This window comes from Pseudomonas tohonis, assembly GCF_012767755.2.
GTDB lineage: Bacteria > Pseudomonadota > Gammaproteobacteria > Pseudomonadales > Pseudomonadaceae > Metapseudomonas > Metapseudomonas tohonis.
In genome coordinates, this window is sequence record NZ_AP023189.1 from 5,229,909 (window position 1) to 5,340,611 (window position 110,703).

At 67.5% G+C, this 110,703-nt stretch carries 111 protein-coding genes, 1 tRNA gene and 3 pseudogenes (2 of these 115 running past the window's edge); 57 read left to right on the forward strand and 58 right to left on the reverse strand.

All coding sequences use genetic code 11. The annotated features are described in order from the left end of the window. A protein-coding gene (locus tag HSX14_RS23980; RefSeq protein WP_173176023.1) for a ligase-associated DNA damage response DEXH box helicase crosses the window boundary here: on the forward strand, window positions 1-1,934 show its 3' portion. The gene continues 562 nt to the left of window position 1, outside the view; only the last 1,934 of its 2,496 coding nucleotides appear in the window; its start codon lies beyond the left edge, outside the window; it ends in the stop codon at window positions 1,932-1,934. Continuing rightward, entirely contained in the window at window positions 1,931-2,593 is a 663-nt protein-coding gene (gene pdeM / locus HSX14_RS23985) for a ligase-associated DNA damage response endonuclease PdeM (RefSeq protein WP_173176021.1), read from the forward strand. The genes HSX14_RS23980 and pdeM overlap by 4 nt, the downstream gene beginning before the upstream one ends. A gap of 167 nt (window positions 2,594-2,760) precedes the next feature. Here the strand turns inward: pdeM and HSX14_RS23990 are convergent, their stop codons facing one another. Both HSX14_RS23990 and HSX14_RS23995 read right to left on the reverse strand, forming a co-directional pair. Then, the gene (locus HSX14_RS23990) at window positions 2,761-3,441 is read right to left on the reverse strand and encodes an NUDIX domain-containing protein (RefSeq protein WP_173176019.1); all 681 of its coding nucleotides are present in this window, start codon (window positions 3,439-3,441) and stop codon (window positions 2,761-2,763) included. Beyond that, a complete protein-coding gene (locus HSX14_RS23995; protein ID WP_173176017.1) occupies window positions 3,438-4,043 on the reverse strand; it encodes an adenylyltransferase/cytidyltransferase family protein in 606 nt (201 codons plus the stop codon). The genes HSX14_RS23990 and HSX14_RS23995 overlap by 4 nt, the downstream gene beginning before the upstream one ends. 47 nt (window positions 4,044-4,090) lie before the next feature. Here HSX14_RS23995 and HSX14_RS24000 point away from each other — a divergent pair, with 47 nt between their 5' ends. From HSX14_RS24000 to nadE, 3 genes are read left to right on the forward strand one after another with little or no spacing between them, the layout of a single operon-like run. Further along, on the forward strand, window positions 4,091-4,780 hold the full coding sequence (locus HSX14_RS24000; protein ID WP_397468711.1) for a nicotinamidase: 690 nt from the start codon (window positions 4,091-4,093) through the stop codon (window positions 4,778-4,780). Between the two features lie 2 nt (window positions 4,781-4,782). Next, entirely contained in the window at window positions 4,783-5,988 is a 1,206-nt protein-coding gene (gene pncB / locus HSX14_RS24005) for a nicotinate phosphoribosyltransferase (RefSeq protein ID WP_173176012.1), read from the forward strand. Window positions 5,989-6,003: 15 nt separating this feature from the next. Then, window positions 6,004-6,831 carry an NAD(+) synthase gene (nadE, locus tag HSX14_RS24010; RefSeq protein WP_173176010.1) on the forward strand — a complete coding sequence of 276 codons (828 nt, stop codon included), beginning with the start codon at window positions 6,004-6,006 and terminating at the stop codon, window positions 6,829-6,831. 4 nt (window positions 6,832-6,835) lie between these two features. Here nadE and HSX14_RS24015 read toward each other — a convergent pair whose 3' ends face one another. The 3 genes from HSX14_RS24015 to dcd form a co-directional block, all read right to left on the reverse strand. Then, a complete protein-coding gene (locus tag HSX14_RS24015) occupies window positions 6,836-7,039 on the reverse strand; it encodes a hypothetical protein (RefSeq protein WP_173175929.1) in 204 nt (67 codons plus the stop codon). A gap of 147 nt (window positions 7,040-7,186) precedes the next feature. After that, on the reverse strand, window positions 7,187-7,735 hold the full coding sequence (locus HSX14_RS24020) for a hypothetical protein (protein ID WP_228723492.1): 549 nt from the start codon (window positions 7,733-7,735) through the stop codon (window positions 7,187-7,189). Window positions 7,736-7,809: 74 nt separating this feature from the next. Further along, a complete protein-coding gene (gene dcd, locus HSX14_RS24025) occupies window positions 7,810-8,376 on the reverse strand; it encodes a dCTP deaminase (protein ID WP_016491514.1) in 567 nt (188 codons plus the stop codon). A 174-nt stretch (window positions 8,377-8,550) separates the two neighbouring features. Here dcd and HSX14_RS24030 point away from each other — a divergent pair, with 174 nt between their 5' ends. Together HSX14_RS24030 and HSX14_RS24035 are read left to right on the forward strand one after the other, a co-directional pair. Next, window positions 8,551-9,303, forward strand: a complete 753-nt coding sequence (locus HSX14_RS24030) for a glycine-rich domain-containing protein (protein ID WP_173176001.1) — start codon at window positions 8,551-8,553, stop codon at window positions 9,301-9,303. Window positions 9,304-9,386: 83 nt separating this feature from the next. Next, window positions 9,387-9,881: a rod shape-determining protein gene (locus HSX14_RS24035; RefSeq protein ID WP_173175999.1), complete on the forward strand. Its 495-nt coding sequence runs from the start codon at window positions 9,387-9,389 to the stop codon at window positions 9,879-9,881. Between the two features lie 4 nt (window positions 9,882-9,885). Here HSX14_RS24035 and apbC read toward each other — a convergent pair whose 3' ends face one another. Then, a complete protein-coding gene (apbC, locus tag HSX14_RS24040; RefSeq protein WP_173175997.1) occupies window positions 9,886-10,977 on the reverse strand; it encodes an iron-sulfur cluster carrier protein ApbC in 1,092 nt (363 codons plus the stop codon). A 130-nt stretch (window positions 10,978-11,107) separates the two neighbouring features. On the opposite strand from apbC, the gene metG reads away from it, so the two are divergent. The 9 genes from metG to HSX14_RS24085 all read left to right on the forward strand — a co-directional run bounded on the left by metG (window position 11,108) and on the right by HSX14_RS24085 (window position 19,161). After that, window positions 11,108-13,144 (forward strand): methionine--tRNA ligase, encoded by a 2,037-nt coding sequence (gene metG / locus HSX14_RS24045; protein ID WP_173175995.1) that lies wholly within the window; start codon window positions 11,108-11,110, stop codon window positions 13,142-13,144. A gap of 100 nt (window positions 13,145-13,244) precedes the next feature. Continuing rightward, complete coding sequence (locus tag HSX14_RS24050) at window positions 13,245-14,051, forward strand: DUF4349 domain-containing protein (RefSeq protein WP_373874646.1); 807 nt, start codon at window positions 13,245-13,247, stop codon at window positions 14,049-14,051. 101 nt (window positions 14,052-14,152) lie between these two features. Continuing rightward, entirely contained in the window at window positions 14,153-14,704 is a 552-nt protein-coding gene (locus HSX14_RS24055) for an Rnf-Nqr domain containing protein (protein ID WP_173175982.1), read from the forward strand. Further along, window positions 14,701-16,080, forward strand: coding sequence for an electron transport complex subunit RsxB (rsxB, locus tag HSX14_RS24060; protein WP_173175980.1), 1,380 nt, complete (start codon window positions 14,701-14,703; stop codon window positions 16,078-16,080). The genes HSX14_RS24055 and rsxB overlap by 4 nt, the downstream gene beginning before the upstream one ends. Continuing rightward, window positions 16,077-17,078 (forward strand): RnfABCDGE type electron transport complex subunit D, encoded by a 1,002-nt coding sequence (locus HSX14_RS24065; protein ID WP_173175978.1) that lies wholly within the window; start codon window positions 16,077-16,079, stop codon window positions 17,076-17,078. Before rsxB ends, HSX14_RS24065 begins: the two co-directional genes overlap by 4 nt. Continuing rightward, window positions 17,075-17,677, forward strand: a complete 603-nt coding sequence (locus HSX14_RS24070; protein WP_173175976.1) for an RnfABCDGE type electron transport complex subunit G — start codon at window positions 17,075-17,077, stop codon at window positions 17,675-17,677. Before HSX14_RS24065 ends, HSX14_RS24070 begins: the two co-directional genes overlap by 4 nt. Then, on the forward strand, window positions 17,674-18,219 hold the full coding sequence (locus HSX14_RS24075) for an Rnf-Nqr domain containing protein (protein WP_173175974.1): 546 nt from the start codon (window positions 17,674-17,676) through the stop codon (window positions 18,217-18,219). Before HSX14_RS24070 ends, HSX14_RS24075 begins: the two co-directional genes overlap by 4 nt. 16 nt (window positions 18,220-18,235) lie before the next feature. Beyond that, window positions 18,236-18,874 carry an endonuclease III gene (gene nth / locus HSX14_RS24080; protein WP_173175972.1) on the forward strand — a complete coding sequence of 213 codons (639 nt, stop codon included), beginning with the start codon at window positions 18,236-18,238 and terminating at the stop codon, window positions 18,872-18,874. A 107-nt stretch (window positions 18,875-18,981) separates the two neighbouring features. Continuing rightward, the gene (locus tag HSX14_RS24085; RefSeq protein ID WP_173175969.1) at window positions 18,982-19,161 is read left to right on the forward strand and encodes a PA3496 family putative envelope integrity protein; all 180 of its coding nucleotides are present in this window, start codon (window positions 18,982-18,984) and stop codon (window positions 19,159-19,161) included. A 192-nt stretch (window positions 19,162-19,353) separates the two neighbouring features. Here HSX14_RS24085 and gloA read toward each other — a convergent pair whose 3' ends face one another. The 3 genes from gloA to HSX14_RS24100 form a co-directional block, all read right to left on the reverse strand. After that, complete coding sequence (gene gloA / locus HSX14_RS24090; protein WP_173175967.1) at window positions 19,354-19,746, reverse strand: lactoylglutathione lyase; 393 nt, start codon at window positions 19,744-19,746, stop codon at window positions 19,354-19,356. 90 nt (window positions 19,747-19,836) lie between these two features. Next, on the reverse strand, window positions 19,837-21,054 hold the full coding sequence (locus HSX14_RS24095) for an argininosuccinate synthase (RefSeq protein ID WP_173175965.1): 1,218 nt from the start codon (window positions 21,052-21,054) through the stop codon (window positions 19,837-19,839). Window positions 21,055-21,181: 127 nt separating this feature from the next. Further along, window positions 21,182-22,120, reverse strand: a complete 939-nt coding sequence (locus HSX14_RS24100; protein ID WP_173176267.1) for a flagellar protein MotY — start codon at window positions 22,118-22,120, stop codon at window positions 21,182-21,184. 228 nt (window positions 22,121-22,348) lie between these two features. Here HSX14_RS24100 and pyrC point away from each other — a divergent pair, with 228 nt between their 5' ends. From pyrC to bfr, 4 genes are all read left to right on the forward strand, one after another. Further along, a complete protein-coding gene (pyrC, locus tag HSX14_RS24105) occupies window positions 22,349-23,395 on the forward strand; it encodes a dihydroorotase (protein ID WP_173175963.1) in 1,047 nt (348 codons plus the stop codon). Continuing rightward, window positions 23,392-24,066, forward strand: coding sequence for a ribonuclease T (rnt, locus tag HSX14_RS24110; RefSeq protein WP_173175961.1), 675 nt, complete (start codon window positions 23,392-23,394; stop codon window positions 24,064-24,066). Before pyrC ends, rnt begins: the two co-directional genes overlap by 4 nt. 242 nt (window positions 24,067-24,308) lie before the next feature. Beyond that, window positions 24,309-24,527: a bacterioferritin-associated ferredoxin gene (locus tag HSX14_RS24115; protein ID WP_111261086.1), complete on the forward strand. Its 219-nt coding sequence runs from the start codon at window positions 24,309-24,311 to the stop codon at window positions 24,525-24,527. A gap of 198 nt (window positions 24,528-24,725) precedes the next feature. After that, window positions 24,726-25,196, forward strand: a complete 471-nt coding sequence (bfr, locus tag HSX14_RS24120; RefSeq protein ID WP_173175959.1) for a bacterioferritin — start codon at window positions 24,726-24,728, stop codon at window positions 25,194-25,196. 57 nt (window positions 25,197-25,253) lie between these two features. Here bfr and grxD read toward each other — a convergent pair whose 3' ends face one another. The 4 genes from grxD to HSX14_RS24140 all read right to left on the reverse strand — a co-directional run bounded on the left by grxD (window position 25,254) and on the right by HSX14_RS24140 (window position 28,639). Continuing rightward, window positions 25,254-25,583, reverse strand: a complete 330-nt coding sequence (gene grxD / locus HSX14_RS24125) for a Grx4 family monothiol glutaredoxin (RefSeq protein WP_111261104.1) — start codon at window positions 25,581-25,583, stop codon at window positions 25,254-25,256. 95 nt (window positions 25,584-25,678) lie between these two features. After that, complete coding sequence (locus HSX14_RS24130) at window positions 25,679-27,787, reverse strand: molybdopterin oxidoreductase family protein (RefSeq protein ID WP_173175957.1); 2,109 nt, start codon at window positions 27,785-27,787, stop codon at window positions 25,679-25,681. A gap of 137 nt (window positions 27,788-27,924) precedes the next feature. Further along, window positions 27,925-28,362, reverse strand: a complete 438-nt coding sequence (locus HSX14_RS24135) for a hypothetical protein (protein WP_111261083.1) — start codon at window positions 28,360-28,362, stop codon at window positions 27,925-27,927. Window positions 28,363-28,453: 91 nt separating this feature from the next. Continuing rightward, window positions 28,454-28,639: a hypothetical protein gene (locus tag HSX14_RS24140; RefSeq protein WP_173175955.1), complete on the reverse strand. Its 186-nt coding sequence runs from the start codon at window positions 28,637-28,639 to the stop codon at window positions 28,454-28,456. 180 nt (window positions 28,640-28,819) lie between these two features. On the opposite strand from HSX14_RS24140, the gene argF reads away from it, so the two are divergent. Both argF and HSX14_RS24150 read left to right on the forward strand, forming a co-directional pair. Continuing rightward, a complete protein-coding gene (argF, locus tag HSX14_RS24145; RefSeq protein WP_111261082.1) occupies window positions 28,820-29,737 on the forward strand; it encodes an ornithine carbamoyltransferase in 918 nt (305 codons plus the stop codon). Beyond that, window positions 29,734-30,840: an ABC transporter ATP-binding protein gene (locus HSX14_RS24150; RefSeq protein WP_173175953.1), complete on the forward strand. Its 1,107-nt coding sequence runs from the start codon at window positions 29,734-29,736 to the stop codon at window positions 30,838-30,840. Before argF ends, HSX14_RS24150 begins: the two co-directional genes overlap by 4 nt. Here HSX14_RS24150 and HSX14_RS24155 read toward each other — a convergent pair. The 4 genes from HSX14_RS24155 to ybaK form a co-directional block, all read right to left on the reverse strand. Beyond that, entirely contained in the window at window positions 30,822-31,892 is a 1,071-nt protein-coding gene (locus HSX14_RS24155) for a GGDEF domain-containing protein (protein ID WP_173175951.1), read from the reverse strand. The two genes, HSX14_RS24150 and HSX14_RS24155, sit on opposite strands and share 19 nt — an antisense overlap. 64 nt (window positions 31,893-31,956) lie before the next feature. Further along, on the reverse strand, window positions 31,957-32,748 hold the full coding sequence (locus HSX14_RS24160) for a substrate-binding periplasmic protein (RefSeq protein WP_173175949.1): 792 nt from the start codon (window positions 32,746-32,748) through the stop codon (window positions 31,957-31,959). 39 nt (window positions 32,749-32,787) lie between these two features. Continuing rightward, complete coding sequence (gene glpK / locus HSX14_RS24165) at window positions 32,788-34,284, reverse strand: glycerol kinase GlpK (RefSeq protein ID WP_173175947.1); 1,497 nt, start codon at window positions 34,282-34,284, stop codon at window positions 32,788-32,790. Window positions 34,285-34,313: 29 nt separating this feature from the next. Beyond that, window positions 34,314-34,784 (reverse strand): Cys-tRNA(Pro) deacylase, encoded by a 471-nt coding sequence (gene ybaK, locus HSX14_RS24170; RefSeq protein WP_173175945.1) that lies wholly within the window; start codon window positions 34,782-34,784, stop codon window positions 34,314-34,316. Between the two features lie 106 nt (window positions 34,785-34,890). On the opposite strand from ybaK, the gene HSX14_RS24175 reads away from it, so the two are divergent. Together HSX14_RS24175 and glpD are read left to right on the forward strand one after the other, a co-directional pair. After that, a complete protein-coding gene (locus tag HSX14_RS24175; protein ID WP_111261076.1) occupies window positions 34,891-35,649 on the forward strand; it encodes a DeoR/GlpR family DNA-binding transcription regulator in 759 nt (252 codons plus the stop codon). Window positions 35,650-35,783: 134 nt separating this feature from the next. After that, window positions 35,784-37,310 carry a glycerol-3-phosphate dehydrogenase gene (gene glpD / locus HSX14_RS24180; RefSeq protein ID WP_173175935.1) on the forward strand — a complete coding sequence of 509 codons (1,527 nt, stop codon included), beginning with the start codon at window positions 35,784-35,786 and terminating at the stop codon, window positions 37,308-37,310. Window positions 37,311-37,445: 135 nt separating this feature from the next. On the opposite strand, the gene HSX14_RS24185 is transcribed toward glpD, so the two are convergent. Further along, window positions 37,446-38,438, reverse strand: a complete 993-nt coding sequence (locus tag HSX14_RS24185) for an alpha/beta fold hydrolase (RefSeq protein ID WP_173175933.1) — start codon at window positions 38,436-38,438, stop codon at window positions 37,446-37,448. Between the two features lie 374 nt (window positions 38,439-38,812). On the opposite strand from HSX14_RS24185, the gene glyA reads away from it, so the two are divergent. Both glyA and metR read left to right on the forward strand, forming a co-directional pair. Beyond that, window positions 38,813-40,069, forward strand: coding sequence for a serine hydroxymethyltransferase (glyA, locus tag HSX14_RS24190; RefSeq protein ID WP_175384282.1), 1,257 nt, complete (start codon window positions 38,813-38,815; stop codon window positions 40,067-40,069). Between the two features lie 144 nt (window positions 40,070-40,213). Further along, complete coding sequence (metR, locus tag HSX14_RS24195; RefSeq protein ID WP_173180454.1) at window positions 40,214-41,131, forward strand: transcriptional regulator MetR; 918 nt, start codon at window positions 40,214-40,216, stop codon at window positions 41,129-41,131. A 670-nt stretch (window positions 41,132-41,801) separates the two neighbouring features. On the opposite strand, the gene HSX14_RS24200 is transcribed toward metR, so the two are convergent. The 7 genes and pseudogenes from HSX14_RS24200 to HSX14_RS24225 form a co-directional block, all read right to left on the reverse strand. Continuing rightward, a complete protein-coding gene (locus HSX14_RS24200) occupies window positions 41,802-43,058 on the reverse strand; it encodes an OprD family porin (protein ID WP_173173100.1) in 1,257 nt (418 codons plus the stop codon). Between the two features lie 54 nt (window positions 43,059-43,112). Next, window positions 43,113-43,238, reverse strand: coding sequence for a hypothetical protein (locus HSX14_RS31725; RefSeq protein WP_228723646.1), 126 nt, complete (start codon window positions 43,236-43,238; stop codon window positions 43,113-43,115). 13 nt (window positions 43,239-43,251) lie between these two features. Continuing rightward, window positions 43,252-43,353, reverse strand: a pseudogene (locus HSX14_RS31295) (hypothetical protein); the annotation flags it as partial. After that, window positions 43,353-44,882, reverse strand: coding sequence for a 3-hydroxyacyl-CoA dehydrogenase (locus HSX14_RS24210; protein WP_173173098.1), 1,530 nt, complete (start codon window positions 44,880-44,882; stop codon window positions 43,353-43,355). The pseudogene HSX14_RS31295 and the gene HSX14_RS24210, both read right to left, overlap by 1 nt. Continuing rightward, the gene (locus tag HSX14_RS24215) at window positions 44,879-45,676 is read right to left on the reverse strand and encodes an enoyl-CoA hydratase-related protein (RefSeq protein ID WP_173173096.1); all 798 of its coding nucleotides are present in this window, start codon (window positions 45,674-45,676) and stop codon (window positions 44,879-44,881) included. Before HSX14_RS24215 ends, HSX14_RS24210 begins: the two co-directional genes overlap by 4 nt. A gap of 44 nt (window positions 45,677-45,720) precedes the next feature. Beyond that, a complete protein-coding gene (locus HSX14_RS24220) occupies window positions 45,721-46,914 on the reverse strand; it encodes a CaiB/BaiF CoA transferase family protein (RefSeq protein WP_173173094.1) in 1,194 nt (397 codons plus the stop codon). A gap of 25 nt (window positions 46,915-46,939) precedes the next feature. Beyond that, window positions 46,940-48,667: an acyl-CoA dehydrogenase family protein gene (locus HSX14_RS24225; protein WP_173173092.1), complete on the reverse strand. Its 1,728-nt coding sequence runs from the start codon at window positions 48,665-48,667 to the stop codon at window positions 46,940-46,942. A gap of 110 nt (window positions 48,668-48,777) precedes the next feature. Between HSX14_RS24225 and HSX14_RS24230 the strand changes: the two genes are divergently transcribed. Continuing rightward, window positions 48,778-49,686 (forward strand): LysR substrate-binding domain-containing protein, encoded by a 909-nt coding sequence (locus tag HSX14_RS24230; protein WP_173173090.1) that lies wholly within the window; start codon window positions 48,778-48,780, stop codon window positions 49,684-49,686. A 154-nt stretch (window positions 49,687-49,840) separates the two neighbouring features. Next, the gene (locus HSX14_RS24235) at window positions 49,841-51,223 is read left to right on the forward strand and encodes an MFS transporter (protein WP_173173088.1); all 1,383 of its coding nucleotides are present in this window, start codon (window positions 49,841-49,843) and stop codon (window positions 51,221-51,223) included. Window positions 51,224-51,460: 237 nt separating this feature from the next. Here the strand turns inward: HSX14_RS24235 and HSX14_RS24240 are convergent, their stop codons facing one another. From HSX14_RS24240 to HSX14_RS24250, 3 genes are all read right to left on the reverse strand, one after another. After that, a complete protein-coding gene (locus HSX14_RS24240; RefSeq protein WP_173173086.1) occupies window positions 51,461-52,534 on the reverse strand; it encodes a bifunctional transcriptional activator/DNA repair enzyme AdaA in 1,074 nt (357 codons plus the stop codon). 127 nt (window positions 52,535-52,661) lie between these two features. Beyond that, complete coding sequence (locus tag HSX14_RS24245; protein WP_173173084.1) at window positions 52,662-53,984, reverse strand: APC family permease; 1,323 nt, start codon at window positions 53,982-53,984, stop codon at window positions 52,662-52,664. 116 nt (window positions 53,985-54,100) lie between these two features. Next, entirely contained in the window at window positions 54,101-54,916 is an 816-nt protein-coding gene (locus tag HSX14_RS24250) for a carbon-nitrogen hydrolase family protein (protein ID WP_173173082.1), read from the reverse strand. Window positions 54,917-55,066: 150 nt separating this feature from the next. Between HSX14_RS24250 and HSX14_RS24255 the strand changes: the two genes are divergently transcribed. Then, entirely contained in the window at window positions 55,067-55,855 is a 789-nt protein-coding gene (locus HSX14_RS24255) for a helix-turn-helix transcriptional regulator (protein WP_173173080.1), read from the forward strand. Between the two features lie 428 nt (window positions 55,856-56,283). Here HSX14_RS24255 and HSX14_RS24260 read toward each other — a convergent pair whose 3' ends face one another. The 4 genes from HSX14_RS24260 to pcsA form a co-directional block, all read right to left on the reverse strand. Then, complete coding sequence (locus tag HSX14_RS24260) at window positions 56,284-57,594, reverse strand: NAD(P)/FAD-dependent oxidoreductase (protein ID WP_173173078.1); 1,311 nt, start codon at window positions 57,592-57,594, stop codon at window positions 56,284-56,286. Window positions 57,595-57,692: 98 nt separating this feature from the next. After that, complete coding sequence (locus HSX14_RS24265) at window positions 57,693-59,057, reverse strand: glutamine synthetase family protein (protein WP_173173076.1); 1,365 nt, start codon at window positions 59,055-59,057, stop codon at window positions 57,693-57,695. 528 nt (window positions 59,058-59,585) lie between these two features. Further along, entirely contained in the window at window positions 59,586-60,122 is a 537-nt protein-coding gene (locus HSX14_RS24270; RefSeq protein WP_173173074.1) for a hypothetical protein, read from the reverse strand. A gap of 135 nt (window positions 60,123-60,257) precedes the next feature. Further along, entirely contained in the window at window positions 60,258-60,980 is a 723-nt protein-coding gene (gene pcsA, locus HSX14_RS24275) for a phosphatidylcholine synthase (RefSeq protein ID WP_021216986.1), read from the reverse strand. 317 nt (window positions 60,981-61,297) lie between these two features. Between pcsA and HSX14_RS24280 the strand changes: the two genes are divergently transcribed. From HSX14_RS24280 to HSX14_RS24305, 6 genes are all read left to right on the forward strand, one after another. Next, a complete protein-coding gene (locus HSX14_RS24280) occupies window positions 61,298-61,504 on the forward strand; it encodes a cysteine-rich CWC family protein (protein ID WP_173173072.1) in 207 nt (68 codons plus the stop codon). Next, window positions 61,504-62,196: a pseudouridine synthase gene (locus tag HSX14_RS24285; RefSeq protein WP_173173070.1), complete on the forward strand. Its 693-nt coding sequence runs from the start codon at window positions 61,504-61,506 to the stop codon at window positions 62,194-62,196. The genes HSX14_RS24280 and HSX14_RS24285 overlap by 1 nt, the downstream gene beginning before the upstream one ends. A 483-nt stretch (window positions 62,197-62,679) precedes the next feature. Continuing rightward, entirely contained in the window at window positions 62,680-63,564 is an 885-nt protein-coding gene (locus tag HSX14_RS24290) for an alpha/beta fold hydrolase (RefSeq protein ID WP_173173068.1), read from the forward strand. A 122-nt stretch (window positions 63,565-63,686) separates the two neighbouring features. Next, window positions 63,687-63,760: transfer RNA gene (locus HSX14_RS24295), tRNA-Gly, on the forward strand. A 154-nt stretch (window positions 63,761-63,914) separates the two neighbouring features. Then, entirely contained in the window at window positions 63,915-64,199 is a 285-nt protein-coding gene (locus HSX14_RS24300) for a type II toxin-antitoxin system ParD family antitoxin (protein WP_173173066.1), read from the forward strand. Then, on the forward strand, window positions 64,199-64,552 hold the full coding sequence (locus tag HSX14_RS24305; RefSeq protein ID WP_021218735.1) for a type II toxin-antitoxin system RelE/ParE family toxin: 354 nt from the start codon (window positions 64,199-64,201) through the stop codon (window positions 64,550-64,552). Before HSX14_RS24300 ends, HSX14_RS24305 begins: the two co-directional genes overlap by 1 nt. Window positions 64,553-64,627: 75 nt before the next feature. Here HSX14_RS24305 and HSX14_RS24310 read toward each other — a convergent pair whose 3' ends face one another. Beyond that, window positions 64,628-66,352, reverse strand: coding sequence for a diguanylate cyclase domain-containing protein (locus HSX14_RS24310; protein ID WP_173173064.1), 1,725 nt, complete (start codon window positions 66,350-66,352; stop codon window positions 64,628-64,630). Between the two features lie 2 nt (window positions 66,353-66,354). Further along, window positions 66,355-67,344, reverse strand: coding sequence for an ABC transporter substrate-binding protein (locus HSX14_RS24315; RefSeq protein ID WP_228723493.1), 990 nt, complete (start codon window positions 67,342-67,344; stop codon window positions 66,355-66,357). Window positions 67,345-67,940: 596 nt separating this feature from the next. On the opposite strand from HSX14_RS24315, the gene HSX14_RS24320 reads away from it, so the two are divergent. Continuing rightward, window positions 67,941-69,650, forward strand: a complete 1,710-nt coding sequence (locus HSX14_RS24320) for an amidase (protein ID WP_173173060.1) — start codon at window positions 67,941-67,943, stop codon at window positions 69,648-69,650. Between the two features lie 111 nt (window positions 69,651-69,761). Continuing rightward, window positions 69,762-70,676 carry an ADP-ribosylglycohydrolase family protein gene (locus HSX14_RS24325; protein WP_173173058.1) on the forward strand — a complete coding sequence of 305 codons (915 nt, stop codon included), beginning with the start codon at window positions 69,762-69,764 and terminating at the stop codon, window positions 70,674-70,676. A gap of 58 nt (window positions 70,677-70,734) precedes the next feature. Here HSX14_RS24325 and HSX14_RS24330 read toward each other — a convergent pair whose 3' ends face one another. Next, window positions 70,735-71,145, reverse strand: coding sequence for a carboxypeptidase regulatory-like domain-containing protein (locus HSX14_RS24330; protein ID WP_173173056.1), 411 nt, complete (start codon window positions 71,143-71,145; stop codon window positions 70,735-70,737). A gap of 84 nt (window positions 71,146-71,229) precedes the next feature. On the opposite strand from HSX14_RS24330, the gene HSX14_RS24335 reads away from it, so the two are divergent. Then, window positions 71,230-71,643: a hypothetical protein gene (locus HSX14_RS24335; protein ID WP_173173054.1), complete on the forward strand. Its 414-nt coding sequence runs from the start codon at window positions 71,230-71,232 to the stop codon at window positions 71,641-71,643. A gap of 161 nt (window positions 71,644-71,804) precedes the next feature. On the opposite strand, the gene HSX14_RS24340 is transcribed toward HSX14_RS24335, so the two are convergent. Beyond that, the gene (locus HSX14_RS24340; RefSeq protein ID WP_173173052.1) at window positions 71,805-72,239 is read right to left on the reverse strand and encodes a MerR family transcriptional regulator; all 435 of its coding nucleotides are present in this window, start codon (window positions 72,237-72,239) and stop codon (window positions 71,805-71,807) included. A gap of 121 nt (window positions 72,240-72,360) precedes the next feature. On the opposite strand from HSX14_RS24340, the pseudogene HSX14_RS24345 reads away from it, so the two are divergent. Beyond that, window positions 72,361-72,894 (forward strand): annotated as a pseudogene (locus tag HSX14_RS24345) (oxidoreductase); the annotation flags it as partial. On the opposite strand, the gene HSX14_RS24350 reads toward HSX14_RS24345, so the two are convergent. From HSX14_RS24350 to gstA, 8 genes and pseudogenes are all read right to left on the reverse strand, one after another. Then, entirely contained in the window at window positions 72,879-73,325 is a 447-nt protein-coding gene (locus HSX14_RS24350) for a biliverdin-producing heme oxygenase (protein WP_173173049.1), read from the reverse strand. The pseudogene HSX14_RS24345 and the gene HSX14_RS24350 overlap by 16 nt on opposite strands. Further along, on the reverse strand, window positions 73,322-75,709 hold the full coding sequence (locus HSX14_RS24355; RefSeq protein ID WP_173173047.1) for a hybrid sensor histidine kinase/response regulator: 2,388 nt from the start codon (window positions 75,707-75,709) through the stop codon (window positions 73,322-73,324). The genes HSX14_RS24350 and HSX14_RS24355 overlap by 4 nt, the downstream gene beginning before the upstream one ends. 63 nt (window positions 75,710-75,772) lie before the next feature. Then, a complete protein-coding gene (locus tag HSX14_RS24360; protein WP_173173045.1) occupies window positions 75,773-76,234 on the reverse strand; it encodes a response regulator in 462 nt (153 codons plus the stop codon). A gap of 9 nt (window positions 76,235-76,243) precedes the next feature. After that, a complete protein-coding gene (locus tag HSX14_RS24365) occupies window positions 76,244-78,511 on the reverse strand; it encodes an ATP-binding protein (protein ID WP_228723494.1) in 2,268 nt (755 codons plus the stop codon). A 268-nt stretch (window positions 78,512-78,779) separates the two neighbouring features. Beyond that, a complete protein-coding gene (locus HSX14_RS24370; RefSeq protein WP_173173041.1) occupies window positions 78,780-79,139 on the reverse strand; it encodes a DUF3509 domain-containing protein in 360 nt (119 codons plus the stop codon). Between the two features lie 275 nt (window positions 79,140-79,414). Beyond that, complete coding sequence (locus tag HSX14_RS31730; RefSeq protein WP_228723647.1) at window positions 79,415-79,705, reverse strand: helix-turn-helix transcriptional regulator; 291 nt, start codon at window positions 79,703-79,705, stop codon at window positions 79,415-79,417. A gap of 165 nt (window positions 79,706-79,870) precedes the next feature. Next, window positions 79,871-80,441 (reverse strand): annotated as a pseudogene (locus tag HSX14_RS31735) (AraC family transcriptional regulator ligand-binding domain-containing protein); the annotation flags it as partial. A 75-nt stretch (window positions 80,442-80,516) separates the two neighbouring features. After that, window positions 80,517-81,119: a glutathione transferase GstA gene (gene gstA, locus HSX14_RS24385; RefSeq protein ID WP_173173037.1), complete on the reverse strand. Its 603-nt coding sequence runs from the start codon at window positions 81,117-81,119 to the stop codon at window positions 80,517-80,519. A gap of 123 nt (window positions 81,120-81,242) precedes the next feature. Here gstA and HSX14_RS24390 point away from each other — a divergent pair, with 123 nt between their 5' ends. Beyond that, complete coding sequence (locus tag HSX14_RS24390) at window positions 81,243-81,581, forward strand: winged helix-turn-helix transcriptional regulator (RefSeq protein WP_173173035.1); 339 nt, start codon at window positions 81,243-81,245, stop codon at window positions 81,579-81,581. A 205-nt stretch (window positions 81,582-81,786) separates the two neighbouring features. Here the strand turns inward: HSX14_RS24390 and HSX14_RS24395 are convergent, their stop codons facing one another. Then, a complete protein-coding gene (locus tag HSX14_RS24395; protein WP_173173033.1) occupies window positions 81,787-82,818 on the reverse strand; it encodes an ABC transporter substrate-binding protein in 1,032 nt (343 codons plus the stop codon). Window positions 82,819-83,185: 367 nt separating this feature from the next. Here HSX14_RS24395 and HSX14_RS24400 point away from each other — a divergent pair, with 367 nt between their 5' ends. Together HSX14_RS24400 and HSX14_RS24405 are read left to right on the forward strand one after the other, a co-directional pair. Continuing rightward, complete coding sequence (locus HSX14_RS24400; protein ID WP_173173031.1) at window positions 83,186-84,211, forward strand: pyridoxamine 5'-phosphate oxidase family protein; 1,026 nt, start codon at window positions 83,186-83,188, stop codon at window positions 84,209-84,211. 91 nt (window positions 84,212-84,302) lie between these two features. Then, complete coding sequence (locus HSX14_RS24405; RefSeq protein WP_173173122.1) at window positions 84,303-85,175, forward strand: helix-turn-helix transcriptional regulator; 873 nt, start codon at window positions 84,303-84,305, stop codon at window positions 85,173-85,175. A gap of 48 nt (window positions 85,176-85,223) precedes the next feature. Here HSX14_RS24405 and HSX14_RS24410 read toward each other — a convergent pair whose 3' ends face one another. After that, entirely contained in the window at window positions 85,224-86,081 is an 858-nt protein-coding gene (locus HSX14_RS24410) for a nitrilase family protein (protein ID WP_173173029.1), read from the reverse strand. Next, window positions 86,078-87,517, reverse strand: coding sequence for a purine-cytosine permease family protein (locus HSX14_RS24415; RefSeq protein ID WP_173173027.1), 1,440 nt, complete (start codon window positions 87,515-87,517; stop codon window positions 86,078-86,080). The genes HSX14_RS24410 and HSX14_RS24415 overlap by 4 nt, the downstream gene beginning before the upstream one ends. A 328-nt stretch (window positions 87,518-87,845) precedes the next feature. Here HSX14_RS24415 and HSX14_RS24420 point away from each other — a divergent pair, with 328 nt between their 5' ends. After that, window positions 87,846-88,148 (forward strand): DUF1883 domain-containing protein, encoded by a 303-nt coding sequence (locus HSX14_RS24420; protein ID WP_111261014.1) that lies wholly within the window; start codon window positions 87,846-87,848, stop codon window positions 88,146-88,148. Window positions 88,149-88,638: 490 nt separating this feature from the next. Here the strand turns inward: HSX14_RS24420 and HSX14_RS24425 are convergent, their stop codons facing one another. The 4 genes from HSX14_RS24425 to HSX14_RS24440 are packed head-to-tail and all read right to left on the reverse strand — an operon-like array spanning window position 88,639 to window position 92,867. After that, window positions 88,639-89,766: an agmatine deiminase family protein gene (locus tag HSX14_RS24425; protein WP_173173025.1), complete on the reverse strand. Its 1,128-nt coding sequence runs from the start codon at window positions 89,764-89,766 to the stop codon at window positions 88,639-88,641. A gap of 35 nt (window positions 89,767-89,801) precedes the next feature. Then, window positions 89,802-90,896 (reverse strand): extracellular solute-binding protein, encoded by a 1,095-nt coding sequence (locus HSX14_RS24430; protein ID WP_173173023.1) that lies wholly within the window; start codon window positions 90,894-90,896, stop codon window positions 89,802-89,804. A 2-nt stretch (window positions 90,897-90,898) separates the two neighbouring features. Then, complete coding sequence (gene aguB, locus HSX14_RS24435; RefSeq protein WP_173173021.1) at window positions 90,899-91,810, reverse strand: N-carbamoylputrescine amidase; 912 nt, start codon at window positions 91,808-91,810, stop codon at window positions 90,899-90,901. Between the two features lies 1 nt (window position 91,811). Next, window positions 91,812-92,867 carry an agmatine deiminase family protein gene (locus HSX14_RS24440; protein ID WP_173173019.1) on the reverse strand — a complete coding sequence of 352 codons (1,056 nt, stop codon included), beginning with the start codon at window positions 92,865-92,867 and terminating at the stop codon, window positions 91,812-91,814. Window positions 92,868-93,001: 134 nt separating this feature from the next. On the opposite strand from HSX14_RS24440, the gene HSX14_RS24445 reads away from it, so the two are divergent. From HSX14_RS24445 to HSX14_RS24460, 4 genes are all read left to right on the forward strand, one after another. Further along, window positions 93,002-93,877 carry a LysR substrate-binding domain-containing protein gene (locus HSX14_RS24445; RefSeq protein WP_173173017.1) on the forward strand — a complete coding sequence of 292 codons (876 nt, stop codon included), beginning with the start codon at window positions 93,002-93,004 and terminating at the stop codon, window positions 93,875-93,877. Window positions 93,878-94,100: 223 nt separating this feature from the next. Further along, entirely contained in the window at window positions 94,101-95,279 is a 1,179-nt protein-coding gene (locus tag HSX14_RS24450; protein WP_173173015.1) for a PepSY-associated TM helix domain-containing protein, read from the forward strand. After that, window positions 95,276-95,815: a thiamine pyrophosphate-binding protein gene (locus HSX14_RS24455; RefSeq protein ID WP_173173013.1), complete on the forward strand. Its 540-nt coding sequence runs from the start codon at window positions 95,276-95,278 to the stop codon at window positions 95,813-95,815. Before HSX14_RS24450 ends, HSX14_RS24455 begins: the two co-directional genes overlap by 4 nt. Then, window positions 95,812-96,132 carry a hypothetical protein gene (locus tag HSX14_RS24460; protein ID WP_173173011.1) on the forward strand — a complete coding sequence of 107 codons (321 nt, stop codon included), beginning with the start codon at window positions 95,812-95,814 and terminating at the stop codon, window positions 96,130-96,132. The genes HSX14_RS24455 and HSX14_RS24460 overlap by 4 nt, the downstream gene beginning before the upstream one ends. A gap of 278 nt (window positions 96,133-96,410) precedes the next feature. On the opposite strand, the gene HSX14_RS24465 is transcribed toward HSX14_RS24460, so the two are convergent. The 3 genes from HSX14_RS24465 to HSX14_RS24475 all read right to left on the reverse strand — a co-directional run bounded on the left by HSX14_RS24465 (window position 96,411) and on the right by HSX14_RS24475 (window position 100,507). Beyond that, window positions 96,411-98,843 carry a TonB-dependent siderophore receptor gene (locus HSX14_RS24465; RefSeq protein ID WP_173173009.1) on the reverse strand — a complete coding sequence of 811 codons (2,433 nt, stop codon included), beginning with the start codon at window positions 98,841-98,843 and terminating at the stop codon, window positions 96,411-96,413. Window positions 98,844-99,023: 180 nt separating this feature from the next. Then, entirely contained in the window at window positions 99,024-99,998 is a 975-nt protein-coding gene (locus HSX14_RS24470) for a FecR domain-containing protein (RefSeq protein ID WP_173173007.1), read from the reverse strand. After that, on the reverse strand, window positions 99,995-100,507 hold the full coding sequence (locus HSX14_RS24475) for a sigma-70 family RNA polymerase sigma factor (protein WP_173173006.1): 513 nt from the start codon (window positions 100,505-100,507) through the stop codon (window positions 99,995-99,997). Before HSX14_RS24475 ends, HSX14_RS24470 begins: the two co-directional genes overlap by 4 nt. 203 nt (window positions 100,508-100,710) lie before the next feature. On the opposite strand from HSX14_RS24475, the gene HSX14_RS24480 reads away from it, so the two are divergent. The 6 genes from HSX14_RS24480 (at window position 100,711) to HSX14_RS24500 (ending at window position 103,503) form a co-directional block, all read left to right on the forward strand. Then, a complete protein-coding gene (locus HSX14_RS24480) occupies window positions 100,711-101,460 on the forward strand; it encodes a tetratricopeptide repeat protein (RefSeq protein WP_173173003.1) in 750 nt (249 codons plus the stop codon). A gap of 122 nt (window positions 101,461-101,582) precedes the next feature. Beyond that, entirely contained in the window at window positions 101,583-101,717 is a 135-nt protein-coding gene (locus HSX14_RS31440; protein ID WP_274384306.1) for a hypothetical protein, read from the forward strand. 104 nt (window positions 101,718-101,821) lie between these two features. Beyond that, window positions 101,822-102,178, forward strand: coding sequence for a CidA/LrgA family protein (locus tag HSX14_RS24485; RefSeq protein ID WP_173173001.1), 357 nt, complete (start codon window positions 101,822-101,824; stop codon window positions 102,176-102,178). Beyond that, window positions 102,175-102,873, forward strand: a complete 699-nt coding sequence (locus HSX14_RS24490; protein WP_173172999.1) for an LrgB family protein — start codon at window positions 102,175-102,177, stop codon at window positions 102,871-102,873. The genes HSX14_RS24485 and HSX14_RS24490 overlap by 4 nt, the downstream gene beginning before the upstream one ends. 53 nt (window positions 102,874-102,926) lie before the next feature. Then, a complete protein-coding gene (locus HSX14_RS24495) occupies window positions 102,927-103,205 on the forward strand; it encodes a type II toxin-antitoxin system RelE/ParE family toxin (protein WP_043242561.1) in 279 nt (92 codons plus the stop codon). Window positions 103,206-103,215: 10 nt separating this feature from the next. Then, complete coding sequence (locus HSX14_RS24500; protein WP_173172997.1) at window positions 103,216-103,503, forward strand: HigA family addiction module antitoxin; 288 nt, start codon at window positions 103,216-103,218, stop codon at window positions 103,501-103,503. A 69-nt stretch (window positions 103,504-103,572) separates the two neighbouring features. On the opposite strand, the gene pbpG is transcribed toward HSX14_RS24500, so the two are convergent. Next, window positions 103,573-104,505, reverse strand: a complete 933-nt coding sequence (pbpG, locus tag HSX14_RS24505; protein WP_173172995.1) for a D-alanyl-D-alanine endopeptidase — start codon at window positions 104,503-104,505, stop codon at window positions 103,573-103,575. Between the two features lie 452 nt (window positions 104,506-104,957). Continuing rightward, a complete protein-coding gene (locus HSX14_RS24510; protein WP_173172993.1) occupies window positions 104,958-105,302 on the reverse strand; it encodes a hypothetical protein in 345 nt (114 codons plus the stop codon). 646 nt (window positions 105,303-105,948) lie between these two features. On the opposite strand from HSX14_RS24510, the gene HSX14_RS24515 reads away from it, so the two are divergent. Continuing rightward, a complete protein-coding gene (locus HSX14_RS24515; RefSeq protein WP_173172991.1) occupies window positions 105,949-106,536 on the forward strand; it encodes an RNA polymerase sigma factor in 588 nt (195 codons plus the stop codon). A gap of 41 nt (window positions 106,537-106,577) precedes the next feature. Here HSX14_RS24515 and HSX14_RS24520 read toward each other — a convergent pair whose 3' ends face one another. Further along, window positions 106,578-107,249 (reverse strand): EndoU domain-containing protein, encoded by a 672-nt coding sequence (locus HSX14_RS24520; RefSeq protein ID WP_173172989.1) that lies wholly within the window; start codon window positions 107,247-107,249, stop codon window positions 106,578-106,580. Between the two features lie 188 nt (window positions 107,250-107,437). On the opposite strand from HSX14_RS24520, the gene HSX14_RS24525 reads away from it, so the two are divergent. The 3 genes from HSX14_RS24525 to HSX14_RS24535 all read left to right on the forward strand — a co-directional run bounded on the left by HSX14_RS24525 (window position 107,438) and on the right by HSX14_RS24535 (window position 109,312). Beyond that, window positions 107,438-108,061, forward strand: coding sequence for a hypothetical protein (locus HSX14_RS24525; protein ID WP_173172987.1), 624 nt, complete (start codon window positions 107,438-107,440; stop codon window positions 108,059-108,061). Between the two features lie 190 nt (window positions 108,062-108,251). After that, complete coding sequence (locus HSX14_RS24530; RefSeq protein ID WP_173172985.1) at window positions 108,252-108,872, forward strand: hypothetical protein; 621 nt, start codon at window positions 108,252-108,254, stop codon at window positions 108,870-108,872. A gap of 134 nt (window positions 108,873-109,006) precedes the next feature. Next, entirely contained in the window at window positions 109,007-109,312 is a 306-nt protein-coding gene (locus HSX14_RS24535; RefSeq protein WP_173172983.1) for a hypothetical protein, read from the forward strand. Window positions 109,313-109,378: 66 nt separating this feature from the next. Here the strand turns inward: HSX14_RS24535 and thrC are convergent, their stop codons facing one another. Further along, window positions 109,379-110,703, reverse strand: partial view of a threonine synthase gene (gene thrC, locus HSX14_RS24540; protein ID WP_173172981.1) — the 3' portion only. 85 nt of this gene lie beyond the right edge of the window; the window shows 1,325 of its 1,410 coding nt (coding positions 86-1,410); its start codon lies beyond the right edge, outside the window; its stop codon occupies window positions 109,379-109,381.

Sequence of the window (110,703 nt, forward strand, 5' to 3'; positions counted from 1 at the left end):
TCGCCACCTGGGGCCTCTCCGCCACCCTCGGCAACCTGGACCACGCGCTGCAGGTGCTGGTGCCCGGCGGCGACGGCCTGCTCCTGCAGGGCGAACAACGCAAGCGCCTGGAGGTGGACACCCTGTTGCCGGCCAACGTCGAGCGCTTCCCCTGGGCCGGGCACATGGGCCTGCGCATGCTGCCGCAGGTGGTCGCGGAGCTGGAGTCCAGCGCCAGCAGCCTGGTGTTCACCAACACCCGCGCGCAGTCCGAAGCCTGGTACCAGGCCCTGCTGGCGGCGCGGCCGGACTGGGCCGGGCTGATCGCCCTGCACCATGGCTCGCTGTCCCGCGAGGTGCGCGAGTGGGTCGAGAACGGCCTCAAGCAGGGCCGGCTCAAGGCGGTGGTGTGCACCTCCAGTCTCGACCTGGGGGTCGATTTCCTCCCCGTGGAGCGGGTGCTCCAGGTAGGCACCGCCAAGGGCGTGGCGCGGCTGATGCAACGGGCCGGCCGCTCCGGCCACGCGCCGGGCCGCGCTTCGCGGGTGACCCTGGTGCCCACCCACAGCCTGGAACTGGTGGAGGCGGTGGCCGCGCGCCAGGCCATCGCCGAGCGCCGCATCGAAGCGCGCCTGAGCCCGGAGAAGCCGCTGGACGTGCTGGTCCAGCACCTGGTCAGCATGGCCCTGGGCGGTGGCTTCACGTCCGCGGCGATGCTCGCCGAGGTGCGCAGCTGCTGGGCCTACCGCGCCCTGGGCGACGACGAATGGGCCTGGGCCCTGGCCTTCATCCGCCACGGCGGACACTCCCTCACCGCCTACCCCGAGTACCGCCGCGCCGAGCCCGACGGCGACGGCCACTGGCACGTGCCCAGCGCGCAGCTGGCGCGACGGCACCGGCAGAGCATCGGCACCATCGTCAGCGACGCCAGCCTGCAGGTGCGCTTCTGGGGCAAGGGCGGCGCGGCCGGCTCCCTGGGCAGCATCGAGGAAGGCTTCATCTCGCGCCTGCGCCCGGGCGATGCCTTCCTCTTCGCCGGCCGCCCGCTGGAGCTGGTGCGGGTCGAGGACATGACCGCCTACGTGCGCCGCAGCACCGCACGCAAGGCCGCCATCCCGCGCTGGAACGGCGGGCGCATGCCGCTTTCCAGCGAACTGGCCGACGCCCTGGTGCACCAGTTGGGCGAAGCCGCGCGAGGCCATTACGACAGCTCGGAGCTGAAGCTGACCCGGCCGCTGCTGGAGCTGCAGCAGGCCTGGTCGGCGCTGCCCGACGAGCACTGCCTGCTGGCCGAGCGGTTGAAGAGCCGCGAAGGCTGGCACCTGTTCCTCTACCCCTTCGCCGGCCGCCAGGTGCACCTCGGGCTGGCCAGCCTGCTGGCCTGGCGCCTGGCCCGGCAGCGCCCGGTGAGCTTCTCCATCGCCGTCAACGACTACGGCCTGGAGCTGCTGGCGGCCACCGAGGTGGACTGGGCCGAGTGCCTGCGCCCCGACCTATTCAGCGAGCACGCGCTGCTCGACGACCTGCTGCACAGCCTCAACGCCAGCGAGCTGTCGCGCCGGCGCTTCCGCGAGATCGCCCGCATCTCCGGGCTGGTGTTCGCCGGGCGCCCCGGCGCCAGCAAGAGCACACGCCAGCTGCAGGCTTCCAGCGGGCTGTTCTTCGATGTGTTCCGCCAATACGACCCGGACAACCTGCTGCTGCACCAGGCCCGCGAGGAAGTGCTGCGCCAGGAACTGGACCTGCCGCGCCTGGAGGATTGCCTGCGGCGCATCCGCGAGCGCGAACTGCGCCTGGTGGAGGTGCCACGCCCGACACCGCTGGCCTTCCCGCTGCTGGTGGAACGCTTCCGCGAAGGCCTGAGCAGCGAGAAGCTGGCCGACCGCATCGCGCGCATGGTCGAGCAACTGGAACGCGCCGCCGACAAGCCGCCACGCCGGAGCCGCGCGCGATGAATGCCGCACTGGAGGTGGCGCTGGCCGGCACCCGCGTCCTGCTGCTGGCCGACCGCGCGCTGTACTGGCCCGAGGAAGGCTGCCTGCTGGTGGCCGATATCCATTTCGGCAAGGCCGCCAGCTTCCGCCGCCTCGGCCAGCCGGTGCCCAGCGGCACCACGGCGGCGAACCTGCGCCGCCTGGACAACCTGCTGCACGAACATGGCTGCCGCCGGCTGGTCTTCCTCGGCGACTTCCTGCACGCCCGCCAGGGCGCCGACGCCCCCCTGTGGCCGGCGCTGGCTGCCTGGCGTGCCGGCCATCCGGAGCTCTCCATCGACCTGGTACGCGGCAACCACGACCGCCATGCCGGCGACCCGCCCGCCGCCCTCGGCTTCACCCTGCACAACGAGCCGCTGGCCCTCGGCCCCTTCGCCCTGCAGCACGAGCCCGAGCCGCACCCGGCGCTGCACGTGCTGGCCGGCCACCTGCACCCGACCTTCCGCCTGCGCGGAGCCGGTCGCCAGAGCCTGCGCCTGCCCTGCTTCCACCTGGGCGAAAACCTGAGCCTGCTGCCGGCCTTCGGTGAGTTCACCGGCGGCATGGAGCAGGCCAGCGCAACGGGTTCACGGATCTTCGTCTGCGGCGACGGCGGCGTCTGGCCCGCCCGCCATAGTTGATCGCCGCCTGGCTTGTTCGCCATCCATTAGCCGCAGGATGTCGACTTTTTTGCTGTTTTTCTGAACTTACGCGCCAGGCAACACTCAGAACCTATGCATTGTTCATTGCTCCCTGGCGCCCACGTTGGCGCCTATTTTTTTGCCCGGAATTCGCCCTGGCCGCGCTGTCAGGACAGCACGCTGCGGTCGAAGGTGAACACGCCGCCTTCCGCCGGGCAGTGCTCCAGCACCTTCTGCGGGCGGCCCATCTTCGGGTGGTTGTGTTCGCCGGTATCCAGCACCCAGCCCTGCCCCTTCATCTTCTCCAGGCGCCCGCGCAGGGTGGTGTGCTGCACCGCCTGGCCGAGGCAGGCCTGGAAGGCACCCAGGGCTTCGGTGACGGTGAAGCGCCGGGGCAGCAGGTGCAGCGGCAGGGAGGTGTAGACCGACTTGCCGGCCAGTCGCTCGCGGGCCTGGCGCACCAGCTGGTCGTGGTCGAAGGGCAAGCCGCTGGCCTCGTCCAGCGGCAGGAAGCGCAGGTCGGCGTCACTCAGTTGCGTGTCGGGCTCCAGCAGGGCGAGGTAGAAGGTCGACAGCGACCAGCCTCGCGGGTCGCGCCGGGCGTTGCCCACGGTGGCCACCTGTTCCAGGTGCTGCGGGCGCACCCGTGCCTTCTCCGCCAGGGCCCGGGTGGCGGCGGCGTCCAGGTCGGCGTCGTCGCAGCGGCCGTTGACCAGCACGCCCGGTAGCGCCCATTCGCCCTCGAAGGGCGCCTGGGCCCGGCGGATCAGCAGCAGCTCCAGCCCCTGGGCTTCGTTCAGGCGCAGCGCGACGATGTCGACGCTGGCCAGTACCTGTGCAGAACTCATTGCAGCTCCCTATAGATATCCAGTTCACCCTGCACTTCCGGCAGGCACCAGGCCGGCGGCAGCGCCAGGCCCTCGCGCAGGTGCAGGCGGATGGCCGAACTGTGCAGCTGCAGCGTCTCGTCCGCCACCAGCAGGCCGAAGCGCTCGCGCAGCTCCGCCCCGCGATGGAAGCCCGCCACCTGGGGCAGGTTGTCTTCACCGATGACCAGGGCGATGTCCTCCGGCATTACGCCGTGCTCCGCGGCCAGCGCCTGCAGGAGGTCGTAGCTGTACACGGCCGCCGCGCCGGGCGCCAGCCGCGCCTCGATGGGGTCGCAGCGTACCCGCGCCGGGTCGATGCGCGCCGCCAGGCGCTCCAACCAGGCACAGCGCACGGCGAAATCGACCATGCGCTTGCCGTGGGCGTGGCGGTGGCTGGGCACCAGCAGCACCTGCTCGGCGCATTCCAGTACCCGGCGCACCACGCTTTCATGGCCCGGGTGGGGCGGGTCGAAGGCGCCGCCGTACACCGCCAGGCCAAAGCGCACGGGCGCGGGCTCGGCCTGGCCGGCCGGGTAGGCCCGCAGGCTGGAATCGGGAAAATCCTGCCGACTGTTTCTCATCGCTGTCCTCCTGTGATCAAAGAGTGCTTGACGACATATTACACGAGATGGAATATGTAGCCAGCCGCAACCGAACGAGGAACGCAGCCATGAAAATCGCCAGCTTCGATGTCGACGCCCAGAAAGGCTTCACCCCCCTCTGCCCCGCCGAACTCCCGGTGCCGGGCGGCGACGAGATCGCAGCGCACCTGAACCTGCTGGCCCGCCGCGCCGAGCTGCGCATCGGCAGCAAGGACGCCCACAGCCCGCAGGCCGCCTGGGTCGTGCCCAGCCACGCCGAGATGCTCGCACCGCTGCCCCTGGCCAATGCCGACATCACCTGGGTCAGCCACTGCGTACCGGGAACCGCGGGCTTCGAGCTGCTCGACGAGCTGCCCCAGCCGCTGGACTACGACTACTTCGTGTGGAAGGGCGTGGAGCCCGACCTGCACCCCTACGGCGCCTGCTACCACGACCTGGCCGAGCGCCGCAGCACCGGGGTGATCGAATTCCTCCGGCAGAACGCGGTCAGCCATGTACTGGTGGGCGGCCTGGCGCTGGACTACTGCGTGAAGACCACCGCGCTGCAACTGCGTCGCGCCGGCTTTGCGGTTATCGTCTACCTCCCGGCGTGCCGGGCAATCGCCGACGCCACGGCACAAGCCGCGCAACTGCAGATGAACGAACTGGGCATCACGCTGTGCGCCAGCGAGGCCGAACTGGACGCCTTGCTGAACAGCATCGAGAAGGAGAGCTGATCATGGCCGAGAGCGTGTTTTCCGACCGCATCGTGCAGAACCTGCTGGACACCGATTTCTACAAGCTGACCATGATGCAGGCGGTGCTGCACAACTACCCCAACGCCGAGGTGGAGTGGGAATTCCGCTGCCGCAACGCCGAGGACCTCAAGCCCTACCTGGCGGAGATCCGCTACCAGATCGAGCGCCTGACGGAAATCTCCATCACCGCCGACCAGTTGGCCTTCCTGGAGCGCATCCCCTTCATCAAGCCGGACTTCATCCGCTTCCTCAGCCTGTTCCGCTTCAACATGCGCTACGTCCAGGCCGGCATCGAGGACGACCAGCTGTGCATCCGCCTGCGCGGCCCCTGGCTGCACGTGATCCTCTTCGAGATCCCGCTGCTGGCCATCGTCAGCGAGGTGCGCAACCGCTACCGCTACCGGGAGGTGATCCTCGAGCAGGCCAGCGAGCGCCTGTACCAGAAGCTCGACTGGCTCAAGGGCGAAGCCAGCGCCAGCGAGCTGGAAGGCTTCCAGATCGCCGACTTCGGCACCCGCCGGCGCTTCTCCTACCGGGTGCAGGAAGAGATGGTGCACATCCTCAAGCGTGACTTCCCCGGGCGCTTCGTCGGCACCAGCAACGTGCACCTGGCCCGCGAGTTCGACATCAAGCCCATCGGCACCATGGCCCACGAATGGCTGATGTCCCACCAGCAGCTGGGCCCGCGCCTGATCGACAGCCAGATCGCCGCGCTGGATTGCTGGGTCCGCGAGTACCGGGGCCTGCTCGGCATCGCCCTGACCGACTGCATCACCACCGACGCCTTCCTCAAGGACTTCGACCTGTACTTCGCCAAGCTCTTCGACGGCCTGCGCCACGACTCCGGCGACCCGCTGGAATGGGCCGAGAAGTGCATCCGCCACTATGAAAGGCTCGGTATAGACCCGCAGACCAAGACCCTCGTATTCTCCGACGGCCTCGACCTGCCCAAGGCGCTGGAGCTATATCGCGCCCTGCACGGTCGTATTCACGTCAGCTTCGGTATCGGGACCAACCTGACCTGCGACATCCCCGGTGTCGTGCCCATGAACATCGTGATCAAGATGACCGCCTGCAACGGCCAGCCGGTGGCGAAGATCTCCGATACCCCGGGCAAGACCCAGTGCCGCGACGAGAACTTCGTCGCCTACCTGAAACACGTATTTCGCGTATCAGACGCGCGCTAGCGCCGAGGAACCATCATGAGCAATCGCCAGAAAGAGATAGCCGCCGCCCTGGACGTGGTGCCCCCCTTCGCCGACGAGGCCGCCCTGCAGGCCGAGATCGAGCGGCGCAAGGCCTTCATCAAGACCTGCCTGCGCAACGCGCGGCTCAAGGTGCTGGTGCTGGGCATCAGCGGTGGCGTGGATTCGCTGACCGCCGGCCGCCTGGCCCAGCTGACGGTGGAGGAGCTGCGCGCCGAGACCGGCGACCCGGACTATCGCTTCATCGCCGTGCGCCTGCCGCACAACACCCAGCACGACGAGCACGATGCCCAGGAGTCGCTGAAATTCATCCGCGCCGATGTCGAGGACACGGTGAACATCGCCAACAGCGTGATCGGCCTCGGTGAGCAGGTCACCCACCTGCAGGCGCTGAGCGACGCCCGCCGCGATTTCGTGGTCGGCAACATCAAGGCGCGTATCCGCATGGTCGCGCAGTTCGCCATCGCCAACGCCAACAACGGCCTGGTGATCGGCACCGATCACGCCGCCGAGGCGGTGATGGGCTTCTTCACCAAGTTCGGCGACGGCGCCTGCGACCTGGCACCGCTCTCCGGCCTGGTGAAGAACCAGGTGCGCGCCATCGCCCGCTACCTGGGTGCGCCGGACAACCTGGTGCAGAAAGTGCCGACCGCCGACCTCGAAGAGCTGCGCCCCGGCAAGCCGGACGAAGAGGCCCATGGCGTCAGCTACGCCGAGATCGACGCCTTCCTGCACGGCGAGACCGTGCGCCAGGAGGCCTACGACATCATCGTGCGCACCTACGACGCCACCCAGCACAAGCGCGACCTGCCGCTGGTGCCCTGAGGCGCTACACCACCGGAGCGGGCGGCGGCTGGTCGGGAAGGGTCGGTTCGCCCGGTTCGTGGGGCTGAGTGGGTTCGCCCGGCTCCTCGGGGCTGTCCGGCCCCGGCACCTGTTGCAGCACCAGCGACGGGTCGCTGCGGGCGAAAATGGCGTCCACCAGTGCGCTGGCACTGGGCGTCAGGGCTTCGATGATGATCTGGGAGCGCATGGCAATCCTCCGGCGTTCACAGTGGCTTCAAGCAGTAGAGCCCTGCGACTATCGAAGAATTCCGCTTATTTCCGTCCCCGCCGACCTGTAGCCCGGCTTCAGCGGTCAAAGGCTTCGCGAGCAGAGCTCGCTCCTACGGGCGCCCTATCAGCGCGGGTCGTTGAAGTGCACGGTGATGGAGACCAGCACCGGCTGGTCCTCGTCGCCCTGGCGGTACTCCGGCTCGAAGCCATAGCCCAGCCAGACCTCGCTGCCGTTCTTGATCACCAGGTCCGAGCGCTCGTCGCCAGTGCCTTCCAGCCCCTGCAGCCAGGGGCCCGTCTCTTCGCGACGCTGGCCCAGGCGCAACTGGCCATCCAGGCTGAAACGCCAGTTCGCGCCGCGCTCGCCCACGCCCTGCATCCAGCCGAGGAACAGGCTGTCGCTGTAGCCGCCCAGCTCCCAGCAGCGCACCTCGCGCAGGCGGTCGCCGAGGAACACCAGCATCATCGAATTGCCATACAGCAGCCCGCGCCGCTTGCCGTACATCGGCAGCTCGGCCGTCGGCGGGCCCAGGCGCTCGACGAACTGCGCGCGGGTGGCCGTGGCGGGCAGGCCGAAGGCCTCGGTGCCGCTGACCACATTGAGTTCCTCGGCCTGCAGCAGCGCGCAGAAGCCGAGGCCCAGGATGAACAGGACAGGTTTGAGCAGGTTCATTCGTCAGTTCCCTTGACTGGAGAGAGGCATGAAAAAGCCGGGCAAGGGCCCGGCTCTCTGGTGTGGCAGGTGATTCAGGCCTTGGGCAGGGTGACGCCGGTCTGGCCCTGGTACTTGCCGCCACGGTCGCGGTAGGAGACTTCGCAGGCTTCGTCCGACTGCAGGAAGAGCATCTGCGCCACGCCTTCGTGGGCGTAGATCTTCGCCGGCAGGTTGGTGGTGTTGGAGAACTCCAGGGTCACGTGGCCTTCCCACTCCGGTTCCAGCGGGGTGACGTTGACGATGATGCCGCAGCGCGCGTAGGTGCTCTTGCCCAGGCAGATGGTCAGCACGTCACGCGGGATGCGGAAATACTCGACGGTGCGGGCCAGGGCGAAGGAGTTCGGCGGGATGATGCAGACGTCGCTGTTGATGTCGACGAAGCTCTTCTCGTCGAAGTTCTTCGGGTCGACCACGGCGGAGTGGATGTTGGTGAAGACCTTGAACTCGGCCGCGCAGCGAACGTCGTAGCCGTAGCTGGACACCCCATAGGAAATCACCCGGCTGTCGTCCGCGCCGCGCACCTGGCGCTCGACGAAGGGCTCGATCATCCCGTGTTCCTGGGCCATGCGGCGAATCCACTTGTCCGATTTGATGCTCATGGCGGGGGTCCTGTGAAGGTGAAAAATGATCGCGAATCTTACCGGGCGCGGGCCTTTCGGGCAAAGGGCAGCGACCGGGAGCGTGGCCTGCCGCCCAGTGCCGCCGAGCGGGGCTTGTGGCGACGCCGCCGAGTGCGCCACTGTTGGCCCGCCCTTGTGGAGAAAGGACCCACCATGACCCCCTGGCTGATCATCCCCGGCCTATTCTTCGCCGTCTTTTCCTTCTCGTTCTTCAAACGCCGCCGCGCAAGCGGCCGGGAACGCTTCATCCGCGAATTCCGCCCGGCGCCCTGGCTGTTCGACGAACTGCGCAAACGCCATCCGCAGCTGAGCCTGGAAGACTGCATGCTGGTGAGCGCCGGCCTGCGCCAGTACTTCCTCTGCTACCTCAAGAGCGGCTACGGCTACGTCTCCATGCCCTCCCAGGTGGTGGACGACCTGTGGCACGCCTTCATCCTCGACACCCGCGAATACAAGCGCTTCTGCCAGCAGGCCTTCGGCCGCTTCCTGCACCACCGCCCGGCGCGCACCCTCTCGGGCAACGCCCGCCAGGCCGACGCCGGCCTGCGCCGCTGCTGGTGGTACGCCTGCGAACAGGAACGCATCGACCCGCAGCGGCCCGGCCGCGTGCCGCTGCTGTTCGACCTGGACAGCCGCCTGGGCATCGTCGGCGGCTTCCTCTATGTCGCCGACTGCAAGGGCGTACGGCGCAACGACGGCGGCGACGCGGGCAGCGGCGTCATCTACTGCGGCGGGGACTTCGTCGGCAGCGACTCGGGCTACGGCTCCAGCGACTTCGGCGACGGCAGCGGCACGGGCGGCAGCCATCACGGCAGCGATTCATCGAGCGATGGGGGCGGTTCGGACGGCGGCGGGGACAGTGGAGGCGGATGCGGCGGAGGGTGTGGCGGCGGTGGGGGCGATTGAGTCCGCACTTTGCATCGCCGTCAGTCGACGACAAAGCGCGCCATGGCTAGGCTAGGCGCCCTTTTCACACGGACGGAACCGGAATGATCGACTCGTTTTCCCCCCTGCTCTACCTCAAGCTCACTTCCGGATACCTGAGCGGCCTGAACGTAAAGACCGGAAAGCTGCTCGAGGAACCAACGGTCCTCGCCGTTCGGGCTCAAGCTGGCAAGCGCATACCGGTCGCCATGGGGCAGGCGGCGAAACAGCTTGAAGGCCAGGCCGGAATAGAGCTGCTCAACGGCCTCGACCATCCCCGCACCCTGTTGGCCAACTTCTCCGTAGCCGAGCAAACCCTGAAGCTATTCGTGCGCCAGCTGGCCCCCAAAACCTTCTACAGCGCAGCGCCCGTGCTGGTGCTGCACCCGCAGGAACACCTGGAGGGCGGGCTGACGCAAGTCGAGACACGCGGGCTGTACGAGCTGAGTCGCTGCGCCGGTGCCCGCAAGGTGCACCTGTGGGTCGGCCGCGAACTGACCCGCGAGGAACTGCGTGCAAAGCAGTTCCCGGCGGAAGGCGGCTCGCTGCTGACGATCTGAGGTATCAGTCGTCGCTGATGGTGATGGTCGGCATGGCACCGGCGCCCATGCCGGACTGCGCGATGCGCGCGCCGACGCAGCGGGCCATTTCCTGGTAGATCATGGCGATCTGGCTTTCCGGGTCGGCGACGGTGGTCGGCTTGCCGCCATCGGACTGCATGCGGATGGCCATGGACAGCGGCAGGGAGGCCAGCAGGTCGACGCCGTACTGGGCCGCCAGCTTCTCGCCGCCGCCTTCGCCGAACAGGTGTTCGGCATGGCCGCAGTTGGAGCAGATATGCACCGCCATGTTCTCCACCACGCCGAGCACCGGGATGTTGACCTTGCGGAACATCTCCACGCCCTTCTTCGCGTCCAGCAGGGCCAGGTCCTGCGGGGTGGTGACGATCACGCTGCCGGCCACCGGCACCTTCTGCGCCAGGGTCAGCTGGATGTCGCCGGTGCCCGGGGGCATGTCCACCACCAGGTAGTCGAGGTCGTCCCAGGCGGTCTGGGTGATCAGCTGGATCAGCGCGCCGGAGACCATCGGGCCGCGCCACACCACCGGGGTGTTGTCGTCGGTGAGGAAGGCCATGGACATGACCTCCACGCCGTGGGACTTGATCGGCACGAAGAACTTCTGGTCACGCACCTCGGGGCGGGTGCCCTCGGCGATGCCGAACATGATGCCCTGGCTCGGGCCGTAGATATCGGCGTCGAGGATGCCCACGCGGGCGCCTTCGCGGGCCAGCGCCAGCGCCAGGTTGGCGGCGGTGGTGGACTTGCCCACACCGCCCTTGCCCGAGGCCACGGCGATCACGTTCTTGACGTTGGCCAGGGCCGGCACCTGGGCCTGGGCCTTGTGCGGCTCGATCACGCAGTCGACCTCGACCCTGGCCGAATCGATGCCGTCCTGGTTCTCCAGGGCCATCTGCAGCATCTGCGCCCAGCCGCTCTTGAACAGGCCGGCGGCGTAGCCCAATTCCAGGCGTACGTGGACCTTGCCGCCCTGGATGTCGACCTCGCGCAGGCAGCCGGCGCTGACCGGGTCCTGGCCAAGGTGGGGATCGGTGAACTGGCGAAGCGTGGCTTCCACCACGGCGCGGGTGACAGGCATGGAAGACTCCGGGAAAAGACCGACTGAAACAGGCGGGCATCTTAACCCAAAGCCCATGCAACAGATGAAAATGCCCCGCCGCGCCTATATAGTTACCGACTTTCCCGTGTTCCCAGTGCAGCCGATCACCATGACCGAAGCCCGCAAGATCCTCGTCACCAGCGCCCTCCCCTATGCCAACGGTTCCATCCACCTCGGGCATATGGTCGAGTACATCCAGACCGACATCTGGGTGCGCTTCCAGAAGATGCGCGGCAACCAGGCCATCTACGTCTGCGCCGACGACGCCCACGGTTCGGCCATCATGCTGCGCGCCGAGAAGGAGGGCATCACCTCCGAGCAACTGATCGACAACGTGCGCGCCGAGCACACCACCGATTTCGCCGACTTCCTGGTGGAGTTCGACAACTACCATTCGACCCACTCGGACGAGAACCGCGTGCTGTCCAGCAGCATCTACACCAAGCTGCGCGACGCCGGCCACATCGCCACCCGCCCGGTGACCCAGTACTTCGACCCGGACAAGCAGATGTTCCTGGCCGACCGTTTCATCAAGGGCACCTGCCCGAAATGCGCGGCCGAGGACCAGTACGGCGACAACTGCGAATCCTGCGGCGCCACCTATTCGCCCACCGAGCTGAAGAACCCCAAGTCGGCCATCTCCGGCGCCACCCCGGTGCTCAAGGAGTCGCTGCACTACTTCTTCAAGCTGCCCGACTTCGACGCCATGCTGAAGCAATGGACCCGCAGCGGCGCCCTGCAGGAGTCGGTGGCCAACAAGATCGCCGAATGGCTGGACGCCGGCCTGCAGGAATGGGACATCAGCCGTGACGCCCCCTACTTCGGCTTCGAGATCCCCGACGCCCCGGGCAAGTACTTCTACGTCTGGCTGGACGCCCCCATCGGCTACATGGCCAGCTTCCAGAACCTCTGCGCGCGCCGTCCGGAGCTGGACTTCGACGCCTTCTGGGGCAAGGACTCCAGCGCCGAGCTGTACCACTTCATCGGCAAGGACATCGTCAACTTCCACGCCCTGTTCTGGCCCGCCATGCTCGAAGGCGCCGGCTACCGCAAGCCGACCGCGCTCAACGTGCACGGCTACCTGACGGTGAACGGGCAGAAGATGTCCAAGTCGCGCGGCACCTTCATCAAGGCGCGCACCTACCTCGACCACCTGAGCCCGGAATACCTGCGCTACTACTACGCGGCCAAGCTGGGCCGCGGTGTGGACGACCTCGACCTGAACCTCGAGGACTTCGTGCAGAAGGTGAACTCCGACCTGGTGGGCAAGGTGGTCAACATCGCCAGCCGCTGCGCCGGTTTCATCCACAAGGGCAACGCCGGCCGCCTGGTGGCCGCCAACGCCGCGCCGGAGCTGTTCGCCGAGTTCAAGGCCGCTGCGCCGAGCATCGCCGAGGCCTTCGAGAACCGTGACTTCGCCCGCGCCATGCGCGAGATCATGGCCCTGGCCGACCGTGCCAACGCCTGGATCGCCGACAAGGCGCCCTGGGCCCTGGCCAAGCAGGAAGGCAAGCAGGACGAGGTCCAGGCCGTCTGCGCCGCGGGCGTCAACCTGTTCCGCCAGTTGGTGATCTTCCTCAAGCCGGTGCTGCCGAACCTCTCCGCCGCCGCCGAACAGTTCCTCAACGTCGCCCCGCTGAGCTGGGCCGACCACGAGACGCTGCTGGCCGACCACCAGCTGAACGCCTTCACCCCGCTGATGACCCGCATCGAGCCGGCGAAGATCGAAGCCATGGTCGCCGCGTCCAAGGAAGACCTGGCCGCCGCCGCACCGGCCCCCGCCGGCAATGGCGAGCTGACCAAGGACCCGCTGGCCGCCGAGATCGGCTTCGACGCCTTTGCCGCCGTCGACCTGCGCATCGCGCTGATCGAGAAGGCCGAGTTCGTCGAAGGCGCCGACAAGCTGCTGCGCCTGTCGCTGGATATCGGCGACCAGAAACGCAACGTGTTCTCCGGCATCAAGAGCGCCTACCCGGACCCGAGCAAGCTCGAAGGCCGCCTGACCCTGTACGTGGCCAACCTGGCCGCGCGCAAGATGAAGTTCGGCGTCTCCGAAGGCATGGTCCTGGCCGCCGGCCCCGGTGGCGAGGAGATCTACCTGCTCAGCCCCGACAGCGGCGCCAAGCCCGGCCAGCGCGTGAAGTAAGCACACTGTCCCTCACGAAGCGCCTGCCCGCTCACCGGCCAGGCGCTTCGTCGTTTCAGGAACCGACAAACCACGCGACACCACGCAAGGAACGCACATGATCAAGCACTGGACCCTGCCCCTGCTGCTGGCCCTCACCGCCCTGGCCGGCTGCTCCGAATCGAGCAAGGGAGGTGATGCGGGAGGCGCAGCCGCCTTCAGGGGCGAAGCCTCCAAACCCGGCGCCTTCCTCGCCTACGAGCACCAGGTCTCCATCCACCTCGCCGCCGACAAGGTCGCCCCGCGCCTGGCCGCCGCCCGGGAAGCCTGCAGTGACGGGCGCTTCGGCACCTGCGACCTGCTGGCCATCGAGCAGAGCCAGGGCGGCTACCGCGCCGGCCAGCTGGTGCTGCGCATCGTCCCCGAAGGCGTGGAGAAGATGGTCGCCCTGGCGGCCGAGGGCGGCACGCTGGAAAGCCGCAACACCCGCGCCGAGGACCTGGCCCAGGCCGTGGGCGACAACGCCCGCACCCGCGAGCGCCTGGAGCGCCAGTACAAGACCCTGGAAGCGTTCCAGGGGCGCAAGGACCTGGCCGTCGCCGACCTGCTGGCCCTGGCCCGGGAGATGGCCGAGCTGGAGGTGCAGCTGGCCGCCACCGCCCAGGAATCCGCCCAGCAGCAGCGCCGCATCGCCACCAACCTGCTGACCCTGGACTTCACCACCGACCAGCAGCGCCCGAGCCGCCTGTCGCGAATCGGCGATGCCGCCGCCGGCCTGCTGGACAACGCCACCGAGGGCACCGCCCAGGCCCTGGAGATGCTCGGCTACGGCATCCCCTTCGTGATCATCCTCTTCCCCCTGGCGCTGCTGGTACGCTGGCTGTGGCGCAAATCCACGCGTCGCGGCAAGGCCGCCGCCCGGCCCTGAGCTAGCCTTGCTGACAAGGGCCGCGACCGCGCGGCCCTGTACCGCTCCGGCGGCATCCCCGATAATGCGCGGCCTTTTCGATAGACCCGACGCCCCTGACCATGACTGATTTCATCCTCGCCCTGCTCGGCGCAGCGCTGGTCAACAACCTGATTCTCGTCCTGCCCCTGGGCACCGACGCCCTGCGCCAGCCCCGCAGCCGCAGCCTGGCGCTGGCCGGCGGCCTGCTGCTGGCACTCGCCACGCCGCTGGCCTGGGCGCTGGACCGGCTGCTCGCGCCCCTGGGCCTCGGCTACCTGGGCATCGCCCTGTTCATCCCCGCCCTGCTGCCGCTGGCCTGGGCGAGCCTCGCCCTGCTCGCCCGCGTAGCGCCGCGCCTGCCCCGCGACGGCCTGCTGCCCCTGCTGCTGGGCAACGGCGCGGCACTGGGCGCCATGTTGCTGGCCGCTGCCGGTGATTTCACCAGCGCCCTCGGCCTGGGCATCGGCGGTGGTATCGGCTTTTGGGTCGCCCTGCGCCTGTTCGACGACCTGTTGCAGCGCGTGGAGGCGGCCGACGTGCCCGCGCCCTTCCGCGGCCTGCCGGTGATGCTCGTCTGCGCCGGGCTGATGGGCGTCGCCCTGCTCGGCTTCAACGGCATGGTGGCGGCATGAACCAGGCCGCGCTGGTCGAGCGCATCGATGCCCTGCTGCCGCAGACCCAATGCGGAAAATGCGGCCACCCCGGCTGCAAGCCCTACGCCGAAGGCATGGCCCGGGGCGAGTCGATCAACAAGTGCCCGCCCGGTGGCAATACCACCATCATCGCCCTGGCCGAACTGCTGCAGGTGCCGGCCCTGCCCCTGGAGGCGCCCGGCGGTCCGGTGCCGCCACAGCTGGCGTTCATCCGCGAGGCCGAGTGCATCGGCTGCACCAAGTGCATCCAGGCCTGCCCGGTGGACGCCATCGTCGGTGCCGCCAAGCAGATGCATACGGTGATCGCCGACGAATGCACCGGCTGCGAGCTGTGCGTCGCCCCTTGCCCGGTCGACTGCATCGACATCCTGCCCCTGGCGGAGCCCGCTGCCAGCCTGCAGCGCCAGCACGCCGACCAGTTCCGCCGCCGCTACGAACAACGCAACCGCCGCCTCGCCCGTGACGAAGCCCGCCGCCTGGCCGAGCGCGAAGCCCGTGCCGCCAGGGCTGCCCAGGCACAGGCGCGGCAGCAGGCCGCGGCCACCCCGGACCCGGTGCAGGCCGCCATCGAGCGGGTCAAGGCACAGAAGGCCGCCGCCGGCACCCAGACCGACCTGCAGAAACGCCTGAAGATCGAGGCCGCGCAGGCCCGGGTCGCCCTGGCCAAGGCCGAGAAGCAGCTGGAGGTCTACGGCACCTCCGACATCGCCGCCCAGGTGCAAGCGCTGCGCGTCGCCAACGCCAGGGCACAGGCCGCGCTGGAGGCCGCCAACCAGGCACCGGTGGCGGCCTTCGACGAAGCCGCCTACAAGAAGGCCAAGATCGCCGCCGCCATGGGCCGCACCCAGCTGGCCAAGGCGGAGAAGGCCTTCGGCGATGAGCCGACGCCGGAGCAACGTACCCAACTGGAGGAGCTGCGCGGCGTCGTGACCCAGGCCGAAGCCGAGCTGGATCGCCTGCAGGGCGCCCAGGCCGCCGCCGCCCCCACGCCGGGCATGGCCGCGCTGAAGCAGGCGAAGGTCGCCCTGGTCAGCCGCCGCGCCGAACTGCGCAGCGCCGAGGCGCGGGGCGCCACCGAAACGGAGCTGGCCCCCCTGCGCCAGGCCCTGGCCGATGCCGAGCAGGCATTGCACGCCGCCGAGGACGCCAGCGGCAAGACCCCGCCGGACCTGCAACGCATCGACAAGAACCCCATCGACCCGGCCCTGCGCGCCCTGAAGACCGAGCTGGCCATGGCCCGCGCCGAGGTGAGCAAGCTGGAACGTCGCCAGCCCGTTGACGAACAGGCACTGACCCGCGCCCGTGAACGTCTGGAGCGCGCCCAGGCGCAGCTCGACGGGCACGCGGCATCATGACCGAGCAGCCCGGCTTCGTCCCGCGCCCAGGCATGCGCCTGGTGTTGCTGGCCTGCCTGCCGGGCCTGTTCGCACTGCTCTGGCAATACGGCTGCGGCCCCCTGGTGCAACTGGCCATCGCCATCCCCACGGCGCTGGCCTGCGAGGCGCTGGTCCGGCACCTGCGCAACCAGCGCATCGCCCCGACCGACGCCTTGTTCGGCCTGGCGCCCCTGGCCGAGGGCGGCGCCCTGGTCACCGCCGTGCTGCTGGCGCTGGCGCTGCCGCCCTACGCGCCCTGGTGGCTGGCGCTGTGTGCAAGCGCGAGCGCCATCCTGCTCGGCAAGTCGCTGTTCGGCGGCTTCGGCCACAACCCCTTCAACCCGGCGATGCTCGGTTTCGCCCTCGCCCTGCTGGCCTTCCCCGCACAGTTCACCCACTGGCCCGCCTCGGGTCATGTCCACGGGTTCTGGGCCGCAGCGCAACAGGTGTTCGGCATCGGCGACGGCCTGGTGGACGGCTGGAGCCAGGCCACGGTGCTGGACAGCCTGCGCCACAACGACCGCCTGACCATCGACGAGCTGTTCGCCAGCCACAATGCCTTCGGGGGTGTCGGCGGGCGCGGTGTCGAGTGGGTCAACCTGGCCTTCCTCGCGGGCGGCCTGTTGCTGCTGCAGCAGCGGGTGATCCGCTGGCACGCGCCCGTGGGCCTGCTCGCCGCACTGTTCGTCATGGCGCTGCTGTGCTGGAACGGCAGCGGCTCGGACTCCAACGGCTCGCCGCTGCTGCACCTGTTCTCCGGCGCCACCATGCTCGGCGCCTTCTTCATCGTCACCGAGCCGGTCTCCGGCCCCTCCAGCGACCGTGCGCGCCTGCTGTTCGGTGTCGGCGTCGGCCTGCTGGTCTATGCGATCCGCACCTGGGGCGGCTACCCGGACGGGCTGGCCTTCGCGGTACTGGCCATGAACCTGCTGGTGCCGACACTGGAACGCCTGGCGGCATGGAGCGAACGCCGATGAACGGCCGCGCCCTGGTGACGCTGCTGGCCCTGGCGCTGGCGGGAACCGCCCTGCTGGTCGCCCTGCAGCTGGGCCTCGCCCCGCGCATCGACGAGGCGCGCCAGGCGGCCGAGGAGCGCGCGCTGCTCGACCTGCTGCCGCCCGGCAGCTATGACAATCACCCCTTGCGCGAGCCCGTCGCCCTCCCGGATGCCGAAGCCCTGGGCCGCCCGGCGCCCGGCTCGGCGTGGCGGGCCCGCCGTGAGGGCCAGGTGGTGGCGCTGCTCCTGCCCGTCACGGGGCAAGGGTACGAAGGCCCGATCCGCCTGCTGCTGGCCATCGCCCCGGACGGCCGCCTGTTGCGCAGCAAGGTGCTGGAGCACCGCGAGACCGCCGGTATCGGCGATCGCATCGAACCCTCACGCAGCCCCTGGCTGGCGAGCCTGGACGGCGTCTCGCTCGGCAACCGGCCCGGGGAATGGCGGGTCAGGGCCGATGGCGGCGGGTTCGACCAGATCGCCGGTGCCACCCTCACCTCGCGTGCCGTGCTCGCCGCGACCCAGCAGGGGTTGCGCTACTTCGACAGCCATCGCGAGCACTTGCTGGGAGCGGCGCCATGAAGCCCGTGAGCCCCCTGCCGCTGCTCGGCCTGGCGCCGCTGCTGGGCACCAGCGACCTGCTGGTCAAGGCGCTGGGCATCACCCTGGTCGCCCTGCCGCTGCTGACGTTGTTCGGCGCGGCGCTGCCCACCCTGCGCCGGCTGCTCCAGGGGCGCGCCCTGTGGCTCGGCGCCTCGCTGCTCGCCGGCGCGCTGATAGGCGCCGCACAGTTGCTGATGCAGGCCGCAGCGTTCGAACTGCTGCGCGCGCTCGGCCCCTTCCTCGCCTTGCTGGCGTTGCCCTGCCTGCTGCTGGTGGCGCACGAGCCGGCCGGCCCTGGCACGGGCCTGCGCCAGGGGCTGGTGTTCGCGTCGTTCGCCCTGGCACTGGGCGCGCTGCGGGAACTGCTCGGCCATGCCAGCCTGCTGGCCCATGGCGAGTGGCTGGGCCTCGGAGCCCTGCACTGGCAGGCCGCGGGCGATGGCCTGCCGCTCTTCGCCTCGGCACCGGGAGGCCTTATCCTCCTCGGCCTGCTCCTGGCGCTCGCGCGCCTCAAACCCTAATCAGAAGCCCTCGACCATGAATGCCGCCAAACGCCTGGAAATCTTCCGCCGCCTGCATGAGGACAACCCCGAGCCCAAGACCGAGCTGGCCTATTCCTCGCCCTTCGAACTGCTGATCGCGGTGATCCTCTCCGCCCAGGCCACCGATGTCGGGGTGAACAAGGCCACGGCCAAACTGTTCCCGGTGGCCAACACGCCGGAAGCCATTCATGCGCTGGGTGTGGAGGGGCTGTCGGAGTACATCAAGACCATCGGCCTCTACAACAGCAAGGCGAAGAACGTCATCGAGACCTGCCGCATCCTCGTCGAGAAGCATGGCAGCCAGGTGCCGCAGGAGCGCGAGGCGCTGGAGGCCCTGCCCGGCGTCGGTCGCAAGACCGCCAACGTGGTGCTCAACACGGCCTTCCGCCAGTTGGCCATGGCGGTGGACACGCACATCTTCCGCGTCAGCAACCGCACCGGCATCGCCCCCGGCAAGAACGTGCTGGAGGTGGAGAAGAAGCTGCTCAAATTCGTACCAAGGGATTACCTGCTCGACGCCCACCACTGGCTGATCCTGCATGGCCGCTACGTCTGCGTGGCCCGCAAGCCGCGCTGCGGCGCGTGCCGGATCGAGGATCTGTGCGAATACAAGGCGAAAACCTCGGACGATTGAAGCTTCATTGAATCGTCCAATGTTTCGATTGAAAAAATCTTTTTTACCGGCTCCGGCTTTGTCGCTATAAGGTGCGCCAATAGCGCCCCGCATCGTGGAGTGACCGTATGAGCACAGGCAAAGAAGAGATCGAGACCGAGGAAGACTTCGTCGCCGAAGACAGCGATGAAGGCGAAACTCCCGTCGAAGTTGCCAAGACCAACCTGACCAAGCGCCGCATCATCGACAACTACCTGGAAGAGCGCCGCCTGCAGAAGCAGTTGTCCGATTACGATTTCGACTTCTGATCTGTGAAGCCGCCCGAAAGCCCCGCCGATGCGGGGCTTTTTGTTGGTCGGGTTTCACATCCCGCAGGTTGGCGCCGGGCCTGCGAGGCCCAACGCCGGGGGCCGAACATGGACGCGTTGGGCTTCGCGCCTGGGCCCAACCTGCAGACAAAAAAAGCCCCGCATCGGCGGGGCTTTTCAGGCTCTGGCGGCTCAGTCGTTGCGCGAGGGCGAGAGCAGTTCGATCTTGTAGCCGTCCGGGTCTTCGACGAAGGCCAGGATGCTGGTGCCGTGCTTCATCGGACCCGGCTCGCGGGTGATCTTGCCGCCACGGGCGCGGATGTCTTCGCAGGCCTTGTAGACATCGGCCACTTCCAGGGCGATATGGCCGTAGCCGGTGCCCAGCTCGTACGTGTCCACGCCCCAGTTGTAGGTCAGCTCGATGACGCTGTTCTCGGCTTCGTTGCCGTAGCCGACGAAGGCCAGGGTGAACTGGCCGTCCGGGTAGTCCTTGCGACGCAGCAGGGTCATGCCCAGGACTTCGGTGTAGAAGGCGATGGATTTGTCCATGTCGCCGACGCGCAGCATGGTATGCAGCAGTCTCATCAGGGATTCCTCTTCGTTGCCCGATCGGGGCTTATAAAAGCAGAACCCCGGCTCGTGGCCGGGGTTCCGTTGGCACGGGCGCTCAGCTTATCAGAACAGCTTGCGACCCTTGCCGGCGGCGATGCGCATGCGCAGGGCGTTGAGCTTGATGAAGCCCGCCGCGTCCGCCTGGTTGTAGGCGCCGCCGTCTTCCTCGAAGGTCGCGATGTTGGCGTCGAACAGCGAGTCGTCGGACTTGCGGCCAACCACGATGACGTTGCCCTTGTAGAGCTTCAGGCGCACGACGCCGTTCACGTTGCTCTGGGAGGCGTCGATCATCTGCTGCAGCATCAGGCGCTCGGGGCTCCACCAGTAGCCGGTGTAGATCAGGCTGGCGTACTTGGGCATCAGCTCGTCTTTCAGGTGGGCCACTTCGCGGTCCAGGGTGATGGACTCGATGGCGCGGTGGGCGCGCAGCATGATGGTGCCGCCGGGGGTCTCGTAGCAGCCACGGGACTTCATGCCGACGTAGCGGTTCTCGACGATGTCGAGGCGGCCGATGCCGTTCTCGCCGCCGATGCGGTTCAGCTCGGTCAGCACCTGGGCCGGGGTCATGTCCTTGCCGTCGATGGCGACGATGTCACCGGCGCGGTAGGTGAGCTCGATGTAGGTGGGGGTGTCCGGCGCCGCTTCCGGCGACTTGGTCCACTTCCACATGTCCTCTTCGTGCTCGGTCCAGGTGTCTTCCAGCACGCCGCCTTCATAGGAGATGTGCAGCAGGTTGGCGTCCATGGAGTACGGGGACTTCTTCTTGCCATGGCGCTCGATCGGGATGGCGTGCTTCTCGGCATAGTCCATCAGCTTCTCGCGGGACAGCAGGTCCCACTCGCGCCAGGGGGCGATCACCTTCACGCCCGGCTTCAGCGCGTAGGCGCCCAGCTCGAAGCGGACCTGGTCGTTGCCCTTGCCGGTGGCGCCATGGGAGATGGCGTCGGCGCCGGTCTCGTTGGCGATCTCGATCAGGCGCTTGGCGATCAGCGGGCGGGCGATGGAGGTACCCAGCAGGTACTCGCCTTCGTAGATGGTGTTGGCGCGGAACATCGGGAAGACGAAGTCGCGGACGAATTCTTCGCGCAGGTCGTCGATGTAGATTTCCTTGACGCCCATGGCCTGGGCCTTGGCGCGGGCCGGTTCGACCTCTTCGCCCTGACCGAGGTCGGCGGTGAAGGTCACCACTTCGCAGTTATAGGTGTCTTGCAGCCACTTGAGGATTACCGAGGTGTCCAGGCCACCGGAATACGCCAGGACAACCTTCTTCACGTCCGCCATGCCATCAACTCCACGGGGTTGTACGAAAAACCCGTGATTCTACTGACCCTGGCGGCCAAATTACAGTGGCGCGACAGGCAATGACGACCAAGCGACAGATTCTTTCGTCCAATCGACCCGGGCAGGATCAGGAAGCAGCGCCCTGGGTGGCCTTGTCGGCCTCGGGGATGATCGGTGCGGGAGCGGCTGCGGGGGCTTCGGCAGGAGGGGCCTCGGCCTCGCGGGACAGGCTGAGGGTGACGCGGCGGTTCTTCGCGCGGTTGGCTTCGTTGTTGTTGGGCACCAACGGGTAGCGCTCGCCGTGGAAGCGCATGACCATGTGCGACTCGGGAATGCCGTTGGCCTTGAAGTAGTCGTACACGGCCAGGGCGCGGCGGCGCGACAGGTCGCGGTTGGTCAGGCGGTTGCCGGCGTTGTCGGAATGGCCGTCGATTTCGAGGTGATTGACGCTGGGATCGGCCTTCAGGTAGTCGAGGATGATCTCCAGCCGGGCCCGCGCCATCTCGTCCAGCGCCGTGCCGCCGCCGGCGAAGCCGACCTGGGCGTTCTTGATCTGGTCGAAGTTGACCGGCAGCAGCTTGGTCGTGCAGGCGAGGTAGTCGTTGTAGGCCTTGTTGAACTTCACCGGCAACAGGCGCACCTCGATGGCATCGCCCCCCTGCAGGGTGCGGTGGCGCACCAGCGGGCTGCGCCCTTCCAGCAGGCCGGCGAGCAGGCGCCCGCCCTGGAGCTGGGAACTGTTGAAGGGCACATCGCCATTGCCGACACTGACCGCGCCGAGGTTGATGTCGCCGCGTCCGGGCTGCCAGGGCGCGGCGGCGGCCAGCAGGGTGGCGGAGCCTGCGCCCAGCCAGCGCTCGCGGGCCTTGATGCGGAACGTCACCTGTTCTCCCGCGCGACGTACGAACTCGCCGCTGCCGAAATCGGTGATCGGTTGCGACAGGCGGCATTCGAACTTGTCCCCCTCGACCGTCCATTCGGCCTTCTCCAGGCGCGTCTGGAAGGTAATGGCCATGGCCGGAAGGCTGGCGAACAGGCTGAGCAGGGCGACATAGCGCTGGCGCACGGCGGCGGGCTCCACGGGGAAATTTCTGCACTCCCCAGGGCTATCGGTGGCGTCGGTTAAAACTTGAGTGGATTCGACGCACGCCCTCGTAGGAGAAGGCCAGCCATGGCGCCCTCCCCCGTCACATCGTGAAAAGCCGCCGACGCCCTGAAACACAAGCCCCGCGTGCCCCGAAAAAGCTTTTCCGGTAGCATGCACGACGAGTTTTGCCCGCCTGGAAGCCCCCCCATGTCCGACCGTTTGACCTTGCTGCGCCCCGACGACTGGCACATCCATCTGCGCGATGGTGCCGTGCTGTCCCACACAGTCGCCGATGCCGCGCGCACCTTTGGCCGCGCCATCATCATGCCCAACCTGGTGCCACCGGTGCGCAACGCCGAAGAGGCCGACGGCTATCGCCAGCGCATCCTCGCCGCACGCCCGGCCGGCAGCCGCTTCGAGCCGCTGATGGTGCTCTACCTCACCGATCGCACCAGCCCCGAGGACATCCGTGCGGCCAAGGCTTCCGGCTTCGTGCATGCCGCCAAGCTCTACCCGGCCGGCGCGACCACCAACTCGGATTCGGGCGTGACCCGCATCGACACGATCTTCCCGGCCCTGGAAGCCATGGCCGAAGTCGGCATGCTGCTGCTGGTGCACGGCGAGGTCACCCGCAGCGAAATCGACGTGTTCGACCGCGAGAAGGTCTTCATCGATGAGCACCTGCGTCGCGTGGTCGAGCGCTTCCCGACCCTGAAGGTGGTCTTCGAACACATCACCACCCGCGATGCCGTGCAGTTCGTGGAGTCGGCCTCGGCCAACGTCGGTGCCACCATCACCGCCCACCACCTGCTGTACAACCGCAACCACATGCTCGTCGGCGGCATCCGCCCGCACTTCTATTGCCTGCCGATCCTCAAGCGCAACGTGCACCAGGAAGCCCTGCTGGACGCGGCCACCGGTGGCGGCGAGCGCTTCTTCCTCGGCACCGACTCGGCACCGCATGCCAAGCACGCGAAGGAAGCGGCCTGCGGTTGCGCCGGCTGCTACACCGCCTACGCCGCCATCGAGCTCTATGCCGAAGCCTTCGAACAGCGCAACGCGCTGGACAAGCTGGAAGCCTTCGCCAGCAAGAACGGCCCGGACTTCTACGGCCTGCCGCGCAACACCGACACCATCACCCTGGTCCGTGAAGAATGGACCGCCCCTGCGAGCCTGCCGCTCGGCGAGCAGACCGTGATCCCGCTGCGCGCTGGCGAGACGCTGCGCTGGCGCCTGCTGGAGGACAACGCGTGAGCGAAGACCTGTACGACGAAGAACTCGACGGCAGCCTGCCGCAAGGTCCCCGCCACCCGATGGCCGCCCGCTTCCGCGGTTACCTGCCGGTGGTGGTGGATGTCGAGACCGGCGGCTTCAATGCGGCCACCGACGCCCTGCTGGAGATCGCGGCGACCACCATCGCCATGGACGAACAGGGGTTCCTCTACCCGGATCACACCCACTTCTTCCGCGTCGAGCCCTTCGAGGGCGCCAACATCGAACAGGCGGCGCTGGAGTTCACCGGCATCAAGCTCGACCACCCGCTGCGCATGGCGGTTAGCGAGGAGCACGCGCTGAACGAAATCTTCCGGGGCCTGCGCAAGTCGATCAAGGCGAGCGGCTGCAAGCGTGCCATCCTCGTGGGGCACAACAGCAGCTTCGACCTGGGCTTCCTCAACGCGGCGGTGAACCGCACCGGGATCAAGCGCAACCCCTTCCACCCCTTCTCCAGCTTCGACACCGCGACCCTCGCGGGCCTCGCCTACGGCCAGACCGTACTGGCGAAAGCCTGCCAGGTGGCCGGCATCGAATTCGACGGCCGCGAAGCCCACTCCGCGCGCTACGACACCGAGAAGACCGCCGAGCTGTTCTGCGGCATCGTCAACCGCTGGAAGGAGATGGGCGGCTGGATGGAAGACGACGACTGACGTCCCTGCTCCAACACCCTCTATATAAGGAAGCCCGGCCGATGCCGGGTTTTCTTTTGCCTGGATTCGACCCCTCTCGACACCGAGCAGCAAGACGCTGCGTCCTCGTGCTATCGGCCTGGAACCGGCCGCCCCCTCGGAAGCGCTCTGGGACGGGGCCTGACGGACGGACTTTGACAATCATTCTCATTCTGATTAGTATCGCTTTCCATCAAGCCCACAACCGAGCATTGAGCCCACCCATGTACGTCTGTCTCTGCCAAGGTGTCACTGACGGCCACATTCGTGACGCGATCTATGAAGGCTGCTGCAGCTACCGCGAGGTCCGCGAGACCCTCGGCGTCGGCACCCAATGCGGCAAGTGCGCCTGCCTCGCCAAGCAGGTCGTGCGTGAAACCCTCTCGGACGTACGGAGCAGCCAGGCGTCCCTCGCCTACCCCGCGAGTTTCGTGCCTGCGTGAGTTGAACAAGTTTTGAAGAACCGGACCTGGCGTCCGGTTTTTTTATGCCTGCAATTCAAACAGTTAGCGCCAAGACGCGGAATCTAAACATTCTTATTCACATTCAAATTATCTTACATATCAATAACTTACGTTGACTTTGCCGGGCAACTGGATAAAATTCGACCACTTACACCCATTTGCACGGCAGGACTCCACATGAAAGGCGACAAGAAAGTCATCCAGCATCTCAACAAGATCCTCGGCAACGAACTTGTGGCCATCAACCAATATTTCCTGCACGCGCGCATGTACGAGGACTGGGGCCTGGAGAAACTCGGCAAGCACGAGTACCACGAGTCCATCGACGAGATGAAGCACGCCGACAAGCTCATCAAGCGCATCCTCTTCCTGGAAGGCATTCCCAACCTGCAGGACCTGGGCAAGCTGATGATCGGCGAGAACACCAAGGAAATGCTCGCCAGCGACCTGAAGCTGGAGCTGAACGCCATCCCCGACCTGAAAGCCGCCATCGCCTACTGCGAGAGCGTCGGTGACTACGGCAGCCGCGAACTGCTGGAAGACATCCTCGAGTCCGAGGAAGAGCACGTCGACTGGCTGGAGACCCAGCTGGGTCTGATCGAGAAGGTCGGCCTGGAGAACTACCTGCAGTCGCAGATGGACGAGTAAGACGTCCGGACATGAAAAAGCCCCGCATCGGCGGGGCTTTTCTTTTGCAGCGAGGAATCAGGCGCTGGCTTTCTTGCTCACCGCGTCCTTGATCAGCTGCTGCAGCTCACCCTTCTCGAACATCTCGGCGAGGATGTCGCTGCCGCCGACCAGTTCGCCATTCACCCACAGCTGGGGGAAGGTCGGCCAGTTGGCGTAGGTGGGCAGGTTGGCGCGGATTTCCGGGTTCTGCAGGATGTCGACGTAGGCGAATTTCTCGCCACAGCCCATGACGACCTGAGCGGCACGTGCCGAGAAGCCGCACTGGGGCGCATTCGGCGAGCCTTTCATGTACAGCAGTACGGTGTTGTTGGCGATCTGCTCTTTGATGGTTTCGATGATATCCATGGCTACCTCGGCTGAACGTTCCGACTCGTCGGTCGGCAGGATGGCGGCATTGTAACGGAAGTCCGAGCTCAACGCTCGGACTTGCCCCGCGACATTCAGGCCGCCACCACCTCCACCGGCACGCCATTGAGCGCGGCGTTGCCGGAGACCACATCCAGATACCGCTCGTCGGTCAGGTCGTTGGCACTGGCCCCCGGCTGCTCGCTGGCGATGCCCATCATCACGCCCGGGCGCGCATGTCCCCAGCCGTGGGGCAGGCTGACGACGCCAGCCATCATCTCCTCGCTGGCCGCCACCTCGACCTCGATCATCCCGACCCGCGACCGCACCTTCACCCGCTGACCATCGACCAGCCCACGACGCTCCAGGTCGCCCGGGTTCATCAGCAACTGGTGACGCGGCTTGCCCTTCACCAGCCGGTGGTAGTTGTGCATCCAGGAATTGTTGCTGCGTACGTGACGCCGGCCGATCAGCACCAGCCCGCCTTCCTCGGGCGCGGCCTGCGTGGCGAAGCGGGCCAGGTCGTCGAGGAAGATCGAGGGGGCTGCGACCACGCGCTTGTCGGTCGTTTTCAGGCGACCCGCCAGGTTGGGCTTGAGCGCGCCCAGGTCCAGTCCGTGGGGGAACTCGCCCAGGCGCTGCACGGACAGCTTGTGCTCGGAACGATCGCCATAGGGGCCGAAGCGCAGGCCCATGTCGATCATCTGCCTGGGCTCCAGGGTCGGCTTCAGCTCCACGCCGGTACGCGCCGCGAACGCCTTGGCCAGTCCGACGAAGATCTCCCAGTCATGCAATGCACCCTGCGGCTTGGCCAGCACCGGCTCGTTGAAGCGGGTGACGTTACGCACGGCGAAGAGGTTGAAGGTGGTGTCGTAGTGATCATGTTCCAGCGGCGCGGTGGGCGGCAGGATCAGGTCGGCGTAGCGCGTCGTCTCGTTGATGTAGAGGTCGATGCTGAGCATGAACTCCAGCCCGTCGAGGGCCTGTTCGAGGCGTCGCCCGTTGGGGGTGGACAGCACCGGATTGCCGGCGACCGTCACCAACGCGCGGACCTGTCCCTCGCCCGGGGTCAGCATCTCCTCGGCCAGGGCCGAGACGGGCAGCTCGCCACCGTACTCCGGCAGCCCGGAGACGCGACTCTGCCAACGGTTGAAATGACCGCCCGAAGTGGTTGCGACCAGGTCCACGGCCGGCTCCGTGCAGAGCACGCCGCCGACGCTGTCGACGTTGCCGGTGACCAGGTTGATCACCTGGATCAGCCACTGGCAAAGGCTGCCGAAGGCCTGGGTGGAAACCCCCATGCGCCCGTAGCAGACGGCGCTCCCGGCAGCGGCGAAGTCACGCGCCAGCTGGCGGATGGCGGCGGGATCGATGCCGCAACGCGGGCCCATGGCCTCGGCGGTGAACGCGGCGATGGCACGGCGAACCTCGTCCAGCCCGTCGACCGCCAGGTGCGTCGGACGGCCAAGCCCCTCTTCGAACAGGGTGTTGAGCAATGCCAGCAGCAGCGCTGCATCCTGCCCCGGCCGCACGAACAGGTGCTGGTCGGCGATGGCGGCCGTCTCGCTGCGACGCGGGTCCACCACCACCAGGCGGCCGCCGCGCGCCTTGATGGCCTTCAGGCGCTTCTCCACGTCGGGCACGGTCATGATGCTGCCGTTGGACGCCAGCGGGTTGCCGCCGAGGATCAGCATGAAATCGGTGTGGTCGATGTCGGGGATGGGGATCAGCAGGCCGTGGCCGTACATCTGCTGGCTCACCAGGTGGTGGGGCAACTGGTCCACGGAGGTGGCGGAGAAGCGGCTGCGGGTCTTCAGCAGGCCCAGGAAGTAGTTGCTATGGGTCATCAACCCATAGTTGTGCACGCTCGGGTTGCCCTGGTACACGGCCACTGCGTTATTGCCGTGGCGCGCCTGGATGTCGGCCATGCGCTCCGCCACCAGTGCGAACGCCTCGTCCCAGCCGATGGGTTGCCACTCGCTGCCGGCGCGGCGCATGGGCTGGCGAAGGCGGTCGGGGTCGTTCTGGATGTCCTGAAGGGCCACGGCCTTGGGACAGATGTGGCCACGGCTGAAACTGTCCTGGGCATCCCCCTTGATGGACAGGATGTGCCGGGAGCCATCTTCCCGATCCTCGGTTTCGATGGTCAGCCCGCAGATGGCTTCGCAGAGATGGCATGCACGGTGGTGGACGGACTTGGTCATGGCCTTGCCTCATGTTCTTGTGTCGAGACGACCGGTCGGGTCGCAAGAGCAGAACTATGGAAGCAGATCGATCGGTCGGCCAGTAGATTCAACGATATGAATCGGCAGGCATCAGGCCTGCCGATTCGCTTCGCGGGTCAGCGGATGGACTGGATGGTGCCCTTGTTGCCGGTCACCTTGGCGCTCACTTTCTTGAAGACGAAATAGTCCTGGATGGTGAGCTCGTAGCGCGGCGCCACGATCAGGTCGGCACCGGAGGATTTGACGGCCTTGAACGCGGCAGCGGATTTCACCGCCGAGATGGGATCGGGCCCGAAAGGCAGGCTGCCACCGGCATCACCGCCGTAGACCACGCCATCGGCGAACTGGGAGTCGCCGCCGAATTGCAGGAAGTGGAACAGGATGTTCACTTCGGACTGCCCGCTGATCGGCTCGCCTACCGCCACATCGGCCTTCAGGCCGGTCTTTACGTTGCCGTTGAGCGGTGAGCTCGGCTGGCTGACGTTGTAGCTGCTGCAACCGGTCATACCGGCGATAGCGACGACCAGGGCGGCAGGTACGAGGAACTTCTTCATTGGTATCTCCATGATCAGAACATGCTGGCCGGGCCCAGCATCCATAAGCGGGCCCCGCCCTCGAAACCGAGTGATTTCGAGGCGGCACAAGCTAGCAACGCGCCCTGTGTCGCATAAGTTCATGCAGGCTGATTTGTCCCTTGGAAATTTCCCAAACCCCGCCTTTTCGCCGAATTTCCTTGCATTCGGTCAATGCGTCCGCACCATCCGGCAGCACGCCCTGCCGATCGGTCGGGATGATCTGCGCCACAACCTCGAACCAGACGTCGAGGAACACGCACGCACATCTCTGGCACGGGCCCCTCGAGGCACTGGTTGGCAGAGTGCGACAATTCCTTATAAGATCGCGCCTCCCCCTATTCCGTCGCCCCGTGCGGCTTAGCCCGCCGGTCCCGCCTGCTTTTCCCTGAAAAAACCGACCAGGACCCGCGGCCAGAGGCAAAAAAGGTAGTCAGCAATGAGCGCAAGGCACTTTCTCTCCCTGATGGATTGCACCCCCCAGGAGCTGAGCAGCCTGATCCGTCGAGCCATCGAGCTGAAGGACCTGCGCCACCGAGGCGTCCCCTACGAGCCCCTGAAAAGCCGCGTGCTGGGCATGATCTTCGAGAAGGCCTCCACCCGCACCCGCCTCTCCTTCGAGGCAGGCATGATCCAGCTCGGCGGCCAGGCGATCTTCCTCTCGCCCCGCGACACTCAGCTGGGCCGGGGCGAGCCGATCAGCGACTGCGCCATCGTCATGTCGCGCATGCTCGATGCGGTGATGATCCGCACCTTCGCCCACAGCAAGCTGGTGGAATTCGCCGCCAACTCCCGCGTACCGGTGATCAACGGCCTGTCCGACGATCTGCACCCCTGCCAGTTGCTGGCCGACATGCAGACCTTCCAGGAACACCGCGGCGCCATCCAGGGCAAGACCGTGGCCTGGATCGGCGATGGCAACAACATGTGCAACACCTATATAGAAGCGGCGATCCAGTTCGATTTCCGCCTCAACGTCGCCTGCCCCGAGGGCTTCGAGCCCAACCCGGCGTTCCTCGCCCAGGCCGGCGACCGCGTGCAGGTGATGCGTGACCCGCGCGAAGCGGTACGCGGCGCCCACCTGGTGAGCACCGACGTCTGGACCTCCATGGGCCAGGAAGAGGAAACCGCTCGGCGCCTGGCGCTGTTCAAGCCCTACCAGGTGAACCAGGCGCTGCTTGCGCTGGCCGATGAAGCGGTTATCTTCATGCACTGCCTGCCGGCGCACCGGGGCGAGGAAATCAGCATGGACCTGCTCGACGACCCGCGTTCCGTGGCCTGGGACCAGGCAGAAAACCGTCTGCATGCGCAAAAGGCGCTGCTGGAACTCCTCGTCGAACACGCGTCCCGAGCATGAGCCACGAACTGCTTCTAAACCTGCGCAACCTGAGCTGCGGCTACCAGGACCAGCGCGTCGTACAGAACCTCAACCTGCACCTCAACGCCGGCGACATCGGTTGCCTGCTGGGGCCGTCCGGATGCGGCAAGACCACCACCCTGCGCGCCATCGCCGGCTTCGAGCCCGTATTCGAAGGCGAGATAGTGCTGGCCGGCGAGGTGATCTCCAGGGCCGGCTTCACCCTGGCCCCGGAAAAACGTCGCATCGGCATGGTGTTCCAGGACTACGCGCTGTTCCCCCATCTGACGGTGGAGGAGAACGTCGCCTTCGGCATCCGCAAGCACCCCGAGCGCCAGCGCATCACCGGCGAGCTGCTGGAGCTGGTCAAGCTCGGCCACCTCGCCAAGCGCTACCCCAACGAGCTCTCCGGCGGCCAGCAGCAACGCGTGTCCCTGGCCCGCGCCCTGGCGCCGGAGCCGGCGCTGCTGCTGCTCGACGAGCCCTTCTCCAACCTCGATGGCGAGCTGCGCCGCCGCCTCAGCCACGAGGTGCGCGATATCCTCAAGGCCCGCGGCACCAGCGCCGTGCTGGTGACCCACGACCAGGAAGAGGCCTTCGCGGTCAGCGACCAGGTCGGTGTGTTCAACAACGGCAACCTGGAGCAGTGGGACACCCCCTACAACCTCTACCACGAGCCGGCGACCCCCTTCGTCGCCAGCTTCGTCGGCCAGGGCTACTTCATCCGTGGCCAGCAGGTCTGCCCGGATACGGTCCAGACCGAGCTCGGGGTGATCAGCGGCAACCGTGCCTACGCCTGGCCGGAAGGCAGCGCAGTGGATGTGCTGCTGCGCCCGGACGACATCGTCCCGGCGCCCGATGGCACGCTCAGGGCACTGGTGACCGGCAAGACCTTCCTCGGCGCCGCCACCCTCTACCGCCTGCAACTGCCCACCGGCACCCAGCTGGAAGCCATATTCCCCAGCCATGCCGACCACCAGCCCGGCCAGCACGTGGGCATCCGCGTGGCCGCCGACCACCTGGTGGTGTTCCCCGCCAACGGCAGCATCGCCACCCAGGCCGTGCAGGACGCGGGCGTGCGCCGCTACAGCACGGCGAGCTGATCGCGGCCGCTGTGCTTGGCCTCATAGAGCGCCATGTCGACCCGCAGCAGGCTGTCCTCCCAGGACTCGCCGGGCCGATAGGCGCTGACCCCGAGGGACAGCGTCAGCTTCAGGCCCGGGCATTGATCCCAGTGCGCGGCGCGCACCTTGGCCTGCAAGCGCTCCAGCATCACCTCGGCGCCCGCCTCGTTGGTGCGTGAAAGCACCAACAGGAACTCCTCGCCGCCCAGCCGCGCGACGAAGTCCACGTCCCTCACCGAGTCCTGGAGCATCTTCGACAATTGCCGCAGCACCGCGTCGCCGCAGCCGTGGCCATAGCGATCGTTGACGTTCTTGAAGTAGTCCAGGTCCACCAGGCAGAGCACGAAGCCATAGTCGCCACGATCGGCCAGGGCCTTCTGCTGAGTCAGGATGTCCTTGGTGAACCGGCGGTTGTAGAGCCCGGTGAGCTCATCGGTGATGGCCAGCTTCTGGATGCTTTCCAGGGCCACGCGCAGATCGTTGTTGCGCTGCACCAGGCTGCGCCGCAGGCCGTTCATCTCCAGCGAAAGCAGGCCGACACCGGTCAGCAGCACGAAGAACTCCACCGCCTGGATCGCCTCGCTGTGCAGGTCGAGTTCCCGCCCCGCGGCGACCAGCGAGCTGATGAGCAGGGCGTAGCACACAGCGGTCAGCAGGATCACCAGCAGGAAGCCGCGCAGCTGCAGGCGGAAGGTACCGAACATCAGCACCAGCAGCACCGTCATCAGAAACAGCAGGCGCAGCTCGCCGGCATGGTAGGCGGTGGCGAAGATCACGCAGATCGCCCAGCTCATCAGCGGCAGCGTCAGGCTGGGATCGTGGAAGCGCAGGTTGAGGTTGCTGCGCACCAGGGCCAGGAACGCCAGGCAACTGAGCCCGACCAGGCCCGTGAGCAGGAGCATGCCGCCCAGGCTCAGGCCCAGGTAGCCGGCGGCGTGCGCCGACCAGCACAACAGCAGGAACAACAACGATGCACCGCTGGCCAGCGATACCCTTCGCAGGCGCAACAGCTGATGTCGGGAGGGCTGCATGGGCTCCCCTTTCTTGGCGATGAATGGCCGGGAGTATAGACAGGCGTCGTGATCCCGCCGCCAATCAGGGCGTCGTCACGCCATAGCTGCGCATCAGCGCATCCAGCCGGCCCGAAGCCCGATAGCGCTGCAGCCCCTCCTCGAACAGGGCGTTGTAGCGTGCGCTGGCCTCGATGGCGGGGGAAAACGCCAGGTAGATGGGCACATCCGGGGCGCGGCAGCCCGCCGCCTGCAGGCGATCCTGCTGGCGGGTGCGGGCCAGCAGGTTCTCCATCACCCAGCTGTTCTCCACCGTGGCATCGAGGCGCCCGAAGCGCACCTTCTCCACGTTCATCTCCAGAGCCTGCTCGCCCGAAACCACCTGCACCCGGTCGCCTTTCGCGCGGTGCATGCGGACGTAGGCATCGATCTCCTGCCCATAGCTGTAGCTGTTGATGGTGCCCAGGCGCACCTGCGCGAGCGAACCCAGCCCCTGGTAGCGCCAGGACGCCCCCTGGGCGACGTAGAAGCACATGCGCGAGATACCCGGCGCCGTGGGCGTGTAGAGGAAATCGGGAGCGTCCTGGATACCGGCGCCGATCACCGCGTTGAGCTTGCCGGTGCGGGCATCGCTGATGGCGCGCGCCCAGTTGACCACCCGGTACTCAACCTGGATGCCGGACTCGGCGAAGATGTCCCGCGCCAGCTCGACGAAGATGCCCGGCTTGGTCGAGCCGGGCGCGCAGTTGATCGGGCACCAGATATCGCCGGCAATGACCAGCGTTTCGGCGCGAACGGGGCCGATGGCGAACAACGCGGCCAGCCCGAAGGCCAGGCCGCGCGCACGGCGATGACGGAAAGAATCCCTGAAATACACGTAGAACTCCCTGTATTGCGAACAGCTCCAGAGCGCAGCTTACGCCTCGCTGGCCTCGCTGCGTACCCGCTGGACGGCATCCAGCCATCCCTCGTAAAGCCTGGCCCGGTGCGCGCTCGCCATGTGCGGGGTGAAGCGCTGCTGGCGGTGCCAGTGTCGGGCGATCTCGTCGAGGTCGCGGTACAGCCCCGCCTTCAGGCCCGCCAGGTAGGCGGCGCCCAGGGCGGTGGTCTCGGTGACCTCGGGGCGCTCCACCGCCACGCCGAGGATATCGGCGAGGAACTGCATCACCCAGTTGTTCTCCACCATGCCGCCGTCCACCCGCAGCGCGCTGGGCGCCGCCGCGCCATCCTGGCTCATGGCTTCGAGCAGGTCGCGGGTCTGGTAGCAGACCGACTGCAGGCCGGCGGTGACGATTTCCTTGATCCCGGTGTCGCGGGTCAGGCCGAAGATCGCGCCACGGGCGCGCGGGTCCCAGTAAGGAGCGCCCAGGCCGGTGAAGGCCGGCACCAGGTAGACGCCGCAGGCATCGCCGGTCTGCTCGGCCAGCGCCTCGGTATCGCGGGCATGGCTGATCAGCTTGATGCCGTCGCGCAGCCATTGCACCGCCGCGCCGGCGACGAAGATGCTGCCTTCCACCGCGTAGGTGACCTTGCCATTCAAACGATAGCCGACGGTGGTGAGCAGGCGGTTGCGCGAGGTGACGGGCGTCTCGCCGGTGTTCTGGATCAGGAAGCAGCCGGTGCCGTAGGTGCTCTTGACCATGCCCGGCTGGAAGCAGGCCTGGCCGATCAGCGCGGCCTGCTGGTCGCCGGCCATGCCCAGCACCGGAATCGCGGCGCCCAGCAGCGGCGCCTCGGTGGTACCGAAGTCGGCGGCGCTGTCGAGCACCTCGGGCAGCAGGCTGGCGGGGATCTCGAACAGCTTGAGCAGTGCCTCGTCCCACTGCTGGGTGTGGATGTTGAAGAGCATGGTCCGCGACGCATTGGTGGCGTCGGTGCGGTGCGCCTTGCCGCCGGTCAGCCGCCACAGCAGGAAGCAGTCGACGGTGCCGAAGCGCAGCTCGCCCTTCTCCGCGCGTTCGCGGGCACCCGGCACGTTGTCGAGGATCCAGCGCAGCTTGGTGGCGGAGAAATAGGGGTCGATCAGCAGGCCGGTGCGGCGCGATACCTCGTCCTCGTGGCCGGCCTCCTTCATCGTCGAGCAATAGTCGGCGGTGCGCCGGTCCTGCCAGACGATGGCCGGGTGGATCGGCGTGCCGGTCGCGGCGTCCCACACCAGGGTGGTCTCGCGCTGGTTGGTGATGCCGATGGCGGCGATCTCGGACGCGGGCATCCCGCTCTTCTGGATCGCCTCGCGGCAGACCTTGAGCGTGGTCAGCCAGATTTCCTCGCCGTCATGCTCGACCCAGCCGTCCTTGGGGAAGTACTGCTTGAACTCCTGCTGGGCGCGCGCAACGGGCAGGCCCTGGGCGCTGAAGACGATGGCACGACTGCTGGTCGTGCCCTGATCGATGGCAAGTAGGTACTGGGCCATATGCAGGCTTCCTTGTTGTTATGGGGGCGTCACTCGCGGCCGATCGCCGCGAACTGCGCCTGGGTGTGCTGGGCCAGGGTGTCCGCACTCAGCTCGACCTCCAGGCCACGCCGGCCGGCGCTGACATGGATGGTCGGGTGCGAACAGGCCGATTCGTCGATGAAGGTGCGCAGGCGCTTCTTCTGCCCCAGCGGGCTGATGCCGCCCACCAGGTAGCCGGTGGCGCGCTGGGCCGCGTCCGCCGCCGCCATGTCCGCCTTCTTGGCCCCGGCCGCATGGGCCAGCGCCTTCAGGTCGAGGGTCCCGGCCACCGGCACCACGGCCACCAGCAGCTCGCCTTTCTCGGTGGCGGCCAGCAGCGTCTTGAACACCCGCGCCGGGTCCAGGCCGAGCTTCTCGGCCGCTTCCAGCCCATAGGAAGGCGCCTTGGGATCGTGGGTGTAGCTGAGCACCCTGTGCTCGGCCTTGGCTTTCTTAAGCAGATCGATGGCAGGCGTCATGTTCGATAGTGAAAACAGGAGGGCGAATTGGGCGTACCTTAGCTGAAAAGTCGCCGTTCGGCAGCACGTCGCTATAATGCGCGACAAAAATCCGGAAGCCCTTCCCATGACCTTGGCGCCCCGCCAGCAGGAAATCCTCGACCTCGCCCGCGACCGCGGCTACGTCAGCATCGACGAGCTGGCCCAGGCCTTCGCGGTGACCCCCCAGACCATCCGCCGCGACATCAACCAGCTCGCCGAGCAGGGCCTGCTGCGGCGCACCCACGGCGGCGCCGCCAGCGAGGCGTCGAGCATCCAGAACACCGCCTACGCCATGCGCGCCGGACAGATGCGCGACGAGAAGCAGCGCATCGCCGAAGCCGTGGCGGCGCTGATCCCGGACCACGCCTCGCTGTTCATCAACATCGGCACCACCACCGAGGCCATCGCCCGGGAACTGCTGGGCCACAAGGGCCTGAAGGTGATCACCAACAACCTGCACGTGGCCGCGCAACTGGCCGACCGCCCGGACTTCGAGGTGCTGGTGGCCGGCGGCACGGTGCGCAGCGACGGCGGCATCGTCGGCCAGTCGGCGGTGGACTTCATCCAGCAGTTCAAGGTGGACTTCGCCATCGTCGGCATCAGCGGCATCGACGACGACGGCAGCCTGCTGGATTTCGACTACCAGGAAGTGCGCGTCTCCCAGGCCATCATCGACAACGCCCGCCAGGTCCTGCTGGCCGCTGACTCCAGCAAGTTCGGCCGCAACGCCGTGGTCCGCCTGGGCTCCATCGCCCTGGTCGACCGCATGATCACCGACCACGCGCCCTCCCCCGCCCTGGCCCGCCTGATGGCCGAGCACAAGGTCCACCTCGACCTGGTCTGAGCCCCCCGCCGCCCGATCCCTTTCGTCGCCCACCCGCCGGCCACCACGCCGGCGGGCTGGCGATTTCATGCGTATTCGTCTAGCATTTTTCGGAAACGAACATACAAAGTTCACTTTCGACTTCCGGTGCCCGCATGAACCCTCCGATGAGCCGCAAATCGCCCATTTCCGAAGTCTATGACCTCGCCGTCGTCGGCGGCGGCATCAATGGTGTGGGCATCGCCGCCGATGCGGCGGGCCGTGGACTGTCCGTTTTCCTTTGCGAAAAGGACGACCTCGCCCAACACACCTCCTCCGCCAGCAGCAAGCTGATCCACGGCGGCCTGCGCTACCTGGAGCACTATGAATTCCGCCTGGTGCGCGAGGCCCTGGCCGAGCGCGAGGTGCTGCTGGCCAAGGCGCCGCACATCGTCCGCCCCATGCGCTTCGTGCTGCCGCACCGCCCGCACCTGCGTCCGGCCTGGATGATCCGCGCCGGCCTGTTCCTCTACGACCACCTCGGCAAGCGCGAGAAGCTGCCGGGTTCCCGCGGCCTGAAGTTCGGCGCCGGCAGCCCGCTGAAGGCGGACATCGCCCGCGGTTTCGAGTATTCCGACTGCTGGGTCGACGACGCCCGCCTGGTGGTACTCAACGCCATGGCCGCCCGCGAGCACGGTGCCCATGTCCACACCCGTACCCGCTGCGTCAGCGCCCGTCGCAGCAAGGGCCTGTGGCACATCCACCTGGAGCGCGCCGACGGCACTCTGCTGTCGATCCGCGCCCGCGCCCTGGTCAACGCCGCCGGCCCCTGGGTCGCGAAGTTCATCAAGGACGACCTCAAGCAGAAATCGCCCTACGGCATCCGCCTGATCCAGGGCAGCCACATCGTCGTGCCGAGGCTGTACGAGGGTGAACACGCCTACATCCTGCAGAACGAGGATCGGCGCATCGTCTTCGCCATCCCCTACCTCGAGCGCTTCACCCTGATCGGCACCACCGACCGCGAATACCAGGGCGACCCGGCCAAGGTGGCCATCAGCGCCGAGGAAACCGCCTACCTGCTGGACGTGGTCAACCGCCACTTCAAGCAGCAGATCGGCGAGAAGGACATCCTGCGCACCTACTCCGGCGTCCGCCCGCTGTGCGATGACGAGTCGGACGACCCGTCCGCCGTCACCCGCGACTACACCCTGTCCCTGGAAGCCCACCCGGGCGAGGCGCCGCTGCTCTCGGTGTTCGGCGGCAAGCTCACCACCTACCGCAAGCTCGCCGAATCCGCCCTGGCCCAGCTGGCGCCCTTCTTCCCCAACGCCAAGCCGAGCTGGACCGCCAGCCAGCCGCTCCCCGGCGGGGAACAGATGAACAGCCAGGCCGAACTGGCCGAAGCCCTGTGCAACCGTTTCGGCTGGCTGCCCGACAGCCTGGCGCGGCGCTGGGCCGGCACCTACGGCAGCCGCACTTGGGCGCTGCTGGACGGCGTGCAGAACCTCACCGACCTGGGCGAACACCTGGGCAGTGGCCTGTACACGCGTGAAGTGGATTACCTGTGCCGCGAGGAGTGGGCCACCGGCCTGGACGACATCCTCTGGCGCCGCACCAAGCTCGGCCTGTTCATGACCCCCGGCCAGCAGGAGCGCCTCGCCCAGTACCTGCTCAACCGCCCCAAGGCCGACGCCGCCTGACACGGAACCCCCGTAGGGTGGGCTTCAGCCCACCGATGGACGCTCCAGGATTATCCGGTCATCCCCCACTTCGCGCCAGGCTCCCCGGGCTGAAGCCTAGGCCCACTACCCCCTCTCCCCCCTCCAGCGATGAGCTCACAGCTGCGCCACGTGCCCATCCACCTGCCGGTGGGCCAGCAGGTGCGGCAGTACCGCCGCCAGCAGGGGCTCCTTGAAAGCCTCCTGGAAGCGGTGGGCCAGGCCCGGGATCAGCTTCAGCTCCGACCCCTTGATATGCGCCGCCACATGCACGCCATGCATCACCGGCAGCAACGGATCGGCGGTGCCGTGCACCACCAGGGTCGGCACGCTCAGGCGGTTGAGCATCTCCACCCGGCTCGGCTCGGCGAGGATCGCCAGCATCTGCCGCTGCACCCCCTCGGGGTTGAAGGCGCGGTCATAGGCCCGCGCGGCCTGTTGCAGCAGTTGCGCACGGTCATCGGCCACCTCCGGGCTGCCCAGTGCCGCCAGAAGATCGGCCTGCTGCTCAAGCGCCACCTCGCGGCTCGGCGCCTCGCGACGGGCCAGCAGGGCGATCAGCGCATGGCTCGGAGCCGGCAGCCCCTGGGCGCCGGAACTGGTCATCACAAGGGTCAGGCTCAGCACCCGTTCCGGCGCGATATCGGCCACATGCTGGGCGATCATCCCGCCCATGCTCGCGCCCAGTACATGGGCCTGGCGGATGTTCAGGGCGTCCATCAGGCTCAGTGCGTCCCCCGCCATGTCACGCAGGCTGTAGGGCGCCTGCACCGGGAAGCCCAGGCGGTAGCGCAGCGCCTCGTAGGTCAGGTTGGCGGCAGGTTCAGGGTGACTCCAGGCGGACAGGCCGACATCACGGTTGTCATAGCGGATCACCCGGAACCCCCGCTCGCAGAGCGCCGCCACCACCTCGTCCGGCCAGTGGATCAACTGCCCGCCCAGCCCCATGATCAGCAGCAGGGCCGGGTCCTTTTCCTCGCCGATGCTCTGGTAGGCCAGGCGCACCTCGCCCAGGTGCACGGTCTCCGTCGGCACCTGCGTATCGCAGCGCGCGGAGGCAAAAGCTGGCAGGCCGCACAGCAAGGCGGCGAGAAAAATGAAAAGGCGCATGATGAAAATCCAGAACGCAAAACCCCAGTGAAACGCGATTCTGATGAATCCCTTTCGCTCGCACTGCCACACAACCGTGACAATTTCATGAAGGGCGCCCAACGGTCGTTGCAGGCTCGTGCATGGCCCCTCCCCGACAGCTCGTAGCGATTTCATTCCAGCGTATCGACAACGCTACAGCCGCTGCGGGCCATGGCAGCCGTGAGTCTGACCGCCACCGGGCCGCACCGGTTCGGACGGCTGTAGCGAAATCCCTACAGCGGCGCCGCAGCGCGAGGCCGGCCCAGCGAGCAACCCATTGATAAACCTGGCTTTCCCGGCACTGGCACCACCCTTGCTATCGCCCTCCCCAGGACCATGACCGAGGACGTCCCATGTTCAGCAAGCACGACCAGATCCAGGGCTACGACGACGAACTGTTCAGCGCCATGCAGGAAGAGGAGCGCCGCCAGGAAGACCACATCGAGCTGATCGCCTCCGAGAACTACACCAGCCAGCGGGTGATGCAGGCCCAGGGCAGCGGCCTGACCAACAAGTACGCCGAGGGCTACCCGGGCAAGCGCTACTACGGTGGCTGCGAATACGTCGACAAGGTCGAGCAACTGGCCATCGACCGCGCCAAGGCCCTGTTCGGCGCCGACTACGCCAACGTCCAGCCGCATTCCGGCTCCTCCGCCAACAGTGCCGTCTACCTGGCGCTGATCAATGCCGGCGACACCATCCTCGGCATGAGCCTGGCCCACGGCGGCCACCTGACCCACGGCGCCAAGGTGTCGTCCTCCGGCAAGCTCTACAACGCCGTGCAGTACGGCATCGACACCAGCACCGGGCTGATCGACTACGACGAGCTCGAGCGCCTGGCCGTCGAGCACAAGCCGAAGATGATCGTCGCCGGCTTCTCCGCCTATTCGAAGACCCTCGACTTCCCGCGCTTCCGCGCCATCGCCGACAAGGTCGGGGCGCTGCTGTTCGTCGACATGGCCCACGTCGCCGGCCTGGTCGCCGCGGGCCTCTACCCCAACCCGCTGCCCTACGCCGACGTGGTCACCACCACCACCCACAAGACCCTGCGCGGCCCGCGCGGCGGCCTGATCCTCGCGCGCAAGAACGAGGAGATCGAGAAGAAGCTCAACTCCGCCGTGTTCCCCGGCGCCCAGGGCGGCCCGCTGATGCACGTCATCGCCGGCAAGGCGGTGTGCTTCAAGGAGGCACTGGAGCCCGGCTTCAAGACCTACCAGGCGCAGGTGATCAAGAACGCCCAGGCGATGGCCGGGGTGTTCATCGAGCGCGGCTTCGACGTGGTCTCCGGCGGCACCGACAACCACCTGTTCCTGGTCAGCCTGATCAAGCAGGGCCTGACCGGCAAGGACGCCGACGCCGCCCTGGGCCGCGCCGGCATCACCGTGAACAAGAACGCCGTGCCCAACGACCCGCAATCGCCCTTCGTCACCTCCGGCGTGCGCATCGGCACCCCGGCCATCACCACCCGTGGCTTCAAGGAAGAGCAGAGCGTCGCGCTGGCCGGCTGGATCTGCGACATCCTCGACCATCTCGGCGACGCCGATGTCGAGGCCCAGGTCGACAGGCAGGTGGCGGCCCTGTGCGCGGACTTCCCCGTCTATCGCGGTTGATCCCGGCCCGGACGCAAGGCGGCCCCAGGGCCGCCTTTTTCATGCCCTGCGCGCACCGCCAGGCGCCTCTCGACAGCCGCCCATCCATGAGGGAGACTCAACTTCCTTCCGCCTGCCACGAATTTCATTCATAGAGCCGCCATCATGCTGGAACTGCGCCATCTCAAGACCCTGCACGCCCTGCGCGAAGCCGACAGCCTGGTGGAGGCCGCCGAGCGCCTGCACCTCACCCAATCGGCCCTCTCCCACCAGTTCAAGGAGCTGGAGGAGCGCCTCGGCATGCAGCTGTTCGTGCGCAAGACCAAGCCGGTGCGCTTCACCAGCGCCGGCCTGCGCCTGCTGCAACTGGCCGACTCGCTGCTGCCGCAGCTGCGTGCCGCCGAGCGCGACATCGCGCGGCTGGCCGGCGGCACTGCCGGTCGCCTGCACATGGCCATCGAATGCCACAGCTGCTTCCAGTGGCTGATGCCGACCATCGACCAGTTCCGCGACGCCTGGCCGGAAGTGGAGCTGGACCTGGCCTCGGGCTTCTCCTTCGCCCCGCTGCCGGCCCTGGCCCGGGGCGACCTCGACCTGGTGGTGACCGCCGACCCCGTCGACCTGCCCGGCATCACCTACGTGCCGTTGTTCACCTATGAAGCCCTGCTGGCCGTGGCCAACCAGCACCCTCTCGCGAGCAGGCCCCATGTGGTGCCCGAGGACCTGGAGACGGAAACCCTGATCACCTACCCGGTGGAGCGCGACCGCCTGGACATCTTCACCCGCTTCCTCGAACCCGCCGACATCGAACCCGCCCAGGTGCGCACCTCGGAACTCACGGTGATGATGATGCAACTGGTCGCCAGCGGCCGTGGCGTGTGCTGCCTGCCCAACTGGGCCCTGCACGAATACAGCTCGCGCGGCTACGTCACCGCCAAGCGCCTCGGCGAGAAATCCCTCTACGCCACCCTCCATGCCGCCATCCGCTCGGACATGCTCGACGCCCCCTTCATGCGCGACTTCCTCCTCACCGCCAAGGACACCTCCTTCGCCACCCTCGAAGGCGTCAGCGCCGCACGCTAAAGCCCCCGTTGGGCGAACTCATTCGCCCAACGGTGCGGCACCTACCCACCCAACCCGTGGGGGCGAATTCATTCGCGAAGGAGCCGCAGGCTTCACCCCCCCCCCACAAACACAACCCTGTAGGGGCGACTTCAGTCGCCAAGCGGTGCACAGCACCGCCAAGGGCTTCGCGAGCAGAGCTCGCTCCTACCAGGCGGCACATGCCAGTCCTGTGGGAGCGAATTCATACGCGAAGGAGCCGCAGGCTTCACCCGCCCCACCCCCACAAGCACAACCCTGTAGGGGCGACTTCAGTCGCCAAGCGGTGCGCAGCGCCGCCAAGGGCTTCGCGAGCAGAGCTCGCTCCTACCAGGTGGCACATGCCAGTCCTGTGGGGGCGAATTCATTCGCGAAAGAGCCGCAGGCTTCACCCGCCCCCCACAAGCACAACCCTGTAGGGGCGACTTCAGTCGCCAAGCGGTGCACAGCGCCGCCAAGGGCTTCGCAAGCAGAGCTCGCTCCTACCAGGTGGCACTTGCCAGCCCTGTGGGAGCGAATTCATTCGCGATGGCCCTCTCCAGCGCCAAGAACCGACAGGCAATCCTCCGGCCTGCTTTCGCGAATGAATTCGCTCCCACGACATCCCCGGCCTGCACCTTGCCCGGGCTTCAGCCCGGGAGGCAACAGCCGCTCAGAACAACGCCAGGCTGTAGCTCAGGATCACCCGGTTCTCGTCCACGCCCCGGCCCACGCTGGTGCGGTAGACGGCGTTGCGCCAGGTCAGCCCCAGGTCCTTGAGCGGGCCGCTCTGCACCACATACTTGATGTCGGTGTCGCGCTCCCATCCGTCCACCGAGCGACCGTCACCCAGTTCACCATCCCGGGCCTTGAAATAGCGGGTCATCAGCGACAGGCCCGGCACGCCAAGGGCAGCGAAATCGTAGTCGTAGCGCAGTTGCCAGGAGCGCTCGCCACGCTCGGCGAAGTCGTAGTACTGGCCGAAGTTCACCAGGTAGGCGTCGGCCCCCTGCACATAGGGGAAGGCGGTACGACCACTCATGCGCTGCAGACCCAGGCCCAGTGCATGGCCATCGTGGCGACGGTAGGTGATCAGGCCACCGATGGAGCGGTTGTCGATCTCGCGGCGCCAGCCGGTGCCGGCATCGCGGCTGTCGAACAGGCGCAGGTCCAGCTCCAGGCGGTCCTCGCCCAGGGGCACGCGGCCCTTGAGGCCGAAGAAGTCCTGGCGGTAGATGTCCTCCAGTTCGGCGTGGTGATAGCTCAGCACCCAGCCGGGGCGCGCCTCCCAATCGACGCCGGCCAGATCCAGATGCCCGGCACGGGGCCCGGCGGTGAAACGCTTGTTGCGGTTGTACAGGGCCAGGTCGCTGCGCCCGCCCTCGTTGCGCTGGCTCACCTCGTCCAGCCGCGCCAGGGTGAAGCCCAGGCCCTCCCATTCGCGGGATTCTACGAGGCCGCCATGGAAGGTCTGCGGGAACAGCCGGCCATTGTTCGGCTGCAGGGTGGGCAGCCTGGGCACCAGCGCGCCGAGCTTCAGCTCGCTGCGCGACACCCGCGCCTTGAGGGTGCCGTCGATCCGGCCGTAGTCGTCGGCGGCGCGGCCATCGTCCTGCACCGCCAGCAACCCGGTGCCGGCGCGGCCCTTGCCGGAATCCAGCTTCAGCCCCAGGCGCCCCATGGCGTCGAGGCCGAAACCGACGGTGCCTGTGGTGTAGCCGGAGCGGTAGTCGAGGAGGAAGCCCTGGGCCCATTCCTCGTGCAGCGAGTCGCCCGCGCCCTCACGGAAATCGCGGTTCATGTAGAAGTTGCGCATCTGCAGGGTGGCGCTGGAGCCCTCGATGAAACCATCGGCGGCCAGGGCCCAGGGGGCCGCGCCGCCCAGCAGCAGGGCAATAAGTGCAGCGGGGTGTTTCTTGTTGTTATGCATGGTGCTCTCCAAGGCTCGGGCGCGCCGGCTGGCGCGCCCTCCATCACGAAGCGCTCAGGTGCGCTCCAGGACCACGGCCACGCCCTGGCCCAGCCCCACACAGAGGCTGACCACGGCGTAGCGCAGGTTCTTGCGTTGCAGGGTGCGGCAGGCGGTCAGCGCCAGGCGCGCGCGAAGCAGTCATCACCGGCAACAGCAGGCCGCCGGCCAGGTCATCCGGGCGGACCTGGACCAGGGCACCGCTGTGGCGGCCGAAGGGCGTGCGCAGGCCGCCATGGATATAGGCATCGAGCATCAGCGTTCTCCCTGGAAAGATGGATCGGCATGCAGGAGGGACAGGCCCAGCCGCGCGCGACGGCGCAGCCAGGGGCTGGGGCGGTAGCGCGGATCACCGCTGAGGGCATGCAGGCGCTGGAGGATCGACAGCACCCGCGCTGGCCCCAGGTGATCGCCCCAGGCCAGCGGGCCCTGTGGATAACCGAGGCCCAGGCGCACGGCCAGGTCGATATCGGTGGGTGCGGCGATGCCTTGCTGGGCGATGTCGCAGGCCAGGTTGACGATGCCGGCCAGGGTGCGCTGGACCACGAAGCCCGCGCTGTCGCGGATCACCGTGACCCTGGCGCCATCGGCCGTGAACAATGCCCGCGCGGCTCCAAGGCAGTCCGCCCGGGTGGCGGGCGTGGGCATCAGGCAGCGGTGCGAGGCCAGTTCCGCCAGGGCGTCGAAGGCCACCACGCGCGTGGGGTCGAGCTCGAAGTGCAGCACCGCCTCGGTGGCATCCAGGCCCAGGGGCGCGAGCAGGCAGAGCGCTTCGGCGGAAGGCCGCGCGCCCTCCTCCAGCTCCGCGCCCAGTCCGCTCAGCCAGGGGCGCAATATCGCGGCGTCGAAGCCCTCGTCCAGCCCCAGCCACACCGGCATCCGCGGGCCGATGGCACACGGTTGCGGAACCGGCTCGGCAACCGCCGGATAGCGATGGAAACCGTGCCCGCTCTTGCGTCCCAGATAGCCGGCGGCCAGGCGCTGGCGCAGCAGCGGGTGCGGGCGGTAGCGCGGCTCCTCGTAGAACTGCCGGTAGATGGATTCCATCACCGGCACGCCGACATCCAGCCCCACCAGGTCCATCAGCTCGAAAGGCCCCATGGGGAAGCCCGCGCCATCGCGCAACAAGGCGTCCACCTCGGCGGGCCCGGTCACGCCCTCGGCGAGGATGCGCAACGCTTCGGTGCCATAGGCCCGGCCCGCGTGGTTGACCAGGAAGCCCGGCGAGTCCCGCGCCCGCACCGGCTCGTGTCCCAGCTGCCGCACCAGCGCCAGCAGGCGTTCGACGACGGTCCCACGGGTCGCCAGGCCGGGGATGACCTCCACCAGGCGCATGCGCGGCACGGGGTTGAAGAAGTGCAGCCCGGCGACCCGCCCGGGGTTGTCGCAGGCCGAGGCGATGGCGGTGATCGACAGCGACGAGGTGTTGCTGGCGAGAATCGCCTCGCCCTCCAGCAGCACCTCCAACTGGCGGAACAGCGCCTGCTTGGCGGGCAGGTCCTCGACTATCGCCTCGACCACCAACTGGCACCCGACCAGGTCCTGCAGCGTTTCCACCGGCCGCAGTGCGGCCCTGGCCTGCTCCAGGCGGGTATCACTGACCCGGCCCTTGTCCCGCTGTTTCTCCAGCGCGGCGACGATGCGTTCCCGGGCCTGTGCCGACGCGCCAGGACGTGCGTCATGCAGGCGCACCTGCAAGCCCGCGCTGGCCGCCAGCTGGGCGATGCCCTGGCCCATGGCGCCGCAGCCGACCACACCGAGCCGGGTGATCTCGAACCCGTTCATCGGCCTTGGTACTCCGGCTCGCGCTTCTCGAGAAAGGCGCGCATGCCCTCCTTCTGGTCATGGCTGTCGAACAGCAACTGGAACGCCTGGCGCTCGAGCAGCAACGCGCTTTCCAGGGGCAGGTCGGCGCCATCACGGACCACCGCCTTGATCTGCGCCACGGCCAGCGCCGGCAGGCGGGCGATCTCCCCGGCCAGCGCCAGCGCGCGGGGCAGTGCGTCCTCCTCCGCCACCTCGCTGGCCAGGCCCATCGCCAGGGCTTCCTCGGCCCCCACCAGGCAGCCGGTCAGCAGCAGGCGCAGGGCCTGGTACTTGCCCACCGCGCGCACCAGGCGCTGGGTGCCGCCGGCGCCGGGCATGATGCCCAGGCGCACCTCGGGCTGGCCAAAGCGCGCCGTGGCGCCGGCGACGATCAGGTCGGCATGGAGGGCCAGCTCGCAGCCGCCACCCAGGGCCAGGCCGTTGACCGCCGCGATGATCGGCTTGCGGCATTGCGCCAGGGCCTGCCAGTAGTGCTCCACGCGCCGTTGCTGGACCTGCAGCGGGCCGGCTTCCACCAGTTCGCCGAGGTCCGCTCCGGCGGCGAACACCGTGGGGCCGCCGCTGATGACGATGACCCGCACCGACGGGTCCTCGTCCAGCCCCTGCACCGTCTCGGCCAGGGTGCGACGCAACTCCAGGTCCAGGGCATTGCGCAGCGCCGGTCGATCGAGGGTGAGCAGGACGATGCCGGCGCCGGGGTGTTCGAGCCGCAGCGGCGGCTCCGGGCAAAAGCGTTCTTCATGGACCGTCATGACGATCTCCGTTGTGTTCTGTCTGCGGGGAAGCGGGAGGTGCGTCAGCCGCGCACGATTCCGCGTTGGATCAGGTCGTCGACCTGACCGGCGTCCAGGCCGAGGCCCTCGAGCAGCTCGCGGCTGTGCTGGCCCAGACCCGGTGGCGGGCTGCGGTACTGCGCCGGGGTGCGCGAGAGCTTCACCGGCGAGGCGATACCGCGGTAATCACCCAGCGCCACCAGCATTTCCCGGTGGCGGGTGTGCGGATGGGCGATCGCCTGGTCCACCGTGGCCACCGCGCCGCAAGGCACGCCCAGGCGGATCAGCGCCTCGGCCAGGGGCGGGCCGTCGTGGCTGGCGAGATGGCCTTCGAGTGCCGCCTTCAGCGCCTGGCGGTGCACCGAGCGGCTGCCGTTGTCGGCGAAGCGCGGGTCGTCCAGCAGGGCCTCGGCGCCCAGGTGCTCGCAGAGCCGGGCGAACTGCCGGTCGTTGCCCACGGCGAGGAAGATCGGCTCGCCGCCGGTGCGGTAGCTGTCGTAGGGGGCGATGTTGGGGTGGGCGTTGCCGCTGCGCGAGGTCACCCGGCCCGAGCCGAAGTAGTTGGGCAGGTGCGGGTGCAGGAGCGACAGGCCGCAGTCGTAGAGGGTGATGTCCACGGACTGCCCGCGCCCGCTGCGCTGCCGCTCGTGCAGCGCGAGGAGGATGCCGGCCAGGGCGTTGAGCCCGGTGACCATGTCCACCACCGGCAGGCCGACCCGCAGAGGCCCGCCGTCGGCCTCGCCGTTCACGCTCATCAGCCCGGCCATGGCCTGGATCGCCGCGTCGTAGCCGGGCAGCCCGCCGAGCGGCCCGCCGGCGCCGAAGCCGGAGACCGCGCAGTGGATCAGCCGGGGGAAGCGCTCGGCCAGCACCGCTTCGTAGCCCAGGCCCCAACGCTCCAGGGTGCCGGGCTTGAAGTTCTCCAGCAGCACGTCGGCGCCCTCCAGCAGGCGCAGCAGCAGCTGGCGGCCCTCGGGCTGGGCGAGGTCCACCACCAGCCCCTTCTTGTTGCGGTTGATGCCACGGAAGTACGAGGCGGTGTCGCCCTCGAAGGGCGGGCCCCAGCCCCGGGTCTCGTCACCAGCCGGGGGTTCCAGCTTGATCACCTCGGCGCCATGGTCGGCCAGGGCCTGGGAGCAGTAGGGGCCGCCCAGGACACGGCTGAGGTCGAGAACGCGGATGCCGTGCAAGGCGCCCTGGGGAATGCTCGTCGTCATTGTTTTCGGTCTCTTCGAGCGGATGTCAGTGGGGCAGCAGGGCCAGGGCGTCGTCCAGGTCCAGCGGCCCTTCTTCCAGCAGGCGCGGCAGCAGCGCATCGCTCGCTTCCTCGGCCTCCAGCGCCAGCGGGTCGCGGGGCAGCACACGGTGGCGCAATACCAGCAGGGCCAGGGCCAGGCGGCGGTGGTCGGGGGCCAGGCGCGAGGCTTCCCAGGCCATGAATACGGCGCTGGCGACGTGGTAGAGGGCGCTGCCGGCCTGGCGCACCTGCTGGTGACGACGCTCCTCGGCGACCTGCGTCATGGCGGCCACGGTGCGGGCCAGGCAGTCCCGCAGCAGGCCGTCGACGGGCTTGGGCAAGGCCGCCTCGCCCAGCAGGTTCAGCAGGTGGCGCTGCAGCGGCTCCAGAGCGCCTTCGCGGGTCACGGCGCGGGCGATGTCCAGCGCCACGATGTTGCTGGTGCCCTCCCAGATCGAACCCAGGTGGGCGTCGCGCACCAGGCGTGCGTCGCTCCATTCCTCGATGTAGCCGACGCCGCCGCGCACCTCCATGGCGTCGCCGGTGGCACGGCGGGCATCGCGGCAGGCGCGGAACTTGATCAGCGGGGTGAGGATGCGCACGCACTGCTGCGCCTCGCGGTCACCGGCATCGGCACGGGGCAGCAGGGTGGCGATCTGCATGAACAGGGAACGCGCCTGCTCGGCGGGCAGCATCAGCTTGAGCAGTTGGCGCTGCATCAGCGGCATGTCCACCAGGCGCTTGCCGAAGGCCTGGCGCTGGCGGGCGACGAACAGCGCCTCGTTGAGCCCCCGGCGCATCAGCCCGGCGGCCCGCACGCCGTTGGACAGGCGCGACATGTTGACCATGTCGGCCATCTGCTGGAAGCCGCGCCCCACCTCGCCGATCAGGTAGGCGGTGGCGCCTTCCAGGGTGATCTCGCCGCTGGCCATGGAGCGGGTGCCGAGCTTGTCCTTCAGGCGCACGATGCGGTACGCGTTGCGGCTGCCATCGGGCCGGTGCTTGGGCAACAGGAACAGGCTGACCCCGGCCATGCCCTCGGGGGCGTCCTCGGGCCGGGCGAGCACCATGGCGAGGTCGGCGTCGGGGTTGGAGCAGAACCACTTGTCACCGTGCAGGGTCCAGGTCCCGTCCTTCTGCCGCGCCACGGTGCGGGTGCGCGCCACGTCGGAGCCGGCGGCCTGCTCGGTCATGAACATGGCGCCCTGGTAGAGGCTGTCGAAGTCCCGCGAGGTGAGGCTCGGCAGGTAGCGCTCCACCAGCTCCGGGGCGCCGTACTTGCGCAGGGTGCGGGTGAGGGAGTCGGTCATGCTCACCGGGCAGCAGAGGCCGAACTCGGCCTGCACGAACAGGTAGGTCAGCGCGTACTTGACCAGCGGCGGCGGGCCGTCGGCCACATGGCTCATGGAGGCCAGGCCCAGCTCGGCGTAGGCCACCCGCTCCAGGGCCACGTAGTCGGGGTGCTTGAGGATGCGCTGGTGGTCCTCACCGCGCCGGGTGCGGCTGGCCAGCACCGGCGGGTTCTTGTCCGCCGAGAGCGCCAGCGCGTCCAGCTCGCCGCCGGCGCGTGCGCCAAGCGCCTGCAGGCGCGGCAGCCAGGGCGCCAGCACCGCCGGCGGCAGGTAGAGGGACAGCAGGCGGGCGAGCTCGGGGTCGACGTCGAACAGGTTCATCCCGCTGCTGTCGGGGATGTTCAGTTCGTCGATGACGGGGCGTTCGATCAGGGCGTTCATGGCGTCACTCCTTCGTGTCGTGCGCCGAGACTAGGAAGCCCTACGATAAGTATCCAATAGAATAAAAAGCCCATACGATAAGAAAATAATATCGTTGAAGGGAGCACCGGATGGACCTCAAGCAGCTTCGCTACTTCATCGCCGTCGCCGAGGAACTGCACTTCGGCCGTGCCGCCGCGCGCCTGTTCATCTCTCAGCCGGCGCTCTCCTTCGACATCAAGAAGCTGGAGGAACAGTTGGGCGTGCAACTGCTGGCGCGCACCAACAAATCGGTGAAGCTCACCGCCCCCGGCCAGGTGCTGCTGGAGGAGGCCCGCAGCCTGCTGCAACAGGCCGAGCAGGCACGGCGCCTGACGTTGCGCTCGGCCCAGGGGGCGCTGGGCCGGCTGCGCGTGGGGTTCGTCAGCTCGATGCTCTATCGCGGCCTGCCGGCGGCGGTGCGCGGCTTCGAGGCGGAGCACCCGGGCATGGAGGTGGTGCTGCAGGAGATGAACAGCGCCGAGCAGGCCCTGGCGCTGCAGCGCGGGCAGATCGACATCGGCTTCATCCATCGCGGCCCCCTGGCGGCAGGGCTGCGCTCCGAGGCACTGCTGGCCGAACCCTTCCTCTGCTGCCTGCCGCCCGGGCACCCCCTGGCGGGTGCCGAGCGCATCGACCTGGCCGAGCTGCGCGAGGATCCGTTCATCCTCTTCCCGCGCCCGGCGGCGCCGCACTACCACGACCTGATCATCGCCTGCTGCGTCGGGGCCGGCTTCAGCCCGCAGATCCGCCATGAAGCCCGGCTGTGGCAGACCATAGTCGCCATGGTGGCGCAGGGCATGGGCGTCGCGCTGTTGCCGGCGTCCCTGTGCCGCGCCTGGCCGGGCGTCGTCGGCGTCCCCCTGGAGCAGGAAGGCGCACTGTCGGAAATCCATGTCCTGCTCGGCGAGGAGAACGCCCCCGAGGCGGCACACGCCTTCCTCGCACGCCTGCAACGGCAACTGGCGGGCGACGATACGGATTCCGTTATCGCGCCATAAGAACAAACGACTATTGATTTGCCGCCCGCGCTCCTAGACTCCGGCTCGACTCGAGTCTCAAGCCACGCGCCAGCCCGCCCCGTCACGCCCCTTGCCTCTGTCGGCGGGGTGGTCGCTGGTTCGCCAGATAAAAACAACAAGAGAGGTGGAGTCCATGAACCACGCCCTGCACCCGGACGAACGGGAACAGCATCGCAAGGCCCGCAAGGCGGGCATCGCTTCCTTCATCGGCACCACCATCGAGTGGTACGACTTCTACATCTACGGCCTGGCCGCCGCGCTGGTGTTCGGCAAGGTGTTCTTCCCCGCCGACATGGACCCGGGCGTCGCCACCCTGCTGTCCTTCGCCACGCTCTGGTCAGGCTTCATCGCCCGGCCCCTGGGCGGCATCATCTTCGGCCACCTGGGCGACCGCATCGGCCGCAAGACCACCCTGGTGATCACCCTGGTGATGATGGGCCTGGCCACCACCGGCATCGGCCTGCTGCCCACCTATGCACAGATCGGCATCTGGGCGCCGGTGACGCTGGTGTGCCTGCGGGTGATCCAGGGCATCGCCGTCGGCGGCGAATGGGGTGGTGCCATCCTCATCGCCAGCGAGAGCGCGCCCAAGGGCAAGGGCATCCTCTACGCCGCCTTCGCCCAGCAGGGCTCGCCCACCGGCAACCTGCTGGCGACCCTGGCCTTCTTCGCCCTGAGCAGCCTGCCCATGCCGGACTTCCTGCAATGGGGCTGGCGCATTCCCTTCCTGCTTTCGGCGGCGCTGGTGATCGTCGGCATGGTGATCCGCCTGACCCTGGAGGAGTCGGCGGACATGCAGCGGCTGATGCGCGAGAAGAAGACCGCCAAGCTGCCGATCCTCGAAGTGCTGCGCAAGCACTGGCTGGTAGTGCTGCTGGGCGCGGGGACGCTGCCGGTGATCCACGTCACCTACTTCAAGAGCACCTTCGCCCTGTCCTGGGCCACCAAGACCCTGGGCTACAGCCAGAGCACCTTCCTCAGCATCATCGTCATCGCGCTGGTGGTGCAGTTCATCAGCCAGCCACTCGGCGCGCTGCTGACCACCCGCATCGACATGCGCAAGGCGGTGGCGATCATGGTGCTGCCGGAGTTCATCCTGATGCCGGCGATGTTCTTCACCGTGGAGACCAACGTGTACTGGATCGCCGCCGTCGGCATGTGCCTGGCGACCATCCCCCACGCCATGTTCTACGGCGCCATCGGCGGCATCCTGGCCCGCGCCTTCCCCACCCGGGTGCGCTACTCCGGCCTGTCGCTGGCCTACCAGCTGTGCTCCCTGCTGGTGGGCGGCGGCACCCCGCTGCTGGCCCAGTGGATCCTCAACTCCACCGGCAGCATCGTCGGCGTGGCCATCGCCTCGGCGCTCTATGCGGTGGTGTCCCTGGTCTGCACCCTGGCCCTGCTGCGCATCACCGGGCACCGCGCCAGCGAGCTGTCCACCGCCGAGCGGGACAATGGCGAACCGGATGCCCAGGCCGAGCCCCGCAGCACCATCGGCCAGACCAACCCGGCCTGACCCTCCCCCACCCAAACCCGCGTGCACGCCACGCGGGTTTCACCTGGCACGTCCCCTGTAGGGGCGAATTCATTCGCCCAGCGGCGCGCAGCACTGCCAAGGGCTTCGCGAGCAGAGCTCGCTCCTACGAGGAAGCATGTGCCGACCCGTGGGAGCGAATTCATTCGCGAAAGCAGGCCGCAGGACTGCCGACAGGTATCCGGACCGCTGAGAACCCCATCGCGAACGAATTCGCTCCTACAACGACTCCCTGCCCATGCGCCGCTCGTGCTCGATCAGCCAGCGCTTGCGCCACAGCCCGCCGCCGTAGCCGGTGAGGGAACCGTCGGAGCCGATGATGCGGTGGCAGGGAATGACGATAGCGATCTGGTTGGTGCCGTTGGCGCGGGCGACGGCGCGTACCGACGAGGGCGAGCCGATGGCGCGGGCCAGGTCGGCGTAGCTGCAGGTGACGCCGAAGGGAATCTCGCGCAGGGCCTGCCACACGCTGCGGGTGAAGGCCGAGGCGCCCATCGCCAAAGGTGTGGCGAAGACCACCGGTTCGCCGGCGAAGTAGCGCGAAAGCTCCGCCTCGATCTGGTCGATGGGGGCGAAGCGGCCGAAGCCGATACGGGTGCCGGTGAGTTTCTGCAGGTTCTTCAATTCGTTGGCCAAGGCCGGTCGGTCGAAGAACTCCAGCAGGTGCAGGGAATGCGCGTCCGCCACCGCCAGCATCACGCCCAGGGGCGTTTCCAGCCAGTCGGCCTTGAGCAGCTCGCGCCCGCGCAGTTGCGACGGCGGCTCGCCCAGCAGGCGGGTGAAAGCGCTGCGGAAACCACTGTCGGAATCGAAGCTGGCGGTCACCTGGGCGTCCACCACCCGTGCACCGGCGGACAGCTGCGCCAGGCCCTGGCCGATGCGGCGCAGGCGAGCCATCTCCAGGAAGGTCACGCCGAAGTGGCGTTTGAAGGCACGGCGCACCGTGGACGGGTCGTGGCCGAGGGCGACGAGGTCGCCTTCCAGCCAGCGCCGCTCCTGGTCCTGCTCCAGCAGAGCGATGAGTTCCTTGACCAGCGGCTCCTGGGCGCCGACCTGGTCCAGCGGACGGCAGCGCAGGCAGGGCCGGAAGCCCGCCTCGACACAGGCCTTGATGCTGCCGAAGAACACCGAGTTCTCCCGCTTGGGCTTGCGCGCGGCGCAGGTCAGGCGGCAGAACACCCCGGTGCTCTTGACCCCGACGAAGGCGAAGCCCTCATAGGCCGGGTCGCGCTCCAGCAGCGCCTGGTAGAGGGTCTCGTCATCGGGTAGCGAATCGAACAGCGGGGCATCCATGGCCGGCTCCGGAACCGTGGGAAAAAGAGCGCCCACTTTATGCCAGGAAACCGTCCTTTGCCGCCTTGGATCGGGCGTCCATTCCACGGGACGGGCGAGCAGGTGCCCGCCCTCCCCGACGCGGCCGTCAGGCCTCTTCGAAGTGCAGCTCCGGCGGCTGGCGACGGAAGCCGCCGGTGAGCCAGGCGAGGTAGATCACGCCCAGGGCCAGCCAGGACAGGCCGAGGATGATCGCCAGGTGATCGAGGCTGATCATCAGCCACAGGGTGGAGACCATGCCGATCAGCGGGCAGACCACGAACAGCAGCGCCTCGCGCGGGCCGCGCTGATCGCTGCGCAGCCAGTAGTGGAAGATCACCGAGAGGTTCACCAGGCTGAAGGCCAGGAAGGCGCCGAAGTTGATGAAGGAGGTGGAGGTGGTCACGTCCATCTCCAGCGCCAGCAGGGCCACCACGCCGCACAGTACGATGCTGCCCACCGGGGTGCCGAAGCGCTCGCTCAGGCGGCCGAACAGGGATTGCGGCAGCACGCCGTCGCGGCCCATGGCGAACAGCAGGCGCGAGGCGCTGGCCTGGGCGGAGAGGCCCGAGGTGAACTGGCCGACGATCAGGCCGATGAGGAACACCGAGACGAACATATCGCCGCCGATGTTGCGGGCGATCTCGTAGGCCGCCGAATCCGCGCTCTGGAACTCGATGGAGGGGTGCGCCAGCTGCACGAAGTAGGACGTGGCGATGAAGATCAGGCCGCCGACCAGAGTGATCAGCAGGATCGCCCTGGGAATGGTCCGGCGCGGGTCACGGGTCTCTTCGGTGAGGGTGCTCACCGCATCGAAGCCGAGGAAGGAGTAGCAGGCGATGGCCGCGCCGCTCATCACCAGCGGCAGGTTCAGGCCCTCGCCGACGAAGGGCGCCAGGGACCACAGCGGCTTGCTCGCATCGCCCAGCACGTAGTGCACGCAGAGCGCGACGAAGGCCAGCAGTACCAGGAACTGCACCAGCATCAGCGCACCGTTGACGGTCTTGGCCAGCTTCAGCCCGGCCACGTTGATGGCCGTGGTGACGCCGATGAAGGCCAGCACCCAGAGCGCCTGGGGCACATCGGGGAAGGCCGAGTGCAGGTAGGCCGCGCCGATCAGCCAGATGGCCATGGGCAGGAACAGGTAGTCCAGCAGCACCGCCCAGCCGGCGAGGAAGCCCAGCTTGGGGCTGATGGATTTGCGCACATAGGTGTAGGCCGAGCCGGCCACCGGGAAGGCGGCGGCCATCCGCGCGTAGCTCAGCGCGGTGAACAGCATGGCCAGGGACGCGGCCACGTAGGCGGCGGGCACCAGGCCCTGGGTGACGTCGGCGAGGATGCCGAAGGTGCCGAGGACGATGATCGGGGTCATGTACGCGATGCCGAACAGCACCACGGACCCCAGCGACAAGGTGCGCTGAAGACGAGCCATTACTGCTACTCCGAATTGTTGATTGTTATGGCAGAGCCGAAGTCGGCGAAGGTGGAGCGACCGCGTCCCTGGGGACGCGGCTACGCGGGCGCCTCGGGGCGCCCGTCGAATCGGGATCAGGGGATCAGCAGCTCGCGGCGGCCGTCGGCGTGCTCGCGCATCTCGCCCGGCAGCACCATGCGGCGGTCATCCAGGTAGCGGTAGTCGCTGCGGGCGGCGGCGATCTGGCCGAGGTCCAGCTCGATGATCTGCCGGCACTCCTCGCGTCCGGCCTCCAGCAGCAGGCGGCCGAAGGGGTCGACCACGGCGCTACCGCCGGCGAACACCAGGTCGCCATCGCCCTCGCCCACGCGGTTCACCATCACGGCGAAGGCCTGGTTCTCCATGGCGCGGCCCATGATGGCGGTGCGGTGGGTGGGGCCGTAGGGGTCCATGTTGCCGTTGGTGACGATGATCAGCTCGGCGCCGAGCTGGCCGAGGGCGCGCGCGCTCTCGGGGAATTCGATGTCGAAGCAGATCAGCAGGCCCACGCGCACGCCCTTGTACAGGCAGGTGGCGTAGCGGTCGCCGGGGGTGAAGATGCCGCGGTCGGAGGCCCACAGGTGGGTCTTGCGGTACGTCAGGGCGATGCCTTCGGGGGTGATCAGCAGCGTGGTGTTGTAGTAGGTGTCGGCATCGTTCTCGGCGATGCCGATGGCCACGGCGACGTCGCGCTCGCGGGCGGCGCGCTGCACGGCCTGGACGGTGGGGCCATCCAGCGGTTCGGCGACGGTGGCGATGTTCTCGGCGGTGGGGAAGCCCATCAGGTGGGTCTCCGGGAACACCACCAGGTCGGTGTCGGCGGCGCAGGCGGCGATGGCTTCCAGGGCAGCGGCGAGGTTGTGGGCGGTATCGCCGTCACGACCGGTGAGCTGGACGAGTTCGACCTTCATGGGGACTCCTGTTTCTTGTCGTTGTACGAGACCTGCTGGCGCAAACCGGTCAGAATGCGCGCTGCGTCGGTCCCGGTGTTCGCGCAGTATGAAACCGCCGGCGCCTTCGGTGAAATCACGCCCGCGTGGTAACCCATCAGGGGTAGAAGCATGACGTTGAGCCTGCAGGACATCGCCTGGCACCGCTCGGTGGGGCAACTGATCGAGTCGCTGGACGCCCCGGGTTTCTGGGTGGCGCTAGTGCGCACCCTCGGCCAGTACGTGCCCCATGACAGTTGGGTGGCGCTGCTGTTCAGCGAAGGCCGGCCCCAGGTGTTCGCCGAATGCCCGGGCGAGGACGGCGAGCCGGACCTGCTGTTCCAGGACTACCTGGACGGCCTCTACCTGCTGGACCCCTTCTACATCCACAGCCGCGAAAGCAACCGTGGCGGCCTGCTGCGCCTGGCAGACGTGGCGCCGGAATGCTTCGGGCAGACCGACTACTACCAGCGCTACCACCGCCTCAACGTGGTGACCGACGAGTTGCAGTTCAACGTACCGCTGGAGGGCGGGCGCACCCTGTGCCTGTCCCTCGGCTCGCGCCAGGCCTTCACCCCCGAGCAGATCGCGCTGCTGAGCCTGGTGGAACCCTGGGTGGTGGGTCTGATGCGCCAGCGCCTGGCCTTCGAGGCCGAACGCCTGGCCAGCACCCCGCAACCGGCGCCGAACTGGGCGGTGCAGCTGGAACAGGTGGGCCAGCAGGTGGAAAGCGCCCTCACCGCCCGCGAACTGGAGGTCGCCCGGCTGATGCTCAGCGGCTGCTCCAGCAAGGAAGTGGCGCGCAAGCTGGCCATCTCGGCGGAGACGGTGAAGGTCCACCGCAAGCACATCTACGCCAAGCTCGGGATCAAGTCGCAGTCGGAGCTGTTCTCGCTGTTCCTCAAGGCGCAGCGGGGGTAGATCGCAGGGGCGAAGGGAGCGCTGCGCGCTCCTTGGCGAATGAATTGGCCCCTACAGTTACCGTGCCCTGTGGGAGCGAATTCATTCGCGATCAAGCCAGGCGCCACCAAACTTCACGGTTCAAACCGCTCCCACAAACAGCGTCGGCGGCCCTTGCCGGGCGTAGGGTGGACCGCGCTTCATCGGTCCACCGTCGGGGCCAACCGCAACACGGATGGTGGACGTAAAAGCGACGTCCACCCAACCCGGCTACAGACCATCGTGCCCAGTGGGAGCGAATTCATTCGCGGCCAAGCCAGGCGCCACCAAACTTGGCGGTTGAAACCGCTCCCACAGGGAGCACGCAGAGTCCCCGCAGGATGGGATGAGCTCGGCGAATCCCATGCGGGCGGCACGGGCTCCCGGGCTGAAGCCCGGGCTACGGGGCTTTAGCGGAGTTTTTCCAGCATCTGGTAGTACCACATGCCCACGGCGAGCATCGGGTTGCCGAACACGTCGCCCATGGGGACCTTGATGTGCGAGCAGTCGGCGAAGGTGTCGTAGTGGCCGAGGCTGCCGGTCATGGCCTGGGCCATGATCTCGCCCATGATGTGGGTGGTGGCGATGCCGTGGCCGGAGTAGCCCTGGCAGTACCAGACGTTGGGCGAGAGCTTGCCCAGCTGCGGGATGCGGTTGATGACGATGCCCATGGCGCAGCTCCACTGGTAGTCGATCTCGATGCCCTTGAGCGCGGGGAAGGTGCGTTCGATGGCCGGGCGCAGCTCGCCGGCGATGTCCCGCGAGTCACGCCCGGAGTAGTTGGCGCCACCCCCCAGCAGCAGCCGCTTGTCGGCGGTGAGGCGGTAGTAGTCGAGCACGAAGCGGCAGTCGTAGACGGCCAGGTCCTGGGGGTTGATGCGCTCCGCCAGCTCGCCCAGCGGGCGGGTGGTGACGATGCCGCCCATGGCCGGGAAGATCATGCCCTTGAGCTTCTTCGGTTCCAGCTTGTGATAGACGTCGCCGGCCAGCAGCACCTGGCGGGCGTTGATGCGGCCCTGGGCGGTGACCACCGCCGGGCGCTCGCCGTGGATGATCTCCAGCACCTCGGAGTGCTCGAAGATCATCGCCCCCAGGCTCTCGGCCGCGCGGGCCTCGCCGATGCACAGGTTGAGCGGGTGCAGGTGCATGTTGCGGGTGTTCTTCAGCGCGCCCAAGTACAGGTCGCTCTCCAGGTGCTGGCGCACGCCGGCGGCGTCGAGCAGGGTCACGTCGTCGCCCATGCCCCGGCGCTGGGCCTCCTCGAAGGATTCGCGCAGCTCGTCGATATGGGCGGGCTTCATCGCCGCATGCAGGTGGCCGTGCTTGAGGTCGCAGGCGATGCCGTACTTCTCCACCCGGCTCTTGATGATCGCGTGGCCGCGCCAGCGCAGGTGCCAGATGAAGTCGTCCACCTCCGCCCCCAGGCGCTTGCGCATCTGCTTGCGCATGGCGCCGTCGCCCGAGAGGCTGCCGGTGACCTGGCCGCCATTGCGGCCGGTGGCGCCCCAGCCGATCTTCTTCGCTTCCACCAGGGCGACCTTGAGGCCGCGCTCGGCCAGCTCGACGGCGGTGGCGACACCGGTGAAGCCGCCGCCGATGATCACCACGTCGGCCTCCACCGTGCCCTGCAGGGTGGGGTAGTCGGTTTCGGCATTGAGGGTGGCGGTGTAGTAGGAGGCGCAGCGCTCGGCGCTGGGCGTGGTCTTCAGTGCGACGTTCATCTTGGTTTCCTGCGAGGCCCTCGGGGGCCCTCTCCGTACGAATCTGTTTACCGGGTCCCTGCACTCGCAGGGACGACGGGCCGGGCGCTGCCGCGGGATCAGGCCTGGTTCAGGTACCAGCGCCAGTCCTGCTCGCCGACCTCGGCCATGAACTGGCGGTACTCGGCGCGCTTCACCGCGAGGTAGACGCCGAGGAACTCCGCGCCCAGGGCCTCGCGGGCCCAGCCGGAGTTCTCCAGGGCCTGCAGCGCGGTCAGCCAGTCGGTCGGCAGCAGCTCCTTGGCCTGTGCATAACCGTTGCCCTCGATCGGTTCGCCCGGGTCGATCTCGTCGCGGATGCCGCGATGGATGGCGGCGAGGATGGCGGCCGCCGCGAGGTAGGGGTTGGCGTCGGCCCCGCAGATGCGGTGTTCGATGTGGCGGGTGTAGGCCGGGCCACCGGGCACGCGCAGGCTGACGGTGCGGTTGTCCACACCCCAGGTCGGCGCCAGCGGCGCGTAGCTGTTGGCCTGGAAGCGGCGGTAGGAGTTGGCGTTGGGGCAGAACAGCAGCAGCGAATCGAGCAGCGAGGCGAGCATGCCGCCCACGGCCAGGCGCAGCTGCGGGGTGCCGGCCGGGTCTTCGCTGGCGAACAGGTTGCGGCCCTCGGTGTCGGCCAGGCTGACATGCATGTGCATGCCGGTGCCGGCCAGGTGATCGAAGGGCTTGGCCATGAAACAGGCCTGCATGCCATGGGCATTGGCCACGCCCTTGACCAGGCGCTTGTAGCGCACGGCCTGGTCCATGGCCTCCAGCGCGTCGCCGTGTTCCAGGGTGATCTCCACCTGGCCGGGCGCGTATTCGGAAATGGCGGTGCGGGCGGGAATGCCCTGGGCCTTGCAGGCGGCATAGAGGTCGGCGAGGAAGGGCTCGATCTGTTCCAGCTCGCGCAGGCCGTAGACCTGGGTGGTGCGCGGGCGACGACCGTCGCCGTCCAGCGCCGGTTGCGGGCGGCCCTGGGCATCGGGCTTCTGGTCCAGCAGGTAGAACTCCAGCTCACAGGCCATCACGGGGTGGAAGCCGTCGGCCTTGAGGCGCTCGATCACCTCGATCAGCACGTGGCGCGGGTCGGCGATGGCGGCGGGCATGCCTTCGCTCGGGTGCATGCTGACCTGTACGGCGGCGGTGGGCATGCGACGCCAGGGCATGCGCACCAGGCTGCCGGCCAGCGGGTAGGCGCGGCAGTCGATGTCGCCCACGTCCCAGACCAGGCCGGAGTTCTCCACATCGTCGCCATTGAGGGTGAGGCCGAGAATGGTGCTCGGCAGCGGCCGGCCGCTCTGGTACACGGCGAGCAGCTCGTCACGGTGCAGCAGCTTGCCCCGTGGCACGCCATTGGCGTCGAGGATGAACAGCTCGAAGGCGTCGATATCGGGGTTCTGGTCGAGAAAGTCTCGGGCTTCCTGCTCTGTGGCGAATTTCATCTGGCTCTCTTCAGCGCCGCATCGGGCGCACGTGATGATCCCGGGCAAGGCCATGCAAACACTGTGCAGGCGTGCGTTCGGGAGCGGGTCGTCGCGTGACGGACGGCGGCCAGGAGGGTGGCCGGTCCGGAATCAGAAGGGAGCAGCGTCCGGCGGGCGCGCGTGGCGGCAGTGCCAGAGGGCCCAGAAGGCCAGTTCGAGGGGAAGGGAGACGCTGGGCTGGCCCGGCCACCGACGCTCGCACCGAATACCGCGCCCCGCCGGTGCGGCGAGGGGCTCGGAGGGTGCGATCAGCGACGGGGGAAAACCCATTGAAAGAGGCCTGGATATGGAATGGCACGAGCCTCGCACGCCACGATGGGTGCTTAAAATCCAGTTTTTTCTATCTTTGGTTCATCAGGCACTAAACAAATGCACGGTGGGATTCGCGGAGGCCCGGTGCCGCTGTGGGAGCGGTTTCAACCGCGAAAACCCAGGCACCGAGCCCGATCGCGAATGAACTCGCCCCCACGAAAGAGCAGGCGGGACTCATTCGTCGTCCTGCGCGCCCTTCATGGATTCGTAGACTTCCACGGCGTCGATCTGCAGCTCGTCAGCCAGCTCCAGCACGCGGGCCACGTCCTGCTTGTAGACCAGCACGGCCTGGAGGATGTCGTCTTCCATCGGGTCGCTGAAGCCCACCAGCACGTAGCCGCCCTTTTCCGGGTAGAGCGCGCTGAGCTGGACCTGGATGCGGTGTATGGCACGCAGCGGGTCGACCTTCTTCAGCTGCTTGGGCTGGATGTTGAAGCTCACCTCGGGACCGAAGGAGGCGATGATCTGCGCCAGCAGGTCCGGGTAGTCGTCGGCGTGGAAGAGCACGGTCTCCGGCAGGCTGCCGACCACCACCCATTCGCCCAGGGGGATGGTGAAGCTGTCGTCGTAGTTGATGTCCGGGTTGGCGGCGAGGAAGGCCTCGGGATCGGCATAGGCCTGGGCGGCTTCGTCGGCGATCTTGTCGATTTCCTCATCCGACATGCAGCCCGAGCTGATTTTGGTGATGAGTTCGATCAGCTGCGTTTTCATCTGGAAAGGGTCCTGCGGGTGGGAAACAAGGCGTGAAGGATATAGGCAAGTCACCTTGCCGACCATGCGAGCCCGGCTCGTCGCGCCCACAAAAAAGCCCGTCGCGAGGACGGGCTCTTGTGCAGCGGTCGCGGATCAGGCCCGCAGCTTGCCGCTCCAGTCCATCAGGCTGCGCCACAGGCAGACGCCGACGAAGTAGGCCGAGGACAGGCCCCATAGGGCGACCATCATGGATTTCAGGTCGGGGTACTGGATGATCAGGAACATGCTGCTGAGCATCCACACGAAGGTCACGGTGATGTTCAGCGGCATCAGCTTGCGCACGCGGAAGGGGTGCAGGAATTTCAGCTTGGTCAGCGTCAGCGCGGCCAGCACGCAGATGATCGCGAAGCTCGCCACCGGCGGCAGGTCGATCAGGTACAGGTACAGCGCCACCACGTTCCAGGCGGCCGGGAAGCCGACGAAGTAGTTGTCGCTGCTCTTCATGTTCAGGTTGCAGAAGCAGAACAGCGACGACACCAGGATCAGGCTCACGGTGGGCAGCACGGTGTAGTCAGGCAGCGGCACGTAGCGGTAGATGAAGAGCGCGGGGATGAATACGTAGGTCAGGTAGTCGATGACCAGGTCGAGGGTGGAGCCATCGAAGTTCGGCAGCATGGTGCTGGTCTGGACCTTGCGCGCGAAGCTGCCGTCCAGGCCGTCCACCAGCAGGGCGGCGCCGAGCCAGAGCAGGCAGTCGCGGGGCTGGTTGTCGAACAGAGCGAGGATGGCCATCAGGGCCAGTACCACGCCGGTGGCGGTCACGCCGTGAGCGGACCAGGCCTTGGCCTTGTTGACCGTATTGATTTGAGTGGACACGTGCGTCTCTATTCCGCTGAGTGGGTGACGATAATCCGTAGACAACTGGATTTTCTTACGCGTTCATCAGATAACACTGACGACGATGCGCACAATGCCGAAAATTCTACTCGTTGCGCTACTAATTCGCTGCTAGGCCATTCACAAGCGACGGCGATTTCCTCCGCCAAGCGCCCCGTTCCTTCCAGCCGCACGGCTCTGCAATGGGCTTCGGGCCCGGTGGCGCCGCTTATCGGTCCACGTCCGTCCCCGGCAGCTTGCATCGGCCGCCGACGCGCTGCACCCTAGCGACCTTTCCCACAGCTCCCGCTACCGGCATGAATCAGGCCCCCGACCCTTCGCGCTGCCCGCTCTGCGGCCTGGCCAACGACTGCGCCGAAGCATCCGCCAGCGGCCAGCCCTGCTGGTGCTTGCACACCCCGATCGACCCCGAAGCGCTGCGCCGCATCCCGCTGGACGCCCAGGGCAAGGCCTGCCTCTGCCCCCGCTGCGCCGGCCTGTTGACGCCCGAAGAGCCGAGCTGATGCGCCTCGACCGCCTGCTCGGCAACCTTCCCGACCTCAACCGCCAGGCCGCGCGCCTGCAACTGGCCACCGGGCGCGTGCGGGTCAACGGCGTCGTGGCCACCGACGGCAGCCTCGAAGTGCGGGTGTTCGACCGCGTCACCCTCGACGAACGCGAAGTGCAGCCCGGCAAGCCGGCGCGCTACTTCATGCTGCACAAGCCCGCCGGCTGGGTCAGTGCCACCGAACACCCCGAACACCCCACGGTGCTCGACCTGCTCGAGGAGCCCGACAAGCACGAGCTGCACCTGGGCGGGCGCCTCGACCTCAACACCACCGGGCTGCTGCTGATCACCAACGACGGCCTCTGGTCACGCCGCCTCACCCTGCCGCAGACCAAGCAGCCCAAGGTCTACTACGTGGAAACCGAGCAGGAGATAGACCCGGCCTGCATCGACGCCTTCGCCCAGGGCCTCTACTTCGCCTACGAGGACCTCACCACCCGCCCCGCGCAGCTGGAGATCCTCGCCCCCCGCGCAGCGCGGCTGACCTTGCACGAAGGCCGCTACCACCAGGTCAAGCGCATGTTCGGCCACTTCCGGAACAAGGTGCTGCGCCTGCACCGCGAGAGCATGGGCGCCCTGCCCCTCGACCCGGCCCTGCAACCCGGGCAGTACCGCGCCCTGACGGCGGAAGAGATCGCCCTCTTCTGATCACCGACGGCCGGCCGCCAGCGAACTGCAACGCCCACCGCGCCAACGGCTCGGAACGTGATCGGAAACGGTCCTTAGGCGGCCGGGCGCGTAACAGAGCGGCAGCCTTTTCTTCACGACCCGACGGGCTGCATGGAAAAAGTGCCGATTCGTGCTTGCGGGGGTCATGGGTGTCTGCTTGAATCCAAACCGTAGGTCAGAGTGTGACCAATGAGTCATTCCAGCCTTCCAAGCGATCCGCAACACCCCGGCCTCACCCGCCGACATGGGTTTCCTGCCTGGTCAAAGTGCACTTCCGGCCCCTGCAAAGGGCGCTGGCAGCCCCGCTCTTTTTCGACCTAAGTTATTGAAAAATAAATAATTCCAAAAAAACCGCCTGACATTCTCTTGTCATCTCCAGGCGTTTATCTGACTGCCCGAATGCTCCGCGAACGAAGCTCCTCGCCTCGTCCGCACGACCCACTTGCGCCAGGAGGAAACGACATGAGGGCACAGACCCAGGTCGTCACGATCGACAGGAAGTACAAGGTACACACGGAGTTCTACGGCAACCCTCAAGCCAGCCGCACGATCATTCTGGTCAACGGCTCGCTGGCCACCACAGCCTCGTTCGCGCAAACGGTGAAGTACCTGCAACCGCAGTTCAACGTGGTGCTCTACGACCAGCCCTACGCCGGCCGCTCCAAGCCCCACAACGACCACAGCCGGCCGATCACCAAGGAAACCGAGGCGGAGATCCTCCTCGAACTCATCGAGCACTACCAGGCGGACTACCTCTCGTCCTTCTCCTGGGGCGGCGTCGCCACCCTGCTCGCCCTCGGCCAGAGCCCGGCGCGGATCAAGAAGGCGGTGATCAACTCCTTCTCGCCGATCCTCAACGAGCCAATGCTCGACTACATGAAGAACGGCATGAACTACCTGCAGGCCGTGGATCGCGAGAACGTCGGCGCCCTGGTCAACGACACCATCGGCCGCTACCTGCCGGCGCTGTTCAAGCGTTTCAATCACAAGCACGTCGCCAGCCTCGACGAGCACGAATACCGGCAGATGCACTTCCATATCCGCCAGGTGCTGTCGCTGGACGCCAACTGCTACGTCGATTGCCTCAAGGCGGTGGACATCCCGCTGCTGTTCATCAACGGCGAGCACGACGTCTACACATCCCCCAAGGACGCCAGGCTGTTCGCCGAGCACGTGCGTGATTGCCAGTTCGAAACCATCCGCAATGCCGGGCACTTCATCGACCTGGAACACAAGGCCGGCTGGCTGCAGACGCAGCAGGTGCTGCTGGGCTTCCTCAACGCCCCCGCCAGCACCCAGCAACCGCGTCACCTGCAGCCTCAGCCCGCCCAGGCAATGGCCGTCTGACCGCCCCGCGCAGGCCCCCGCAACGGGGGCTTCCACCACCCGCCGTCGAGAAGAGGCGTGCATCAAGTGCATGACCGGGCTTCATTTCGGCCAAGGCTTCTGGTAAAAAGGCGGCCTTGAAAGCGGGCGTCGTATAATGGCATTACCTGAGCTTCCCAAGCTCATGACGAGGGTTCGATTCCCTTCGCCCGCTCCAGACATAGAAAGGCCCGCAGTCTCATCGAGATGCGGGCCTTTTGCTTTCCAGCTCCCGTAGGTTGGCGCCGAGCGCAGCGAGGCCCAACGGCTCATTGGCATAATCTGCCAATCCCCCATACAGTGGCCCACTCCCCCCTCTTGGAGTCGATGCCATGCCTACCCGAAACGTGGTGCTCAGCGACCACCAACACGAATTTGTCGAACGCCTGGTGCAATCCGGTTGCTATCAGAACGCGAGCGAGGTGCTGCGCGAAGGGCTGCGCCTTATCGAGGAGCGTGAGCGCCTGGAAGCAGCCAAGCTCGATGTGCTCCAGCAGGCGGCCCGTAAAGGTCGGGAAGATATCGCGGCGGGTCGTTACCTGGATGTGGAAGATGCCCAGCTCGAAGACATCATCGGCCAGCTTGGCCAGCAGGCCGCTCGACGCAAGCAAGACTGATGGCCCGGTACCGTTTATCCAAAGCCGCGCAAGCCGACATCCTCGACATTCTGGCCTGGACGGACGAGCAGTTCGGCGAGATTGCACGCCAGCGCTATCAGGCCCTGATCGTTGCCGGCCTGCGTGATGTCGCATCAGCCCCGAACCAGGCCGGCAGCGCGGAACGACCGGAGCTCGGCGACGGCGTTCGCTCCTGGCATCTACGACTGAGTCGCGAACGGGGCCGCACAGCGTCGGGCATCGTGCGCAATCCCCGGCACTTCCTTATCTACCGGCAAGAGGCGGACAGGATCGTGATCGACCGGGTTCTACACGATGCGATGGAGCTCTCGCGTCACCTGCCTGTCGAGTAGGCTGGCTGATATCCCCATGTTGGGCTTCGCACGCTCAGCACCAACCTACGGTGATCACCGTGCGCAGCCCGCCCTTCACTCCGGCGCCGCTCCCGCCCTCGCCTTCCGCCCTTCCAGCTTGGTCCGGTACATCGCGTTGTCCGCATGCAGCATCAGCGCCTCGGCGGTGGTGCCGTCCTGGGGGTAGATGCTCAGGCCGATGCTGGCGCCGATCTCCAGGGGCCGGCCCTTGATGGCCACGGGGTCGGCCAGGGCGATGAGGATCTTGTGCACGATGGCGCTGGCGGCCGCGGCGATGTCCGGGCCCTGGATCAGTACCACGAATTCGTCGCCGCCCAGCCGGGCGACCAGGTCGCCACTGCGTACGGCGCCGCGCAGGCGCCGGGCGACGACGATCAGCACTTCATCGCCCACCGAGTGGCCCATGTCGTCGTTGATCTTCTTGAAGTCGTCGAGGTCGATGAACAGCACCGCCAACTCGTCGCCGCCTTCGCCCACGGTGCAGATGGCACGCTGCAACTGCTGGAAGAACTGCCGCCGGTTGGGCAGGTCGGTGAGCGAGTCGTGGTCGGCCAGGTGGCGCAGCTCCTGCTGGTTGCGGCTCATCATTTCCATGTGCGACTTCAGTTCGCGGCGCATCAGGTCGAAGCCGCGGGCCAGCACGCCGATCTCGTCCTTGCGGGCGATGGGCAGCGCGACGTCGTGCATGTGCTCGGTCTGGAAGCTGCGCGCCGCGTGGCTGAGCATCTGCAGCGGCCGGGTCAGGGCGCGGGAGAAGAGCACCGCCAGCACCAGGGCCAGCACGCTGAACACCAGCACCATCTGGATGATGCTGCGCCCCAGCGAGCGCCCGCTGCCGAGCACGTCCTCCAGCGGGCGCGACAGGCCGAGCACGACGAACTGCTCCTCCCCGTTGAGGCCGAACGGCTTGCGCACGAAGGCCATGATCTTGCCCTCCGCCCGGGTCGGCGCATCCAGGCCGTTGACCAGCACGCTGGGGGCCTGGCGGCTCAGCAGCCGCTGGGTATCGGCGAAGCTGTCCTGGATGAGGATGCGCCGCCCCTTGTCGAATCCGAAGGCCATCGCCGGTACGGGGTGCACGAGGAAGTCGCCCCACTGGTTGGCCAGGTACAGCTGGTGCCCCTGCGGCAGGTCCGCCTCCAGCTGTTCGAGGAAGCGCTTGAGGTCGACGTTGATGACCACCACCCCCTGCACCACCCCGTCCTTTCCGGCCACGGGCGTGGCCACGCGCAGGGTCGGGGCGCCGTCGGCCGAATGGGCGCCGCGCTCGTGGTTGACCGTGATGGGCGCGAGGTACACCTGCCCCGGCTTGAGCAGCAGCGTTTCGAACACGTAGGGGAAATGGCCCTTCTCCTGCAGCAGCAAGCCGTCCACCTCGATCATCCGCTGGCCGTCGCGATCGAAGCGGATCACCTCGATGCCATGGTCCTGGCGGCTGATCAGGCGCACCTGGGAATACTGCGGATGCAAGCGCATCACCGTGGCGAAGACACCGGCCAGGTGCGGCTTGGCACCGGTATCGCCCGGTTGCGAACCGAGGCTGGCGACCAACGCGCTGGAAGGCATGTCGGCCAGGGTCAGGGCGTCCGCGTCGATGTCGCTCAGCAACGAGGACAGGCGCTGGCCGAGCAGCTCGGTGGAGGTCAGCAGGTTGCCTTCGGCCTCCTTGACCAGCAGCGCCTGGTTGGCCGAATAGGAGAAATAGCCGGTGATCCCCGAGGAGAGGATGCCGATGCAGGCGAGCAGGATCGACAGCTTGACGGTCAGGCCCATGCGCATGGCTAGAACCTCTCCTCCCGGTCACCGGACACGATGCGGCTCCACAGCGCCTCGCGGCGCCCCACGTCCTCCACCGGCTGCAGCCAGATGAGCCGCGCATCCCCGGCCGGCTCCGTGGGCACCTCGCTGGTGTTGGCCAGGCCCTGGCGCTCGCTCAGCAGCCTGCCGACCCGGGGTTCGAGCATGTAGTCGATCCAGGCCAGTGCCAGTTCACGATTGGTGGCGGTGCGCGTCATGGCCCAGCAGTCCAGCCAGGCGATGGCCCCCTCGTCGGGGATCACATAGCCCACGTCGGCCCCCGCCTGGCGCAGCTGCGTCACCTGCTGCATGCCGTAGTTGGCGAACAGCAGCGCCGCCTTGTGCCGCAGGAACAGGCCGGTCGCCTCCTCCGGCAGGCTGTAGTACGCCAGCAGGTTGCGGCGCAGGGCCACCAGTTGCCCGGTCACCCGGCGGAAGTCATCGGCCCGCAGGTGGAAGGGGTCGGCCAGCCCCAGCGTCAACGCGGTGAAGGAGAAGTTGTGCTGCGCGCTGTTGAAGGCCAGCACCTTGCCCTGGTAGCGCGGGTTCCACATCTCCGCCATCGAGCGCGGCGGCACAGGCACCTGCTGGCGGTCGTAGATCAGCCCCATCGCCGCGTAGGTGAAGGGGACCGCATACACCTGCCCTTCGCGGATCAGTCCCTCGATGGATTCGAGATCCTGGAAGCGCGGCAACTGGTGACGGGTGTTGGGCAGGCGGGCGAGGTCCAGCGGTTGCAGCATGCCGTTGTGGTAGTAGCGCTGGATCTCGGCGGTGTTGGCGGCGAGCACGTCGAACAGCTCGCCGTCCTGTGCGTGCAGCTTGTCCCAGAGCGATTCGTCGGAATCCACCAGGGTCACCACCACCTTCACCTGGTGCTGCTGCTCGAACGTCTTCACCACATCCGCATCGGCGTAGCCCGGCCAGGCCAGCACGTGCAATACCTCGCCGTCCGCCGCCGAGGCCGGCAACATGGTGCACAAGGCACAAAGAACCCAGAACCAACAGAGTCCGCGCATATCCCCGCCCTGGACGGAATTCGAAGGTTGAAACGATTCCGAAGCATGAATCGACAGCACCCGCCCAGGCGTCCTAGCACCGGAACGGGAGTTGCCCCCTCGAACCTGACAAAACCGGGCGACCGGCCTGCTTGCCCTGGCCGGATTGGAACCGTCGCTTCGGATTACCCCACAGCATAGCGATGGCGCATGGCGTTTTGCTGGGAGATATGGCCAAAAGCCGCCATCGGCACGGAGGATCGGACAAACGGAGAGCAACGACACCCCAGCAGCACCGTGCAGGCCGCATCCCGGCCCTGTGATCGCCATGGCGGGGCACGAGGATCGGGCAACGATGGGACGCCCGTACCCGCTTCATGCCTCTCTGCACAGACGCACAGGCTGGCGATTCCTCTACCACCGACTTGGTGGCTAAATAGGCCCCCTGTGAACGCCACCGACCAGGCCGCGCGTCCAACCCGTCGCACACGCATTGAAACGAGGACCGTCATGAAAACCGGTTTTGCACGCCTCATCTCCTCCCAGCCCCAGCAGCGCCCGGGGGTGGACGCATGATCGAAGTCACCGAAGTCGCCATCGCCGAGCTGCGCGCCGCGCTCGAATCCGGCCGTACCACCGCCGTCGAACTGGTCCAGGCCTACTTCGCCCGCATCGACGCCTACGACGGGCAGGACACCGCCACCGCCCTCAACGCCGTGGTCGTGCGCAACCCCGAGGCCCTGGAAGAGGCGCGCGCCTCCGACGCCCGTCGTGCCAGGGGCGAAACCCTCGGCCCGCTGGACGGCATCCCCTACACCGCCAAGGACAGCTACCTGGTGAAAGGCCTCACCGCCGCCTCCGGCAGCCCGGCCTTCGCCGAACTGGTCGCCCAGCGCGACGCCTTCACCATCGAACGCCTGCGCGCCGCCGGTGCCATCTGCCTGGGCAAGACCAACATGCCGCCCATGGCCAATGGCGGCATGCAGCGTGGAGTCTACGGCCGGGCGGAAAGCCCCTATAACGCCGCCTACCTCACCGCGCCCTTCGCCTCCGGCTCCTCCAACGGCGCCGGCACCGCCACGGCCGCGAGCTTCGCCGCCTTCGGCCTGGCCGAGGAGACCTGGTCGAGCGGCCGCGGCCCCGCCTCCAACAACGGCCTGTGCGCCTACACGCCGTCTCGCGGGGTGATCTCCGTGCGCGGCAACTGGCCGCTGACGCCCACCATGGACGTCGTCGTGCCCTACGCCCGCACCATGGCGGACCTGCTCGAAGTGCTCGACGTGGTGGTCGCCGATGATGCCGACACCCGTGGCGACCTGTGGCGCCTGCAGCCCTGGGTGCCGATCCCCGCCGCCTCCAGCGTGCGCCCCGCCTCCTACCTGGAGCTGGCGGCGAAGCCCGAGGCGCTGGCCGGCAAGCGGCTCGGCGTGCCGCGCATGTTCATCAACGCCGACCCGGAGGCGGGCACCAGCGAAGCCCCCGGCATCGGCGGCCCGACCGGCCAGCGCATCAAAACCCGCGCCTCGGTGATCGACCTGTGGAACGCCGCCCGCCAGGCCCTCGAAGCCGCCGGCGCCGAGGTGATCGAGGTCGACTTCCCGCTGGTCTCCAACTGCGAGGGCGACCGCCCCGGCGCACCCACCGTGTTCAACCGCGGGCTGGTGTCCAGGGAGTTCCTCCACCACGAGCTCTGGGACCTCTCCGCCTGGGCCTTCGACGACTTCCTCCGCGCCAACGGCGACCCCAGGCTCAACCGCCTGGTGGACGTCGACGGGCCGAAGATCTTCCCCCACGACCCGGGCACCCTGCCCAACCGCGAGGGCGACCTGGCGGCGGGCATGGACGAGTACGTGAAGATGGCCGAGCGCGGCATCACGCCGTGGGACCAGATCCCCACCCTGCCCGACGGCCTGCGCGGCCTGGAGCAGACCCGCCGCATCGACCTCGAAGAATGGATGGACCGCCTGGGGCTCGATGCCGTGCTGTTCCCCACCGTCGCCGATGTGGGCCCGGCCGATGCCGACGTGAACCCCGACTCCGCCGACATCGCCTGGAGCAACGGCGTCTGGGTCGCCAACGGCAACCTCGCCATTCGCCACCTGGGCGTGCCCACGGTCACCGTGCCCATGGGCGTGATGGCCGACATCGGCATGCCTGTCGGCCTGACCTTTGCCGGCCGCGCCTACGACGACTCGACGCTGCTGCGCCTCGCCTCGGCCTACGAGGCCACCGGCAGCAAGCGCCTGGTGCCGCCGCGCACCCCGCCGCTGGCCCGCAGCTGACGGAACGGCGGGATCGGGGCTGCACGCACCGTTCCCGCCCCCTCATCGCGAAGGCACTTGCCCCAGGCCCGGCCCTGGAGTACCAATCAGGTCCGCCACGGGGATACGCACATGGACTTACTGGATCGCTACAAGGGATGCCTGCTCGGCCTGGCCAGCGGTGACGCCGTCGGCACCACCCTCGAATTCTTCCCACCCGGCACCTTCAGGCCCATCACCGACATGAACGGCGGCGGCCCCTTCGCCCTGGCGCCGGGCCAATGGACCGACGACACCTCGATGGCCCTCTGCCTCGCCGAAAGCCTGCTGGAGAAGAACGGCTTCGACGCCGCCGACCAGATGACCCGCTACCTCAACTGGTGGCAATGGGGCTACTGGAGCTCCACCGGGCAATGCTTCGACATCGGCACCACCATCCGCGAGGCGCTGACCCGCTTCCAGCAAACCGGCGATCCCCTCGCCGGCTCCAGCGAACCGGACACCGCCGGCAACGGCTCGCTGATGCGCCTCGCCCCGGTGGTGATGTACTACTTCCCCCGCCAGGAGGACGTCGCCCACTTCGCCCAGCAGAGTTCGCGCACCACCCACGGCGCCGCCGAAGCCATCGAAGCCTGCAAGCTCCTGGCCCAGGTCATCGCCAATGCCCTGGCCGGCAAATCCCGCGACCAACTGCTCGACGCCTCCCCCGTCCTCTACCTGCAACCGGCCATCCGAGACCTGGCCGAGGGCAGCTTCATCGGCAAGCCCCGCGAGCAGATACGCGGCACGGGCTACTGCGTCGCCTCGCTGGAAGCCGCGCTCTGGTGCTTCTGGTCCACCGACTCCTTCGAAGCCGCCGTGCTCGAAGCCGCCAACCTGGGTGACGACGCCGACACCACCGCCGCCATCGTCGGCCAGGTCGCCGGCGCCTACTACGGCAAGCCCGGCATCCCGGCCAGGTGGCTCGGCAAGCTGCATCAAGGGGATGAGATAGAGGGGATCGCGTCGGCGCTGTATCAAGCAGCGCTCACACGAAACGCGGGATGACAGGTAGCCCGGGCTTCAGCCCGGGACATGCAGGTTGCCGCCAAGATCGAAAGCCCGGTCAGCTCCTGGGCTCGGGACAGGCCGTGGACTCCCCCGGCTTGAGGACGAACGTCGGATAGGCCTCGAAATCATCGCCATTGCTAAAAGTGGTGGTCTGGGTCGCGTAGCCCGGGCTCTTCACGCACCAGTTCCAGAAGAACTGCTGCGCCCCGTGGATCACGAAGAACTCGAGGCGCAGGTCCTTCACCTTGTAGAAGGTCGCGAAGCCCGCCGGGTCGGTCATCGCCGTCGCCCTGAACTGCTCCCAGCCATAGGGATAGGCACTGCTGATCAACACCACCTCCGCCGACTCCAGCGGCTGGCCATGCTCGTTGTGCACCTGTGCCTCGGCATAGGGCTGGAGGGTCTTGTAGACGGGGACGCAGGCGCAGAGGGTGGTGCAGGTGATCGCTGCCAGCAGGCTTTTCATCCACTTAAGATCCATTCGAAGGCGTACCTTTGACACAGCGTTCCAAAGTAATAACAGTCGTCCGACGAGAAAAATGAGCTAGCGATGTACTTAGTAGAAATCAACCAAAACCGCCCCGACTTCAGGGTATTCATCGACCTGCTCTACGGTGCGAGGCGCAATGTCGATACGGATGGCGACGCCAACCCCGTCCATAGCCGAGCCTGGACGTATCTCTACCTGGCGGATCGCGAGAGCGACGACCCTCCAGTGGATATCTCTGAACTGGAAGGGCGACCCGGCGTCTACGTGGTGGAGTCTGAGTCCGAGCGCCTCATGCAGCTATGTGCGCTTTACCTGTTCATGAAATGCGGTAGCTCGCTGGTCCAGAACTCACACGCGCTTACGGTTGATGAAATCTCGGCACTCAAGGCTCGGTATAGCTTGGAGTTATCCCGAGCGGACGCAGCGTTGTGCCATGCCTCATCTGCTGATCTCCCATACCCGAACAGTAGATAACCATGCGCTGGCTCACGATTCCGGCATCGGCCCTTTTCGGCATCAGTTGTCTACAAGGCTCAGACTTTCTGTAAGGCGAAACTGCGTGCACGGTTCGTCCGCTCCCTTGGCGAGACTTGGAGCTGCTGTGGTGGGCTCAAGCCCACCCTACGGCTGTGTCATCACGACGCCGCTTCCTTCGTCCCCTTCCCGTTGCGCTCCCGCCATTGATCCATCACGCGCTTGGCATTTTCCGCGCAGTCCATGCCTTCGGGCTTGCCCTCGATGCTGGCGATGGTCTGCAAGAGGCGTTCGCGGCTTTGCGCCAGGCGCTGCTGGACGATCTCTATCTCCGCGACCTTGGCCCGCAGGCCGGCGAGCAGGCGGTCATGGTCACCGATGCGCAGGTCGGCGCCGGGCATCAGGCTGCGCATCTCCTCCAGGCTGAAGCCCGCCTGTTGGCCGCAGCCGATGATTTCCAGCACGTGCAGGGTCTCTTCCGGGTAGTCGCGGTAGCCATTGCCCAGGCGCTGGGCGCGGATCAGCCCGCTGGCCTCGTAGAAGCGGATGCGCGAGGCGGCGAGGCCGCTGCGCTTGGCGAGTTTGCCGATTTTCATTTTCCGGGGGCTCCCCTATTGACCTTGAAGTTGACTTTAACCTTAGCCTTTGCGACGACACAGCCCCCGCCGCGCGCCGCTCAAACCCGAGCCGACGACCGGCCCCCACCCGGAGAGCCCCATGTCGCCCTTCCAGCCCCTGAAATTGCCCAATGGCGCCGTCATCCCCAACCGCATCGCCAAGGCGGCGATGGAGGAAAACCTCGCCCACCCGGACCAGACCCCATCCGACGAGCTGCTGCGTCTCTACCACGCCTGGGCGGAGGGCGGCGCCGGCCTGCTGCTGACCGGCAACGTGATGGTGGACGCCCGCGCCATGACCGGCCCCGGCGGCGTGGTGCTGGAGGAAGGCCAGAAGCTGGAGCGCTTCCGCGAATGGGCGCGCATCGGCCGTGCCCAGGGCGCGCAGTTCTGGATGCAGATCAACCACCCCGGCCGGCAGATGCAGGCCAACCTCGGCCAGCCCACGGTCGCCCCCTCCGCCGTGGCGCTGGAGATGGGCGGCCTGTCGAAGATGTTCCCGGTGCCCAAGCCGCTGGACGAGGCGGAGATCGCCGCGCTGATCCAGCGCTTCGCCCGCACCGCGGTGCTCGCCGAGCAGGCTGGCTTCACCGGCGTGCAGGTCCACGCCGCCCACGGTTACCTGCTGAGCCAGGGCCAGAGCGGCAGGCCGTCACCATGGCCCAGGTAGCACAGCGCGGTGGCGGCGCCCGGCCAGGCGGCCTGGCGGACTCGGCTGGCGAGCAGGCGCGAACCGAGGCGCGACCCTTCCAGCACGTAGGCGAGGCCCCAGAGCGTGCCGGCGTCGGCCGTCAGCACCACGGCGGCGGTTTCCGGGATGGGCAGGTGCAAGGCTTGCAGGTCGCGGCATAGCGCTTCGCGGCGGCGGCGTTGCGGCCAGTCGTCCAGCAGCCGCTCGATGCCCGCCGCCTCCATGGCCGGTTCCAGCGCCAGGAGGGCGCGGGCGTGGGCCTGGAGGAAATCGCCATAGCCGCTGCGGCTTTCCAGGCAGAAGGCCGAATAGGCGCAATCGACCCGCGCGTGCCAAGGGGCGCCCGCGTCCCGCAGGAACTGGCGAAGGCTCATGCGACGTGACGCTTCAGGGCGGCGCTGAGCTTGGTGGCCAGCTCGTCGTCACGGAAGGGCTTCTGCACGATCACGCTGTCGCTCACGTCCAGGTCGTCCAGCTCGGCGTAGCCGGTGATGTACAGCACCGGCAGCGCCGGGTAGCGCTGCCGGGCCAGGCGTGCGAGCTCGGCGCCATTGAGGCTGGGCATGGCGAAGTCGGTGAGCAGCAGGTCGACGCCCTCATCGAGCAGTTCCAGCGCACGGGCACCGCTTTGCGCCTCGCGCACCCGGTAGCCCAGCGCATCGAGCAGGGAGGCGGTCACCTCGCGCACATTGTCGTCGTCGTCCACCAGCAGGATGGTGCGCCGCGGCCCCTCCAGCGGCGGCTCGGCGGGCAGGTGCAGCTCGGCCGGCGCCTCGCCGGCATCGGTCTGGATGCACGGCAGGAAGACCTTGACCGTGGTGCCCTGCCCTTCGCAGGTCTCGATGCTGACGCCGCCGCCGGACTGCTTGGCGAAGCCGAACACCTGGGCCAGGCCGAGCCCGGACCCCTTGCCCACCTCCTTGGTGGTGAAGAACGGCTCGAAGGCCTTGGCCACCACCTCGTCGCTCATGCCGCTGCCCGTATCGGTGATCGCCAGCACCACGTAGGGGCCGGGCTCCGGGTCTTCGGGGCGCTGCGGCGCCTGGCTGACGACCTGGTTGGAGGTGCTCAGGCGCAGGGTGCCGCCGGCGGGCATCGCATCGCGTGCGTTGATCGCCAGGTTGAGGATGATCATCTCGGTCTGGGTCGGGTCGACCAGCGCGCGCCACAGGTCGGGCGCGGTATCGGTGTCGATCCAGATGGAGCCGCCGAGGGTGCGCTGGAGCATGTCGAGCAGGCCGCGCACCGTGTCGTTGAGGTTCACCTCCACCGGTTCCAGGCGCTGGCGCCGGGCGAAGGCGAGCAACTGGCCGGTGAGCTTGGCACCCCGCTCGCCGGCTTCCTTGATGTTCTGCAGCCGCCCCTGGGAACGCTCGAAGTTGCCGCGCGCCAGGTCGCGCTCGAGGAAGGTGGTGCTGGCCAGGATCACCGTCAGCAGGTTGTTGAAGTCATGGGCCACGCCGGCGGTGAGCTGGCCGACCGCTTCCAGGCGCTGCAGCTGCTGCAGCGCCGCCTCGACGCGCTCGCGCTCGCGGATCTGCTCGCGCAGCTGGGCGTTGGCGCTGGCCAGCTCGTCCATCACCGCGCGCTCGCTGGTGATGTCGCGCACGGCGGCGTACATCAGCCCTTCGTCGGGAACGATGGTCCAGGACAGCCAGCGGTACTCCCCGTCCTTGTGGCGCATGCGGTTGACGAAGCGCGTGGAGACGTTGCCGCTGGCAATGTTCTCGGCCTCGCACAGGGTGGCGTCGATGTCGTCCGGGTGGATCAGTTGCCAGAGCTGCACGCGGGTCAGCTGCTGGCGGGTGAGCCCGAGGGTTTCCTCCCAGGCCGGGTTGAGGGCGATGGGCGTCATGTCGAAGCGCAGCACCGCCAGCAGCTCGCGGGACAGCTCCCAGGTGCGGTCGCGCTCGCGGGTGCGCCGCTCGACACGCTCGCCGAGCATCTCGTTGAGGCGTTGCAGGGCTTCGGTGGCGTACTTCTGCTCGCTGATGTCCTGCAGCACGCCGATGAAGCGTACGCAGCGGCCCTCCTCGAAGAAGGCGCGGCCGCTGGTCTGCACCCAGCGCTCGCGGCCGCCGGGCAGCTGCAGGCGGTATTCGGCCTGGTAATCGTTGCCGCTGTCGTTGGACAGCGCCTCGTTCATCCGGCGCTCCAGCAGCGGCCGGTCCTTCGGGTGGCAGCGATCGAGGAAGGTGCGCAGGCTGATCTCGGCATCTTGCGGCAGCTCGTAGAGCGCCTTGCAGCGCTCGTCCCAGATCACCCGGTCATCCTCGGGCTGGTAGTCCCACATGCCCATGCGTGCCGAGTCGATGGCCAGGCGCGCGCGCACCTCGACCTCCATCAGCGCCTCTTCGGCCATGAGCCGGCGCTTGCGCTCGTGCACCTCGGCGAGCGCGCGGGTCACCGCCTTGGGCAGCAGGCTGAGGTTCTGCTTGAGCACATAGTCGATGGCGCCCTGGCGCATCATCTCCACCGCGTGCTCTTCGCCGAAGACGCCGGAGAGGAAGATGAAAGGCGTTTTCGGGGCCAGGCGCCGCGCCACTTCCAGGGCCTGGGCACCCGAGGAACCGGGGAGGATGAAGTCGCAGAGGATCAGGTCGTACTGGGTGCGCAACAGCGCTTCCTCGACGCCCCGATGGTTGTAGACCAGGGTGGACTCCACCAGCAGGCCGCTACGTTCCAGGGTCAGCAGGGCCAACTCGGCGTCGCGCGAACTGTCTTCGACTAACAGCAGGTTCAAAGGCTTTTGCGGCATGGACAGTCGTCGTCATTCCCTGTTGCCCGGCGATGGCGGCCGGGGCGTGGCTATGGTCGCGGCTCAGGAGCCCGGGCGGCGCTGGAGGCGCAGCGAGCCGGGCGGCGGTTCGTTGAGCACGGCCCAGAAGATGCCCAGGTCGGAAATCGCCGCGACGAATTCCTTGAATTCGACCGGCTTCACCACATAGGCGTTCACTCCCAGCTCGTAGGCGCGCTGCAGGTCGGGCTCCTCCCGCGAGGAGGTGAGCATGACGATGGGGATACTGCGCAGCTCGGGGGTGTCGCGCACGGCCTTGAGCACTTCCAGGCCGTCGATCTTCGGCAGCTTGAGGTCCAGCAGCATCACCGCCGGGTTGCCGTCGGCGCGCTGGGCGTGGTCGTTACGGCGGAACAGGTAATCCAGCGCCTCGGCGCCGTCGCGCAGGACGATCACGTCGTTGGCCAGCTGGCTGCGCTCCAGGGCCACGAGGGTCAGCTCAAGGTCGCGCGGGTTGTCTTCGATCAGCAGGATGGGTTTGAGCATCATCGATCCTCATGCGTTCCTTGACGGTATTTCCTGCCCACGCAGGGGCAGCGAGAAAAAGAAAGTGGCGCCTTCGTCGACCCGGCCTTCCGCCCACACGCGGCCATCGTGGCGCTCGATGATGCGGCGCACGCTGGCCAGGCCGATGCCGGTGCCTTCGAATTCCTCCATGCGGTGCAGGCGCTGGAACACGCCGAACAACTTGCCGGCGTAGTCCATGTCGAAGCCCACGCCGTTGTCGCTCACGGCGACAATCACCTCGTCGCCCTCGAACCGCGCGCTCACCTCGATGATCGCGGGGTTGCGGTCGCGGCTGTACTTGACGGCGTTGGACAGCAGGTTGCGCATCGCCAGGTGGAGGAATGCGGCGTCGGCGATTATCACCGGCAGCCCGTCCGTGCGCCATTCGATTCGGCGCCCTTCCACGTCCGGCGCCATCTCGTTGCGGATGGCTTCCACCAGCGCCTGCAGGTCGACATCGGAGAAGCGCAGCGCCGCGCGGCCCATCTGCGAGAAGCTCAGCAGGTTGTCCACCAGGGTGCCGGCGAAACGCGCCGACTCGCCAATGTGGTCGAGAAAACGCAGGCCACGCTCCGACAGCCGCCCGCCTTCGAACTCCCCCAGCAGCTCGGCATAGCCGGCGATGTGCCGCAGCGGGGCGCGCAGGTCGTGGGAGACGCTGTAGGAGAAGGCTTCCAGCTCCTTGTTGGACTTTTTCAGCTCGCCCGCCAGCTGGGCCATCTCCTCGGCCTTGCGCAGGACGATGCCGAGCACCGCCGAACGCAGTTCGGTCACACCCTCGATTTCCAGCGGGTCCCAGGGCGCGCAGAAGCCGCGAACCGTCTCCTGCCAGCGCTCGAAGCTGTGGCGCGGGTTGAGCGCGCCACCGGGGCCGATGCTCTTCTCCGGCCTGCCCGCCCATTCGACGGTACGCACCTGCTCGGGGCGGAACCACAGCAGGTAGTGGGAGTGGATCTTCGAGATCGCCACCGCCAGCACCCCGCCCACATGCGTGGCCAGCTCGGGCAGCTCGTCGATGTCGCGGCCGATGTTGTCGGTGTGGAAAACCTCCTGGCCGCCGCGCCGGGCGAGCCAGTGCACCAGGGCATCGACCTGTGCCCGGGGTGGCGTCTGCCCCACCAGGTCGCAATTGGCCGCCGAGATGATCGCCGCGCCACTGGCACGGGCGAAGTCCAGCAGGGCGTCGGGCATCGCCAGCAGGCCGGCGGCGACGCTGTCGCGGTCGGCCATCGCCGAGAGCAGGCTCACGATGTGCTGGCGCAGGCCGAGCAGGCGCTGCGTCTGGCCGTGGGCCTCGCGGGTCTCAATCTGCAACGACAGCACGCTGCCCAGCAGCTCGCAGGCGGTGCGCGTCTGGAAGCCCACCGCGCGCGGCTGCTCGTCATGGCAGGAGATCAGGCCCCAGAGCCGGCCGCGCACGACGATGGAAATCGACATCGACGCCAGGGTGCCCATGTTGCGCATGTACTGCAGGTGCACCGGGGAAACGCTGCGCAGCGCGGAAAAGCTCAGGTCGAGCGGCTTGCCGCTCAGCGGGTTGGCCTGGGGCCGCAGGGGCGAGGGTTGGTAGTTGGCGTCCTCGATCACGCGGATGCGGTTGGCACAATAGAGCGCACGGGCCTGCTGGGGGATGTCCGCGGCGGGGAAGCACAGGCCGAGGTAGCGCGGGTAGCCGGGGTCGGCCTCCTCCGCCAGCACCAGGCCGTTGCCCTCGGCATCGAAGGAATAGGCCTTGACCCGGCCGAAACCGGTGACGCGCTTGACCTCCTCCACCGCGCGCCGGCAGAGCGCCTCGATGCTGTCGGACTCCTGCAGGCGGCTGATGAAGCTGCGCACCAGCGGATAGAAATTGCCGTAGGCGGTGGCCACGTCACTGGCCGGCTCGAACTCCGCGATCAGCACGCCGTCCCAGCGGTGCGCCATCATCGCGATCGGCTGGCCCGCACGGCTGCCGATGGCGAAACGCACGTCGCCGAGATGGAAGGGATTGGTCTCGTCGTCCGCCAGGGTGGCCAGGCGCGCCAGCAACGGCGGCACATCCGCCAGCAGTTCGTCGAGGTGGCGGCCGAGCAGGTCCTCGACCGCCAGCCCCAGCCACTCGCGCACGTTCTCGCTGGCCTGCAAGACGCGGCCGGCGGCCTCGTCGAACACCAGCATGAAGCCGTGCGGCTGGATGCTGCCGGGGATGTGGATGGGCTCCCGGGCGCAGTTCTCGCTCGCGATGGCCAGGGCCTCGTCGCTGTCGCTGGGTGTCAAGAACGATCTCCTTCGATGCACCGCTGCCGTCCCTCGCAAGGGGGGCGCCGACCATGCCGGGCGCCCTGCAGCTACGCATTCCATTGATGTCAGGGGGACGAAACCACCGTTGCCTGACGTCGACCAGGTCGACGGCCAGCGGATGGGTCGCCTCGCTTAGCATGAAGGATTGAACGCCTTAAACGTGAAAAATTCCCCAGAAGTCATTCGTATCCAGCGACTGAAGGTCAGCGGCATGGCCGATCACAGGGATCGGCGGCCGCTGCGATCAGCCTGCGACGGCGCGACGGCCAGCCATGCGCTCCAGCTTGCGGCGCTCGACCAGGGTCTTGGCGGCGGTCATCTGGATCGGGCCGCCGGTGAAGGTCGGCAGGTCGCGGCTCAGCCAGATGTTGCCTTCGCCCTTCCAGGTCACCTCGCCGGAGGCCAGCTTCATCTCGCGCATCACATCGCGAATCAGCCCGCGCACGCGCTCCTTGCAGAACACGGCATCGCTCTGGATGGCCTTGCTCATGGCCGCCTCGCCCTGCTTGCCGAGGGTGAGCAGCAGCATGCCGTCGGGGCGGGGGCGGATGGAAACCTCGTAGCCGGGGAACGCGTCGAAGAATTCTTTGATGGCGATCTGCATTGTTCTGCTCCCTGATATTTTTCTTTGAGCTCTTCCCATTGCACCCGCTGTGCCAGTTGAGCCATATGAAAAAAATCATACAAATCAGATAGTTGCATCCTATAGCCATCAAAATGCCACTTGCATATTGCACGATACCCCCGAGCGAGCCTTGCAATCTGCACTGAACTTTTGGACGGGCAGCCACGTTTCGCTCGAACCAGCGGCCGAAAACGCGGTCGTCCCTTGCGCTGGCAGGAGGGAGAAGCGGTGCCCAGGTGAGCGCCGCCGTGGTGTCATTCGACGGGGGACAACCTTCTCGCCGCACCGGGCGAATGGCCGAACCAGCGACGGAAGGCGCGGTGGAACGTGCTCACATCCTTGAAACCCAAGGCCTCGCTGATCGCCTGCAGCGGCACGCCGTCACGCACCTGCTGCAGGGCCAGGCGACTGCGCTCCTGCTCCAGCAGCGCGGTGAAGCTGGTGCCCTGTTCGCGCAGACGCCGGTAGAGCGTCGGCCGGCTGAGGTGCAGGGCGGCGCAGAGCGCCTCGATGCCCGGTCCGCCGGCGAGATCGGCGCGGATCATCAGGCGTACGCGCTCGGCCAGGTCGCCCTCGGCCCGCAGCTGCTCCAGGGCCGCCTGCGCACGCGCCTCCAGCAACGCCTTGAGGTAGGGGTTGGCACTGCGGATCGGGCTGGCCACCTGCTCGTGCGACAGGTACACGCGGTTCGCCACGCCGCCGAACTGCACGGCGGTGCCGAACGCCTCGGCGAAGTGCGCGGCATGGGCCGGACGCGGGCAGGCGAATTCGACCCGCTGCGGCACGAAGTCCTCCCCGACCAACTCGCCCCCAGCGCACCAGCGCCGCCAGGCTGCGCTCCACCGCCGCCTGTGGATAACCGCGCCCGGCGACGAACTCCAGCTCGAGGCACAGGCCGCCCTGTGCATCGCGTGCGCTCCAGCGTTCGGACGGGTTCATCAGCGCGCCATGGCGCAGGAAGGTCGACAGCGCCTCGCCCACCGACGCGCACTGGAACAGCAGGCTGGCCAGCAGGCCGCGTCGCTCTGGGTTGAAGGCCTGCCCGATCAGCAGGCCGACCTGCGGCAACGCCGGGTTGCTCGCTGCCAACTGCCACAACCCCAGCAACAGGCCCTCGTCCAGGCGCTGCTCCTGCAACGGCGCGGCGGGATCGCAACGCCCCAGCAGCACCTCGCGGGACAGGCCGGCCACCTGCAACCGCGCAGCCTCGACGGCACCCAGTTGCAGCAGCAGGTCATGCAGGTCGAGCACCGCCAGGGCGGAGACGCGGGTTGGGCTCATGGCAGGCAGTCCTTTTTCCTGCACGGACAGTAACCGCTCAGCCGCAGGCGCCGCCAGCGGATGCGGTCGAGCGCCTCACGCCGCCTCGGCACGCACCGCGGCCTGCACCTGGGGTCGCGCGGCGATGCGCGCACGGAAGGCCGCGAGCGCCGGCCAGGGCGCCAGGTCGATGGCGAAGAAATCCACCCAGCCAAGCACGGTGAACAGGTAGGCATCGGCCACGCCGAAGCGATCGCCCAGCAGGTAGTCGGCCTGGCCCAGCGCGGCTTCCAGGTAGTCGAAGCGCTTGAACAGGCGCGCGCGGAAGATCGCCTTCACCTCCTCCGGGATCGCCGCGTTGAACAGCGGGCTCATGCCGGCGTGGATTTCCCCGGAGATGAAGTTCAGCCATTCCTGCAGGCGCACCCGCTGCAACGTGCCGTTGGCCGGCGCGAGCCCCACCTCCGGGCGCAGGTCGGCCAGGTACTGGACGATGGCGGTGCCTTCGGTGAGCACCTCGCCATTGTCCAGCTCCAGCGCGGCGACATAGCCCTTGGGGTTGATGGCGAGGAAATCGTCGCCGTGCTCGGTGAGCTTGGTGCGGTTATCCACACGGACCGCCTCGAACGGTAGGCCCAGTTCCAGCATCACGATATGCGGCGACAGCGAACAGGTACGGGGGGCGTAGTACAGCTTCATGGCGACTCCTTGCTCAGGCCACCTCCACGATGGAGGCGCGGCAGGAGTATCGACGCAGCGGTTCTCTTTTTGAAGAAGGGAGAAATCTGTAGCTTAGGTACACAAAATATACCTGGAGCCCCCATGAAGAAGAACGTATCCGGCTGCTCGGTCGAGGAAGCCATGCACCTGCTCGGCGGGCGCTGGCGCCTGCTGCTGGTGTCCTACCTGCTGGATGGCCCCAAGCGTTTCAACGACCTGCGCCGCGACATCCCGCACATCTCCCAGCGCATGCTCACCCTCGACCTTCGTGCCCTCGAAGAAGCCGGCATGGTGCTGCGCACCGTCTACCCGGAAGTGCCGGTGCGGGTGGAATACCAGCTCACCGAAGACGGCCAGCGCCTGCGCAAGGTGGTGGAGGTGATCAAGGAATTCGGCCTCTGGCTCAAGGCCCGGCACACGACCGACGCCCCCCAACCGTAGGGTGGACGACGCTTCACCCGTCCACCATTCGCGCCCACATGCTGCACAGGTTGTAGCCCGGCTTCAGCCCGGGGATGCAGGCAACTCTGCTCCCGGGCTGAAGCCCGGGCTACGCGGCCACAAGCATTCGTACCCACATGAAGCACCGCTGGTGGAGGTGAAGAGCGACCTCCACCCTACACACAGACCAGTTCCGTGCGGGGGATCAGTTCTTCACCCAGTTCTCGAAGCGCTGCTCCAGCTCGCCATGGGCGGCCCAGAACTTCACGCTCATCGGCAGGGCGCCGCTGATGTTCTGCGGGGCGGTGGGGAGGGTGGCGGCGATGGCGGGGTCGATCATGGCGATCGCCTTGTTGTTCACCGGGGCGTAGGAGATGCCCTCGGCGAAGGCCTTCTGCCGCTCCGGCTGGGTGGTGAAGGTGACGAAGGTCTTGGCCAGGTCGCCCTTCCACGAGCCCTTGGGCAGGGCCCAGTAGTCGAAGTCGTAGATGCTGCCGGTCCAGACCATGGCCAGGGAGCGGGTTTCCTTCTGCGCGGTGGCGATACGGCCGTTGTAGGCGGCGCTCATGGCCACCTTGCCGTCCTGCAGCGCGCGCACCGGTTCGGCGCCGGCCTTCCACCAGACGACGCTGGACTTGATCTCGTCGAGCTTGCGGAAGGCGCGTTCGACCCCGGCCGGGGTGTCCAGCACCTGGTAGACGTCCTGCGGCGCGACGCCGTCGGCCATCAGGGCGAACTCCAGGTTGTACTTGGCGCCATGGCGCAGGCCGCGCTTGCCCGGGTACTTGCGCAGGTCCCAGAAATCGCCCCAGCCGGTGGGTGCGTTCTTGATCTTCGCCGAATCGTAGGCGAGCACCGTGGACCAGACGAAGATGCCGACGCCGCAGGGCTGGAGCGTGCCGGGTACGAAGTCGGCGGGGTTGCCGAGCAGGGCCGGGTCGAGCTTCTCGAACAGCCCCTCCTCGCAGCCGCGGGCCAGTTCCGGTGCTTCCATCTCCACCACGTCCCAGGTCACGTGGCTGAGTTCGACCATGTGCTTGAGCTTGTCGAGGTCGCCGTTGTACGAGCCGTGCACCACGGCGTTGCCGGTGCTCGCCTTGAAGGGCTTGAAGAAGGCCTCCTTCTGCACATCCTTGTTGGCGCCCCCGAAGGTGATCACGGTGACGAAGTCCGCCGAGGCGGGCAGGCTGGCGCAGGCCAGGAGAAGACCGAGGGCACGTCGTACAGCAACATCCATGGAGCATTCCTTATTGTCGATTGGCGGTGTGGCCACGGGTCGACCGTGGCGCTGCCCGGATTCTCACAGTGCCCCTTGGTTGCCAGGTGCGCGGCAGCGACATGACGCTGCCTCCCACCGCCCCTGGCAGGCACCGGGTCCGGATCTGCCGCACAGTCTGAACGCAACGCGCGTCACACATATTGCTTTCCGTCACAGTGGCGATCGCTTCACAGGCTCTGGGACGAGCGTTTCAGGTTATCGGGGGCGACCGTTGCGCCAGCGCGGACGATTGCAACCGAACGCCATGTCGATTGAAACCAGGCGCCATGCCTTCCCGCCCCGGGCGGCCCTAGCATCGGGTCACCGCCCCATGAGGAGTTGCCGCATGTCCCGCCACCGCATCGAATCCCTCGGCGCCCTGCGCACGCTGATCGCCGAACCGCCCGCCCTGATGAAGAAGCGCCTGCAACCGGCGATCGACTCCCACTGCCTGACGCTCATCCGCAACGCCAGTGTCTGCGCCATCGGCCTCGCCGGTGCCGACAGCGAGATCGCCTTCCTCGACCTGCAGACCACGCCGGTGATCCTGGCCGAAGGCAAGCGCATCCGGCTGGCCTGGCCCGCCGCCCTGCCCCTGAAGGAGTACGGGGCATCAAGGGCCTGCAGCCTGCTCTTCATCCTGCCGGGCATCGGCTTCGCCCTGCGTGCCAACGGTCGCGGCCAGCCGCTGCGGGAAGAGGCCGGCACCTGCCTGGAGTTCGAGGCCGACGCCCTGTTCCTGCATTGCTCGCGGGCCATGGTGCGCGCGGACTTCTGGACCGCGCGGGAAGACCCGGGCGGCTGGCCGGCGGAACGCGGCGAAGGGACGTTGTCACAGGCCGCGCGGGCCTTCCTCGCCCGCTCGCCCTACCTGCTGATGCTGACCCGCAACGCCGAGGGTGCCACCGAGCTCTCGCCCCGGGGCGACCCGGAAGGCTTCATCGGGCTCATCGACCCGCAGCGGCTGCTGATCCCCGAACGCCCGGGGAACAAGGTGGCGGTGTCGCTCAGCAACATCATCGCCTGCGACGAACTGAAGCTGGCCTTCCTGCTGCCGGGCTCGGCAACGGTGCTCAGCGTCACCGGCCGCGCGCAGGTGAGCGCCGACCCGCAGCTGCTCGGCCCGCTCTCGGTGAACGGCAAGGCCCCGGTGCTGGGCACCCTGGTGGAAGTGCAGCGCTTCGCCTTCGTCGAGGCGCCCGAGCTGGTCGACGCCGGCCTGTGGCGCGCGGAAACCCACCTGGCGCCGACGGCCATCCCCTCCTTCCCGAAGATGCTTGCCGAGCACATGAACGGCACCGGCCTGCTGGGCAAGGCCACCACCCTGGTGGTGGATGCCGTGGTCAGGCACGACCTCAAGCACCTCTATTGAGGGTGCCGTCCAGACGTCCGACGCGTCATGTCGCCTTATTGGACATATCCATGCACCTGACCTATACACAGGGCTCCCTCCCGTCAGGTGCATCGCCATGAAGCGCTCCATCGACCACGTCCGCTGGGACCTCGCCCAGCGCTACCGGCTCATCGAAACCGTGGCCTGGTGGGAAGGCCGGCTGACCACCAACCACCTGATGCAGAGCTTCGGCATCAGCCGCCAGCAGGCCTCCAAGGACATCAACGCCTACCTCAACGAGCACGCGCCGAAGAACCTGGTCTACGACAAGCACCTCAAGGGCTACAAACCCGGCAAGGGCTTCCGCCCGCTGTTCATCGACGGCAGCGCCAGCGCCTATTTGCACCTGCTGGACCAGAACCGCGAGCGCTCCCCGCACATCGAGGGCCTGGCCCTGGCCTACGCCCACACCGAGGTGCTGCAGGTGCCGGACCGCAGCATCCGCCCCGAGGTGCTGCGCCCCATCCTCCAGGCCTGCCGCGAAGGCCTGCGCCTGGAAACCGAGTACGTATCCCTGGCCCACCCGGAATCGGAGATCCGCGTCATCGCCCCGCACACCCTGGTGTTCACCGGCATGCGCTGGCATGTGCGCGCCTACTGCGAGAAGAACCGCGACTACCGCGACTTCGTGCTCAGCCGCTTCCGGGGCGAGCCGGACCTGATGGACGAGTCTGCCCAGGGCCGCGACGCGGACGAAGGCTGGATGACGGCGGTGGAGGTGATCCTCGCCCCCGATGGTCGGCTCAAGCCCGCGCAGCAGGCGATCATCGAGGCGGACTACGGCATGCAGGACGGCCAGCTGGTCATCCACAGCCGCGGCGCCCTGGTGCAATACGTGCTGCAGCGCTACCAGATCGACCCAAACAAGGTGCAGGCCAAGCCGGTGGCGCAGCAGATCGTGGTCGCCAACCTGGAAGACCTCGGCCGCTGGCTCTACAGCTGACCCTTCTTTCCCGGGCTGAAGCCCGGGGGTCACCCTCTAGCCTGGGCTTCAGCCCAGGGCCTTCCCCTGCACAGCCAACACCCCGGAATAAAGCTCAGGCCGCCGGTCGCCATGCACATCGTTGCGGGCGCTGATGCGCTTGTCCCGCGCAGCGCCCAGGTCCAGCTCCGCCAGCAGCAGCTGCTCGCCCCCCTCGCCCGCCGGCCCGGCTTGTGGATAACCGTCGGCATCGACGATCACCGAACCCTCCACCCAGTCCACGCCTCGCTCCTGGCCGTGGCGATCGCAGGCGGCGATGGTCATCCGGTTCACCGCCGCATCGGCCTGCACCCGCACCACTTCACCCGGACGCTCGGCGACCGGGCGCGGGCCCCGTGGCCAGTTCACCGGCGCGCAGAGCAACTGGGCACCGGCCAGCGCGGGCAGGCGCACCCATTCGGGAAACTCGAGGTCGTAGCAGATCATCACCGCGAGGCGCCCGAAGGCCGTGTCCACCACCGGGGGCGCGGCATCGCCAGGCGTGAAGATCGCCTTCTCGCCATCCCACAGGTGCGCCTTGCGGTACACCGCGCGCACCCCGCTGGCATCCACCAGCGCCGCGCTATTGGCCAGGGTGCCGTCATCGCGCAATTCGCAGAAGCCGCCCACCAGCACGATGCCCAGCTCGGCGGCCAGGGCCGTCCACAGCGTGATGCCGGGGCCGTCCAGCGGCTCGGCCAGGGCCCGGGCTTCGGCAGGGTCGCGGAACAGGTAACCGCTCTGCACCAGCTCCGGCAGCACCACCACCTGCGCGCCCAGGCTCGCCGCCCGGCGGGTGACGCGCTCGACGAGCGCACGGTTGAACGCCAGCTCGCCAATGCGCGGGGCGACCTGGCAGCAGGCCACGTTCACCTTCATCGTCGTCATGCCAGCGGTCCTCCTCGCTCCAGCCGTTGCTGATCCGCTTCCGCCAGCCGGCGCTCGGCGGCCAGGTCCAGCTTCCGGGCCAGCAGCCAGTAGCTCAGGCCGGACACCGGCAGGCCCACCGCGAAGGCGATGTCCGCACCGCCCAGGGCGGCCGTGGCGGGGCCGGTCCAGAAACCCAGCGCCATGAACGGAACCATCGCCAGCAGCCCGAGCCCATAGGCCAGCAGCCCGGCGACCGACCAGCCGCGGTAGAGGCCCTGCGGGTTGAAGATCTCGCTGATCGCGTAGTGCCCGCGCCGCACCAGGTAGAAGTCCACCAGGTTGACCGCCGTCCAGGGCACGAGGAAGTACAGCATCAGCAGGACGAAGGTGTTGAAGCTGCCCAGGTAGCTCTCGGGGATCAGCCGCGCCACCACCAGCACGATGAGGGCGATCACGCCGATGCCGGCCACCCGCAGGCGCAGGGTCGGCTTGACCCGGGCGAAGGCGTCGATGGCGCTGAGGCTGGTGAGCATCGCGCCGTAGCAGTTCACCGCCATGATGCCCACCAGCGCCGGCACGGCGATGAGCACGGTGAAGGTGCCGAAGCCTGTGAACAGCCGGTTGCCGATCTCGCGGATGCTGCCAATGGCGTCCGGCGCCGGCAGTGCCGAGGCGATGAAGGCCCCCAGGGACATCAGCCACAGCGCCGAGCCGCCGGCGCCGAGATAGGTCCAGAAGATCACCCGGCGCGGCGGCGTATCGTGGGGCAGGTAGCGCGAATAGTCCGAGACGTACACCGAGTAGCTGATCTGGTAGCCGGCCGCCGCCGAGAGCTGCACCAGGAACGCGCTCCAGGAGAACCCCGCCGGCGCCAGGGCCGCATCGGCCTGCAGCTCGGTGACGGCGAAGAAGGTGAGCACGCCGAACACCGCGATCATCAGGTAGGTCAGCCAGCGCTGCACGGTGTGCAGCAGGTCGTGCCCGACGATCGCCAGCAGCACCGCCAGCGCCACCAGCAGCACGTACCAGGGCATGCGCGCGCCGGGCAGCACGGTGTTGATCGCATCGGTGGCGAGGATGACGTTGAACACGTTGAAACCGATGTACACGCCGACCACCGCGATGAAGGGCACCACCGCGCCGCGCAGGCCGAACTGCGCCCGCGACTGGACCATCTGCGGCAACCCCATGCGCGGCCCCTGGTTGGCGTGGAAGGCCATGAAGAAGGTGCCGATGCAGACACCGATCAGGATCGCCAGCACCGAGCCCAGCACGCTCAGGCCCAGGGCCGGCCCGGTGAAACCGGTGACCAGGGTGGTGAGTACGAAATTGCCGGTGAACCAGAACGGCCCCTGGTGCCAGACCTTGCCGTGGCGCTCGCTGCGCGGCACGTAGTCGATGGAGCGCACCTCGATCTTCGGGCGCGGTGCTTGGGTGTACGGGGTGTTGTCCATGTGAATGCCTCATCCGAAACGTGAAGGCGCAGCGCCGGGCGGCGTGCGGTGGAGGTCACGGGTTGCGGATCAGGCAGGCGGGATGTCGCAGGAGATGGGCAGGTGGTCCATGGGATGCCTCGGCTTGTTGTAGTCGTTATGGCGCCGACTCTAGCCAAGGGGGCAGCGGGGAAACATCGGACAAAACAAATACTTGGTTCAGGGATATGGCAACTATGCGCGACCGCAGCCCGTCGGCAGGCCTGCCGTCCGGCCTTCGCAGCAGAGCGGGCCGGGGGAAGGCCGTGATATCGTTGCGCCTTTCGCTTTACCAGTTCCGGAGCGGTACATGAAGTTCATCCACCAGCGCGAACACCTCAACGAAGGCGACATCGTGGTCATCGAGTGCTCGCAGGTCTGCAACATCCGCCTGATGAGCGACGCGAACTTTCGCAGTTTCAAGAATGGTGGGCGCCACACCTACCACGGCGGCGCCTTCGACAAGTTCCCGGCGCGCATCACCGTGCCCAGCACCGGCTACTGGAACATCACCCTCGACGCGGTGACCCGCCGGGCTATCAGCGTGACGCGCAAACCGACCTTCACCCACAAGATCAAGTTCGTGCGCCGCTCGCCTTCCGACATGGCCTGACGGCCGCCTCAACCGCGCAGGCCGCGCTCGGCCGGGCCGTAGGCCAGCCAGGCGAGGCCCAGCATGACGCCCAGCACCAGGGCGCTGCTGGCGAGGTTCTCCACAATCAGTTCGATCGACAACATGTCCGGGCTCCCCAGAAGTTGATTCGGCATCTGGGGTGCCACGCTATGTCGTGTTTGTTTACATGTCCATGTGTCAACTTTTCGCACGTAAACAAATGGAGCGGGTGTGGGGGAAGCCGGGCGTAAAAGCGGGCGAATGAATTCGCCCCAACAGGCCCCACACACGGACCGTAGGATGGCGTAGAGCGCAGCGAAACCCATCACCGGCCTTGCACCCGTCCCGTAGGGGCGACTTCAGTCGCCAAGCAGCCCGCAGGGCTGCCACAGCGGTGCTCCCGGCGGCCTCGCACGGTGGATGAAAAGAGTGTCATCCGCCCCAGCTCAGATCCGTAGCCCGGGAGCCCATCAAGACCGCAACCGCCGGCCTACACCTTCGGCTGGTGGCAGGTGACGCAATGGATGCCGCCACCGCCCGCGGCGACCGCGTCGATGTTGATCTGCACCACCTTGCGCCCCGGGTAGAGCCGGGTGAGCAGGTCGCGGCAGAAGGCATCGGCGCTGGCATCACCGAACTGCGGGGCGATCACCGCGCCGTTGACCGGGTAGTAGTTGATGTAGCCGGGGGCGAAGTCCGGGTTGTCGCGGGTGAAGCGGTTGTTGCGCAGGGTGCGGGGTGGCGGCAGCGTGTGGACCTGCAGCTTGCGCCCGTCGGCGTCGGTGGCCTTGTTGAGGATCTCCAGGTGCTTGCGGGTCACCGCGTAGTCGTAGGACTGCGGGTCGTTGTCGAGGTTGGCGACCACCACCCCGGGCTTGACGAAGCGCGCGTAGAAGTCGACGTGGGCGTCGGTGATGTCCTTGCCCTTGATGCCGGGCAACCAGATGATCTTGCGCAGGCCGAGGTTGCTCATCAGCTCGGCGTCCACCTGCGCCTTGCTCATGCCGGGGTTGCGGTTGGCGTTGATCCAGCAGCTCTCGGTCATGATGCCGGTGCCGGCGCCATCCACCTCGATGCCGCCGCCTTCGCCGGTGAGCTGGCTGGCGATGTAGCTGGCGTCGGCGTCGTAGCTCACCTCCCCCGCCACCTCGCCATCCTTGCTGTGCTGCTGCTTGTTGCCCCAGCCGTTGAAGTTGAAGTCCACCAGGCCGAGGCCGCCCTGCCCGTCCACCACGAAGGTGCCGCCGATGTCGCGCATCCATACGTCGTCAAGGGGCATCTCGACGAAGCGGGTGTTGCGCGTGCCGCACTTCTGCCTGGCCAGGCTCGCCTGGCCGGGGCGGTGCAGCACCACCACCGGCTCGTAGGTGGCGATGGTGCGGGCGATCAGGCCGATGCAGTCCTGCACGTCGGCGGTGAAGTCCTCCCAGATGGCGGCCTGGGCGCCGAAGCTGACGTAGCTGCAGGCGTGCACGCCGTTCTCGTCCGGCATGCGCCAGGCGCCGCCACGCAGGGCCGCCTGGGCACGCACCGGCGAGATGCCCAGCCCGAGGCTGGTGACCGCGCCGAGGCCGGCGACGGCAGTGAGTTGCTTGATGAAGTCACGACGCGAAGGCATGGCTTTCTCCAGGGCGCGGGGCGCCAGCGGGCATTTCAGTGGGTGGAGGTCTTGAACTTGGTCCAGGCACGCATGCGGGCCCGCATGTCGCGCTGGGGGATGTCGCGGCCCGGGATCAGCCGGGCGTAGGCGGCTTCGTCGACGTAGATGTCCGGGTTGCCGCGCATGTCGGCGTCCACCATCGGTCGCGCCTTGGCGCTGGAGGTGGGGTAGCCGGTGAAGTTGCTGATGGCGGCCATGTTCTCCGGGCGCATCACGAAGTTGATGAAGGCATAGGCGTATTCCGGGTGCCGCGCATCCACGGGGATGGCCATGGTGTCCATCCACACCGTGGTGCCCTCGCGGGGGATGCGGTACTGGAAGTCCACCGGCTTGCCCGCCGCTGCCGCCGCGCGCTGCGACTGGGTGACATCGCCGCTGTAGCCCAGGGACAGGCAGAGGTTGCCGTTGACCAGGTCGGTGACCGGCTGCGACTGGAACTTGCGGATGTACGGCTTGATCGCGCTTAGCAGCCCGGTGGCGGCCGCCAGGTCCTCGGCCCTGGCGCTGCGCGGGTCGCGGCCGAGGTAGTTGAGGACCACGGCGAGTACCTCGTCGGGCGAGTCGATCACCGAGATGCCGCAGTCGGCGAAGCGCGCGGCCAGCTCCGGCTTGAACAGCAGGTCGAGGCTGTTCACCGGCGCGTCGGCCTGGCGCTGGGCGATCATCGCGGCGTTGTAGGTGATGCCGATGGTGCCCCAGGTGTAGGGCACCACGGCGTGGCGCGAGTAGGGATAGCGCGTCTGCAGGCGCTTGAGGCCGGGCTCGATGTCGTCCAGCGCGGTGAGCCTGCTCTCGTCGAGCTTCTGCAGGGCCCCGGCGCGCATCAGCCGCTCGGCCACGGTGTCGCCGGGGAACACCAGGTCGTAGCCGCTGTTGCCGGCCATCAGCTTGGCTTCCAGGGTCTCGCTGCCGTCCATCACGTCGTAGACGACCTGGATGCCGGTCTCGGCGGTGAAGCGGCTGAGGGTGTCCTCGGCGAAGTAGTCCGCCCAGTTGTACAGGCGCAGGATCTTCTCCTCGGCCTGGGCACTGCCGGCCAGGCAGGCCAGGGCGGCGGCGGTGACGAACAGCGATCGGAAGGCGCGCATGTTCAGGCTCCTCGGGTGTTCTGCCAGGTGACGTGGGTGCGCTGGCCATCGAGGCCGAGCATCGGGCCGTACATCTCCGGGCGGCGGTCGCGGTAGATACCCCAGGCGAGGCGTTCCTCGGCCATGGCGTCGAGGTCCAGCGTCTGCAACAGCACCGTGGTGCCTTCGCGGTCGGCCACGGCCAGCAACGTGCCCTTGTGGTCGCAGATGAAGGAGGAGCCGTAGAAGCTCATCTGCAATTCCGGGTCCGTGGTCGCCACCTCGCGGCCGACGCGGTTGGCCGCCACCACCGGGAGGAGGTTGGCGGCGGCGTGGCCGCGCATGGTCATCTGCCAGTGGTCGCGCGAATCCAGGCCCTGGGCGCCGGGTTCGGAGCCGATGGCGGTGGGGAACAACAGCACCTCGGCACCCTGCAAGGCCAGGCAGCGCGCGGTCTCGGGGAACCACTGATCCCAGCATATACCCACGCCGAGGCGGCCGTGGGCGGTGTCCCAGACGCGGAAACCGGTGTCGCCGGGGCTGAAGTATTCCTTCTCCTGGTAGCCGATGGCGTTGGGGATGTGGGTCTTGCGGTAGACGCCCAGCAGGCGTCCGTCGGCATCGGCCATGGCCAGGGAATTGAAGAAGGCGTTGCCGGCACGCTCGAACCAGCTCAGCGGCAGGACCACGCCCAGCTCCCCGGCGAGGTCGGCGAAGCGCGCCAGCACCTGGCTCTGCGCGTATTCCTCGGCCAGCGCCAGGTGCCGGTGGTTCTGCTCGATGCAGAAGTAGGGGGTGGCGAACAGCTCCTGCAGCAGGATCACCTGGGCGCCCCGGGCGGCGGCCTCGCGAACCAGGCGCTCGGCCTGGTCGAGGTTGCGCGCGAGGTTCCAGCTGCAGGGCATCTGGGTGGTGGCGACGGTCAGCTTGGCCATCTCACACCCCCTTGAGCGGCCAGGCCGGCTGCTGCTGGGTGATGCAGTGCACACCGCCGCCGCCGTGGGCCAGCTGGTTGATGCGCACCGGCACCACGTCACGGCCGGGGAAGGCCAGGCGCAGGGTGGCAGCGGCCTCGTCGTCGGCATCGATGCCGTAGGCCGGCATGATGATCGCGCCGTTGGCGATGTAGAAGTTGGTGTAGGAGGCGCAGAACACCTCGGCCTCGGTGTCCACCGCGTCGCTGGCCTCGAACAGTTCGAGCATCTCGAAATGGCGGCCACGGGCATCGGTGGCCAGCTCCAGGGCACGGCGGTTCTCCCGCACCACCTCGGCGTAGACCGAGCCAGGATCGCGGGTGGCATCCACCAGCAACGCGCCGGGGCGGGCGAAGGCGCAGACACCATCGACATGGCCGTCGGTCATGTCGCCGGTGACGTGGTCCGGGTCGCCCGGCAGCCAGATGGTCTTCTTAACGCCCAGCAGGCGGGTGAAGATCGCCTCCACCTCGGCCTTGCTGATGCCCGCGTTGCGGTTGGCGTTGAGCAGCACCGACTCGGTGGTGATCAGGGTGCCGTCGCCGTCGACGTGGATGGCGCCGCCCTCGTTGCTCAGCGCGGTGCCGAAGCAGTCCAGCCCCAGGTGGTTGAGCACGCGGCGCGCCAGGCTTTCATCCAGGTCATGGGCCGACTTGCCGCCCCAGGCGTTGAAGCGCCAGCTGACGCCCGCCACGCCCAGTTGCGGGTGGCAGACGAAGCTCGGGCCGGAGTCGCGGCACCAGCTGTCGTCAACCGCCATCGGCAGCAGCTCGACGCCCGGGCCGCAGAGGGCGCGGGCACGCTCCACGGCGCTCGGGTCCACCACCATCTTCACCGGCTCGAAGCGGCCGATGGCATTGGCGACGCGGGCGAAGTCCTCCTGCACCGCAGCCAGGGTCACGCCCCAGCCGGCTTCCCACAGCGGCTGGTTGTGCGGCCAGACCATCCAGGTGGCGGCGTGATGGGACCATTCGGCGGGCATGACCCAGCCGCTCTGCTGCGCGTGTTGCTGCTGCATGACGATTGCCTTCAGTTAAGTTTTAGTTATCACTGAAAACCGCGACTGCGGTAATGGATGCCATGCTAGGCCTGTGAAATAGGCGCAACAAACGATAGATTTTCCACACTTATGATCAGACAGGCTTATCAGAGATGCTCAAGCACTGGCCCCCGCTCAACGCCCTGCGCGGCTTCGAAGCCGCCGCCCGCCTCGGCAGCTTCCACAAGGCCGCCGAAGAGCTGCACCTCACCCAGTCGGCCATCAGCCAGCAGATCCGCAGCCTCGAAGGCTTCCTCGAACAGCCGCTGTTCCACCGCAACGGCCGCAGCGTCGCCCTCACCGATGCCGGGCAAGACCTGCTCGGCACCACCCAGGCGCTGCTGCAGCAACTGGCCGTGGGCATCCGCCGGCTGGACCAGTACCGCAAGCCCAACCAGCTGGTGGTCAACACCAGCCCGGCCTTCGCCCGCCACTGGCTGGTGCCGCGCCTGGGCGGCTTCCGCCAGCAGCACCCGGAGGTGGACCTGTGGCTGTTCACCACCGACGAGCCACCGGAGATGGCCACCCAGACCATCGACATCGCCGTGCGCGACGACATCACCGCCCAGGCCGAATGCAGCTTCCGCGTGCTCCACGCCGACCGCCTCTACCCCGCCTGCCACCCGGCGCTGCTGGCCACCCCGGCGGCGCAGCGCACCACCCTGCACGGCGAGCGCGAGATGGACTGGAGCCACTGGGCGCTGGAGGCGGGCATCGACGTCGGCCAGCAGAGCAGCGGGCTCAACTTCTCCGACCCCGGCCTGCTGCTGGACGCCGCCTGCGACGGCCTCGGCATCGCCCTGGTCAGCCGCTTGCTGGCGCAGAAGGCCCGCGCCGAGAAGCGCCTGCACCCCTTGGTGGAGCAGACCATCCGCGGCCCCAACTGGGCCTGGCTGATCCACCGCGACAGCGAGCTCAGCCCGCTGACGCGCAGCTTCAGCGACTGGCTGCTGGACCAACTGGCGGACGATGTGCAAGCCCTGGGCTAGGTGACCCTCGGTCGGACGGAAACATTTTCTTGCATCTGCCGTTGCGGGTTTTGCCCCTCTCGTCCGTCCTGAATGTAACGCCCCTCGATTTCGAGATGCCGTTTCCCTGGTTGCACCCGCCAGCCCCCTTGGGCCGGTGGGTGCCTTTCCATGGGCCGGGCGTGACCGTACCCGTGACCGGCCGAGGCCGGAGCCCCTGATTCCGCTACCCAGATCGTTGCCCATGTCGAAGAAGTCCCGATCGAAAACCTGGTTCCTGGTCCACAGCTGGCTGGCGTTGCCCATCTGGTTCTTCGTGTTCCTGGTGTGCATCACCGGCACCCTCGCGGTGCTCAGCGAGGAGATCGTCTGGCTCGCCAACCCCGATGTGCGCGCCACCGCGCCCTCGGATGACGCCCAGCCGCTGGGCTACGACCAGATACTCGCCGCCATCGCGAAGCAGGACCCCAGCGCCGACGTGGAATGGCTGGCCATGCCGGAGGAACGCCACTTCGCCCTGACCGCCGCGGTGACCTACCCCGACACCCGCACCGCGACCCTGTACGTGAACCCCTATACGGGCCAGGTCCAGGGCAGCAGCCCGCTGTTCAACTTCCGCCAGTTCACCCGCGCCCTGCACGGCTGGTGGCTGGTGCCCTTCACCAACGGCTACAGCTGGGGCTGGTACCTGGTGTCGCTGCTGGGCCTGCCGATGCTCGCCTCGCTGGTCACCGGGCTGGTGGTCTACAAGCGCTTCTGGCGCGGCTTCCTCAAGCCGACGCTGCGCATCAACCAGGGCGCCAGGATTTTCTGGGGCGACTTCCATCGCCTGTCGGGCATCTGGTCGATCTGGTTCATCGCGGTGATCTCCATCACCGGCGTGTGGTTCCTGATCCGCGCCATCCTCGCCGACACCCACACCTCCATCTCCAGCGAAGGGCTGCCGACACTGATCCCGCGTGACGAAGTCCCCCGGGTGCAGCCCGGCCAGCCAGTGCCGCGCGTGAGCATGGACCAGGCGGTGGCCACCGCCACACGGACCATTCCCGGCTTCGAGGTGAGCTTCGTGATGTTCTCCCCGGACGCCTACACACCGATGGAAGTGGGCGGCCGGGGCTGGTACCCGCTGATGTACCAGACCGCCGAACTCAACCCCTACACGGGTGAACTGGTGGGCTCGCGCCTGCTCGCCGACCGCACGCCGCTGGAGTTCGTCACCGAATCCATGCGCCCGCTGCACACCGGTGACTTCGGCGGCATCTGGGTGAAGATGATCTGGTTCGTCTTCGGCCTGCTGCTGAGCATGATGGTGCTCAGCGGCCTGCTCATCTGGAGCAAGCGCACGGTGATCGCCACCGCCAAGGCGATGAAACGCCAACCCCGCCCGACACCCGTCACCCCCGCCCTGGAAGCGACCGAATGAGCAACGCAGCCCTGATTCCCGAGTCCCGCCTCAAGCGCCAGTGGCTGAAGTGGCGCTTCCACCTCAGCGCGCTGCTGGTGCTGGTGCCGCTGGGCTTCATGCCCGCCTACTTCCATGACGTCAGCCTCGACCGTGGCCTGCAGGGCCTGGGCGAGCGGGTGATCGGCCAGTACCCGGTCGGCCCCTGGACCGCGCGCATCGCCGAATGGGAGTTGCACGACCCGCAGCGCGACGGCAAGGCCGGCTACATGAAGGAGATCACCCTCGCCTTCTGCGCCGACTGCATCGACCAGGTGAAAGCCGCCTACCTGCGCATCGGCAAGCCACGCAGCCTGCGCGCCGCCGGCTCGCTGCTCTCCGGCAGCCCCTACCGCCTGTTCGCCGAGGTGCGCATCCCGCCGGGCACCACCGCCGACGATGCCCTGTGGCTGACGGTGGAGGGCTGGGACGGCAGCGTCCACCAGGCCTCCATCCCCCTGAAAGACGTCTCGCCGTCGATGATCGAATGGCTGGCCCGCCATGGAGACAAGCTGTGAAGCCCCTTTTCCCCGCCCTGCTGGCGAGCGCCCTGGTATTCGCCGCCCCCGTGGCCCTCGCCCACAACGCCTTCGTCGAGTGCGAGGCCGTCGATGACGGCCGGATCCGCTGCACAGGCGGCCTCTCCGACGGCAGCGCCGCCCCGGGCGTGACCCTGGACGTGATCGGCTACGACGAGCGCGTGTTGGTCAACGGCCAGCTCGGCGACGACTCGCGCTTCACCTTCCCCCGCCCGAACGGCGAGTTCTACGTCCTCCTCGACCTCGGCGCCGGCCACACCGCCGAGCTGGACTACAAGCAGATCAAGGGGCTCTGAGAACCGTGCGCCCCTCGTAGGAGCGAGCTCTGCTCACGAAGCTTTTCGATGGCAGTTGCCTGTAACGATGCGCCCCCGGGCAGAAGCGCAAGCGGAGCGCCGGCCAGCCCACCCTACGCACCCGGCATCGCCGAGCAACCGTAGGGTGGGCGACGCTTCACCCGTCCACCAGGCGCACCCACAGGCAGCACCGCCGGTGGAGGTAAAGAGCGACCTCCACCCTACGCACAGCGTCACGCCGTAGCCCGGGCTCCGGCCCGGGGCCTGCTCGGCCGCGATCAATACTCCCAGCGCAGCGAAGCGGTCAGGCTGCGCGGCTCGCCGTAGAGGTCGCTGTAGATGCTGGTACTGGCGTAGTACGCCTTGTCGAACAGGTTGTTGACGTTGAGCGTGCCGGTGAAGTGCTCGTCGAAGCGGTAACGCGCCAGCAGGTCCACCAGGGCGTAGCTGCCTTGGGAAGCCAGGGCCTTCAGGTCCCTGTTCTCGTAGCGGGTCGCGCTTTCCCAGCGCACGCCACCGCCGAGGGTGAGGCGGTTTAGGTCCCCGGTCAGGTCGTAGGTGCTGAACAGCTTCACGTTGTTCCGGGGGAAACCGACGTTCACGTCCACGCCCTGCGGGTAGTAGGTGTTCACGTGGCTGTATGCCGCCTGCACCTGCCAGCCCGGCAGCAGCTCGCCGGCGACTTCCAGTTCCAGCCCCTTGATCTTGATGTTCGCGGGGCGCACCAGCTCATTGTCGAAAGCGTCGTACAGCCCGGTGCCGACGGCGTAGTTGCTCAGCTTGGACTCGAACAGCGCGGCGCTGAGATTGAGCCGGCCGTCGTAGTACTCGCCCTTGGCCCCGACCTCGTAGCTCTCGCCCTCGGTGGGGTCCATGAAGGTGCCTTCGAGGGTCCGGCTCGATTGCGGCTTGTAGATGCTGGTGTAGCTGGCATAGACCGAGTGGTTGTCGTCCAGGTCGTAGACCAGGCCGGCATAGGGCGTGACTTCGCCGTGCTCGCGCTTCTTCAGGGAGGTCGGGTCGTAGCCGTAGTAGGCGGAGCTCTGGTCGACCTTGAAGTAGCTCAGGCGGCTGCCGAGGATCAGCGACAGGTCATCGGTGAGCGTGAAGCGGGCCGTGCTGTACGCCGCGTACTGGCGTTGGCTGTACTCCAGATCGCCAATGCGGTTGAACGGCGGCTTGGAGATGTCGCCACGCCATTGGTAGACGTCGGGAATGGCCGGGTTCCAGCCGCTGCCACTGCGATCCACCCACAGCGGGTAGGCTCCGGTGTTGCTGCGGTAGCGCATGGCGCTGGCACCGACCACCAGCTCGTGCTCGCGGCCGAACAGGCTGAAGGGGCCGGATGCGTAGGCGTCCACCGAGTTCTGCTCGGGCTTGCTCGGCCACTTGGCGAAATACAGGTTGGTGCCCGCGCCGGTCTGCTGGTCGGGGTAACCGTTGCTGCTGAACCAGCCGTACTCGACGTCGTTGTCGTCACGGACGTTGGTGACGGCGACCTTGGCCATCCAGTCGTTGTCGAAGCGATGCTCGTAGGTGCCGAAGATCGAGGTGCGCTGGCGATCCGCGTGGCTCCAATCGGCGGCCGAGTTGAAGGAGCGCTTGAAGTCGGTGCGCTGGCCATTGCTGTAGAACGCCGGGAAGCCGAAGTAGCCGCAGGCATCGCAGTTGCGCACCTGGTAGTCGATGCCGAAGCTGACGGTATCGCGCTCGCCGAGGTCCGCCTCGACGACGCCATAGGCCACCCGACGCTCGGTGCTGAGGCGATCGGTGAAGGAATTGGCGGTCTGGTAGGCGGCCACCAACCGGCCACGCAACGTGCCCTCCTGATTCATCGGGCCCGACACATCGAACTCGGAGCGGTAGTTGTCCCAGGAGCCGGCGCTGCCCTGGATCGAGGCCGCGAACTCGCGGGTCGGGCGCTTGCGCACCATGTTGATGGTGGCGGACGGCTGGCCGATGCCGCTGAGCAGGCCCGTTGCGCCGCGCACGATCTCGACCCGGTCATACACGGCCATGTCGTTGGACTGGCTGCTCATCGAGGGCTCGAACACCGTCGGGATGCCGTCGACCTGGAAGTTCTCGATCTTCATGCCACGGGAAAAGATGCCCACCTCCTCGTCGGAGGAGTTGCTCTTCTTCTTGTAGAGCACGCCCGGGGCCTGGGTGAGGACGTCTTCCAGGCTGACCATCTTCTGGTCGCGGATGCGCTGGCTGGTGATCACGCTGACCGACTGCGGCGTCTCGCGCAGGGACAGCGGCAGCTTGGTCGCGGTGCGGGTCGAACCGGTGGTGTAGGAGCCGGTGCCCTCGGTGGTATCGCCCAGCAACGAGGAGGAGATGGTCGTCGCCCCCAGCTCCAGGGCGCCTTCGGCTGGCGCCGGGATCAATGACAGCGTGCCGCCGGCGGTCACCACCAGCGACAACCCACTCCCCGCCAGCGCCTGCTGCACCGCCTGCTCCGCCGTGAACTGCCCGTGCACCGCCGGGGCCCGCTTGCCGCTGATCAGCGCCGGGTCGGCGGAGAGGGTGCGGCCGCTCTCGCGGGAGATGCGCGCCAGGGTCTCGCCCAGCGGGCCGGTGGGAATGTCATAGCTGCGCACGGCAATCTGGCTGCTGCCGGATTCGGCCAGGGCCACGAGTGGCTGGCCAGCGCTGGCGAACGCGATCGCCAGGGCCAGCAGGCCAGGGCGCAGAAGGGGGGACGACATGAGGGGCTCCTTGTTCCGTGTGTCGGGTTTGCCCTATCCATGTCCAACGAGCCGGGGAAACCCCTCATCGCTCCTGAGAATTTTTTGCATTTGTTGGCGAGGCAGTTTCAGTGGGTCCCCGCGTTCGCGGGGATGACGGTGCCTGCGTGCACACAGGCGGCACTGCCGGGGGATGAAAAATCAGGCGCGGTCGATCAGCGTCAGCCACGGCCCGAAGCGACGCACACGCACCGGCATGGTCTCGGCCAGGGATTGCAGGGCGGCGCCGCTGTCGTCCAGCGGGAACACACCGAACACCCGCACCTGCGCGGCCTCCGGGCTGATGCGCAGCAGGCCGCGATGGTAGGGGCGCAGGGCCTCGACCAGATGGCCCAGGGGCTCGTCATCGACTTCCACGCGCCCGTCCACCCACGCGGCGCGGGTCAGCAGGCTGGCGCTGGCGGGCTGGATGCCGGCGGCCCCGAACCAGGCCGCGTGGCCTTCGCCCAGCTCGCCCTGGCGCCCGTCGAGGCAGTCGATGCGCACGCTGTGCTCCTGCACGCAGACCAGGCTGCGCGCCTCTTCCTGGCGGACCAGGAAGCGCGTGCCCAACGCCCATACCTCGCCCTGGGCGGTGGCGATGATGAAGGGCCGCGCGGCATCGGCGGCGACCGTCACCAGCACCTCGCCCTCACGCAGGCGCAGCAACCGGCGCGAGCCATCGAAGCGGATGTCCACCGCGCTGCGGGCATTGAGGACCAGGCGGCTGCCGTCAGCCAGTTGCAGCGTGCGGCGCTCGCCGGTGGCGGTGTGCACATCGGCGGTGAGGCCCGTCACCGGGGTCACGCGGTTGACCAGCGCAGCACTGCCAGCCCCCAGCACCAGCAACGCCAGGCCGCCGCGCAGGAGCTTGCGCCGCTGCGGCGAATCAGGGGCCGAGAGCGCCCGGCTGGCGGCCCGCAACTGCCCCGGGCTGCGCCCTTCGGCGCCCTGCAGGTCGGCCAGCGGCTGTTGCAGCAAGCTGCTGACCCGTTGCCAGGCGAGCAGGTGGGCCGGGTCGTCGGCCAGCCAGCGCTTGAAGTCCTGGCGGTCGTGGTTGGTCACGCGGCCGGGGTCCAGGCGCAGCATCCAGTCGATCGCGGTGCGGGTGTGCGGGTCGAGTTCGGCGTGGCTCATGGCAGCTCCGGGTGGGCGCTGAGGCAGTGCACGAAGGCACGGCGCAGGTCGCGTTCGACGGTGGCCAGGGACACCCCCAGGAGGTCGGCGATCGCCTGCTGCGGCAAGCCTTCGAGACGGTTGAGCAGGAAGGCGCGGCGCACCCGCTGCGGCAAGCCGTCGAGCAGCCGGTCGATGGCGTCGATGGCCTCGCTCACCAGCGCGATGTCCTCCTCCGAGGGGGCGAACCGCTCGGGCAGCTCCGCGAGGGCCTCCAGGTACGCGCGCTCCACCTTGCGCCGCCGCCAGAAGCTGCACAGCAGGCGCCGGGCCAGGGTGCCGAGGAAGGCGCGCGGCTCCTCCAGCTGCCCCAGCTGGCGCGAGGCCATGGCCCGCATGAAGGTGTCCTGGGTCAGGTCGGCGGCATCCTGCGGGCAGCGCAGCTGGCGATACAGCCAGGCGCGCAGCCAGCGGTGGTTCTCGCTGTAGAGCGTCGCCAGGGAAGCGTTGAGATCCGGAGAGGTGGCCACGTGGGAAGGACCCGGGAATCAAATAAGAATAAGTCGCATTATTGTTGATTCCCCTTCCCGCTGGCAATGCCCGTGCTCGATGCCCGCGGCATCTTCGAGCGATGAGAATCAGGTCACCTGACAGCGATCGGGCGCCGTGTTCTCATAGCATTCCGCCCTCACAGGGCAGCCCCCATCGACTCTCCAAGGGACTGGAAACCGCCATGCCACTGCTCGCCCTGCTCGTCATCGCCTGCCAGGTCACCTGCGGCCTTCACGTCGTCCGTAGCGGCCAGGAGCGCTACTGGCTGTACCTGATCATCGCGCTGCCGGGCCTGGGCTGCCTGATCTACTTCCTCGGCATCATGCTTCCCGACCTGCTCGGCAGCCGCACCGGGCGGCGCACCGTCAACCGCCTGCACGACAAGCTCGACCCCGAGCGCCACCTGCGCGCCCTGCGTGACGAACTGGACCTGCGCGACACCCGCGAAACCCGCGTGCAACTGGCCGACGAACTGCTGCGCCTGGGCCGCGCCGACGAAGCCGCCAGCCACTACCAGGCCGCCCTGCGCGGCATCCACGCGCACGCGCCGGACATCCTCCTCGGCCTCGCCCAGGCTCAGTTCGCCAAGGGCGACGCACAGGGCTGCCGCGAAACCCTCGACCGGCTGATCGAAAACAACCCCGACTACCGCTCCGCCGACGGCCACCTGCTCTACGCCCGCGCCCTGGAAGCCCTGGGCGACACCGCCAAGGCGGAAGAGGAATACCGCGCGCTGTCGAGCTACTACGCCGGCCCCGAGGCCAACTACCGCTACGCCCTGATGCTGCGCCAGCTGGGCCGCCAGCGCGAAGCCCGCGAGCTGCTGGAACAGATCCAGAACTACGCCCGCCGCTCCCCCAGGCACTACCGCAACCTGCACGGCGAATGGCTCGACCTGAGCCGCGACGCGCTGCGTGAGATGCAGTCCTGACGAACGAGCGGCAACGGCACCGCCACTGACTGTTCCGCCTCCGGGCAAAGGCAACTGCACCTGTTCAACGCCCGCCCGGGCAGCTAGCGTGGTGCCGGTCGCCTCACTGCCCTGGGGAACACATGGATCCGGAGTCGCTGCACATCCTGCTGGTCGTAATGGCCGCCATCGGCGTCCACCTCGGCGTGCGCTGGTACATCATCCGCGGACTGGCGCCGGAGGAAGAGCCCGGCAGCGAGGACGACTGGCTGGCCTGACGCGCCGCCTGCTCTGCTTTTCACGCCCGCAACTGCAGCTGTTTCCAGCGCCAGGCCGCTTCCATAGTGATGCCCCTTCGACTCGTCACTCGGAAGGCGTCGCCATGCTGCGCGGGATGTTCCACCTGCTGTCGTTCCTGCTCCTGGGCTCGGCCCTCAATCACTTCCTCTTCCCGCTGTTGCCGGGGCCGGTGCTCGGCCTGCTCCTGTTGCTGGCGTTCCTGGTGATCCGTGGCGAAGTGCCGGGGGCACTGGGCGATGCCAGCGGCCATCTGCTCAAGTACTTGCCGCTGCTGCTGGTGCCGCCAGCGGTGGGGATCATGCTGCACGTAGAGACCATCGGCCGGGACTTCTGGGCCATCGCCGCCGCATTGGTGGGCTCCCTGCTGGTGGGTATCCCGCTGACCGGCTGGCTGATGCAGGTGTTGGTCCGCCGCAGCCGCGAGGGCCGGCCGTCATGAGCGCCGCGCTGCTACCCGGCGTCAGCGACCACCCGCTGTTCCACCTCGCCCTGACCCTGGGCGCCTACCAGCTGGCGCTGCTGCTGTTCGAGAAGACCCGCTCGGTACTGGCCCAGCCGGTGCTGGTGGCGACCCTGCTGGTGGTCGCCGCCCTGCTCGCCTGCGGCATCGACTACGCCACCTACCGCAGCGCCTCGAGCATGCTCTGGCTGCTGCTGGGCCCGGCGACCGTCGCCCTGGCGGTGCCGCTGTACCTGAACCTGCCGCGCATCCGCCAGCTGTTCTGGCCGGTGCTCATCGCGCTGGCCGTGGGCGGCACGGTGACGCTGGCGCTGACCCTGCTGCTGGCCCACCTGCTCGGCGCCGGCCACGCGATGCTGATGACCCTGGCGCCGAAGTCGGTGACCTCGCCCATCGCCATCCTGGTGGCCGAGCAACTGGGCGGCAGCGCATCACTGGCCGCCGTCTTCGTGATGATCACCGGCGTGCTCGGCGCGGCCCTGGGCCCGGCCCTGTTGCACCTGGCACGGGTCACCCACCCAGCCGCGCGCGGTCTCGCCCTCGGCCTCAGCGCCCACGCCGTGGGCACCGCCCAGGCGCTGCAGGAAGGCAGCGAGACGGGCGCCTTCGCGGCCCTCGCCATGAGCCTGGCGGGCGTGGCGACCGCGGTGCTGCTGCCGGTGTTGTTGGGGTGAGGTGCCGGGCGGTGGCTTGCAAAGCGTGACCCAATGGATCACGATCCTTCGCCATGATCAGGAGCTTCAGGCACAAGGGATTACGTCTCTTCTACGAGACGGGCTCGACGAAGGGCATCATCGCGGAGCACGCCAAGCGTCTGTCCCGCGCCCTGTTGATGCTGGAAAACGCCCACGGGCCGGCCGACTTGAATATCCCGGGCTGGCGTCTGCACCCGCTGAAAGGCGATCTGGAGTCCTGGTGGTCGATCAGCATCAGCGGCAACTGGCGCGTGATCTTCCGTTTCATCGACAACGACGTCGAACTGCTCGATTACCTGGACTACCACTGAGGAGGCCGACATGACCCAGCACAACCCTCCCCACCCGGGCGATATCCTCCTCGAGGACGTGCTGCCCACGCTGGGCATCAGCATCGCGGAGATGGCCCGGCGCCTCAGCATCGCCCGCGAAACACTGTCGCGGATCATGCACGGCCACGCGCCGATAAGCCCGGACCTGGCGGTACGGCTCGAACGCGCCGGCATCAGCACCGCGCGCATGTGGCTAACCATGCAGGGCAGCTACGACCTCTGGCAGGCCGAACAACGCGAGCAGCCACCCATCAAGCGCTTCGCCGAAATCGCCTGATCACGACAAGACCGGCAGGGTTGAAACCCGCCGACCTGGATCACTGGACGTGAAGAGCGACGCGCCGGATCAGTTCGGCGTGGCGACCATCTGCTGCTTGCGCGCGCTGTCCTTCTGCTGGCGGTAGGCCTTGGCCGCGACGGGGATGGGGCCGCTCTTGCCGGTTTCCACCCAGCGGCGCATGCGCGTGGCATCGGCGAAGTGGGTGTACTTGCCGAAGGCGTCGAGCAGCACCATGGCCACCTGCTGGTTGCCCATGCGGGTGCGCATCACCAGGCAATGGCCGGCCTCGTCGGTGAAGCCGGTCTTGGTCAGCTCGATGTTCCAGTCGGCCTTGCGGGTCAGGTGGTTGGTGTTGCTGAAGCCCAGGCTATAGCGCGGCTTGACGAAGGTGATGGTCTTTTCCTTGGTGGTGCTGAGCTCGCTGAGCAGCGGGTACTTGCGGCTCTCGACCAGCAGTTGCACCAGGTCGCGGGCGGTGGAGACGTTGTTCAGCGACAGGCCGGTGGGCTCCACGTAGCGGGTGTGCTTCATGCCCAGGGCGCGGGCCTTGGCGTTCATCGCGGCGATGAAGGCGCCGTAGCCGCCCGGGTAGTGGTGGGCCAGGGTCGCAGCGGCGCGGTTCTCGGAGGACATCAGCGTCATCAGCAGCATGTCGTGGCGAGTCGCCTGGCTGCCCAGGCGCACGCGCGAGTACACGCCCTTCATTTCCCTGGTCTGGCTGATGTCCACGTCGAGGACTTCACTCATCGACTGCTTGGCATCGAGCACCACCAGGGCGGTCATCAGCTTGGTGACCGAGGCGATGGGCACCACCAGGTCGGGGTTGTTGGAATAGATGACCTTGTTGGTCTTCAGGTCCAGCAACATGGCGCTGCCGGAAGCGAGTTGCAGCTGCGCCGGGTCGCGCAGGGGCGTGGGGTTCTGGGCGTTGGCGGGGCTGGCGAGTGCCAGGCTGGTGCAGAGGAACAGGGCCTTGAAAAGCGAGGTTCGGATTTTCACGTGACGGGCTACCGGATGAAGATTGGGATGAAGATCGCCGTTGCGAACTGGTCGAGATTATAGAGAACAAAAAGCCCGCCAATTCAGCCCCCAGCGCTCGCCCGCAGGCTTTTTTTTCGCAGCCTGTTCGCGGCGGGAGGGGCAAGCGAAACGGGGGGATCGGGCAGAGATGCCACCGGGAGAAAACGATCGCGAATGAATTCGCTCCCACCAGAGCGACAGGGACATGACCAATGTGGAGGGTGGATGGCGCTTTTTTCATCCACCAGACGGAGTCGAATGCGGCACAGGTTGATACCGGGGCTCCGCTTTGTTCATCCACCAACGACGCCCGGCATGACCTCGATTGGTCGGCCGATGAAGCGCGGTCCACCCTGGGCTGCGGGTACACCCGCGATAGGCCGGCGGCCTGGCATCGCGAGTGAATTCACTCCCACGGAAACAACGACGGGTCACTCGCGGCGGTAGTACTGCGTGGTGCCCTGCCCCGGCACCTTCTCGATGATCAGGCCGTTGGGGTATTCGGTGGTCTGGCGGATGCCGCCCCGCTGCTGGATGTCCTGGCTGCTGTAGCCGGAGCTGCTGCGGGTGGAGTTGATGTCGCTGGGCACGCGCTGCCCGCCGTACACGTCGTAGCTCTGGCTGCGCTGGTAGGTGTCGACGCTGCCGCTGGCGCCGGGGCTGACGTAGGTCTTGGGGATGACGCGGATGGTCTGCTGCCCGCTCGGTTCAGCGGCCAGCGCGGGTATCGCGCCGCTCGCCACCAGGGCCAGCAGCGCACAACGGAAGAGCTTCATGGCCTTACCTCACTCGGGATGGATGCCGATGATACGTCCGTTGGGCAACCGCTCCATGGCTGGGTTCGGGGCCATGGCGGGGTTTCGGATCAATGGTGGGAAAGGCACGGTGGCCGGAATCCTTGGCCAAGGCTTAAGCCCAAGCTACGCCCTGACTCCAGTCCCCCCATTGGACTAGAGCCTTTCGTAGACCACTTCAAAGCCAGCCCGGCCGCAGGCAGCAACGTCGTCGCGATCCGCACGCTCCAGCCGGTTGCGGTAGGCACGTTCAAGGCACCGCCGTTCTGCCGTGCCCTCCCCCATCATGCCCCCGCACCTTCGGCCCACCGCGGGCAGCGTTGCGGGTCTGCCGAAGCGCCAGGCCGTCCCGCCGATGCTGGAGCACGCCATGGACAGCGCTCCGGCTGCCCTGCCGCCAGGCGGCCCGCCGGCCCAGGCCATCACCTTCGACCCGCCGCTCGCGCCCCCGCCACGGCCTTCTTGCACCCGCTCCTGAAATGCCCTCCCCTGTCGCCCGGCCCGATCAGCCCGCCGGCTAGAAACCGCTTCACAAACCCGGGCACGCCTTCGTCCTGCTTGCTTCGACCGGTCTGGCAAGGACTGCCAGTGCAGCACCTCCGCCCCCGGCGTTTAGAAGGATCACGGAATGATTATGGCGAGCAACCTGGACGCGAGCCTGGAGCAAGGCACGCAGAGGACACTGCTATGGAAATTTCTCATCGACCACGAACCGCTGATGCGCAAGCGCTGCCAGCAATTGACGCGCAACCCGCAGGATGCGGAGGACGCGCTCAGCGAGTTGCGCCTGCGCCTGTTCACCCTGCTCTTGCGCGAACCGGGGCGGCTGGAAGGCATCGACAATGTACCGGCCTGGCTGCGCCGGGTGGCCAGCAACCATTGCATCGACCGGCTGCGCAGCACGCCGCTCACCTGCAACCTGGACTGGCTCGACCAGCAGCTGCACGACAACGCGGCCTGGCAGCCGCACCAGTTGGGCCCGGAGCGCCAGGCCTGCCTGCAGGAGGCGGTGGAGGTGCTGGACAAGGCGCTGAACCGGCTGCCACCCAACCTCGGCCAGGCCCTGGAACAGCACTGCATCTGCGGTGTGGAGTATGTGGAGCTGGCAGGCCTGCTGCACGTCAGCGAACCCAACCTGCGCAAGCGCGTGCAACTGGCACGCCGGCAGTTGCGCGACTGGCTGGGGGCGCTGTGCGAGGCGGGTAACGAAGGCTGAGCCGCTGGATGGGAGGCCCGCCCCCTGGGCGGGCCGAACGATCAGAAGTTGCCGATCGGGTAGGCGGTGTTGAGGACCCAGGGGCCACCGCCGATCTGGTTGACGTAGCCGCCGATGGTGAAGGGAGTGCCCGCCTCACCGACGCAGTAGCCCGCCGCCGCCACCGAGGGGGCCGAAGGGCCGGTGAAGAAGTTGGCGCCGGCGCCCGGGCCGATGGCCTGGAACGGATGGGTGTAGGCGTAGCGGATCGATTCGATCACCTGCTGCTGGCTGCAGCTGTCGGGGTAGAAGGTCGAGGCACCGGGCGGGGGCGCCTTCAAGACCATGGCCCCGGCGCCATTGACGATCTGCACCCCCAGCCCGCGATAGCGATAGGGCGCGGGATGCGCTGCGCCGGGCTGCACGAAGAACTGCTGCCCGGCGGTGATCTGCGCGGCGAAGGGCGCCATCGGCCCCACGCCCACGCGTGGGTCATGGCTGTTGGGCCGCGAGTGGAAGCCCACCGCGTTCCCCGCGCCGTTGATCTCGCCGCAGAAGATGTGGCGCTGGTTGATCTGCGGGTTCATCCGGCTGTTGGCAAGCCCCGCGCCTATCTGCACCGGCAGCGGGTTGACCCCGGGCGCACCGGGCGCGCAGTTGATCTGGGCGAGCGCCGGCACGCTGCAGCAGGCGGCCAGCAATCCCAGGGGCAGGGTTTTCTTGAAGCATTCCATGGCGTATCTCCTTCATCTGTCTGGGCGGTAGGTGCCCAGCAGCAATGACGGGAGGCCGCCGCATCCGTGACGCCGGACCACCGCACGGCGGCAGTGCCATGCAGCGTTCACAGGCCGGCGGATGGGCCGTCATGGAAACAGGCCCGGACAGGTGTCGGGGCCGTAACGGAACCAAGGAGAAAGGAACCATGACCACTTTCAACGTGAACTTCGCCGTGGACGACATGGAGGGCAAGACCGTGCTGGTCTTCCTCAAGCCGCAGAACCCGCAGCGCGACTACCGCGTCCACGCCTGGCAGGTGCTCACCGGGTCGGCCGGCGCCACGGAGTCCTTCGACTACGAGGCGGAGATCGAGACGGACGTGAGCAGCCTCGGCGAGAAGGCCGGCAACCAGATCATCTCGGGGCGCCGCGCCATCCTGCCCGGCCAGCTGCTGCAGGCCATCAGCCCCAGCGGCCTGTCGCCGCAGCTGGAACCGGCGTCCACTTCGCTGGCGCTGGAGAAGCTGACGCCCCAGCAGTGCGGCGTGATCAACAAGACCAACCCGTACACCCAGTTCGACAGCAACTGGTACGTCAACGGCCGCCCGGTGGTGACCATGCCCAAGGTCGACTCGCGCATGACCGTGAGCTTCGAGTACGAGCCCAACTTCTACTTCATGGTGGCCACCCCGCCCATGATCGGGCAGACCTACATCGTGCAGAACTTCTCGGACATGACCCGCTACGTGGCGCCCATCACCGCCACCGAGGTGGACGTGACCCTGACCCGCCCGAACGGCCTGTGGACCTTCGACTTCCTCGCCCGCTGACCCGCGCGCAACTGCAGCACAGGAGCCCCCGGCGAGCGATCGCCGGGGGCTTTTCCGTCGGGCAGGCTCCCAGGCTGAAGCCCGGGCTACGATGCGCACAATTACTCGGCAAAGTGGCCGTTCCTGCTCCATCATCAACGCCTGCCCAGGCAGTGGCCGGGGCGACGACGGAACCAAGGAGACAGGGACCATGATCAATTTGCATTTCGCTGTAGAGGACATGGAGGGGAAAACCGTTCTGGTCTTCCTCAAGCCGCAGAACCCTCAGCGCGACTACGACATCCATGCCTGGCGGGTGCTGACCGGTTCGGCGGGGTCCACGGAGCAATTCAGCTACGAGGACCAGATCGAGACCGATCTCTCCAGCTCGGGCGATACCCCGGATGAGCAGATCATCTCCGCACGCGTGGCCGTCCAGCCCGGCCAGTTGCTGCAGGCGGTCAGCCCCGGCGGGCTGTCTCCGCGCCTGCAACCGGCGCCGACATCGCTGGCGCAGCAAAAGCTCACCCCGCAGCAGTGCGGCGTGATCAACCAGACCAACCCCTTCATCCAGTTCACCTGCAACTGGTATGTCGGCGGCCATCCAGTGGTGAGCATGCCCAAGGTGGACCTGAACATGACGGTGAGTTTCGAGATGGTGCCGGGCCAGTTCTACTTCATGGTGGCCTCCGCACCGCTGGCGGGGCAGACCTATATCGTGCAGAACTTCTCGGACATGACCCAGTACGTGGCGCCCATCACCGCCACCGAAGTGGACGTGAACCTCACCCGCCCTGGCGGCTTGTGGACCTTCGAATTCAGCGCCAGCTGAAGCGACCTGGCGAGCGATCGCGGGGCTTCCCGGTTGCATCTGTGAACGGCCATCAATCGGCAACGGGGCGGGGACTGGCCCATGATCAGTGCCCGCCCCGTGAAGGGGGCTCGATGGACACGGGAAGCAGGGATATGAAATACGAAATCAAGATCCGCAATGAGAGCCCGCTGGACAAGGATTTAATGTTCTTTCAGAAAATCCCCCACGGGCAGAACGACCCTCTGAGCACTGCCTGGCAGGTGATCAGCGAAACGCGGCCCCCCCTCAGGGAGATCGACTACCGTATCGACTTCAATGTCCATCCGTCCTACAGCCTCGGCAAAGTGTCCGTGCTTGCACCGGTGGACGGGACGCCCTGGGTGATCTCGCTTAAGCCGGAGAACGGTACGCCGACGTTGCCGGAACAGGACGCGGAGGGGAAAGAGAGCAGCGACTGACCCGGACAGGAGAAACGAAAAAGCCCCTGGCGATCACTCGCCAGGGGCTTTTCATTGCCGTTCAGGTCAGAGCGGCTTGCCGCGGTTGCCGTGGGCGGCGACGAAGCCCTGGATGGTCTTCAGGTCGTTGGCCAGGACGGTGCAGCGTTCCTCGCGCTGGAACAGGTCGGCGAGGTGCGGTGGCAGGGCCGGGACCGCTTCGATGCCGGCCTTCTCCACCGCTTCCGGGAACTTGACCGGGTGCGCGGTGCCGAGGGTGACCATGGGGATGGACGGGCTGCGGCGGCATTCACGCGCGGCGCGGACGCCGATGGCGGTGTGCGGGTCCAGCAGCTCGCCGCATTCCGCGTAGACCTCGGCGATGGTTTCGCAGGTCTGCTCGTCGGTGACGGCGAGGGAGTCGAACAGCTTGCGCGCTTCGGTCCAGCGGTCTTGCTCGACGCTGAAGCCGCCGCCCTGGCGGAAGGTGTCCATCAGGCCGGCGATGGCGGCGCCGTTGCGGCCGTGCAGGTCGAACAGCAGGCGCTCGAAGTTGGACGAGACCATGATGTCCATGGAGGGCGACAGGGTCGGGTGCAGGGTGTCCTTGACGTACTGGTTGCCGCTCATGAAGCGGTGCAGGATGTCGTTGCGGTTGGTGGCGACGATCAGCTGGCTGATCGGCAGGCCCATGTTGCGTGCCAGGTAGCCGGCGAAGATGTCGCCGAAGTTGCCGGTGGGCACGGAGAAGGCCACGGAACGGGCCGGGCCACCGAGCTGCAGGGCCGCGTGGAAGTAGTAGACGATCTGGGCCATGATCCGCGCCCAGTTGATCGAGTTGACCGCGACCAGGCGGGTGCCCTTGAGGAAGCCCTGGTCGGCGAAGCTCGCCTTGACCATCTCCTGGCAGTCGTCGAAGTTGCCTTCCACGGCGATGTTGTGGATGTTCTCGCCGAGGATGGTGGTCATCTGCCGGCGCTGCACCTCGGACACACGGTTGTGCGGGTGCATGATGAAGATGTCGACGTGCTCGCAGGCCTTGCAGCCTTCGATGGCGGCCGAACCGGTGTCACCGGAGGTGGCGCCCATGATCACGACGCGCTCGCCGCGCTTGGACAGCACGTGGTCGAGCAGGCGGCCCAGCAGTTGCAGGGCGAAATCCTTGAAGGCCAGGGTCGGGCCGTGGAACAGCTCCAGCACCCATTCGTTGCCGTTCAGCTGGCGCAGCGGCGCCACGGCATTGTGGGCGAAGACGCCGTAGGTCTCCTCGAGGATCTTCTTGAAGTCGGCGTCATTGATGCTGCCGGCAACGAACGGGCGCATCACGCGGAAGGCCAGCTCGTGGTACGGCAGGCCGGCCCAGGAGGCGATCTCCTCGACGGTGAAGCGCGGCAGGTTTTCCGGTACGTAGA

Coding starts and splice junctions, on each gene's coding strand:
- pdeM (WP_173176021.1), top strand. CDS start 1,931: ATGAATGCCGCACTGGAGGTGGCGCTGGCCGGCACCCGCGTCCTGCTG.
- HSX14_RS23990 (WP_173176019.1), bottom strand. CDS start 3,441: ATGAGTTCTGCACAGGTACTGGCCAGCGTCGACATCGTCGCGCTGCGC.
- HSX14_RS23995 (WP_173176017.1), bottom strand. CDS start 4,043: ATGAGAAACAGTCGGCAGGATTTTCCCGATTCCAGCCTGCGGGCCTAC.
- HSX14_RS24000 (WP_397468711.1), top strand. CDS start 4,091: ATGGAATATGTAGCCAGCCGCAACCGAACGAGGAACGCAGCCATGAAA.
- pncB (WP_173176012.1), top strand. CDS start 4,783: ATGGCCGAGAGCGTGTTTTCCGACCGCATCGTGCAGAACCTGCTGGAC.
- nadE (WP_173176010.1), top strand. CDS start 6,004: ATGAGCAATCGCCAGAAAGAGATAGCCGCCGCCCTGGACGTGGTGCCC.
- HSX14_RS24015 (WP_173175929.1), bottom strand. CDS start 7,039: ATGCGCTCCCAGATCATCATCGAAGCCCTGACGCCCAGTGCCAGCGCA.
- HSX14_RS24020 (WP_228723492.1), bottom strand. CDS start 7,735: ATGAACCTGCTCAAACCTGTCCTGTTCATCCTGGGCCTCGGCTTCTGC.
- dcd (WP_016491514.1), bottom strand. CDS start 8,376: ATGAGCATCAAATCGGACAAGTGGATTCGCCGCATGGCCCAGGAACAC.
- HSX14_RS24030 (WP_173176001.1), top strand. CDS start 8,551: ATGACCCCCTGGCTGATCATCCCCGGCCTATTCTTCGCCGTCTTTTCC.
- HSX14_RS24035 (WP_173175999.1), top strand. CDS start 9,387: ATGATCGACTCGTTTTCCCCCCTGCTCTACCTCAAGCTCACTTCCGGA.
- apbC (WP_173175997.1), bottom strand. CDS start 10,977: ATGCCTGTCACCCGCGCCGTGGTGGAAGCCACGCTTCGCCAGTTCACC.
- metG (WP_173175995.1), top strand. CDS start 11,108: ATGACCGAAGCCCGCAAGATCCTCGTCACCAGCGCCCTCCCCTATGCC.
- HSX14_RS24055 (WP_173175982.1), top strand. CDS start 14,153: ATGACTGATTTCATCCTCGCCCTGCTCGGCGCAGCGCTGGTCAACAAC.
- rsxB (WP_173175980.1), top strand. CDS start 14,701: ATGAACCAGGCCGCGCTGGTCGAGCGCATCGATGCCCTGCTGCCGCAG.
- HSX14_RS24065 (WP_173175978.1), top strand. CDS start 16,077: ATGACCGAGCAGCCCGGCTTCGTCCCGCGCCCAGGCATGCGCCTGGTG.
- HSX14_RS24070 (WP_173175976.1), top strand. CDS start 17,075: ATGAACGGCCGCGCCCTGGTGACGCTGCTGGCCCTGGCGCTGGCGGGA.
- HSX14_RS24075 (WP_173175974.1), top strand. CDS start 17,674: ATGAAGCCCGTGAGCCCCCTGCCGCTGCTCGGCCTGGCGCCGCTGCTG.
- nth (WP_173175972.1), top strand. CDS start 18,236: ATGAATGCCGCCAAACGCCTGGAAATCTTCCGCCGCCTGCATGAGGAC.
- HSX14_RS24085 (WP_173175969.1), top strand. CDS start 18,982: ATGAGCACAGGCAAAGAAGAGATCGAGACCGAGGAAGACTTCGTCGCC.
- gloA (WP_173175967.1), bottom strand. CDS start 19,746: ATGAGACTGCTGCATACCATGCTGCGCGTCGGCGACATGGACAAATCC.
- HSX14_RS24095 (WP_173175965.1), bottom strand. CDS start 21,054: ATGGCGGACGTGAAGAAGGTTGTCCTGGCGTATTCCGGTGGCCTGGAC.
- pyrC (WP_173175963.1), top strand. CDS start 22,349: ATGTCCGACCGTTTGACCTTGCTGCGCCCCGACGACTGGCACATCCAT.
- HSX14_RS24115 (WP_111261086.1), top strand. CDS start 24,309: ATGTACGTCTGTCTCTGCCAAGGTGTCACTGACGGCCACATTCGTGAC.
- bfr (WP_173175959.1), top strand. CDS start 24,726: ATGAAAGGCGACAAGAAAGTCATCCAGCATCTCAACAAGATCCTCGGC.
- grxD (WP_111261104.1), bottom strand. CDS start 25,583: ATGGATATCATCGAAACCATCAAAGAGCAGATCGCCAACAACACCGTA.
- HSX14_RS24130 (WP_173175957.1), bottom strand. CDS start 27,787: ATGACCAAGTCCGTCCACCACCGTGCATGCCATCTCTGCGAAGCCATC.
- HSX14_RS24135 (WP_111261083.1), bottom strand. CDS start 28,362: ATGAAGAAGTTCCTCGTACCTGCCGCCCTGGTCGTCGCTATCGCCGGT.
- argF (WP_111261082.1), top strand. CDS start 28,820: ATGAGCGCAAGGCACTTTCTCTCCCTGATGGATTGCACCCCCCAGGAG.
- HSX14_RS24150 (WP_173175953.1), top strand. CDS start 29,734: ATGAGCCACGAACTGCTTCTAAACCTGCGCAACCTGAGCTGCGGCTAC.
- HSX14_RS24155 (WP_173175951.1), bottom strand. CDS start 31,892: ATGCAGCCCTCCCGACATCAGCTGTTGCGCCTGCGAAGGGTATCGCTG.
- glpK (WP_173175947.1), bottom strand. CDS start 34,284: ATGGCCCAGTACCTACTTGCCATCGATCAGGGCACGACCAGCAGTCGT.
- ybaK (WP_173175945.1), bottom strand. CDS start 34,784: ATGACGCCTGCCATCGATCTGCTTAAGAAAGCCAAGGCCGAGCACAGG.
- HSX14_RS24175 (WP_111261076.1), top strand. CDS start 34,891: ATGACCTTGGCGCCCCGCCAGCAGGAAATCCTCGACCTCGCCCGCGAC.
- glpD (WP_173175935.1), top strand. CDS start 35,784: ATGAACCCTCCGATGAGCCGCAAATCGCCCATTTCCGAAGTCTATGAC.
- HSX14_RS24185 (WP_173175933.1), bottom strand. CDS start 38,438: ATGCGCCTTTTCATTTTTCTCGCCGCCTTGCTGTGCGGCCTGCCAGCT.
- glyA (WP_175384282.1), top strand. CDS start 38,813: ATGTTCAGCAAGCACGACCAGATCCAGGGCTACGACGACGAACTGTTC.
- metR (WP_173180454.1), top strand. CDS start 40,214: ATGCTGGAACTGCGCCATCTCAAGACCCTGCACGCCCTGCGCGAAGCC.
- HSX14_RS24200 (WP_173173100.1), bottom strand. CDS start 43,058: ATGCATAACAACAAGAAACACCCCGCTGCACTTATTGCCCTGCTGCTG.
- HSX14_RS24210 (WP_173173098.1), bottom strand. CDS start 44,882: ATGAACGGGTTCGAGATCACCCGGCTCGGTGTGGTCGGCTGCGGCGCC.
- HSX14_RS24215 (WP_173173096.1), bottom strand. CDS start 45,676: ATGACGGTCCATGAAGAACGCTTTTGCCCGGAGCCGCCGCTGCGGCTC.
- HSX14_RS24220 (WP_173173094.1), bottom strand. CDS start 46,914: ATGACGACGAGCATTCCCCAGGGCGCCTTGCACGGCATCCGCGTTCTC.
- HSX14_RS24225 (WP_173173092.1), bottom strand. CDS start 48,667: ATGAACGCCCTGATCGAACGCCCCGTCATCGACGAACTGAACATCCCC.
- HSX14_RS24230 (WP_173173090.1), top strand. CDS start 48,778: ATGGACCTCAAGCAGCTTCGCTACTTCATCGCCGTCGCCGAGGAACTG.
- HSX14_RS24235 (WP_173173088.1), top strand. CDS start 49,841: ATGAACCACGCCCTGCACCCGGACGAACGGGAACAGCATCGCAAGGCC.
- HSX14_RS24240 (WP_173173086.1), bottom strand. CDS start 52,534: ATGGATGCCCCGCTGTTCGATTCGCTACCCGATGACGAGACCCTCTAC.
- HSX14_RS24245 (WP_173173084.1), bottom strand. CDS start 53,984: ATGGCTCGTCTTCAGCGCACCTTGTCGCTGGGGTCCGTGGTGCTGTTC.
- HSX14_RS24250 (WP_173173082.1), bottom strand. CDS start 54,916: ATGAAGGTCGAACTCGTCCAGCTCACCGGTCGTGACGGCGATACCGCC.
- HSX14_RS24255 (WP_173173080.1), top strand. CDS start 55,067: ATGACGTTGAGCCTGCAGGACATCGCCTGGCACCGCTCGGTGGGGCAA.
- HSX14_RS24260 (WP_173173078.1), bottom strand. CDS start 57,594: ATGAACGTCGCACTGAAGACCACGCCCAGCGCCGAGCGCTGCGCCTCC.
- HSX14_RS24265 (WP_173173076.1), bottom strand. CDS start 59,057: ATGAAATTCGCCACAGAGCAGGAAGCCCGAGACTTTCTCGACCAGAAC.
- HSX14_RS24270 (WP_173173074.1), bottom strand. CDS start 60,122: ATGAAAACGCAGCTGATCGAACTCATCACCAAAATCAGCTCGGGCTGC.
- HSX14_RS24280 (WP_173173072.1), top strand. CDS start 61,298: ATGAATCAGGCCCCCGACCCTTCGCGCTGCCCGCTCTGCGGCCTGGCC.
- HSX14_RS24285 (WP_173173070.1), top strand. CDS start 61,504: ATGCGCCTCGACCGCCTGCTCGGCAACCTTCCCGACCTCAACCGCCAG.
- HSX14_RS24290 (WP_173173068.1), top strand. CDS start 62,680: ATGAGGGCACAGACCCAGGTCGTCACGATCGACAGGAAGTACAAGGTA.
- HSX14_RS24300 (WP_173173066.1), top strand. CDS start 63,915: ATGCCTACCCGAAACGTGGTGCTCAGCGACCACCAACACGAATTTGTC.
- HSX14_RS24305 (WP_021218735.1), top strand. CDS start 64,199: ATGGCCCGGTACCGTTTATCCAAAGCCGCGCAAGCCGACATCCTCGAC.
- HSX14_RS24310 (WP_173173064.1), bottom strand. CDS start 66,352: ATGCGCATGGGCCTGACCGTCAAGCTGTCGATCCTGCTCGCCTGCATC.
- HSX14_RS24315 (WP_228723493.1), bottom strand. CDS start 67,344: ATGTTGCCGGCCTCGGCGGCGGACGGCGAGGTATTGCACGTGCTGGCC.
- HSX14_RS24320 (WP_173173060.1), top strand. CDS start 67,941: ATGATCGAAGTCACCGAAGTCGCCATCGCCGAGCTGCGCGCCGCGCTC.
- HSX14_RS24325 (WP_173173058.1), top strand. CDS start 69,762: ATGGACTTACTGGATCGCTACAAGGGATGCCTGCTCGGCCTGGCCAGC.
- HSX14_RS24330 (WP_173173056.1), bottom strand. CDS start 71,145: ATGAAAAGCCTGCTGGCAGCGATCACCTGCACCACCCTCTGCGCCTGC.
- HSX14_RS24335 (WP_173173054.1), top strand. CDS start 71,230: ATGTACTTAGTAGAAATCAACCAAAACCGCCCCGACTTCAGGGTATTC.
- HSX14_RS24340 (WP_173173052.1), bottom strand. CDS start 72,239: ATGAAAATCGGCAAACTCGCCAAGCGCAGCGGCCTCGCCGCCTCGCGC.
- HSX14_RS24350 (WP_173173049.1), bottom strand. CDS start 73,325: ATGAGCCTTCGCCAGTTCCTGCGGGACGCGGGCGCCCCTTGGCACGCG.
- HSX14_RS24355 (WP_173173047.1), bottom strand. CDS start 75,709: ATGCCGCAAAAGCCTTTGAACCTGCTGTTAGTCGAAGACAGTTCGCGC.
- HSX14_RS24360 (WP_173173045.1), bottom strand. CDS start 76,234: ATGCTCAAACCCATCCTGCTGATCGAAGACAACCCGCGCGACCTTGAG.
- HSX14_RS24370 (WP_173173041.1), bottom strand. CDS start 79,139: ATGCAGATCGCCATCAAAGAATTCTTCGACGCGTTCCCCGGCTACGAG.
- HSX14_RS31730 (WP_228723647.1), bottom strand. CDS start 79,705: ATGATCCGCGCCGATCTCGCCGGCGGACCGGGCATCGAGGCGCTCTGC.
- gstA (WP_173173037.1), bottom strand. CDS start 81,119: ATGAAGCTGTACTACGCCCCCCGTACCTGTTCGCTGTCGCCGCATATC.
- HSX14_RS24390 (WP_173173035.1), top strand. CDS start 81,243: ATGAAGAAGAACGTATCCGGCTGCTCGGTCGAGGAAGCCATGCACCTG.
- HSX14_RS24395 (WP_173173033.1), bottom strand. CDS start 82,818: ATGGATGTTGCTGTACGACGTGCCCTCGGTCTTCTCCTGGCCTGCGCC.
- HSX14_RS24400 (WP_173173031.1), top strand. CDS start 83,186: ATGTCCCGCCACCGCATCGAATCCCTCGGCGCCCTGCGCACGCTGATC.
- HSX14_RS24410 (WP_173173029.1), bottom strand. CDS start 86,081: ATGACGACGATGAAGGTGAACGTGGCCTGCTGCCAGGTCGCCCCGCGC.
- HSX14_RS24415 (WP_173173027.1), bottom strand. CDS start 87,517: ATGGACAACACCCCGTACACCCAAGCACCGCGCCCGAAGATCGAGGTG.
- HSX14_RS24420 (WP_111261014.1), top strand. CDS start 87,846: ATGAAGTTCATCCACCAGCGCGAACACCTCAACGAAGGCGACATCGTG.
- HSX14_RS24425 (WP_173173025.1), bottom strand. CDS start 89,766: ATGCCTTCGCGTCGTGACTTCATCAAGCAACTCACTGCCGTCGCCGGC.
- HSX14_RS24430 (WP_173173023.1), bottom strand. CDS start 90,896: ATGCGCGCCTTCCGATCGCTGTTCGTCACCGCCGCCGCCCTGGCCTGC.
- aguB (WP_173173021.1), bottom strand. CDS start 91,810: ATGGCCAAGCTGACCGTCGCCACCACCCAGATGCCCTGCAGCTGGAAC.
- HSX14_RS24440 (WP_173173019.1), bottom strand. CDS start 92,867: ATGCAGCAGCAACACGCGCAGCAGAGCGGCTGGGTCATGCCCGCCGAA.
- HSX14_RS24445 (WP_173173017.1), top strand. CDS start 93,002: ATGCTCAAGCACTGGCCCCCGCTCAACGCCCTGCGCGGCTTCGAAGCC.
- HSX14_RS24450 (WP_173173015.1), top strand. CDS start 94,101: ATGTCGAAGAAGTCCCGATCGAAAACCTGGTTCCTGGTCCACAGCTGG.
- HSX14_RS24455 (WP_173173013.1), top strand. CDS start 95,276: ATGAGCAACGCAGCCCTGATTCCCGAGTCCCGCCTCAAGCGCCAGTGG.
- HSX14_RS24465 (WP_173173009.1), bottom strand. CDS start 98,843: ATGTCGTCCCCCCTTCTGCGCCCTGGCCTGCTGGCCCTGGCGATCGCG.
- HSX14_RS24470 (WP_173173007.1), bottom strand. CDS start 99,998: ATGAGCCACGCCGAACTCGACCCGCACACCCGCACCGCGATCGACTGG.
- HSX14_RS24480 (WP_173173003.1), top strand. CDS start 100,711: ATGCCACTGCTCGCCCTGCTCGTCATCGCCTGCCAGGTCACCTGCGGC.
- HSX14_RS31440 (WP_274384306.1), top strand. CDS start 101,583: ATGGATCCGGAGTCGCTGCACATCCTGCTGGTCGTAATGGCCGCCATC.
- HSX14_RS24485 (WP_173173001.1), top strand. CDS start 101,822: ATGCTGCGCGGGATGTTCCACCTGCTGTCGTTCCTGCTCCTGGGCTCG.
- HSX14_RS24490 (WP_173172999.1), top strand. CDS start 102,175: ATGAGCGCCGCGCTGCTACCCGGCGTCAGCGACCACCCGCTGTTCCAC.
- HSX14_RS24495 (WP_043242561.1), top strand. CDS start 102,927: ATGATCAGGAGCTTCAGGCACAAGGGATTACGTCTCTTCTACGAGACG.
- HSX14_RS24500 (WP_173172997.1), top strand. CDS start 103,216: ATGACCCAGCACAACCCTCCCCACCCGGGCGATATCCTCCTCGAGGAC.
- HSX14_RS24510 (WP_173172993.1), bottom strand. CDS start 105,302: ATGAAGCTCTTCCGTTGTGCGCTGCTGGCCCTGGTGGCGAGCGGCGCG.
- HSX14_RS24515 (WP_173172991.1), top strand. CDS start 105,949: ATGATTATGGCGAGCAACCTGGACGCGAGCCTGGAGCAAGGCACGCAG.
- HSX14_RS24520 (WP_173172989.1), bottom strand. CDS start 107,249: ATGGAATGCTTCAAGAAAACCCTGCCCCTGGGATTGCTGGCCGCCTGC.
- HSX14_RS24525 (WP_173172987.1), top strand. CDS start 107,438: ATGACCACTTTCAACGTGAACTTCGCCGTGGACGACATGGAGGGCAAG.
- HSX14_RS24530 (WP_173172985.1), top strand. CDS start 108,252: ATGATCAATTTGCATTTCGCTGTAGAGGACATGGAGGGGAAAACCGTT.
- HSX14_RS24535 (WP_173172983.1), top strand. CDS start 109,007: ATGAAATACGAAATCAAGATCCGCAATGAGAGCCCGCTGGACAAGGAT.